Annotated in this window: 117 protein-coding genes, 1 tRNA gene, 1 other RNA gene, 1 CRISPR repeat array and 1 riboswitch (1 of these 121 only partly in view); of the genes, 43 read left to right on the plus strand and 76 right to left on the minus strand. The window is 58.9% G+C overall.

Annotation, left to right across the window (positions count from 1 at the left end):
• Positions 1-8 precede the first annotated feature (8 nt).
• Entirely contained in the window at positions 9-1,682 is a 1,674-nt protein-coding gene (gene recN, locus NH398_RS15265) for a DNA repair protein RecN (RefSeq protein WP_253019180.1), read from the plus strand.
• 182 nt (positions 1,683-1,864) lie between these two features.
• Here the strand turns inward: recN and fur are convergent, their stop codons facing one another.
• Entirely contained in the window at positions 1,865-2,317 is a 453-nt protein-coding gene (fur, locus tag NH398_RS15270; RefSeq protein ID WP_016915905.1) for a ferric iron uptake transcriptional regulator, read from the minus strand.
• Positions 2,318-2,389: 72 nt separating this feature from the next.
• On the opposite strand from fur, the gene bamE reads away from it, so the two are divergent.
• Positions 2,390-2,854, plus strand: a complete 465-nt coding sequence (bamE, locus tag NH398_RS15275; protein ID WP_159340781.1) for an outer membrane protein assembly factor BamE — start codon at positions 2,390-2,392, stop codon at positions 2,852-2,854.
• Positions 2,855-2,861: 7 nt separating this feature from the next.
• Here bamE and NH398_RS15280 read toward each other — a convergent pair whose 3' ends face one another.
• Positions 2,862-3,173: an RnfH family protein gene (locus tag NH398_RS15280; RefSeq protein WP_159340780.1), complete on the minus strand. Its 312-nt coding sequence runs from the start codon at positions 3,171-3,173 to the stop codon at positions 2,862-2,864.
• Complete coding sequence (locus NH398_RS15285) at positions 3,163-3,597, minus strand: type II toxin-antitoxin system RatA family toxin (protein WP_159340779.1); 435 nt, start codon at positions 3,595-3,597, stop codon at positions 3,163-3,165. Before NH398_RS15285 ends, NH398_RS15280 begins: the two co-directional genes overlap by 11 nt.
• Positions 3,598-3,723: 126 nt before the next feature.
• On the opposite strand from NH398_RS15285, the gene smpB reads away from it, so the two are divergent.
• From smpB to NH398_RS15300, 3 genes are all read left to right on the plus strand, one after another.
• Positions 3,724-4,215 (plus strand): SsrA-binding protein SmpB, encoded by a 492-nt coding sequence (gene smpB / locus NH398_RS15290; RefSeq protein ID WP_062360527.1) that lies wholly within the window; start codon positions 3,724-3,726, stop codon positions 4,213-4,215.
• 44 nt (positions 4,216-4,259) lie between these two features.
• Positions 4,260-4,639, plus strand: a transfer-messenger RNA (tmRNA) gene (ssrA, locus tag NH398_RS15295).
• A 246-nt stretch (positions 4,640-4,885) separates the two neighbouring features.
• Positions 4,886-5,842, plus strand: coding sequence for a calcium/sodium antiporter (locus NH398_RS15300; RefSeq protein WP_159340730.1), 957 nt, complete (start codon positions 4,886-4,888; stop codon positions 5,840-5,842).
• Here NH398_RS15300 and NH398_RS15305 read toward each other — a convergent pair.
• Positions 5,839-6,816 carry a TAXI family TRAP transporter solute-binding subunit gene (locus NH398_RS15305; protein ID WP_159340729.1) on the minus strand — a complete coding sequence of 326 codons (978 nt, stop codon included), beginning with the start codon at positions 6,814-6,816 and terminating at the stop codon, positions 5,839-5,841. The genes NH398_RS15300 and NH398_RS15305 overlap by 4 nt on opposite strands.
• A gap of 336 nt (positions 6,817-7,152) precedes the next feature.
• Here NH398_RS15305 and NH398_RS15310 point away from each other — a divergent pair, with 336 nt between their 5' ends.
• From NH398_RS15310 to nhaD, 4 genes are all read left to right on the plus strand, one after another.
• Positions 7,153-8,112, plus strand: a complete 960-nt coding sequence (locus NH398_RS15310) for an ABC transporter permease (protein WP_253019181.1) — start codon at positions 7,153-7,155, stop codon at positions 8,110-8,112.
• A gap of 37 nt (positions 8,113-8,149) precedes the next feature.
• Complete coding sequence (locus NH398_RS15315; RefSeq protein ID WP_253019182.1) at positions 8,150-8,989, plus strand: ABC transporter permease; 840 nt, start codon at positions 8,150-8,152, stop codon at positions 8,987-8,989.
• Complete coding sequence (locus tag NH398_RS15320; RefSeq protein WP_253019183.1) at positions 8,982-10,601, plus strand: ABC transporter ATP-binding protein; 1,620 nt, start codon at positions 8,982-8,984, stop codon at positions 10,599-10,601. Before NH398_RS15315 ends, NH398_RS15320 begins: the two co-directional genes overlap by 8 nt.
• 260 nt (positions 10,602-10,861) lie before the next feature.
• Positions 10,862-12,340: a sodium:proton antiporter NhaD gene (gene nhaD / locus NH398_RS15325; protein ID WP_253019184.1), complete on the plus strand. Its 1,479-nt coding sequence runs from the start codon at positions 10,862-10,864 to the stop codon at positions 12,338-12,340.
• Positions 12,341-12,433: 93 nt separating this feature from the next.
• Here the strand turns inward: nhaD and NH398_RS15330 are convergent, their stop codons facing one another.
• The 5 genes from NH398_RS15330 to NH398_RS15350 all read right to left on the minus strand — a co-directional run bounded on the left by NH398_RS15330 (position 12,434) and on the right by NH398_RS15350 (position 17,266).
• Positions 12,434-15,004: an EAL domain-containing protein gene (locus NH398_RS15330; protein ID WP_253019244.1), complete on the minus strand. Its 2,571-nt coding sequence runs from the start codon at positions 15,002-15,004 to the stop codon at positions 12,434-12,436.
• 41 nt (positions 15,005-15,045) lie between these two features.
• Positions 15,046-15,717, minus strand: a complete 672-nt coding sequence (locus NH398_RS15335; RefSeq protein WP_159340725.1) for a glutathione S-transferase — start codon at positions 15,715-15,717, stop codon at positions 15,046-15,048.
• A gap of 235 nt (positions 15,718-15,952) precedes the next feature.
• Positions 15,953-16,531, minus strand: coding sequence for an antibiotic biosynthesis monooxygenase (locus NH398_RS15340; RefSeq protein WP_159340724.1), 579 nt, complete (start codon positions 16,529-16,531; stop codon positions 15,953-15,955).
• Positions 16,532-16,646: 115 nt separating this feature from the next.
• The gene (locus NH398_RS15345; protein WP_159340723.1) at positions 16,647-17,030 is read right to left on the minus strand and encodes a hypothetical protein; all 384 of its coding nucleotides are present in this window, start codon (positions 17,028-17,030) and stop codon (positions 16,647-16,649) included.
• Positions 17,031-17,038: 8 nt separating this feature from the next.
• Positions 17,039-17,266 carry a DUF2835 family protein gene (locus tag NH398_RS15350; RefSeq protein ID WP_159340722.1) on the minus strand — a complete coding sequence of 76 codons (228 nt, stop codon included), beginning with the start codon at positions 17,264-17,266 and terminating at the stop codon, positions 17,039-17,041.
• Between the two features lie 73 nt (positions 17,267-17,339).
• Here NH398_RS15350 and NH398_RS15355 point away from each other — a divergent pair, with 73 nt between their 5' ends.
• Positions 17,340-17,981, plus strand: a complete 642-nt coding sequence (locus tag NH398_RS15355; protein ID WP_253019185.1) for a putative metalloprotease CJM1_0395 family protein — start codon at positions 17,340-17,342, stop codon at positions 17,979-17,981.
• Between the two features lie 16 nt (positions 17,982-17,997).
• Here the strand turns inward: NH398_RS15355 and NH398_RS15360 are convergent, their stop codons facing one another.
• The 13 genes from NH398_RS15360 to NH398_RS15420 all read right to left on the minus strand — a co-directional run bounded on the left by NH398_RS15360 (position 17,998) and on the right by NH398_RS15420 (position 33,406).
• Complete coding sequence (locus tag NH398_RS15360; protein ID WP_253019186.1) at positions 17,998-19,713, minus strand: GGDEF domain-containing phosphodiesterase; 1,716 nt, start codon at positions 19,711-19,713, stop codon at positions 17,998-18,000.
• 274 nt (positions 19,714-19,987) lie between these two features.
• Positions 19,988-21,952, minus strand: a complete 1,965-nt coding sequence (locus NH398_RS15365) for a methyl-accepting chemotaxis protein (RefSeq protein ID WP_253019187.1) — start codon at positions 21,950-21,952, stop codon at positions 19,988-19,990.
• A 176-nt stretch (positions 21,953-22,128) separates the two neighbouring features.
• Complete coding sequence (locus NH398_RS15370) at positions 22,129-22,608, minus strand: C40 family peptidase (protein WP_253019188.1); 480 nt, start codon at positions 22,606-22,608, stop codon at positions 22,129-22,131.
• An 81-nt stretch (positions 22,609-22,689) separates the two neighbouring features.
• Positions 22,690-23,319 (minus strand): histidine phosphatase family protein, encoded by a 630-nt coding sequence (locus NH398_RS15375; RefSeq protein WP_253019189.1) that lies wholly within the window; start codon positions 23,317-23,319, stop codon positions 22,690-22,692.
• 24 nt (positions 23,320-23,343) lie between these two features.
• The gene (gene phnE / locus NH398_RS15380; protein WP_253019190.1) at positions 23,344-24,159 is read right to left on the minus strand and encodes a phosphonate ABC transporter, permease protein PhnE; all 816 of its coding nucleotides are present in this window, start codon (positions 24,157-24,159) and stop codon (positions 23,344-23,346) included.
• A 62-nt stretch (positions 24,160-24,221) separates the two neighbouring features.
• Complete coding sequence (phnE, locus tag NH398_RS15385; RefSeq protein ID WP_253019191.1) at positions 24,222-25,049, minus strand: phosphonate ABC transporter, permease protein PhnE; 828 nt, start codon at positions 25,047-25,049, stop codon at positions 24,222-24,224.
• Positions 25,046-25,921, minus strand: coding sequence for a phosphonate ABC transporter ATP-binding protein (phnC, locus tag NH398_RS15390; RefSeq protein ID WP_253019192.1), 876 nt, complete (start codon positions 25,919-25,921; stop codon positions 25,046-25,048). Before phnC (NH398_RS15390) ends, phnE (NH398_RS15385) begins: the two co-directional genes overlap by 4 nt.
• 123 nt (positions 25,922-26,044) lie before the next feature.
• Complete coding sequence (gene phnD, locus NH398_RS15395) at positions 26,045-27,010, minus strand: phosphate/phosphite/phosphonate ABC transporter substrate-binding protein (protein WP_159340714.1); 966 nt, start codon at positions 27,008-27,010, stop codon at positions 26,045-26,047.
• Between the two features lie 101 nt (positions 27,011-27,111).
• The gene (locus tag NH398_RS15400) at positions 27,112-28,866 is read right to left on the minus strand and encodes a bifunctional diguanylate cyclase/phosphodiesterase (RefSeq protein WP_253019193.1); all 1,755 of its coding nucleotides are present in this window, start codon (positions 28,864-28,866) and stop codon (positions 27,112-27,114) included.
• 119 nt (positions 28,867-28,985) lie between these two features.
• The gene (locus NH398_RS15405; RefSeq protein ID WP_253019194.1) at positions 28,986-30,908 is read right to left on the minus strand and encodes an alkaline phosphatase D family protein; all 1,923 of its coding nucleotides are present in this window, start codon (positions 30,906-30,908) and stop codon (positions 28,986-28,988) included.
• A gap of 42 nt (positions 30,909-30,950) precedes the next feature.
• Positions 30,951-32,315: a HAMP domain-containing sensor histidine kinase gene (locus tag NH398_RS15410; protein ID WP_253019195.1), complete on the minus strand. Its 1,365-nt coding sequence runs from the start codon at positions 32,313-32,315 to the stop codon at positions 30,951-30,953.
• The gene (locus tag NH398_RS15415) at positions 32,312-32,986 is read right to left on the minus strand and encodes a response regulator transcription factor (RefSeq protein ID WP_159340711.1); all 675 of its coding nucleotides are present in this window, start codon (positions 32,984-32,986) and stop codon (positions 32,312-32,314) included. The genes NH398_RS15410 and NH398_RS15415 overlap by 4 nt, the downstream gene beginning before the upstream one ends.
• A gap of 54 nt (positions 32,987-33,040) precedes the next feature.
• On the minus strand, positions 33,041-33,406 hold the full coding sequence (locus NH398_RS15420) for a hypothetical protein (protein ID WP_159340710.1): 366 nt from the start codon (positions 33,404-33,406) through the stop codon (positions 33,041-33,043).
• Positions 33,407-33,563: 157 nt separating this feature from the next.
• Here NH398_RS15420 and NH398_RS15425 point away from each other — a divergent pair, with 157 nt between their 5' ends.
• On the plus strand, positions 33,564-34,040 hold the full coding sequence (locus NH398_RS15425; protein WP_253019196.1) for a PepSY domain-containing protein: 477 nt from the start codon (positions 33,564-33,566) through the stop codon (positions 34,038-34,040).
• 95 nt (positions 34,041-34,135) lie between these two features.
• Here the strand turns inward: NH398_RS15425 and NH398_RS15430 are convergent, their stop codons facing one another.
• On the minus strand, positions 34,136-35,485 hold the full coding sequence (locus NH398_RS15430) for a Glu/Leu/Phe/Val dehydrogenase (protein WP_253019197.1): 1,350 nt from the start codon (positions 35,483-35,485) through the stop codon (positions 34,136-34,138).
• Positions 35,486-35,601: 116 nt separating this feature from the next.
• Between NH398_RS15430 and NH398_RS15435 the strand changes: the two genes are divergently transcribed.
• On the plus strand, positions 35,602-36,618 hold the full coding sequence (locus tag NH398_RS15435; RefSeq protein ID WP_366070705.1) for a DUF1853 family protein: 1,017 nt from the start codon (positions 35,602-35,604) through the stop codon (positions 36,616-36,618).
• Positions 36,619-36,626: 8 nt separating this feature from the next.
• On the opposite strand, the gene proB is transcribed toward NH398_RS15435, so the two are convergent.
• The 4 genes from proB to rplU all read right to left on the minus strand — a co-directional run bounded on the left by proB (position 36,627) and on the right by rplU (position 39,786).
• Positions 36,627-37,787 carry a glutamate 5-kinase gene (gene proB / locus NH398_RS15440; RefSeq protein ID WP_253019246.1) on the minus strand — a complete coding sequence of 387 codons (1,161 nt, stop codon included), beginning with the start codon at positions 37,785-37,787 and terminating at the stop codon, positions 36,627-36,629.
• Between the two features lie 39 nt (positions 37,788-37,826).
• Positions 37,827-39,017, minus strand: a complete 1,191-nt coding sequence (cgtA, locus tag NH398_RS15445; RefSeq protein ID WP_159340707.1) for an Obg family GTPase CgtA — start codon at positions 39,015-39,017, stop codon at positions 37,827-37,829.
• 169 nt (positions 39,018-39,186) lie between these two features.
• Positions 39,187-39,444, minus strand: coding sequence for a 50S ribosomal protein L27 (gene rpmA / locus NH398_RS15450; RefSeq protein ID WP_139527922.1), 258 nt, complete (start codon positions 39,442-39,444; stop codon positions 39,187-39,189).
• A gap of 30 nt (positions 39,445-39,474) precedes the next feature.
• The gene (rplU, locus tag NH398_RS15455) at positions 39,475-39,786 is read right to left on the minus strand and encodes a 50S ribosomal protein L21 (protein ID WP_139527921.1); all 312 of its coding nucleotides are present in this window, start codon (positions 39,784-39,786) and stop codon (positions 39,475-39,477) included.
• A gap of 274 nt (positions 39,787-40,060) precedes the next feature.
• Here rplU and ispB point away from each other — a divergent pair, with 274 nt between their 5' ends.
• Positions 40,061-41,065, plus strand: coding sequence for an octaprenyl diphosphate synthase (gene ispB / locus NH398_RS15460; protein WP_253019198.1), 1,005 nt, complete (start codon positions 40,061-40,063; stop codon positions 41,063-41,065).
• A 104-nt stretch (positions 41,066-41,169) separates the two neighbouring features.
• Positions 41,170-41,246, plus strand: a tRNA-Pro gene (locus NH398_RS15465).
• A 78-nt stretch (positions 41,247-41,324) separates the two neighbouring features.
• Here NH398_RS15465 and NH398_RS15470 read toward each other — a convergent pair.
• The 8 genes from NH398_RS15470 to NH398_RS15505 form a co-directional block, all read right to left on the minus strand.
• On the minus strand, positions 41,325-43,586 hold the full coding sequence (locus NH398_RS15470; RefSeq protein ID WP_253019247.1) for an ATP-dependent DNA helicase: 2,262 nt from the start codon (positions 43,584-43,586) through the stop codon (positions 41,325-41,327).
• Positions 43,583-45,262 carry a VRR-NUC domain-containing protein gene (locus NH398_RS15475; protein WP_253019199.1) on the minus strand — a complete coding sequence of 560 codons (1,680 nt, stop codon included), beginning with the start codon at positions 45,260-45,262 and terminating at the stop codon, positions 43,583-43,585. Before NH398_RS15475 ends, NH398_RS15470 begins: the two co-directional genes overlap by 4 nt.
• A gap of 32 nt (positions 45,263-45,294) precedes the next feature.
• Entirely contained in the window at positions 45,295-45,681 is a 387-nt protein-coding gene (locus NH398_RS15480; RefSeq protein WP_253019200.1) for a hypothetical protein, read from the minus strand.
• Between the two features lie 109 nt (positions 45,682-45,790).
• Positions 45,791-46,834: a histone deacetylase family protein gene (locus NH398_RS15485; RefSeq protein WP_253019201.1), complete on the minus strand. Its 1,044-nt coding sequence runs from the start codon at positions 46,832-46,834 to the stop codon at positions 45,791-45,793.
• A gap of 9 nt (positions 46,835-46,843) precedes the next feature.
• Positions 46,844-47,122, minus strand: coding sequence for a GIY-YIG nuclease family protein (locus tag NH398_RS15490; RefSeq protein WP_159340702.1), 279 nt, complete (start codon positions 47,120-47,122; stop codon positions 46,844-46,846).
• Positions 47,123-47,128: 6 nt separating this feature from the next.
• Positions 47,129-50,620 (minus strand): EAL domain-containing protein, encoded by a 3,492-nt coding sequence (locus NH398_RS15495; RefSeq protein WP_253019202.1) that lies wholly within the window; start codon positions 50,618-50,620, stop codon positions 47,129-47,131.
• Positions 50,621-50,653: 33 nt separating this feature from the next.
• A complete protein-coding gene (locus NH398_RS15500; protein ID WP_253019203.1) occupies positions 50,654-51,703 on the minus strand; it encodes a tripartite tricarboxylate transporter substrate binding protein in 1,050 nt (349 codons plus the stop codon).
• A 37-nt stretch (positions 51,704-51,740) separates the two neighbouring features.
• A complete protein-coding gene (locus tag NH398_RS15505) occupies positions 51,741-52,202 on the minus strand; it encodes a YchJ family metal-binding protein (RefSeq protein ID WP_159340700.1) in 462 nt (153 codons plus the stop codon).
• 155 nt (positions 52,203-52,357) lie between these two features.
• On the opposite strand from NH398_RS15505, the gene NH398_RS15510 reads away from it, so the two are divergent.
• On the plus strand, positions 52,358-52,669 hold the full coding sequence (locus tag NH398_RS15510) for a hypothetical protein (protein ID WP_159340699.1): 312 nt from the start codon (positions 52,358-52,360) through the stop codon (positions 52,667-52,669).
• 82 nt (positions 52,670-52,751) lie between these two features.
• Here NH398_RS15510 and argE read toward each other — a convergent pair whose 3' ends face one another.
• Positions 52,752-53,921, minus strand: a complete 1,170-nt coding sequence (argE, locus tag NH398_RS15515) for an acetylornithine deacetylase (protein WP_253019204.1) — start codon at positions 53,919-53,921, stop codon at positions 52,752-52,754.
• A 201-nt stretch (positions 53,922-54,122) separates the two neighbouring features.
• Here argE and ugpB point away from each other — a divergent pair, with 201 nt between their 5' ends.
• The 7 genes from ugpB (at position 54,123) to phnE (NH398_RS15550) (ending at position 61,163) form a co-directional block, all read left to right on the plus strand.
• Positions 54,123-55,448 carry a sn-glycerol-3-phosphate ABC transporter substrate-binding protein UgpB gene (gene ugpB, locus NH398_RS15520; RefSeq protein ID WP_253019205.1) on the plus strand — a complete coding sequence of 442 codons (1,326 nt, stop codon included), beginning with the start codon at positions 54,123-54,125 and terminating at the stop codon, positions 55,446-55,448.
• Between the two features lie 85 nt (positions 55,449-55,533).
• The gene (gene ugpA, locus NH398_RS15525) at positions 55,534-56,418 is read left to right on the plus strand and encodes a sn-glycerol-3-phosphate ABC transporter permease UgpA (protein WP_253019206.1); all 885 of its coding nucleotides are present in this window, start codon (positions 55,534-55,536) and stop codon (positions 56,416-56,418) included.
• A 27-nt stretch (positions 56,419-56,445) separates the two neighbouring features.
• On the plus strand, positions 56,446-57,288 hold the full coding sequence (gene ugpE / locus NH398_RS15530; protein WP_159340695.1) for a sn-glycerol-3-phosphate ABC transporter permease UgpE: 843 nt from the start codon (positions 56,446-56,448) through the stop codon (positions 57,286-57,288).
• Positions 57,289-57,290: 2 nt separating this feature from the next.
• A complete protein-coding gene (locus NH398_RS15535; protein WP_253019207.1) occupies positions 57,291-58,346 on the plus strand; it encodes a sn-glycerol-3-phosphate import ATP-binding protein UgpC in 1,056 nt (351 codons plus the stop codon).
• Between the two features lie 192 nt (positions 58,347-58,538).
• A complete protein-coding gene (phnD, locus tag NH398_RS15540) occupies positions 58,539-59,414 on the plus strand; it encodes a phosphate/phosphite/phosphonate ABC transporter substrate-binding protein (RefSeq protein ID WP_253019208.1) in 876 nt (291 codons plus the stop codon).
• A 143-nt stretch (positions 59,415-59,557) separates the two neighbouring features.
• Positions 59,558-60,361, plus strand: coding sequence for a phosphonate ABC transporter ATP-binding protein (phnC, locus tag NH398_RS15545; RefSeq protein WP_253019209.1), 804 nt, complete (start codon positions 59,558-59,560; stop codon positions 60,359-60,361).
• Position 60,362: 1 nt separating this feature from the next.
• Complete coding sequence (gene phnE, locus NH398_RS15550; RefSeq protein WP_253019210.1) at positions 60,363-61,163, plus strand: phosphonate ABC transporter, permease protein PhnE; 801 nt, start codon at positions 60,363-60,365, stop codon at positions 61,161-61,163.
• Positions 61,164-61,190: 27 nt separating this feature from the next.
• Here phnE (NH398_RS15550) and NH398_RS15555 read toward each other — a convergent pair whose 3' ends face one another.
• Positions 61,191-61,856 (minus strand): SDR family oxidoreductase, encoded by a 666-nt coding sequence (locus tag NH398_RS15555; RefSeq protein ID WP_253019211.1) that lies wholly within the window; start codon positions 61,854-61,856, stop codon positions 61,191-61,193.
• Positions 61,857-61,997: 141 nt separating this feature from the next.
• Positions 61,998-63,005, minus strand: a complete 1,008-nt coding sequence (locus NH398_RS15560) for a porin (RefSeq protein WP_253019212.1) — start codon at positions 63,003-63,005, stop codon at positions 61,998-62,000.
• Positions 63,006-63,394: 389 nt separating this feature from the next.
• Here NH398_RS15560 and NH398_RS15565 point away from each other — a divergent pair, with 389 nt between their 5' ends.
• Both NH398_RS15565 and NH398_RS15570 read left to right on the plus strand, forming a co-directional pair.
• Entirely contained in the window at positions 63,395-64,558 is a 1,164-nt protein-coding gene (locus NH398_RS15565) for a glycosyltransferase family 1 protein (RefSeq protein WP_159340692.1), read from the plus strand.
• The gene (locus tag NH398_RS15570; protein ID WP_253019213.1) at positions 64,521-65,060 is read left to right on the plus strand and encodes a phosphatase PAP2 family protein; all 540 of its coding nucleotides are present in this window, start codon (positions 64,521-64,523) and stop codon (positions 65,058-65,060) included. The genes NH398_RS15565 and NH398_RS15570 overlap by 38 nt, the downstream gene beginning before the upstream one ends.
• A 121-nt stretch (positions 65,061-65,181) precedes the next feature.
• On the opposite strand, the gene NH398_RS16770 is transcribed toward NH398_RS15570, so the two are convergent.
• Positions 65,182-65,313 (minus strand): hypothetical protein, encoded by a 132-nt coding sequence (locus NH398_RS16770; RefSeq protein WP_285264186.1) that lies wholly within the window; start codon positions 65,311-65,313, stop codon positions 65,182-65,184.
• A gap of 701 nt (positions 65,314-66,014) precedes the next feature.
• Here NH398_RS16770 and NH398_RS15575 point away from each other — a divergent pair.
• From NH398_RS15575 to NH398_RS15590, 4 genes are all read left to right on the plus strand, one after another.
• Entirely contained in the window at positions 66,015-66,146 is a 132-nt protein-coding gene (locus tag NH398_RS15575; RefSeq protein ID WP_159340690.1) for an entericidin A/B family lipoprotein, read from the plus strand.
• Positions 66,147-66,151: 5 nt separating this feature from the next.
• Positions 66,152-66,682 (plus strand): YqiA/YcfP family alpha/beta fold hydrolase, encoded by a 531-nt coding sequence (locus tag NH398_RS15580; RefSeq protein WP_253019248.1) that lies wholly within the window; start codon positions 66,152-66,154, stop codon positions 66,680-66,682.
• Positions 66,683-66,755: 73 nt separating this feature from the next.
• Positions 66,756-66,932 (plus strand): DUF6435 family protein, encoded by a 177-nt coding sequence (locus tag NH398_RS15585; protein ID WP_159340689.1) that lies wholly within the window; start codon positions 66,756-66,758, stop codon positions 66,930-66,932.
• Between the two features lie 4 nt (positions 66,933-66,936).
• Positions 66,937-67,806 carry a ChaN family lipoprotein gene (locus NH398_RS15590; protein WP_253019214.1) on the plus strand — a complete coding sequence of 290 codons (870 nt, stop codon included), beginning with the start codon at positions 66,937-66,939 and terminating at the stop codon, positions 67,804-67,806.
• Here NH398_RS15590 and ntrC read toward each other — a convergent pair.
• From ntrC to glnA, 4 genes are all read right to left on the minus strand, one after another.
• Positions 67,803-69,233, minus strand: a complete 1,431-nt coding sequence (gene ntrC, locus NH398_RS15595) for a nitrogen regulation protein NR(I) (RefSeq protein WP_253019215.1) — start codon at positions 69,231-69,233, stop codon at positions 67,803-67,805. The two genes, NH398_RS15590 and ntrC, sit on opposite strands and share 4 nt — an antisense overlap.
• Entirely contained in the window at positions 69,230-70,288 is a 1,059-nt protein-coding gene (glnL, locus tag NH398_RS15600; protein WP_253019249.1) for a nitrogen regulation protein NR(II), read from the minus strand. Before glnL ends, ntrC begins: the two co-directional genes overlap by 4 nt.
• 209 nt (positions 70,289-70,497) lie before the next feature.
• Positions 70,498-71,013 (minus strand): DUF4124 domain-containing protein, encoded by a 516-nt coding sequence (locus tag NH398_RS15605; protein ID WP_350338774.1) that lies wholly within the window; start codon positions 71,011-71,013, stop codon positions 70,498-70,500.
• Positions 71,014-71,138: 125 nt separating this feature from the next.
• Positions 71,139-72,545, minus strand: coding sequence for a glutamate--ammonia ligase (gene glnA, locus NH398_RS15610; RefSeq protein WP_159340685.1), 1,407 nt, complete (start codon positions 72,543-72,545; stop codon positions 71,139-71,141).
• Between the two features lie 556 nt (positions 72,546-73,101).
• Between glnA and NH398_RS15615 the strand changes: the two genes are divergently transcribed.
• Positions 73,102-73,695, plus strand: a complete 594-nt coding sequence (locus NH398_RS15615; protein WP_159340684.1) for a hypothetical protein — start codon at positions 73,102-73,104, stop codon at positions 73,693-73,695.
• A 46-nt stretch (positions 73,696-73,741) separates the two neighbouring features.
• Here NH398_RS15615 and NH398_RS15620 read toward each other — a convergent pair whose 3' ends face one another.
• Positions 73,742-74,767 (minus strand): acyltransferase family protein, encoded by a 1,026-nt coding sequence (locus tag NH398_RS15620; protein WP_253019217.1) that lies wholly within the window; start codon positions 74,765-74,767, stop codon positions 73,742-73,744.
• A gap of 152 nt (positions 74,768-74,919) precedes the next feature.
• Between NH398_RS15620 and NH398_RS15625 the strand changes: the two genes are divergently transcribed.
• Complete coding sequence (locus NH398_RS15625) at positions 74,920-75,831, plus strand: alpha/beta hydrolase-fold protein (RefSeq protein WP_253019250.1); 912 nt, start codon at positions 74,920-74,922, stop codon at positions 75,829-75,831.
• Here the strand turns inward: NH398_RS15625 and NH398_RS15630 are convergent.
• Positions 75,780-77,423: a diguanylate cyclase gene (locus NH398_RS15630; protein WP_253019218.1), complete on the minus strand. Its 1,644-nt coding sequence runs from the start codon at positions 77,421-77,423 to the stop codon at positions 75,780-75,782. The genes NH398_RS15625 and NH398_RS15630 overlap by 52 nt on opposite strands.
• Positions 77,424-77,568: 145 nt before the next feature.
• Between NH398_RS15630 and NH398_RS15635 the strand changes: the two genes are divergently transcribed.
• Positions 77,569-77,880 (plus strand): hypothetical protein, encoded by a 312-nt coding sequence (locus NH398_RS15635; RefSeq protein WP_159340681.1) that lies wholly within the window; start codon positions 77,569-77,571, stop codon positions 77,878-77,880.
• 64 nt (positions 77,881-77,944) lie between these two features.
• Positions 77,945-79,411: a CRISPR direct-repeat array (repeat unit 27 nt; unit sequence TTTCTGAGCTGCCTGGGCGGCAGCTAA).
• Between the two features lie 130 nt (positions 79,412-79,541).
• Here the strand turns inward: NH398_RS15635 and cas6f are convergent.
• The 6 genes from cas6f to cas1f form a co-directional block, all read right to left on the minus strand.
• Positions 79,542-80,111, minus strand: coding sequence for a type I-F CRISPR-associated endoribonuclease Cas6/Csy4 (cas6f, locus tag NH398_RS15640; protein ID WP_253019219.1), 570 nt, complete (start codon positions 80,109-80,111; stop codon positions 79,542-79,544).
• Positions 80,112-80,114: 3 nt separating this feature from the next.
• Positions 80,115-81,140, minus strand: a complete 1,026-nt coding sequence (csy3, locus tag NH398_RS15645; RefSeq protein ID WP_253019220.1) for a type I-F CRISPR-associated protein Csy3 — start codon at positions 81,138-81,140, stop codon at positions 80,115-80,117.
• A gap of 15 nt (positions 81,141-81,155) precedes the next feature.
• The gene (csy2, locus tag NH398_RS15650) at positions 81,156-82,124 is read right to left on the minus strand and encodes a type I-F CRISPR-associated protein Csy2 (protein WP_253019221.1); all 969 of its coding nucleotides are present in this window, start codon (positions 82,122-82,124) and stop codon (positions 81,156-81,158) included.
• Positions 82,117-83,493, minus strand: coding sequence for a type I-F CRISPR-associated protein Csy1 (gene csy1, locus NH398_RS15655; protein ID WP_253019222.1), 1,377 nt, complete (start codon positions 83,491-83,493; stop codon positions 82,117-82,119). The genes csy2 and csy1 overlap by 8 nt, the downstream gene beginning before the upstream one ends.
• A 224-nt stretch (positions 83,494-83,717) precedes the next feature.
• Positions 83,718-87,062, minus strand: coding sequence for a type I-F CRISPR-associated helicase Cas3f (gene cas3f, locus NH398_RS15660; protein WP_253019223.1), 3,345 nt, complete (start codon positions 87,060-87,062; stop codon positions 83,718-83,720).
• Positions 87,059-88,033 carry a type I-F CRISPR-associated endonuclease Cas1f gene (gene cas1f / locus NH398_RS15665; protein ID WP_253019224.1) on the minus strand — a complete coding sequence of 325 codons (975 nt, stop codon included), beginning with the start codon at positions 88,031-88,033 and terminating at the stop codon, positions 87,059-87,061. Before cas1f ends, cas3f begins: the two co-directional genes overlap by 4 nt.
• Positions 88,034-88,419: 386 nt before the next feature.
• Between cas1f and NH398_RS15670 the strand changes: the two genes are divergently transcribed.
• The 5 genes from NH398_RS15670 (at position 88,420) to NH398_RS15690 (ending at position 92,196) form a co-directional block, all read left to right on the plus strand.
• Positions 88,420-88,575 (plus strand): hypothetical protein, encoded by a 156-nt coding sequence (locus NH398_RS15670; RefSeq protein ID WP_159340680.1) that lies wholly within the window; start codon positions 88,420-88,422, stop codon positions 88,573-88,575.
• Positions 88,572-89,306 (plus strand): ABC transporter ATP-binding protein, encoded by a 735-nt coding sequence (locus NH398_RS15675; RefSeq protein WP_253019225.1) that lies wholly within the window; start codon positions 88,572-88,574, stop codon positions 89,304-89,306. The genes NH398_RS15670 and NH398_RS15675 overlap by 4 nt, the downstream gene beginning before the upstream one ends.
• Positions 89,290-90,180, plus strand: coding sequence for a metal ABC transporter permease (locus NH398_RS15680; protein WP_159340678.1), 891 nt, complete (start codon positions 89,290-89,292; stop codon positions 90,178-90,180). The genes NH398_RS15675 and NH398_RS15680 overlap by 17 nt, the downstream gene beginning before the upstream one ends.
• A gap of 42 nt (positions 90,181-90,222) precedes the next feature.
• Positions 90,223-91,374: a zinc ABC transporter substrate-binding protein gene (locus NH398_RS15685; RefSeq protein WP_253019226.1), complete on the plus strand. Its 1,152-nt coding sequence runs from the start codon at positions 90,223-90,225 to the stop codon at positions 91,372-91,374.
• 147 nt (positions 91,375-91,521) lie between these two features.
• Positions 91,522-92,196 carry a cupin domain-containing protein gene (locus NH398_RS15690; protein WP_253019227.1) on the plus strand — a complete coding sequence of 225 codons (675 nt, stop codon included), beginning with the start codon at positions 91,522-91,524 and terminating at the stop codon, positions 92,194-92,196.
• On the opposite strand, the gene NH398_RS15695 is transcribed toward NH398_RS15690, so the two are convergent.
• Positions 92,193-92,558, minus strand: a complete 366-nt coding sequence (locus tag NH398_RS15695) for a DUF6164 family protein (RefSeq protein WP_159340675.1) — start codon at positions 92,556-92,558, stop codon at positions 92,193-92,195. The genes NH398_RS15690 and NH398_RS15695 overlap by 4 nt on opposite strands.
• A gap of 1 nt (position 92,559) precedes the next feature.
• Positions 92,560-93,093, minus strand: a complete 534-nt coding sequence (gene gloA, locus NH398_RS15700; RefSeq protein WP_159340674.1) for a lactoylglutathione lyase — start codon at positions 93,091-93,093, stop codon at positions 92,560-92,562.
• Positions 93,094-93,298: 205 nt separating this feature from the next.
• Here gloA and NH398_RS15705 point away from each other — a divergent pair, with 205 nt between their 5' ends.
• The 7 genes from NH398_RS15705 (at position 93,299) to NH398_RS15735 (ending at position 97,935) form a co-directional block, all read left to right on the plus strand.
• On the plus strand, positions 93,299-93,673 hold the full coding sequence (locus NH398_RS15705) for a DUF2237 domain-containing protein (protein WP_159340673.1): 375 nt from the start codon (positions 93,299-93,301) through the stop codon (positions 93,671-93,673).
• A 125-nt stretch (positions 93,674-93,798) separates the two neighbouring features.
• The gene (locus NH398_RS15710) at positions 93,799-94,143 is read left to right on the plus strand and encodes a hypothetical protein (RefSeq protein ID WP_159340672.1); all 345 of its coding nucleotides are present in this window, start codon (positions 93,799-93,801) and stop codon (positions 94,141-94,143) included.
• Positions 94,144-94,192: 49 nt separating this feature from the next.
• A riboswitch (TPP riboswitch) is annotated at positions 94,193-94,284 on the plus strand.
• A gap of 24 nt (positions 94,285-94,308) precedes the next feature.
• A complete protein-coding gene (gene thiM, locus NH398_RS15715; RefSeq protein ID WP_159340671.1) occupies positions 94,309-95,118 on the plus strand; it encodes a hydroxyethylthiazole kinase in 810 nt (269 codons plus the stop codon).
• Positions 95,108-95,722: a thiamine phosphate synthase gene (thiE, locus tag NH398_RS15720; RefSeq protein ID WP_253019228.1), complete on the plus strand. Its 615-nt coding sequence runs from the start codon at positions 95,108-95,110 to the stop codon at positions 95,720-95,722. The genes thiM and thiE overlap by 11 nt, the downstream gene beginning before the upstream one ends.
• Positions 95,719-96,639, plus strand: a complete 921-nt coding sequence (locus NH398_RS15725) for a LysR family transcriptional regulator (RefSeq protein WP_253019229.1) — start codon at positions 95,719-95,721, stop codon at positions 96,637-96,639. Before thiE ends, NH398_RS15725 begins: the two co-directional genes overlap by 4 nt.
• A gap of 94 nt (positions 96,640-96,733) precedes the next feature.
• Positions 96,734-97,141, plus strand: a complete 408-nt coding sequence (locus tag NH398_RS15730; protein ID WP_159340668.1) for a DoxX family protein — start codon at positions 96,734-96,736, stop codon at positions 97,139-97,141.
• 56 nt (positions 97,142-97,197) lie between these two features.
• Positions 97,198-97,935: a class III extradiol ring-cleavage dioxygenase gene (locus NH398_RS15735; protein ID WP_159340667.1), complete on the plus strand. Its 738-nt coding sequence runs from the start codon at positions 97,198-97,200 to the stop codon at positions 97,933-97,935.
• A 3-nt stretch (positions 97,936-97,938) separates the two neighbouring features.
• On the opposite strand, the gene NH398_RS15740 is transcribed toward NH398_RS15735, so the two are convergent.
• From NH398_RS15740 to rpsC, 23 genes are all read right to left on the minus strand, one after another.
• Positions 97,939-98,814: a DMT family transporter gene (locus NH398_RS15740; protein WP_253019230.1), complete on the minus strand. Its 876-nt coding sequence runs from the start codon at positions 98,812-98,814 to the stop codon at positions 97,939-97,941.
• A gap of 102 nt (positions 98,815-98,916) precedes the next feature.
• Positions 98,917-100,305 (minus strand): serine hydrolase, encoded by a 1,389-nt coding sequence (locus NH398_RS15745; RefSeq protein WP_253019231.1) that lies wholly within the window; start codon positions 100,303-100,305, stop codon positions 98,917-98,919.
• A 187-nt stretch (positions 100,306-100,492) separates the two neighbouring features.
• On the minus strand, positions 100,493-100,879 hold the full coding sequence (rplQ, locus tag NH398_RS15750; RefSeq protein ID WP_044628819.1) for a 50S ribosomal protein L17: 387 nt from the start codon (positions 100,877-100,879) through the stop codon (positions 100,493-100,495).
• A 39-nt stretch (positions 100,880-100,918) separates the two neighbouring features.
• Entirely contained in the window at positions 100,919-101,914 is a 996-nt protein-coding gene (gene rpoA, locus NH398_RS15755) for a DNA-directed RNA polymerase subunit alpha (protein ID WP_016915790.1), read from the minus strand.
• 125 nt (positions 101,915-102,039) lie between these two features.
• Complete coding sequence (rpsD, locus tag NH398_RS15760; protein WP_058579838.1) at positions 102,040-102,660, minus strand: 30S ribosomal protein S4; 621 nt, start codon at positions 102,658-102,660, stop codon at positions 102,040-102,042.
• 12 nt (positions 102,661-102,672) lie between these two features.
• Positions 102,673-103,059 carry a 30S ribosomal protein S11 gene (gene rpsK / locus NH398_RS15765; protein WP_009099028.1) on the minus strand — a complete coding sequence of 129 codons (387 nt, stop codon included), beginning with the start codon at positions 103,057-103,059 and terminating at the stop codon, positions 102,673-102,675.
• A 39-nt stretch (positions 103,060-103,098) separates the two neighbouring features.
• Positions 103,099-103,455 (minus strand): 30S ribosomal protein S13, encoded by a 357-nt coding sequence (gene rpsM / locus NH398_RS15770; RefSeq protein WP_159340664.1) that lies wholly within the window; start codon positions 103,453-103,455, stop codon positions 103,099-103,101.
• A 121-nt stretch (positions 103,456-103,576) separates the two neighbouring features.
• Positions 103,577-103,690 carry a 50S ribosomal protein L36 gene (gene rpmJ / locus NH398_RS15775; RefSeq protein WP_009099023.1) on the minus strand — a complete coding sequence of 38 codons (114 nt, stop codon included), beginning with the start codon at positions 103,688-103,690 and terminating at the stop codon, positions 103,577-103,579.
• A 28-nt stretch (positions 103,691-103,718) separates the two neighbouring features.
• A complete protein-coding gene (gene secY / locus NH398_RS15780; protein WP_159340663.1) occupies positions 103,719-105,050 on the minus strand; it encodes a preprotein translocase subunit SecY in 1,332 nt (443 codons plus the stop codon).
• On the minus strand, positions 105,051-105,485 hold the full coding sequence (rplO, locus tag NH398_RS15785) for a 50S ribosomal protein L15 (RefSeq protein ID WP_089674586.1): 435 nt from the start codon (positions 105,483-105,485) through the stop codon (positions 105,051-105,053).
• Between the two features lie 3 nt (positions 105,486-105,488).
• Positions 105,489-105,671, minus strand: a complete 183-nt coding sequence (gene rpmD / locus NH398_RS15790) for a 50S ribosomal protein L30 (protein WP_009723888.1) — start codon at positions 105,669-105,671, stop codon at positions 105,489-105,491.
• Between the two features lie 6 nt (positions 105,672-105,677).
• Complete coding sequence (gene rpsE, locus NH398_RS15795; RefSeq protein ID WP_044628824.1) at positions 105,678-106,178, minus strand: 30S ribosomal protein S5; 501 nt, start codon at positions 106,176-106,178, stop codon at positions 105,678-105,680.
• A gap of 11 nt (positions 106,179-106,189) precedes the next feature.
• On the minus strand, positions 106,190-106,540 hold the full coding sequence (gene rplR, locus NH398_RS15800; protein WP_044628825.1) for a 50S ribosomal protein L18: 351 nt from the start codon (positions 106,538-106,540) through the stop codon (positions 106,190-106,192).
• A 9-nt stretch (positions 106,541-106,549) separates the two neighbouring features.
• Complete coding sequence (rplF, locus tag NH398_RS15805) at positions 106,550-107,080, minus strand: 50S ribosomal protein L6 (RefSeq protein ID WP_159340662.1); 531 nt, start codon at positions 107,078-107,080, stop codon at positions 106,550-106,552.
• Between the two features lie 9 nt (positions 107,081-107,089).
• Positions 107,090-107,482: a 30S ribosomal protein S8 gene (rpsH, locus tag NH398_RS15810; RefSeq protein WP_009723892.1), complete on the minus strand. Its 393-nt coding sequence runs from the start codon at positions 107,480-107,482 to the stop codon at positions 107,090-107,092.
• A gap of 32 nt (positions 107,483-107,514) precedes the next feature.
• The gene (gene rpsN / locus NH398_RS15815) at positions 107,515-107,820 is read right to left on the minus strand and encodes a 30S ribosomal protein S14 (protein WP_044628827.1); all 306 of its coding nucleotides are present in this window, start codon (positions 107,818-107,820) and stop codon (positions 107,515-107,517) included.
• A 10-nt stretch (positions 107,821-107,830) separates the two neighbouring features.
• Entirely contained in the window at positions 107,831-108,370 is a 540-nt protein-coding gene (gene rplE / locus NH398_RS15820; RefSeq protein WP_044628828.1) for a 50S ribosomal protein L5, read from the minus strand.
• Between the two features lie 18 nt (positions 108,371-108,388).
• On the minus strand, positions 108,389-108,703 hold the full coding sequence (gene rplX / locus NH398_RS15825; protein WP_054640903.1) for a 50S ribosomal protein L24: 315 nt from the start codon (positions 108,701-108,703) through the stop codon (positions 108,389-108,391).
• A 14-nt stretch (positions 108,704-108,717) separates the two neighbouring features.
• Positions 108,718-109,089: a 50S ribosomal protein L14 gene (gene rplN / locus NH398_RS15830; RefSeq protein ID WP_146803726.1), complete on the minus strand. Its 372-nt coding sequence runs from the start codon at positions 109,087-109,089 to the stop codon at positions 108,718-108,720.
• 50 nt (positions 109,090-109,139) lie between these two features.
• Positions 109,140-109,400 carry a 30S ribosomal protein S17 gene (gene rpsQ / locus NH398_RS15835; protein WP_009723897.1) on the minus strand — a complete coding sequence of 87 codons (261 nt, stop codon included), beginning with the start codon at positions 109,398-109,400 and terminating at the stop codon, positions 109,140-109,142.
• A gap of 1 nt (position 109,401) precedes the next feature.
• Positions 109,402-109,593, minus strand: coding sequence for a 50S ribosomal protein L29 (rpmC, locus tag NH398_RS15840; RefSeq protein WP_027337514.1), 192 nt, complete (start codon positions 109,591-109,593; stop codon positions 109,402-109,404).
• A complete protein-coding gene (gene rplP, locus NH398_RS15845) occupies positions 109,593-110,006 on the minus strand; it encodes a 50S ribosomal protein L16 (protein ID WP_007112000.1) in 414 nt (137 codons plus the stop codon). The genes rpmC and rplP overlap by 1 nt, the downstream gene beginning before the upstream one ends.
• A 15-nt stretch (positions 110,007-110,021) precedes the next feature.
• Positions 110,022-110,171, minus strand: the end of a protein-coding gene (gene rpsC, locus NH398_RS15850) for a 30S ribosomal protein S3 (RefSeq protein ID WP_018917731.1). 555 nt of this gene lie beyond the right edge of the window; only the last 150 of its 705 coding nucleotides appear in the window; its start codon lies beyond the right edge, outside the window; the stop codon is at positions 110,022-110,024.

A 110,171-nucleotide genomic window follows, 5' to 3' on the forward strand; every position in this document is an offset into this window, starting at 1 on the left:
GAGGTCTTATGCTTACGCAGCTAGCGATCCAAGACTACGCGATCGTTGATCGTCTCGAACTCGACCTGACCCGGGGCATGACCGCCATTACGGGCGAAACTGGGGCGGGTAAATCCATTCTGTTGGGTGCCCTGGGGCTCTGCCTGGGCGAGCGCGCCGATGCGGGTAGCGTGCGCCACGGCTGCGAGCGAACCGATCTCTCCGCCCGTTTCGATATTCAGCATCTGCCCGCCGCTACCGAATGGCTGGTGGCCCGCGAACTGCCCGCCGACGAGTGCCTGCTGCGCCGCGTGGTCACTGCCAACGGCCGCTCCAAGGCGTGGATCAACGGCCACCCGGCGACCATTGCCGATTTGAAATCCCTCGGCGAACAGTTGATTCAGATTCATGGCCAGCATGCCCACCAAGCCTTGATGCGGGAAGAGACGCACTTGGCGCTACTGGATGATTACGCCGGACTTCGCGAACGCAGCCAGCAGCTCGCCGAGACGTTCCGCGAGTGGCGCAGCGCTCGCCGTCGGCTGAAAAAACTCAGTGAAGAGGGCAGCGAAGTCGAGGCCAAACGCCAACTGCTGCGCTATCAAGTCGAGGAGCTGGATCAGCTAGGCCTTGCCGAAGGCGAGCTGCAAACCTTGGAAGAGGAGCAGCACACCCTGGCCCACGCCGAAGAGACCCTGCGTGAAACCCAGTTTGCCGCCGACTGCTGCGAAAGCGATGAAGGGGGCGCCCTGTCGCTTCTCAACCAAGCCTACGCCCACCTGAGCGCACTGCCCGGCAGCGATAAAGGCACGCTTGCCAACACGCTTACCATGTTGAGCGATGCACGCATTCAAGTCGAAGAAGCCGCCAGTGAGCTGCACCGACTGGCCAGCACTACCGAACTGGACCCAGAGCGGCTGGCGTGGGTAGAGGAGCGGATGGGCGACGTACACCGCATTGCCCGTAAGCACCACGTCGCTCCCGAAGAGATTTGTGCGCTGCATGCCCAACTCAAACAGGAAGTGGCGCAGCTCGAAGCCAGCGATGACGATCTAGAAGCCCTCAGCAGCCAAGTGGCCGAGTACCGCGAGCGTTACCGCAGCGAGGCCAAGCAGCTCACCGAAGCACGTCAGAAGGCCGCCGTGCGTCTGGGCAAAGAGGTACAGCAGCAGTTGGCCTTCTTGGCCATGGGCAAAGCACGCTTCGAAGTGGACGTTACCCCGCGCGAAACGCCTTCCCCCGAGGGCTTGGACCATGTGCAATTCCTGATCAGCGCCAACCCGGGCCAACCTGCCCGGCCGCTCACCAAGGTCGCTTCCGGGGGCGAGCTGTCGCGCATCAGCTTGGCCATTCAAGTGGTGGCGGCGTCGCATTCGACGATTCCGAGCCTCGTCTTCGATGAAGTGGACGTGGGTATTTCTGGGGCAACGGCGGAAATCGTCGGCCAACTGCTGCGAAAGCTGGGGGAAAACGGTCAGGTGATGACCGTGACCCACCTGCCTCAAGTGGCCGCTCAAGCGCACCAGCATCTGCACATCGAAAAGCGCGCCAAGCGAGACACCACGCTCACCCACATGGCGCTGCTGGACGAGCGCGGCCGGATCAGCGAGCTGGCGCGTATGCTGGGCGGCGTGACGCTGTCCGACCAAACCCTGGCCCATGCGCGGGAAATGCTTCACGCCAGCCAGCGCCCGCCCCACTAACTCCCAGGGTCTCTAACGCCCAGGCATCTATCTCCCCGGCATCCAAGCCCACGCCACCTGACTCGCGCAGGTGGCACAGCGTACCTAGGCCTGCGTTGAATACAAAACGCCCCCAGGGCGCCAGTGATACGTTCACTCGCACTTTGGGGGCGTTTTTACACGGCGTTGCGCTTAACGATTCGCTATTTGCGATTCGTTGGGCCGCTATCCTGGCGTGTCACATCAGACCCGCGAGGGCGAACGTACAGCACCAGGGCATGGTCCACTAGCTCGTAGCCGTGCTCTTCGGCGATCTCTTGCTGGCGACGCTCGATGATGTCATCGACGAATTCGATGATTTCACCGCTTTCCAGACACACCATATGGTCGTGGTGGTCCTCTTGGGTCATCTCGAAGACCGCGTGACCACCGTCGAAGTTGTGACGAATCACAAGGCCCGCCGACTCGAATTGAGTCAATACGCGGTAGACGGTTGCCAGGCCAACATCCTCGCCCGCATCAATCAGTGTTTTATACACTTCTTCTGCGCTAAGGTGGTGTTGACCCGAAGCATTTTCGAGAATCTGCAGGATCTTGACGCGCGGCAGGGTCACTTTCAGCCCGGCTTTGCGCAGTTCATGGTTCTGATCGGCCATGGTTGCTCTTCGCAGTAACAGGTTAGGTCGGGTATCATCGACCGAAACCACGATAGTGAAGAACAGGCTCAAATGCAAAAATTGACTCGTATCATTACTCTTTCCGTTGCCCTGACCGTTGTTAGCGGCTGCAGCTACGTTGGCGTTTACAAGCGCGACATTCCCCAGGGCAACCTGATCACCCAGGAGATGGTCAGCCAGCTCCAGCCGGGTATGACCCAAGAGCAGGTGACCTACGTCATGGGGCGCCCGCTGCTGGAAGCGCCGTTCGACTCCAGTGAGTGGGATTATGTCTACCGCGTCGACAAAGCCTACGAGGGCGTCGAGCAGCGCCGCGTAACGCTCACGTTCGACAACGCGGGCCGCTTGGTGAACATCGAACAGGAAGGCGATTTATCCAGTGATCTGCCGATCAGCACCGACGGCAGCATGGGCCCCGCCGTGGAAGGCGCAGACCCGCTGGACACGCTGCCCAGCCAGCGTACCCCCACGCCGGAAACGGCCCCCGAGCCACAGCCCATCATTACCGGCGAGTAAGCCAGGGCTACTGCCCTTTGGCCTGACGCTTGGCCCGCTCTAGGCGGGCCGCTTTCGGGTCGATCTGTAGCGGGCGATACACTTCCACACGGTCGCCCTCGCGCAGAGTCTCTTTGTCCGGCTGGCGAATGGCCTTGCCGAATATGCCCAGCGGTGCCTGCGCGAAGGTGTCGCTGGGTACCTCTTGGAACAGGCTAGGCAAATCGGCCAGCGCGACGGCTTGTCGTGCGGTCGTGCCCTCAGGCACCACAAGCGCAACGATGCGCTGTTTGTGGGGTAATGCGAAGGCGACCTCTACCTTCAGCAGGTTATCGGCCATACATCTCATCGGCGCGCTTGGTGAACGCGTCGACCAGTTGCCCGGCAATTTGCTGGAACAGCTTGCCAAACGCCATGCTCAGCAGCCGATTGGCGAACACGAACTCCATTTCCAAACTAACCTTACAGGCATCTTCGCCCATCGGCGTAAACAGCCAGCGACCCTTGAGCTGTTTGAACGGCCCTTTCACTAGCGACAGCTCGATGCGCTCAGGCGCGTACAGGTCGTTGCGCGTGGTAATGGTTTGCTCCACGCCCGCGCGCCCAAGCGTCATTTCACCAATCAGATGATCAGCGTCATGCTCGAGCAAACGCGCCCGGCGGCACCCCGGCAGGAACTCGGGGTAGCGTTCGAAGTCATTGACCAAATCGAACATTTGTTGGGGGGTGTGCCGCACCAAGGCGGTACGATTAACGGTTGGCATTGACCTCTCCGCTGACTTCACAGTGCCCAAAGCGTATCATGGGAAACATTTTTTCAGACCTTGAATGGTATCACGCCTCCCCACATAACGAAGGGGGTGCTACTGACAGATCAACGATGAGGTTCCATGGCCACTAAGAAAGGTAACAGCAAGGGCCCCGGCAGCAGTGTCATTGCCCAGAACAAGAAGGCACGGTTTGAGTACCATATCGACGAAACCTTCGAAGCGGGCTTGGCGCTGGCGGGCTGGGAAGTAAAAAGCCTGCGCGCCGGTAAAGCGCAGCTCACCGACACCTACATTTTGATTCGCAACGGCGAAGCGTTCCTGCTGGGCAGTCATATCATGCCGCTGAACACGGCCAGCACCCATGAAATTGCTGACCCCACGCGAACTCGTAAACTGCTGCTGCATCGTAAAGAGATCGCCAAAATCTTTTCGGTCACCCAGGACAAGGGCCACACCTGTGTGCCGCTCAAGCTCTACTGGAAGCGTAACAAGGTAAAGTGCGAACTGGCGCTAGTAACCGGTAAGAAAATTCACGACAAGCGGGCTACCGAAAAAGATCGCGACTGGAATCGCCAAAAAGGCCGAATTATGCGGGAACATAACAAGGCATAACTGGTCAATTTGCCGTGAGCACGTTAGAATGTGGCTTTGACTAAGGGGGCGACATGGTTTCGACGCCGGTGACAAACCCTGCGGTGCATGCCGAGAGCGTGATGTATCTCGTAAATACCACATCACGAAAAATAGTCGCAAACGACGAAAACTACGCTCAAGGCGCGCTGGCAGCTTAAACCCTGCTAGCTTCTTGTCTGGCCCCAAGGTGATGTGCCTATTCATCGCTGCGGGGATATGAGCTAAAGCTGATAGGACCGCGGTTGGCGGTGTCTTCTCGTCAACCGTTAAACTTTAGAAGGCTCGCGTGGCTGAATCCTGACCGTCGGAGTCAGTCGCGCTAAAGCAAATGACGGAATCTAAGCATGTAGAGCCAATGGGCGCGTGCTGGCGGACGCGGGTTCAATTCCCGCCGCCTCCACCAGACACCCCTACAAATCAAGCACCCACGGGTGCTTTTTTTGTGCCTGCTCACTGCCCTTATACGTCCAAGCGCCTCTTTTTAGCGTTATTTTCCAGTATGAAAGCGACCGCTTTTCTCATGCCCTCTTCCCGCCCTTTGTCTCTTTTATGTGACCGATGCAAAGGGCTTTGCACGCCTCATGAAGCCAGCTACTGTTAGAGGCCTAAGCTTGGCAAACGTCCAAGCGTATCGAGAAGGAAGTGACACATGCTGTATGGATTGAGCTTGCTGGCCGGTATCGTGCTGCTATTCGGCGGCGGGGAGGCTTTAATACGCGGTGCGGTCGCTGGTGCCAAGCGAATGGGGGTTTCACCACTACTCACGGGATTGGTGGTCGTGGGCTTTGGCACCTCGGCGCCTGAGCTAGTGGTATCGATCGATGCCGCGATACGCGAGCAGCCAGACATCGCCGTGGGCAATATCGTCGGTAGTAACATCGGTAACGTGTTACTGATTTTAGGGCTGTGTGCCGCCATCTGCCCCATGACCGTTCAGCCCCTGGCGCTGCGGCGAGACGGCGTGGTGGTGGTCGGCGCCAGTGTCCTGTTTATCGTACTGGCCTGGAGCGGTGCACTGGGTCGCTGGGAAGCGGCCCTACTGCTAGCCGCCCTCACTGCCTATCTGGTGTGGGCTTACCGCACCGAGCGCCAACAGCCGATGCCGGAAGGCGACATGCACGCCGCCGAAGCGGAGGAAGTCACGGCCATTCCCACCTCGACCGTCATGATCGTCGCCGCTCTCGTCGTGGGGCTGGGCATGTTGATTGGTGGCTCGCAGCTCTTGCTTTATGGAGCGATTGGCCTTGCCCAAGCGATGGGGATTTCAGAAGCCGTCATCGGCTTGACCATCGTCGCGGTCGGTACATCACTGCCAGAAATGGCCGTGTCAGTAATTGCCGCGCTGCGCCGTCACGCCGATGTCGCCGTGGGTAACATCCTAGGCAGCAACATCTTCAACGTGCTTGGGATTCTCGGCATCTCGGCCGTTCTCCAGCCGCTGCCCATTGCCGAACGGGTGAGCCAGTTTGACCAGTGGGTGATGCTGGGCTCGGCAGGCCTGCTGCTGCTCTTTCTTTATACCGGCATGCGCCTATCCCGCTGGGAAGGCACCGCGCTACTGGGTGGATACGCAGCGTACATTGCACTGAGCTTTACTATCTTTTAACGGACATGCACGGGTAAGTCAGTGCCCACTTCGTCGTAGTAACGCAGAGCGCCGGGGTGCAGCGGTGTCGTCATATGAGCGAGCAGGTCCGGCGTGACGCCCGCCCACCAGGCGGCCTGCTCCGCGAGACGCGCTTTTTGCTCCCAAAAGAGCTTCGTAAGGCGATACGCGGTCTCTGCATCCATCTGCTCGGTGGTGTATGCGATGACGGGGCGTGACGTCGTGTGGGTGGGCTGGGCGATGCCGGGATAGGTGCCTCCTGGAATGACCTGGGGTACCGCCCCCGTCTGAGCGATCTGCTCGGCGGTCAAGCTAATGAGCGTGATGGGCACGAGCGACGCCGTCTCGATCACGTTGGGTGTAGGGTAAGAACTGGCCGTGACGAACGCATCGATCAGGCCCTCTCTCAACGCTTCTGGGCCGTTGGTGATCGAGGCATCGGCCAAGCGCACCCTCCCTTCCAAACCGAAGAGCTGAAAATAGCGAGCGGCCTCTCCGGCGCTAAACGTGCCACGCCCAATCAGCACATGCTGGCCGCGTAACGCCTCGAACGATGCCGTGCCATCGTCCCCCGCCATGACGAAGTGCATGGTCAGCGACGGCATGGGAAACAGTCCACGAATGGCCGCGAACCGCTCATCCTCATGACCAGCGAACGGCCCTTCGCCCGCCACGGCCTGAGCCACGAGGGCAGGCGGTGCCGTGAATACATAGCGCCCCTGCCGGGTCATGACTTCTTGAACATTTTGCACCGACCCCTGGCTCTCTTCGTTGGTCAGTACGATAGCGTCGTCACTGCCTTGTCGAATGACGTTAGCAAGCTCGCTGCCCATTTGGTGATAGGCCGTGCCCGCAAGTGCCGATTTATAAGTAATGCGCGTTTGCGCGTGGGCATCCAGCCCCATACCCGCCATCATCAGCGTGAATGCCAACACACCACCGGTACGAAAAAGAGAGCAGAAACGGGCGCGCATGCAACGTCCTTTGCAGTTGAGGCCTTCTCGGCCTGATGGATTGAGCGGATTCTGAATGCCGTCACGTGAAGCTTTCGCCGTCTATTGGCTGGCTACTCATCGCCTACCGGTCGACACCGATAGCATAGCGGCATATTCGTTCTTACGTTAGCAACCCGCCGTGGCGGACACCAATGGTCGGTTTAAACGGCTCGACCCGCGCCTGCCGAGGGGCAGCAGTGCCTGTGAGGCAATATTAAACCGCATTAGGGGCTGGTCAGCGCCTCCCATGGGCGAGATGATAGCGGGCTTTGCGCTTTCGAAGCGCTCGCTGGCTTCTTAATCTGGACCTTCGTGATGAACACCTTCGTTATCAAGCTGATCGCTCAGCGCTTGGCGCTGGGCCTGTTACTCCTTCTCGCCGTCTCGGTACTGATCTTCGTGGGCACCCAGCTACTGCCTGGCGACGTGGCGCAATCCATCCTTGGGCAGAGCGCCACCCCTGACGCCCTCGAGAACCTACGTCGTGAACTAGGGCTCGACCAACCCGCCTGGGCGCGCTACATCGATTGGTTGGGCGGCATCCTACAGGGCGATCTAGGCACGGCCCTGTCCAATCGCCAGGATATTGGCGAGTCGCTGTGGGGCCGGGCGGGGAATACGCTGTTCTTGGCGTTTTGGACGGCCGTGGTGGCCGTGCCATTCGCCATTCTCTTGGGGCTCGTGGCGGTGCGTTATCAGAATCGCTGGCCAGATCGCATCATTTCCGGCACCACGCTAACGGCCATCTCGCTACCCGAGTTTTTCATCGGCTATTTGCTGATCTATCTCTTTGCCGTGAAATTCAACTGGTTCCCTAGCGTGTCCACCGTCTATAGCGGCATGAGTCTGGGCGAGCGGCTACACGCCATTGTCCTGCCTGCCGCCACCTTAACGCTGGTGATTCTAGCTCACATGATGCGCATGACGCGGGCGGCCATTTTAAGCGTGATGCAGTCCCCCTATATCGAAACCGCCGAACTCAAGGGGCTGGGGCTATTTCGCATCATTGCGCGACACGCCTTTCCCAACGCCATTGCCCCCGTCGTCAACGTGGTCATGTTGAACCTCGCTTTCTTGATCGTTGGCGTGGTCGTCGTCGAGGTGATCTTCGTCTACCCCGGCATGGGTCAGTACCTGATCGACCACGTCGCCAAGCGCGATGTGCCGGTGGTACAGGCGGTGGGACTACTGTTTGCAGCGGTGTACATCGGACTCAACATGCTGGCGGACATCATCGCCATCGTCACCAACCCGCGCTTGCGCCACCCCAAATAACTCGCTGATCACCGTCTTTAGATAGGAACGCACCACCATGTCGATATGTTTAACGCTGCTGAAACGGATGCCAGTGACTGCGCTGATCGGCCTGCTGCTCACGTTCGGCTTTTTAGTGATGGCCCTCTTCGCCCCTTGGCTGGCCCCTTACCCCATGGCCGACAGTGTGGGCGACATGTGGATGGGGCCATCGGCAGAGTTTTGGCTCGGCACCGACAATTTAGGCCGCGACCTTCTCTCACGGCTGATTTACGGCGCCCGCACCACGATGACCATTGCCGCGCTAGCCACGGCGCTGGCGTTCTCCATTGGCTCGGTGCTGGGCATTCTGGCGGCGGTCTACGGTGGCTGGGTGGATCAACTCATGTCGCGCGGTGTCGATATCGTCATGTCGATCCCGACGCTGATTTTTGCTCTGGTCATTCTGTCGGTGATGCCCAGCACGCTGCTCATGCTGATTTTGATCATGGGCGTGCTCGATTCGACCCGAGTGTTTCGTATTTCTCGAGCGGTCGCGGTGAACATCAACGTGATGGACTTCGTGGAAGCCGCTCGGCTGCGCGGCGAGGGCAACGTCTGGATCATCTTCCGAGAAATATTGCCCAACGCGCTCACCCCGCTAGTGGCCGAGCTGGGCCTGCGGTTCATTTTCGCCGTCCTGTTCCTCTCTTCGCTGTCGTTTTTGGGGCTCGGCGTTCAACCACCGGAAGCCGACTGGGGCAGCATGGTGCGTGAAAACCGCCAAGGCATCGTCTTTGGCGTGCCCGCTGCGCTGATTCCTGCGGCGGCCATCGCGCTGTTGGCCATTTCCGTGAACCTGGTAGCCGACTGGGTGCTGCGACACACCACCGATCTAAAAGGAGGCCGCCGTGGCTGATTCGCTGTTAGACATTCGTCATTTAACCATCGAAGCCACGGCCTACCCGCCCGGCGAAGCGCCCCGGGAGATCAGCATCGTCAACGACGTCAGCTTCACCCTGGAGCGCGGCAAAGTACTGGGGCTGATTGGTGAATCCGGCGCGGGCAAATCGACCATTGGCTTGTCGCCAGCGGGCTATGGACGCGGCGATATTCGCTTGAGCGGTGAAGTGTGGGTGAACGGCCGCGATATCTTGAAAGACTCGCCAAAGGCACTGCGTCAGCTGCGTGGTAAAACGGTGTGCTACGTGGCGCAGTCAGCGGCAGCCGCGTTCAACCCCGCCCACACGCTGATGGAGCAGGTCATCGAGACCACCCTGTACCACCGCCTAGCCACTCGCCAAGAGGCCGAGGCACGAGCCATCGAACTGTTCGAGCAGCTTGGGCTACCCGACCCGGCACAGTTTGGCCACCGCTACCCGCACCAGGTATCGGGCGGGCAGCTACAGCGTGCCATGACCGCGATGGCACTCTGTCCAAAGCCCGATCTGATCATTTTCGACGAGCCCACCACGGCCCTTGACGTCACCACGCAAATCGACGTGCTGGCCGCCATCAAGCGGGCCATCAAAACCACGGGGGTCGGTGCACTCTATATCACCCACGACCTTGCCGTGGTCGCTCAAGTCGCAGATGACCTCCTCGTGCTGCGGCAGGGGGAAAAAGTCGAAATGGGCAGCACCGCGCACATCATTGAGTCGCCTCAAGCGCCGTATACGCAAGCGCTGGTGTCGGTGCGTTCCATCGAGCATACGCCGAAAACGCCGTCATCCACGCCGCTGCTGGCCATCGAGGGCGTCAGTGCGGCGTACCACCAAAGCGGAAGCAACGTGTTGAAGGACATTCATCTCTCGGTGAGCGCAGGCCAAACGCTGGCCATCGTGGGGGAGTCTGGGTCGGGGAAATCCACCCTGGCGCGGGTCATCACCGGGCTGCTGCCGCCCAACCAGGGCCAGCTTCGCTTTGACGGGAGCACACTGCCCAACACCCTCGCCAAACGTGATAAAGAGACGCTGCGCGAACTGCAGATGATTTATCAAATGGCGGACGTGGCCATGAACCCGCGCCACACCGTAGGCACCCTCATCGGCCGCCCGCTCACGTTCTACTTCGGCTTGAAAGGCCAAGCACGCCGTCAGCGGGTGATCGAGCTGCTCGACGCCATCGAGCTGGGGGAAGCGTTTATGGACCGCTATCCGGCCGAGCTGTCGGGCGGTCAAAAACAGCGCGTATGCATTGCGCGTGCCCTGGCGGCCAAACCGAAGCTCATCATCTGCGATGAGGTCACCAGCGCGCTCGACCCGCTCGTGGCCGATGGTATTTTAAAGCTGCTGTTGCGGCTACAGGCGCAAGAAAACGTGGCCTACCTGTTCATCACTCACGACTTGGCCACCGTCAAGGCGATTGCCGATAGCATTGCGGTGATGCACCAAGGGCGTGTGGTGCGTGACGGCGAGCGTGATACCGTGTTGAGCCCGCCTTTCGACGAGTATACGCAAACGCTATTGGCGTCGGTGCCGCAAATGAAGCTAGGATGGCTCGAAGAGGCCCTGACGACTCACGGCCATTAACTAAGTGCCAATAAGGGCAGTGGCACCATCGCTGCCTTTATGGATGTAAGGCATTCACCTTTCGTTTAACCGGCTAAACTTCTTACACTATTGTGCGTTATTTACTATTAGCGAAACGGATAATTTCTAAAAAAAAGACGGTATCTCTAAAAGATACGCCCTGTTCATTCGGTTTAATTCCGTATTGCGACGCAATATAGCTTGTTAAACTGGCGGCGCTTATTCCCCCTTCTTTTAACCATTATAAGGATAAACGCGCCATGTTGACGCTACATCATGACCCAGGCCAGCCTCGATACACTCGTTGCTGGCCTTTTTTGTTAGCGGCCTTACTATTTTTCATCAGCCCGGCGGCCTTTGCCGTCACCGGCGAGGTAGATTTAACCACCTCTGCCGTAGGCTATGTGGCCGTGGCGATCTTCGTGCTGGCCTATGCTCTGGTGATGGCCGAAGAGAAGATCCACATGCGCAAATCCAAGCCCGTGCTGGTGGCGGCGGGCATCATCTGGGGACTCATTGGCTGGGTATACGTTCAGAACGGCATGTCGGATACGTCCGAGTACGCATTTCGCGTGACGCTTCTGGAGTTTACCGAGCTAATGCTGTTCCTGCTGGTGGCGATGACGTATATCAACGCCATGGAAGAGCGTCGCGTCTTCGATGCGCTGCGCTCTTGGATGCTGCGCAAAGGGTTTAACTACCGCACGCTGTTTTGGTTGACTGGCGGCTTGGCGTTTATGCTGTCGCCCATTGCCGATAACTTAACCACCGCCCTCTTGATGTGCGCAGTCATCACCAAAGTGGCCGAAGGCGACAAGCGCTTTATCAACTTGGCGTGTATTAACATCGTGGTCGCGGCCAACGCAGGCGGTGCCTTTAGCCCCTTTGGTGATATCACCACCTTGATGGTTTGGCAGGCAGGTCTCATCGAGTTCCAAGAGTTCTTTATTCTGTTCATTCCCTCTCTCGTGAATTTCTTGATTCCTGCGATCGTGATGAGCCTGTTCATCAAGGATCAAAAACCCAGCAGCGTGTATGAAGACGTTCAGCTCAAACGCGGCGCACGGCGCATCATTGCCCTGTTCTTGCTGACGATCGTCACGGCGGTGCTTTGCCATACGCTGCTCCATCTGCCGCCGGTCTTGGGCATGATGACAGGGCTTGGCTATCTACAGTTCTTTGGCTACTACCTGCGCCAAAGCCTTCCCCGCTCGCTGGAGCGCAAGCGCGAACGCTATAGCCGCTTGGGCGATAATAAAAAGCTGGAACAGCTCGGCGGCGTGGTGCCCTTCGATGTCTTCAGCCGTGTGGCCCGCGCCGAGTGGGATACCCTGCTGTTCTTCTACGGGGTGGTGATGTGCGTTGGTGGCTTGGGCTTCATGGGCTATCTGGGACTGCTTTCTGAGGCGCTCTACACCGGTTGGAACGCTACCTGGGCCAACATTGCCTTGGGTATCGTATCGGCCGTGATCGATAACATTCCGGTCATGTTCGCGGTTCTCACCATGGAGCCCGACATGTCCCATGGCCACTGGCTGCTGATCACACTCACGGCGGGAGTGGGCGGTAGCCTACTGTCGATTGGCTCTGCTGCCGGGGTGGCGGTCATGGGTCAGGCGCGCGGCTCGTATACCTTCTTGGGCCATTTACGCTGGTCACCGGTGATCTTGCTCGGCTACATCGCAAGCATTGCGGTACACATTTGGCTCAACGCCGGCAGCTTCAGCGTCTTTGGCTAGCGCTCTGCTGAGTCGCTATGCACAACACCCGCCCAGGCAACCTGGGCGGGTGTTCTGTTTTCGGGCGTATTATGGTGGTATGCGGCCAGTGGTTCAGTAGCTCTCGAACAGGTACTCGATGGGCGTAGGCCGCCCAAACAGGTACCCCTGATAACGATAGCAGCCGTGCCCCTTCAGCCAATCCAACTGCTCTTTCTTCTCGACCCCTTCGGCCACCACCGTCAGCCCCAAGCTCACCGCCAGCAAGATGGTGGTATCCACGATGGCAGCGTCGGTCTTGTCGGTGAGCAGCTCACGGATGAAGGATTGATCGATCTTCAGCTCGTCCAGCGGCAAGCGCTTTAGGTAACTCAGCGATGAGTAGCCAGTGCCAAAGTCGTCCAGCGCAAAACGAATGCCCTGGGTGCGAAGTTTGAGCATGGTATTACGCACGCGGGTGGGTTCGCGCATCAGCAGGCTTTCGGTCACTTCCAGCACCAGTCGACCTGGCGGGGCCTGGGTTTGCGCCAGCAACCCTTCGAGGTTACGCACGAATTCGGGCTGCTGGAACTGCACCGAGCTGACGTTCACCGAAATGGTCAGCCCCGCGTAGGCCGGCTGATGCGACCACTTGGCCAGCTGCTCGCAGGCACACTGCAGCACCCAGTAGCCGATGGGCACGATCAGTCCGTTCTCTTCGGCCAGCGGGATGAAGGTACCGGGCGATACCCAGCCGCGCTGGGGATGGTACCAGCGTAGTAGCGCCTCTACGCCGGTGGTGGCCCCCTGGTGGTCGACCTGCACCTGATAGTGTAGAGCCAGCTCGTTACGCTCTAGCGCTTGGTGCAAATCCCCTTCGAGACTGGCCCGCTCCAGCACGCTGGTTTGCATATCGACATTGAAGAAGCGCAGGGTGTTGCCGCCAGCCGCTTTGGCCTGCTGTAGGGCCATATCGGCCTGCTGCAGCACGCTGTTGACGCCTAGGCCTTCACCGTCGAACAGCGTGATACCAATACTGGCGCTGATCGGTAGAGCGCGGTCGTTGCGCAGTTGCGATACCGTGTCCAAAAGCTGGCGCCCCAGCCGTTCAGCGTTGGCAGCCGCATCGCTTTGCCGCTCGCCCAAGCCATTGACCTGCACGACGAACTCATCGCTACTAAAACGTGCCAGCGTGGCATCGTCGCTCAGGCGCTGCTTGAGATGCTGCGCGACGTTGATCAACAGTTGATCACCGCTCTCGTGCCCCTGAATGTCGTTGACCAGCCGGAAGTTGTCCAAATCCACGATCAGTACGGCGCTGTAACCACTAGGCCCTCTATCGGGGTCGGTGGCCTCTGCCAGCGACTCCAGCAGCAGGCGTCGGTTGGGCAGCCCCGTTAGCGCATCGTAGAACGCCAGGTGGTGGGTGCGGGACTGCATCTCTAAATATTCAGTCAGCTCGGTGGAAATACCGCACAGGCACGGCGCTTCCCCGGGGGACATCTCCAGCGGCATTTTGATCGACAGGAAAGTGCGTACCCGTTCCTCGCCCTTTAGCACGTTGTGCTCTTCAACCGTGACTTTTTTGCCCGAAGAGAGCACTTGCTGGTCGATTTCGGCCATTTCGGCCGCGCTGGCGGGGTCGAAAAAGGCGTCATCGCGCTTGCCGAGAATCTCTTTTGGCGTCCGCTTGAACAACTCGCTGATTTGTCGATTGACGTAACGGTACTCCAGCGACGGCGTCTTGATGTAGATATACGCATCGACACTGTCGAGGATCGTGGTCAGCAGGTGTTCATTGGTGGAGAGCTTGGCGCGGTTGATACTGACCCGCCGCCGGAGCAGCAGTGAGGCCCCCACGGCCAGCGCCAACACGACGATCAACAGCCCTAAGGCCCACCACAGCCAGCGGGGAACCAGCGTCTCGGTCGCGCCGCCCGAGCGCCATGCGCTGAGCGTTTGGTAGTACACCGAATCCACATCGTCCTTCCACGTTAGCAGCGTGGTGTCGATCCGCTCTAGCACATCGGCAGATAGGGAGGGCGAGGCGGCATAAAAGAGGCGCGAGGGCTGAAATATGATCGGCGTTTCACGCAGGCCGTAATCCCGCGCTCGCCAGTCACCAAACAGATGGTTGGAGGCTACGAGATCAGCGTCACCGCGTGCCACGGCTTGAAAACCTGCGGCGAAGCTGTCCACCGGCATCCAGATGACGCGGATATCGAAGCGCTCGGTCACGGCGGCAAGATAGCTCTGCTGGATCGAACCATCCACCACGGCGACTCGCTGCTGCTCTAAATCCAGGATGGCTTCAACGCGATTGTCGTTGGCTTGGTAGAGCTGGGACCAGCTATGCATCACCGGCTCACGATGAAACGCAAAACGCCCGGCACGCTCTTCGCTCCAGGCGACATCCGGCAGCAGGTCGATCTCCCCTTGCTCCAGCAGCGTGAGACACTGCTGGAAATCACACAGGCGGCTCTCTAACTGCCACTGCTCCTGCTGTGCCATGGCTTCCAGCAATTCGCCCAGCACGCCGCGCAGTTGGCCCTGCTCGCCCGCAAACAGTTTCGGCGGATTATGATAGACCCCGACCCTAAGCGAGGTGTCGCCCTGTGCCAGGGCGCTCCACCCAAGCACGTAACAGAGCGCCACCGCCCCGATGGCAGAATACGTCAAGCGCTTGGCAGAACGGTTGCTTGGCATCCGGTTCAACGCGAACACTCCCTTGCGCCGCATGGTAGGCGTTACTCACCCGGCATGGTTAACGGCCCTGCGCGCTCCACCACGCGCTGCCAAGCAGAGTCGTTCTCGACCCGCTCCACGAATGCCGCAATGGCCGGATATTCGGACAGTGACTGGGTCGCTTTTAACGCCTGAAGCGGAAAACTCATTTGAATGTCGGCGCCGCTGGGCCACTCGCCGGCAAAATGGCCGCGCGTCGCCAAGTGGGACTCCATCATATCCATATGCTGCGTTAACTGAGGCTGAATGAAGCGTTTACGTACGGTATCGCTAATGCCCTTGGCCAGCGGCTTGATGAACCAGGGCGACTGTTTGGGCACTTGGTTAAACACGAGCCCCATGACCAATAGCGGCATTAACGAGCCTTCCGCATAGTGCAGCCAATAGCGATAATTGACCCACTCCTCACCGGCATCGGCAGCGGGTTGAAGCCGCCCGTTACCGTAACGGTTCACCAGGTAATCGATGATGGCCCCTGACTCCGCAATCGTTAAGTCGCCATCGGTGATGACCGGCGATTTGCCCAGCGGGTGCACTTTTTTCAACGCGTCCGGCGCCTGCTGAGTCTTGCTGTCACGCTGGTAAACTTCTATCTCATAATCGAGATTCAAAGACTCTAAAAGCCATAAAACACGGTGAGAGCGGGACTTTTCAAGATGGTGAACGCGGATCATAACTACTCCATGAGGCGACTTGATACATCTGCTTCACGCAGATGTCAGTTATCCATTGACTGCAAGCTTTCTCAGCTTAGCACTATTACAGCGTTGAACCCCATGGAGAAAGCGATGGCGAGTGTGCAAATGCAACAAGGGGCGAACACCGATGTTCGCCCCTTGCTTTTTCAAACGTTTAAGCCGTTGTTTTACTATATGTTTAAGAGTTAAAAGGCCGCTGCTGAGCGATGTATCACGCTCTATGCTGCGTCTTTAAACGAGCTAAAAGATCCATCGGCGACCACTTGCCTTGTAACCAGGGCGCCAATAAACGTGTCGATAGCGGTATGAATACAAACACCATGACTGGGGTCAGCATTAATGTGCTCACGAGCACACGGGGCACGAGCGCCCAGTCGGCCAGTACGCCGCCGAAAAGCCACTGAAACAGCAGCGAAATCGGGAAAAAGGCCAGCCAAACGGCCACCGCTTGCTTCCAGCGCGGCGGCGTCACACCGGGGCTCACGTTGAACCATGCATCCAGCCCGGTCGCTCGGTGCTCGTGTGGCGCATCGTAGAGTCCTTTGCCGCGCTCCAACCACGCATGACGAGACGCCGAGTGCTCCCAGGCGGCCAGCGATGCTTGGTTCTCGAAACGGAAGATAATCTGAAACTCATCGTCGTCTTGAGGGGGGGCTAGCACACCGGACCCTAGGTAGCCGGGAAAGTCAGCGGCCAGCTCGCGCCCTTCATTGAGCCAGCGATGAAAATCTTGGTAACGGCCATTCGCAACGCGACGGGCCACCATCAGTGTGACGGGTAAGGCAGACATGGGTGATCTCCTAATGTGTAAGCAGCGACGGCCGGGTAGGCCAGCTGCAGGCAATCAGGCGGGTAATCCTGATGCGTGAGCCACATTATACAGGCAATATTAATGCCATGTAGATCTATCGTCGCGGTAAAGGATGGCTGCGCTCGCCGCGTTGAAAAGCACGCACGTGTTGATAGATATCGATCGCGCTTTGAATGGCATCGGCTTCTAACGCGTCAGGCTGAATCACCGGCCCTTTAACGCCCCCTTCCGTGCGCAATATTTCATCCACATCGGCGCGATAACGCGACAGAAGATGTTCGATATTCATACGAACGCGGTGAATCTCTAAATTAAAAGCCTGACGCTGTTCGGTGCGTTTAAAAATATCGAGAGGGTTTTCGGCAGACTCGATTAGGCTATCTAAGGTATTGCACACTAAACGCTCGGCGGTATTTAAATTGGGAATCACGGAATAGATCAGTTCGTAAAGCGTCATCGTGGCATCGTGCGGGTGCATAAACAGACTCAATAGCGGTTTAATGGAACAATATGGTGAAAGCGGCCTTGATCGGTAAACGTAATCCGAAAGACACCATGCACTCCCTCATGGCCCACCACCCGCTGCACGGCGTGGGCGGGGAACACGACCCAACGACCATCCACACTGCGTGCCCGCACGTTATCGTACCGGCCTTCGTAGTAGGCCAGACATTCGGTGACACTTAGATGAAGAATGACGTCGATGGAGTGCATAACGTTGCGCAATTCGGCTGGCTCACAGATACTCTATGCTAACTGAAATGGCCGCCAATATCGGTAACCGCTTATGGAGCTTTCCTCTATCACCCCGTTTTCCGCCACGTCGGCTGGCTGGACCTCACCGAACGTGCCTACTGCACGGGTATCGCGTCATGAGGTGGAGAGCCGGGAAGCCGGTGTTGACCGTGGGCTGAGCGCTCCAGCCTCCGACGACGTCAGCGAGAGCGACGAGAGCCGTGCCAGCGAAACGCCCACCGGCCCTACTCGACCCGACGGCACGCCGCTGGCACCGGAAGAGATTCAGCAGCTCGAACAGCTCAAACAAACCGATCGCGAAGTGCGCCAGCACGAAATGGCCCACCAAACCGTTGGTGCCCCCTACACGGGGGGCGCTACCTATGAGTACGAAGTCGGCCCGGACGGTAAACGTTATGCGGTGGCTGGAGAGGTGTCGATCGATTACGGCCCCGTTCCCGGCGACCCGCAGGCCACGGTGGAGAAAATGCAGACCGTCATTGCAGCGGCCCTGGCTCCCGCGGACCCGTCACCGAAAGATCTGCAGGTGGCCGCTCAAGCGCGCCAGTACCTGCTGGAAGCCAAGCTGGAAGCGGCTCGTGAACAGAGCGAAATGAACCAGGCCCGCGCCACCGAGCAGCCGGGAGACGTGCCCGCCAATGATGAGCCGCAGCCTCCCGAGCAGGCCGCCTAACGGCCTGTTCTCCGCACTACTGTAGCATCGTCAACCCTTTCCAATCTTGCCGTTCGGGCCAGTGAGCCATCCACTCGGGCACCGATTCCGCGGGCATTGGGCGTGCAATTCCGTAGCCCTGAGCCAGCTCGCAGCCCAATGCCATGAGCGCTTTCGCATGGTCCAGCGTTTCCACGCCCTCCGCGAGCATGGGTCGTTGGAACCGGTTGGCCATGTAAATCACGCTCTCCACGATCGCCATGTCATTTTGATCGCTCAGCATATCGCGCACGAAACTCTGGTCGATCTTGATCAGGTTGACAGGCAGCTGACGTAAGTGGGTCAGCGATGAGAATCCCGTACCGAAATCATCGATGGCAAACCCCACGCCTAACGCTTGGCAGCGGGCCATGTTCTTAAGCGCGGCTTTCACATCGTGCATGGCGGCACTTTCGAGCACTTCGAGTTTTAACAGCGAGGGCGACACGGTGGGATAGCGCGCCAATAGCTCCGCCAGACGCTGGCTGAACGTATTCACCAACAGGTGTGACGGGCTGATATTGACGTTCACGGGCAGCGCCATCCCTTCGCTTTGCCACAGGGCGAGCTGACGCAGCGCGTGCTCCAATACCCACTCTCCCAGATCCACCTCTAACGGCGTGCCATCGATGATCGGCAAGAAATCGCCCGGCGACAGCAGCCCAAGCTCAGGATGCTGCCAGCGGATCAGCGCCTCGACGCCCACGACGCAGCCACTGCGCATATCGACCTGTGGCTGATAGAACAGGCGCAGCTCGTCGTGGTGAATCGCATCCATGAAGCGCTGTCGCTGCTCATGACGCACTTGAAGCCTGCGATCCTGATGGGAGTCGAAAAAGTGATAGGTGTCGCGTCCACGCTGCTTGGCTCGGTACATCGCCTGATTGGCGTGGCGCAGCAGCACGTCACCCTGAGCGTGGTCGTCGGGATAGCAGGTAATACCAAGGCTGGCGGTGAGGTAAATGGTTTGCCCTTCGATCAGCAGCGGCTGGCGAATCGACGCAAGCAACTTCTCGAAAAAGGCTTCCTCGACACCGTGATGCAGCAGCAATACGAACTCATCGCCGCCAATGCGTGCCAGCACGTCATCACCAAACAGCAGGTGACTGATCCGCTGCGCAAAGGCGGTCAGCAGCGCATCGCCAATCTGCGGGCCCAATCGGTCGTTGATGCGCTGAAAATGGTCGATATCGAGGGCGCAGACGGCCAGCGGTAGCTGGCGGTTTTCGGCGTGCTGAATCGACTCCTGAATCAGTTGCGTCAATAGCTGTAAGTTGGGCAGACCGGTCAATGCGTCAAAATAGACTTCACGGTTCAAATGGCGTGCGTGGGATGGAATGGCCGACAGGTCCGCCAGCACGATCACATGGTGATCCACCTGCCCCTGCTCATCGCGCACCCGATTGATCGACATCATGCCCGGATAGAACTGACCGTCGTGGCTACGGTAGCTGATCTGCCCTTTGCTACGGTCGCGAAGCTGCAGCTCTTCACGCATCAAGCGCGTGGTGCGGCTATCGTCCAAGGGGAGAATGCTGAACGCCTCGGGGGTTTTTCCCTGCACCTCGCTCAGCGCCAAGCCCGTCAGCTCGCTGAACGCAGGATTCACATCCACGACGGCGTTATCGGCGTTGGTAATGATGATGGCTTCGTTGGCGTAGCGAAACGCCGACTCGGCGGGTGCCAGCGGCGTACCGGCATCTAGGACCGACATCGCCACAGCGTCAACGGGGAGGGAGGCTGAACGTGCGGCTGGCTGAGGCAAAGACTGCTCTTGTGTGTCATTCAAGGGCGGGCACATGCGTCTCTGCTCTCCTCTTATAAGTGTTGGTGATTTAATGTCTTTTGGTCATATTAACACCGTCTCCTTCCCCGTGTTTTAGATTCAACAGCGCTGAATCAACGCGCTTTTTTCCTGTATGGCACGCCGTCACCCGCACAGCATACCGCAGGGAGCGCAAGGCTCCCTGGGCGTGATCGACGCTATGTCATTCAGCGTAAGCGAGCTGGCGATGCTCGCGGGTGGATGGCTCTCCCACCTGGAATCGGCTCACCAGCGTCGACATTTCGTCCGCCTGCTCATCCAGCGAACGACTCGCCGTGGCGACGTGCTCTACCAGGGACGCGTTCTGCTGGGTAACGTCTTCGAGCTGGGCCATCGCATGGCTGATTTGCTCAACGCCTGCCGACTGCTCATGGCTCGCCGTCGCGATCTCATCGACCAGTGCCGCCACGTGCTGCACTCGCTCGGCAATGTGCGCAAGCGTGGTGCTCGTGGTGGAGACCAGCGACTCCCCTTCGCTAATACGCGCCACGTTGTTGTCGATCAACCGACGAATCTGATCGGCCTCTTCTGCGCTACGGCTGGCCAGTTTGCGCACCTCGTCGGCCACGACGGCAAAGCCTCGCCCATGCTCCCCGGCTCGCGCTGCTTCCACAGAGGCATTTAGCGCCAACAAGTTGGTTTGAAAGGCGATGTTATCGATGGCGGCCACGATCGAGGTGACCTGCTCGTTTGCCTGAAGAATGTGCTGCATGGCTTGGCGCGCCTGCCTCGCCACGTCCGTGGCCTCTTGCGCTTGGGCGGCGACATCGCCCGTCATCTGCTGGGCTTGATGCGCATTTTCCGCATTTTGACGCACGGTGGCGGTCATCTGCTCCATGCTCGACGCGGTTTGCACCAGCGAGGCGGACTGCTCTTCGGTGCGCTGCGCCAAGTCCTGATTACCCTGGGCGATCTCATTACTGGCGAGTGCAACAGCATGCGCATTGCGCTTCATGTCTGCCACCAGCTGCTCCGTTTGCGCAGAGGCATCGTTGACGGCTTGGTAAAGCTTAGAGAGTTCGTCACTGCCGATAACGGGCAGACGCTGGGTCAGGTCATCCCCCCGGGAGGCAATGCTCACCAGGGCCTGCCGCAGCGGTCGAGTGATAGTGCGCACAATCAGTATGGCGATCCCAATCGCCACCATCGTGGCCATGACGGCGATGCTCAAGTACCACCATAGCGCCTGCTGAGCCTGCTGTTTCAGTGCCTCGGTGGTCGTGATGATGGCCGCTGCGGCGCTGTCTTCCAGGGCTTTCAAACGGCCAATCTTGACGGTTTGCCAATCGAACCACTCTTCGGGGTTCACGCCGTAATCGCTGCTTTGCTGAATCGCCAGCGCTCGGCGCTCTAACACCCGCTCGATCTCAGGGCCACTCAGCGCACGACTGAGCGCTTCGCGCTGGGTGTCGTCAGACAGTACACGGTACGATTCTAGGAAGCTTTGCTCGGCACCCACCAGCGAGAGCAACCGCTGAAGCGTGCTGTCGGGCATCACGTCTGCCGCAAACACGTTCGAGAGTAGCGCTCGCTCGATACCTGCCAGATCTTTTGCTTCGAGGAGGTTGTAGTACGCAGCCAGCTGACGCGTGATGGTGCCCTGCCCCGTTAAGTGCGCCAGCTCGCCCACCAGCGTCATGAGCGCACTGTTCAGCCCCGTATAGTGGGCCAATGCTTCCGGGGCTGGCACGCCGAGCTGGTCAACTTGGCGGCGCAGGGGTGGAACGCCTTGCCAGTGCTGGTCGATCTTCGTCAGCAGCGCGCTCAACCCTGTACTGAGTTGCCCTGCGTCCAACGCTTGGCGCCGCTGGAAGAACGCCTCGGCAGCCGCCTCCGTCGCGGGGCGTTGCTGACTCAAGCGGTTACCGAAGGCGTTACCCTGGCTGCCCAGAAAGCCAGCCGTCATACCTCGCTCTAGCTGTACTTGATGCACCCAGTGGCCTGCCTGTTGCGCCAGCGCCGTCAGCGCCTGCATACGAGACAGCTCCGTTACAGCGCCTTGTCGCTCTATCACACCGCTGGTGGCGAACCAGCCCAGTGCCATCAACGGAAACACCAGTACCAAGGCAAATTTATACCGCATGGATAAGCGGTGGAGCAGCTCTTTCATCGCGTTGCTTAACCTCATGTCATGTCTTTCGGGGAGGTAAGCGGCGTACTCGTTTATTGTTCACGCTTGAGAGCGCATTGTTCGCTAAGTTTGCCGCATTTTGCGGCCAAGTTAAATATGCTTAGCCAGCAAAACGGCATCAGTGTAACGCGATGACAAGCGTGCGCATTGACGCAGGTCAGCATCGGTGACTCTCAAGGCGCGACCGACGCTGCCCCTAAAAAACGCTGCTGCCAATAGTCGATATCCAGCGGCACGCTGACCACCGCACGCCCGCTGCCGGGGGCGTGAATCATCTGTCGGTTGCCGCCGTAGATGCCCACATGGGTGGCTTTGTTACCATCGCCGAAAAAGAGCAAATCGCCGGGGCGGGGCGTCTCGACGTGGGGAAGGGTGCGAAACTGAGCATCCGCGGTGCGGGGGACGCGAATGCCCGCTGCCCGGTAGGTCATTTCGACCAAACCTGAGCAGTCCAGGCCATCCGGCGAGTTGCCGCCAAAGCGGTAAGGAGTACCAATGGCCTGCTGAGCATGGGAGAGAATCAACGCGCGCTCCATCGAGATGCCCGATGGCGAGCTGGGCGCGGGCGTCATGGCGACCTCTTTACTGGCACAGCCTGCCAATAGCAGTAGAGCGACGAGCGTCAACAGCGAAGAGAAGCGGGTTAACGGCATGAACAAGCTCCAAGGTGGCCTAGTCACAGTGCCTCTTATCATGGCTTAAGCGCCGTTCACCCGCTACTCCACCACTCGCCGTTAACGGCCTATCCACTCGATGAACGTGCTATCACCCAGCGCATGGCGCTCGTGACGCAGGCGGCTCATCGCCGCGTAGGGCAAATCCATGACCAAGCCATTGCTCAGCGGCTGTTCCAGCACCTGGCGCAGCAGCGCGTTGCACACGAACAGATGTGCCACCACCAGCACATGGCGGCCGGGGGGATGGAGCAACAGCCGACGCCACGCTTCGCTGACGCGGGCATCCAGCTCGGCAAGGGTTTCACCACGGGGCGGCGCGGCGCGGGCGGGGTCGTACCAGAAGGCGCTCATTTGCTCGGTGCCTTCCTGCTCATACACCTGCGCATAGGTTTTCCCCTCCCACTCGCCCAAGTGCAGCTCGGCTAGATCGTCGTCTACCTGCACCGGCAGGTCGAACTCCTCCCCCAGCCAAAGCGCGAACTCCCGGCAGCGGGCCAGCGGCGAGCTGACGATGGCATCATAGGGTGGGCGTCCATCCACCGTATGGCGCATCACTGCGTCGGTCACCTGCTGCCAGCCGGTGTCGCTGAGCGGGTGGTCGGTACTGCCCCGCAGCATCCGTCCACCCTGCGGTTCGCCGTGACGCATCAAATCGATGGTGGTGATCTCGGCATGAGGAAAGCGCATGGCGATGCTCCTAACGTGAACGGATTAAATGATAGCGTGACGTACGCGAGCCGAGACCCACTCCGACACCAGCACCGTGGCAAAGATGAGCACGAAAATCACGCTGACCTGATTCCACGCTAGGCTGTTGATGGAGGCGTTCAGCTGCAGGCCTATGCCACCTGCGCCCACCAGCCCCAGCACCGTCGATTCGCGAATGTTGATATCCCAGCGGTACACGCTGATCCCCGCAAAGGCAGGCATGATTTGCGGCAGCACGCCGTAGTTCATCACCTGCAGGCGGCTGGCGCCCGTGGCGCTGATGGCTTCCACCGGTGTGGGATGGATCTCCTCAATGGCTTCATAGAGCAGCTTGCCCACAAAGCCAATCGAGCGCAGCGCGATGGCGATGATGCCCGCCAGCACGCCAGGGCCAAGAATGGTCACCAGCAGCATCGCCCAAATCAGCGAGTTGATCGAACGCGACGAGACGATGATGGTCAGCGCCAAGCTGCGCACGAGCGGATGCGGCGTGGTGTTACGCGCGGCTAAAAACGCCACCGGAAACGCCATCATAATGCCCAGCGCGGTACCCAAGGTGGCGATATTGAGCGTGTCCCACATGGGTTTCCAAAGCTCGCTGGCGTACTCCCAGCGGGGCGGCATCATACGGCTAATCAGGTCGCTACCCTGGCGGCCAGCGTCTTCCACAAACACCCACATGGTGTTGTCAGAGATCACTTTCCAGCAGAGTAAGAACAGGCTAACGCCCGCCAGCCAAGCGAGGTACTGCAACCACTGGGCGCGGGTGGTGCGCCGCTGCCACTGTGGCACACCGTTTGAGGAAGTTGACACCGGCATGGAGAATTCCTTTTACCTTCAGGCTTTACGTAAAGGGTGGGCAACAAGCGTTTGACGGCGCGCTACTGCGTCCAGCGACGCACATGGCTGGAGGCGTACTCACTCATCAGCACAATGGCGATGATGATCAGCAGAATCGCGGCCGAGGTGCCGTACTCGTAGCGGCTGAGCGAGGTGTTGAGCGTCGCGCCAATCCCCCCCGCACCGACAATGCCGATCACCGACGACTCGCGGAAATTGATATCCAGCCGGTACATGGAAAGCCCGATCAACCGCGGCACCACCTGTGGCTGCACGGCGTGGTTCATGGTTTGCCACCAGCTCGCCCCGGTGGCGCGCACGGCTTCTACCTGTTTCCAGTCGAGGTCTTCGATATCTTCTGCCAGCAGCTTGGCCATAAAGCCGATGGTGGCAAAGGCCAGCGTGAGCATGCCTGCAAAGGGGCCAAAGCCGAACATCACCACGAACAGAATGGCAATGATCACTTCTTGAAAGGTGCGCGAGACGGCGATGATGGCCCGGCATACCGCATAGATAGGTAATGGCGCGATATTGCGCGCAGCCCCTAGCCCCACCGGGATGGCCAGCAGAACCCCAATCACCGTCGAGGTCAGCGTCATGGTCAGGCTTTCCATCAAGCCCGCCAGAATATCGCTTTGGCGGCTGACAAAATCCGGCTGCAAAAACGCGCCGAGAAAGTTCAGCGCACGCCCGGCACCTTCCGCCACCCGCGCCCAGTTCACTTCCACCGATGCCAGCGCCAGCATCAGGTACACCACGCCACCCAGCGCCAGCGCCCAACGCAGGCGGCGGCTCTCTATCAGCGGCAGCCGACGCCACTGGCCTTGGCGGGCGGCCTGCTGGCGGGCTTGAGCGTCCGTCGTGCTCATTGCGCGCCTCCACTCGCTAAGCGGTTCTGGCGCGGCGTGTGTGGTGCCGTGGCTGCCTGGGGCGGCGTGGCGTTAGACGTAGCGCCGCTGCCCTCCTCCTCGTCATCATCGGCAGGCTCAGGGGTGGTGTCCCAATCCTCTTCGCCGTAAATAGTGGTCAGCATCTCGCTGGTCAGATCGCTGGGCTTACCGTCGAAAACGATCTCCCCGGCGCGCAGCCCGACGATGCGATCGGCAAACTGCTGGGCCAACGCCACATCGTGAATGTTAATGATGGCGGCCAGCTCGCGCTCGGCGCACAGCTCGCGAATCAACCGCATGATTTGGCGAGAGGTTTTAGGGTCCAGGCTCGCGGTGGGTTCATCCACCAGCAGCAGTTTGGGGCTTTGCAGCAGCGCTCGGGCAATGCCCACCCGCTGACGCTGGCCACCGGAGAGCGCATCGGCGCGCTTATCGATCGCGTGGGGCAGGCCTACACGCTCAAGCAAGCGAAACGCTTCTGCCACGGCTTCCTGCGGGTAGCGGCGTAAAAAACTGCGCCAGAACCCTACATAGCCCAGCTGACCAGAGAGCACGTTCTCCATCACGCTCAGGCGGTCCACCAGGGCGTACTCTTGGAAAATCATCCCCATGGAGCGGCGGGCATGGCGCAGGCGGCTGCCTGAGAGTTTCGTCAGCTCCACGTCTTCCAGTCGAATGCTGCCTTGGGTGGGCTCTACCAGACGATTCACGCAGCGGATCAACGTGCTCTTTCCCGCGCCAGACGGGCCAATAAGTGCCATAACCTGCCCTTTCGGCAGCGAGAGCTGGATATCGGTCAGCGCGCGGTCGCCGGTCGGGTAACGCTTGCCAACGCCGGTGAGTGTCAACATGGGGGATGCCTCAATCTCTTATGCGTCCGTGCTTGCGTTCACAAGCACGTCTCTAATGGCTACATAGCGGCTCGGCCAGGAGGTCGCCCTCCTGGCCGAGAAAATCATGGAACGACCGATGGATTAGTCGCAGTCGTACGTCACACCGTTGGCATCGGCGATGGTACGAATCACTGACCAGTTCTCTTGGTAGGTGATCGGAATGAACTGAGCTTCACCGGAGTTGGCGAACTCGGCTTCCAGCGGTGTGCCTTCCCAGTCGTAGCTGAAGAACGCATCCTGAATCTGCTCGGCAAGCTCCGGGCTCAGGTTGTGCGCCAGACCATAGGCCGTGGTGGGGAAGGTTTCCGAGGTGTAGATGACGTTGTAATCGCCTTCGCTCACCACATCGCGTGACAGCATGCGCTTGGCCACAGAGTTGGCAATGGCAGCGGCGTCATAATCTTTGTTCACCACGCCCAGGATGGAGTTGTCGTGAGAGCCAGAGAAGGCGGTCTCGAAATCTTCGCCCGCTTCCAGGCCGTACTCGGAGCGCAGCAGCGCGGAAGGCGCGCGGAAACCGGAGTTGGACGTTTCGGAGGTAAACGCCAGCTGACGACCGGCTAAGTCTTCCACCGACTCGATACCGCTATCGGGGTAGGTGATGATTTCCATCTCGTAGCCGAAACTGCCGTCTTCCGCCGCCATCATGGCGAAGGGGCGGAAGCCACCGCAGTTGACTGCCACCGGCACACCGCCCGTGTTGAAGCCCGCCACGTGGAGGCGACCAGCGCGCAGCGCTTCCTGCTGGGCAGCGTTGGACTGCACCGGGAAGAACTGGACGTTTTTACCAGTGGCTTCGCTCAGGTGATCCAGGAAATCGGCCCAAACGTCGGCATACACGGCCGGATCTTCAACCGGCGTGTAAGCAAATACCAGCGTATCCGGATCGACCCACTGCGACTCATCGCTGGGCACGTCGGCGATCATGTCGCCGTCGTTGTCCATGTAGCGCGAAGAAAGATCAGCAGAGGCAGTGACCGCTGCCAGTGCAAACGCGCCCGCAACGGCGGCGCTCAACAGCGTACGAGAGAAAGAGAGAGTATGCATGCATCACCTAAGCGAGTTAAGAAGTGTTAACGCCATAGTGGCGAGCCGATGTGACAGCCTCGGGACACTCTCATGACGCCTAGGTGACGAATCCGTGACGACTAACAGTCGCCGCCCACGCAGCAGCCGCGCCGCTCCACGAACAGGCTGTTGCCGGCGATTTTCTTGGCCTGATGCTTCAGCTCCGAGAGCTGCGCAGCGATATCCAGCGCCTTGCAGGGAGCGGGGTCGGTAATCGGCTTGACGGCAATCGAGACGCTGACGAAGGGGAAGAATGTCACGCCGCCCTGGCGGCTTTCGATGGAGATCCCGCCCTGAAGACGGTCACTCTCCTCGTAAAAGCCAGGCGCCATCACTTCGAAAGAGTGGAGAATCTGCTGGCAGACGCTTTCCCAGTGTTCCAGCGGCAGCAACATCATGAAATCGTCGCCGCCGATATGGCCGATAAAGCCGCCGGCACTCTCCACCTGCGCCTGCAGCAATCGGGACAGTGAGATGATCACGTGGTCGCCGCGGGCATAGCCGTAGGCGTCGTTAAACGCCTTGAAGTTATCCAAATCCACGTAGGCCGCCGCGAAGCCGCTGCCTTGGGATAAATACGAAGCCAAGGTTTCGTTGATCAGAATATTGCCGGGTAGCCCGGTGAGTGGATTGGCGTGGCGCGCTTGGCGCACTTGAATCGCGGTAATCTCACGCAGCAGATCGACGATATTGCCCATCCCCAGGTACTGCCCATCGCCATCGACGATGACGAAATCCTCCTGTTCGATGTCGCGGCTGTCGGTGAGCTGCTGGCTCAGCGCCTCTAGGGAGAGCTCCGCATCCGCCACGATCATTTTAGGATCGGCGATCTCCAGCACGCAGCGCTTGGCATACAGCGCGTGGCTGTACTGGTTGGTGAACAGCGTGAGGAAGGCATTGCGGCGCACCACCGCCACGGGAACACCCGCTTCGATCACCGCCACGCAGCGCAGCCGCGGGTCCCCGCGAAAGCGCTCGGCCAGCGTGGGCACCGAACAGCTCGCTGAGACGCTCTTGATCGGGCGTAAAATGGAGTGCGCGGTGCGACCCGCCGGGCTTTTGAGCTGGGTCGTGGCAGGCAGGAGCGTATTGAGCTGCATGGGAGGCTGAAGGCTTGGCCGAGCGAAGTAGAAACCTTGCAGCAGCGCAAGGCCCCTGTCTAGCTCCCATAAACAGAGATGTTCAGCGGCCGTTTCAACGCCTTCGGCGATGAGCTGGCAGTCGAGACTGCGCGCCACGTCCAAAATGGAGCGTAAAAACTCCCGTTTGGCAGGCTCTTTGTCGATCCCTGAGATGAAGTGGCGGTCGAGCTTGACGAAGTCGGGCCGCAGCTCTGACCAGTGGCGCAGGCTGGAGTGCCCGGCCCCCAAATCATCCAACGCGACCTGAAAGCCCATATCGCGGTAGTGGTCCACCGCTTGACGCATCAGTTCGTAGTCATGAATCGGCACGTGTTCGGTCAACTCGATGACCACGCGCTCAGGGGGCAGGCCGCTCTCTTGGATGAAGCTCATCGTCAGCCCTTCGCGGAAATCACGCTCCACGATGGTCAACGGCATCACGTTGAGAAACAGCAGCCCCGGCAGTTCGAGCTCGGCAAACCGACGAATGGCGAGACGCCGACACAGAAGATCCAGCTCGACCAGCAGGCCCGCCTGGGTCGCCACATCGAATAACCGCAGGGGAGAGTGCAGCGGGGACGTTTTTGGCCCGCGAATCAGCGCTTCATAGCCGTAAATGGCCTGCTGATTGGCGTCCACGATGGGTTGGAACAGCACGTGCAGCTCTTCTGCCGCAATAATTTGATTTAGCCACTGCGCTTCTTGTGCGGTCATATGCCTGCTGCCCTATCAAACGTCTACTATCCCTATGATTTGTAACGCTCCATGAGGAAGGTTCTAGGGCAGCAAGCCTGCGTTATTGTGATGACAATTGTATGACAGCTAGCGGTTCTTTACGGGTCGATAGGCACCTTCGGCGGCGGAAAGACCACGTCGCCTCCACTGGCATCGAGCTGGCGAACATCCGTTGGTTTGCCCTGCTCGTCCAGGCTCACCAAACCGATGCCACTGGCGTTCCACAATCGCTCTCCGGCGCTGGCCTGGTCTGGATCGCGGGGGTAGATGCTGAGCTTGCGCCGCTTGGTGAACCAGTTAAGCGGCGACAGCGGCGCGTAGAGCCAGCGGTTCAGGCGGTCAAAGGTATTCAGCAGCTGTTTGGGGAAGGTGTTCTTCACCCCGCTCGACGTGATTTGCCAGAGCTGTGGCGCCCGCTTCTGGCGGCGCACGACGATGTCGTAGGCAAAGGAGTAGTGAACGTCCCCCGAGAGGATCACGTAGTTACCGGGGGTTTTGGAGTGCCGCCAGATATGCAGCAGCACGTTGGCCGCGCCCCGGTGCGCCATCCAGTTCTCGGCGTCGACCACCAGCGGCTTGCCCGCCAGGGTGAAAAGTTTTTGGATACTTTCGATCAGCTTGACGCCAAACATGGGCGCAGGCGAGACGATCACGGCGCTCTTTGTGCCCAGCAGCGCTTGCTGCATCTCCATCAGCGCTTCCCAATCCATCAAGCCCGATGGACGACTGGGGCTGCGCTCGCTGCGCCAGCGGCGCGTACGGGTGTCCAGCACGATGAGCGCGGGCGTGCCCGGCACTTGAAACTCCCAGCCCTGAAAGCGCAGCAGCCGCTCGATGAGGGCATCCTGGGCGCTAGGGTTCAGCGGGCCGATATCGTCAAACAGGGTGATCGCCTGGTGGAGCAACGGGTTAAGTTTATCGGGCGCATTGCCCCAGCCCTGGCAGAGCAGGTACGCCACCAGCGCGTTGCCGATGATGCGTTTGGAGAACGGGTGGCCGTAGGCGCAGCGCTCCCAGTCGGCGGTCAGGTTCCAGTCGTCGGTCACATCGTGGTCATCAAAAATCATCAGGCTGGGCACGTGGGCCATCAGCCGCGCGCACTGAGGCAGGCCCTCTACAAAGGCTTCAATGATCGCCTGCTCTTCTCGATAAGCCTCGGCCTCTTTGTCGCCTAACGCCGGGGCGTCATAGGCAATCACCTGCCACGGCGTGGGCGACCACACCAGGCAGTACATGGCGAGCATCTCGGCTAGCGTCATCAGGTGATTCTGGGCGTTCGCCGAGGTGAATACCGGCTTTTTGACGCCGCCAAAAAAGCGCTCACGCAGCGCCGCATTGCTGGTGACATCCGGCAGCAGCGCCTCTCGGTGATAGTAGCTTTCCGGGGCGTTATACAGCGCTTGGCTGTCTTCGACGGTAGCGCCCTCGAGCAGCTCATCCACCAGCCCCAGGCGGGCGATCAGCGCATGCACCGCCCGCAGCATGGGGCCTGCCACGTCATCCACGTACACTTGGTCGCCGGTCATCAGCAGCCATGCGGGCCACTCGGTAGGAGACTCCTGGCGCTCGGCTATCCAGTGATCGGCCCGCACTAGGCCATCGGCGCTGTCGTGATGGGGTTTACGGCAGGAGCCGTGCATCAAACGGTGGTGGCGAGAGGCCAACACAAAGCCTGGGTAGTCATAGCCATCGTGGCATAGCCACGGTGCCCACTCCGGCAGGGGTTGCCACGCGCCGTCAGTGCTTTGTACCTGCAGGTCGTAGGCAATACGGGTATCGGTGGGCAGCGCAGCGGGCAGCGAAAGGTCGATACAGTGAATGTAAGCATGCCGTCCAATCGCCACGCACTGGCGGGCGTTGTCTAACGCGTGGGTCTGCTGCTCCTCTTGCTCGGGGTTCAGCACGAGCTGCATGGTCAGCGGACGGGTCGCTACCAGCCATAAAATGAGCCGCGACGGCGAGAGCCGACGCAGCAAAGGCCCGACCAGTACGTCGGGTAACGTCGTGGCGATTTGTGTCATTTCACACCCTCTGTGCTGTGTGTTGCATCGCTCTTAAGCTCGTTAAGTAGCGACCACAGGCAGTTCAATGACTACCTCTAAACCGCCAGACTCGGCGCGCTGAAGGCGCATCTGGCCATGATAAAGCGTGACGAGGTCCGTCACGATGGCTAATCCCAAGCCGCTGCCAGAGCGCTGTTCATCCAGCCGCTTGCCGCGCTGGACCGCTGCCTGGCACTCCTGCGGGGTCATACCGGGGCCGTCATCGCCCACCACCAACCGCAGCGTGTTCCCCTGTGCCTGCAGGCGGATATGCACGTCGCTGTTGGCCCAGCGCAGGGCGTTGTCCAGCAGGTTACCCACCATCTCCTGCAGGTCCTGACCGTCTATATGCACCCGCACGCCGCTATCCACGGTTTGACGCAGCGTAATATGACGGCGCTGCGCGAGCCGGGCAAGCCCGGTGATGAGCGGCGATAGCGTCTCTTGTAGTGCTACTGGGGCAAAGCGCACGCCCTCACCTGCAGCGGAAGCCCGCGCCAAGTGGTGACGCACGGCGCTATCGATACGCGACAGCTCGGCTTCCCAGGCACTGCGGCTCTCGCTGGGTAGCTGTTTGGCCAACAGCCGCATGACACTGATCGGTGTTTTGAGGGCGTGGGCCAAGTTGCCTGCGGTGTGGCGGCCCCGCTCGATGAGCCGCTGATCGCGGGCCAGCACGGCATTCATGGACGTCGCCAAGGTGGCCAGCTCGTCGGGCAAACGGGTCTCCAACTGCTCGGCCCGCCCCTGCTCTACATCACGTAAGTTGGCGTTCATGCGCCGCAGCGGCGCGAGCCCCCAACGCACTTGTAGTGCCAGCACGCCTAGCAGCAGCGCACCCAGGCCTAACAGTCCCAGCCACAGCATCTGCTGAAAAGCCCGAACGTCTTCGCGCAAGTCGTCGTCACGTGCGGCGACGCTCACGTGCAGCGGCGTCTCCAACGCGCCCAAATAGATATCGCGCTCTACGACGCGTAGCTGCTGGCCACGCGGGCCTGGCAGCGTGCGGGCGGTCACTCGCTCGCTCTCCAGTACCGGCAAGCGCTGATCCCATAACGACCGCGACGTGACCGAGTGGTTCGCATCGTCGGTAATCTGCCAATACCAGCCTGAGTACACGTGGTCGAAACGCGGGTCACCCAGCGCGCGCTCGTAGTGGAGCTGCTCGGTGAGCGGGTCGTAAGTCACCCCCGCAATGACCACGTTGAGGGTCGCTTCCAGCCGTTCATCGAACGCGTTGACCGCAGAGGCACGGTAGTGATGGGACAACAGCCAGCCGGCCACGGGGAGTGCCAGCAGCACCATGAGCAGCACCGCCAGCAGCAGACGTAGGGTGATGGAGCGGTTAGCCCAGCGCTGGCTCCAAGTAACGACGTTGGCGCTCATGAATCGCTTGGCTCATCGGCTAGCAGGCGGTACCCCTGACCACGCAGCGTTGCGATGCGCCACGCGCCCAGCTTGCGACGCAGACGGCTAACCTGAACGTCGATCACATTGGAGTCGGGTTCGTGGTCACGGTCGTACACGTGCTCGGACAGCTCGCTACGGCTGACGACCCGAGGAGAGGCGTGCATCAGGTAGCTCAAGAGACGGGTTTCCTGGGCGGTCAAGCTCACCGGCCTGCCCACCAAGGTGACATGCTGCGTATGGGTATCCAGGCTAAGCTCGCCCACTTTGAGCACCGGGTGCGCATGGCCATGGGTACGGCGCACCAAGGCCCGCAGGCGAAACAGCACTTCGGCAGGTTCAAAGGGTTTGGTGACGTAGTCATCGGCCCCGGCGGTAAAGCCAGCGGCTTTATCGGCCCACCGTTCGCGGGCGGTCAAAATCAGCACCGGAAGGTCGATGCCATCCTCCCGCCAGGAAGAGAGCCAACGGGTGCCGTCACCATCGGGCAGGCCGATATCCAAAATGACCGTATCGTACGCTTCGGTGCGCACCAAAAAGTCCGCTTCCTGGCCGTTCTCCGCACGCTCGACGATCCAATCGCCATCTTGCAGCGCTTGGCTCAGCTCACGGGCAAGCGCCTGGTCGTCCTCTACCAGTAAACACTTCATCAACACACCCTTATGAATACACTCAGTAAAGACGGGATATTGCAGGTAACCGTATCAACGCTGCATGTCGCGGATGCGCACGCCTTCAATTTGCATGAGCTGGCCGTTCTGGCCATCAAACTCGAACTCGACGACCTGCCCTTGGGGGCCTAGCAGCTTGATTTCATACTCGACCAGCCCATCGTCGCGCTCGATTTCGACCTCCAACACGTCGCCGATGTAGTGGGCGTCGAGCCAGTCGAGAATGGTATCCAGGGGAACCACGTCGCCTCGCCGCACTTCGCCATGCAGCGCCTCCCAGTGCTGGTCACCGGTCGCACTACCCATCAATACGAGCACCAGCAGTAGCGCCAGCCCCCCTGTCAAAGGGAGCCGCTGCCAGGGTAACTGCTTGAGTGAGAGGAGAGACGTCGTTTTCATAAGACTAGGATGCCAAAGGCAACATGAACGCTAGATGAACGGCTTTGTCAGGTTTAGGAAAGACCCCCGGTGATATAAATACCCTGTCGCATTCGCTGACTGACCTTCGTTAGGCATCATCCGGCAATGCATTCACTAAGCAAAGAAGGAATTTGATATGAACGCTATGAAAAAAATGCTGCTGATCCCGACCTCTGCGCTTCTCCTGGCCGCCGCAGCGGGCAGCGCCCAAGCCGACACGCAGCCGTTGGACCGGATCGATGACATTCTGACCTACGCCAACGACTATGGGTTCAGCCACATCGAAGAGATCAACGTGGACGACCGTGGCCGCGTGGAAGTGGAAGGTTGGCTGGATGACGAATGGTACGCCGACGTGGATTTCTCCATCGATAACGGCGAAAGCCTGCAAGAAGAGCGCAAGCGTCTGATTACCGGCGCCTGGGGTATGAGTGAAGAGGACGTCCGCCAAGCACTTGATGCTGCCCGCCAGGAAGGCATGACCGAATTCGAAAGCATCGATATCGATAAGAGCGGCATCATCGAGGTTGAGGGTCGAGAGCAGAACGGCCGCGAGCTGGAGTTGAGCCTGCGTCAGGGCTCCTTCGACGTCACCCAAATGGATCGCGACTGATCACTCAAGCGATTCACATGTCAGTTAGCATGGCAGTGTGCCAGCACTGACACAGCGGCGGGCCTTCGGGCCCGCCGCTTGCGTTGCGTCGCTCATTAGCGGCAGTCTTGGCAGTTCCCTCGAGCCATGATCGCCGCTGCAATGCGCTCGATACCTTGCCGGTAAGCAGCCTGACGATAGGTGATCTGCTCCTCCTCCGCCCTCATCAGCACCCGCTTGGCCTCATCGCCGAGTCGGCGATCCAGACGCTGATTGACCTCCTCTTCCTGCCAGGTTTCGCCCGCACGGTTTTGCAGCCACTCGAAATAGCTCACGATGACGCCGCCGGTATTCGCCAGCACGTCGGGCAGCACGGGCACGCCGCGTTTTTCCAGCGCCGCATCCGCATCGCTAGTGAGCGGCCCATTGGCAATTTCAAGCACCGCGCCTGCCTTCACCTCGCCCACGTTGTCGCGATGCAGCTGATTTTCCAGCGCGGCGAGCACCAGCACATCGACCTCCAGGGTCAACAAGTCATCTCCAGACATGGCCTTGCCCTGCTGGCTTTTTGACAGCTTGCCATGCTGCTTCTTGTCCTCCTTCGCCGCCGCGACATCGAGCCCATCGGCATGGTAGATCGCACCGCTGGAGTCGGAGACCGCAACCACCTTGTAGCCACGCTGGCTTGCCAAGCGCGCAAAATGGAAGGCCGCATTGCCAAACCCTTGCACGGCCAGCGTGGTCTCCTCGGGCTTGCGCCCTTCGCGCTCGGCCCATAAATCCAATACGGTGAGCGCTCCGCGCCCCGTGGCCTCGACACGCCCCGGCGAGCCGCCAAGCGATAGCGGTTTCCCGGTGATGGCAGCAGGCGCCTGGGCGCGCCGAATCTGCTCATACTCATCGATCATCCAGCCCATGACGGTGGCATCGGTATTCACATCCGGTGCGGGAATGTCTCGGTCTGGCCCCATGATGTCGGCAATCGCGCGAATATAGCCCCTCGCCAAGCGCTCGCGCTCCAACGACGACAGCGCTTTGGCATCCACCTGAACGCCGCCCTTACCACCGCCATAGGGCAAGCCCACCACGGCGCACTTCACCGCCATCCAAAAGCTCAGCGTGGTGACCTCATGCTGGTTCACGTCAGGGTGAAAGCGCACGCCCCCCTTGGCCGGGCCGAGGCTGGTGTCGTACTGCACTCGCCAGGCGGGAAACGCCTTCAAACTGCCATCGTCCATGCGCACCGGTACACTCACTTGCAGCGAGAGGCTGGGCTGCATCAACCGGGCCTGGGCATCGGGATGAATCGCCAGCGCGCTGAAGACCGCTTCAAGCCGTGAGCGGGCATCTTCGAACAGCGCGGCGCCCGTCTCGGGGGTTAGCCGCTGCGGCGCATTGGTGGTGGACGTTTTCGCCGAGGATTTCTTCGCTTTAGATTTTTGCTTTTTCGATTTGGCACTGCCCATGCAACACTCCTTTGCGTGTATCTAGGGGATTTTATTGGCATCGCGAGGTAATGTGTTTAGCGTAGCAGCAAGCGGCTAACTCAGTCGTATATCGGGCCGGTTGATAGGAGAGACTTTTGACGACCTACGCCGAAGGTGTCAGCGATGGGATTCACCATGCGGTGCTGCGCGATATGGCGTGGCTCATCGTCACACCAGATTTGGTGACCCTTGGCGATTACCCAGGCCGCCCCACACGTTCCGCGCTGGGCTTAGCAGAGGAGCAGTATAAGTGGCTCGACACCCTGCTACCCAGGGTGCAAGCCCTGGATGGCAAGCTGACCACGCGCATGGGCCACTACCATGAACGGCTTTGGCAGCTGTTACTGGATAACGCCCCTAATACTCGCCTACTGGCCAACAACCTACGCATCACCCAGCGCCGTAACACCTTGGGAGAGCTGGACATGCTCTACCGCACGCGGACTACCCCAGCCCCGGTGCATTTGGAAGTGGCCATCAAATTTTATCTCGGCCTGCCGGACGGGCCGGGAGAGCCCACCAGTCAAAGCCGCTGGATTGGCCCCGGCGGCTTGGACAGTTTGGCGTTGAAGTGCGGTCACCTTCTGCACCACCAGCTGCCGCTCTCCCGCACGGCCCCTGCAAAGGCCGCCATGGCGCATTGGCTAACGCCCAGAGACATCGCAGAGTCCGCGACGCTCAGCGCACGGCTCACCCAACGGCTTGCCATGCCCGGCGTGCTGTTTTACCCCTGGCATGTCGCACTGCCACCACCAACCGGCGCAACCGCCGAGCATCGGCGAGGGTGGTGGTGCTATCAACACGCTTGGCCCAGCGTGGCCGAACGCTACAGCACGTCTCTTCAGATCGCCTGGCTGGAAAAGCCCCACTGGTTAGCGCCGCCAATGCTCGACGCATTTGGCCCCGCCCAAGCGCAGATGGCGGACGTGATGGCGCAGATCAACCGCTACGGGCCGCAGCAAGTAATGCTGTACGACCCACAGGAAGAAGAGAACTGCCGGGAAGAGAGTTGCCAAGAAAATAGTGGCCAGGAGAGACCGCTAACGCGGCTGATGGTGGTACCCGACGACTGGCCGCGCCAGGTACCGCTACCGCCGAAGCGGCGTGGTTAACCCGCCGTCTAAACCACCACGAGATTGTCGCGGTGGATCAGTTCGTGGGCTTCCACGTAACCAAGGATGGCTTCGATTTGGTGGCTTGGCTGGCCCGCTAGCTGGCGAGCTTCGTCGGCCCCGTAGTTGACCAAGCCCTTGGCCACGCGAGTGCCCTGCTCATCCACACACAGCACCATGTCGCCGCGCTTAAAACTGCCCTGCACGTCACGCACGCCAACGGCCAGCAGGCTAGAGCCTTTACCGCGCAGCACGTTCACCGCGCCCGCATCCAGCACCAGCGTACCGCGCACCTGAAGCTGACCCGCCAGCCAGCGCTTGCGCGCTGCCATGGGGGCTTGGTCGGGGCGCAGCAGCGTGCCGAGCGCTTCACCATTCATTACCCGAGTAATTACCTGCGGCTGGCGGCCGCTGGCAATCACGGTTACCGCGCCGGAACGCGCCGCGAGCTGGGCAGCACGCACCTTGGTGCTCATCCCCCCCCGGCCCAACGCCCCGCCGCTGCCTGCCACGGCGGCCAAGCGTGGGTCGTCAGCACGCCCCTCAGTAATCAGCGTGGCGTCAGGATTATGGCGGGGGTCGGCATCGAACAGGCCTTCCTGGTCGGTGAGCAGCAGTAGCGCATCGGCTTCCAGCAGATTCGCCACCAGCGCGCCGAGAGTGTCGTTATCGCCAAAGCGGATCTCGTCAGTGACGACGGTATCGTTTTCGTTGATCACCGGCACCACGCGCATCTCGACCAGCGTGCGCAGCGCCGAGAGCGCGTTCAGGTAGCGCTTGCGGTTAGAGAGGTCGTCGTGGGTAAGCAGAATCTGCGCGGTGAGCATGCCGTGGCGGGCAAAGTGCTGCTCGTAGCACTGGGTCAGGCCATTTTGGCCCACGGCGGCGGCCGCCTGAAGCTCGTGCACGGCGCTAGGGCGCGCCTGCCAGCCTAGGCGCACCATACCGGCTGCCACTGCACCGGAGGAGACCAGCACCACCTCTTTCCCCTGCTGATGCAGGGCGGCGATTTGATCCACCCAGCCGCCGATGGCCGCTTCATCCAACCCGCGACCATCATTAGTAAGCAGCGCGCTGCCAATTTTGACCACTACCCGGCGGGCGCTACTCAGCGCCTCACGGCCCGGCAACTGCTCGTTGTGTTCCACGTCGCGACTCTCCCACGCCATTGCGCTCACGCGATTTATCCTAGCTAGTACGCCGCTGGCTTACGGGGCGTACTCCACTTCGACATCGTAATCATCGTCGTCGAAATCGTCATCGTCTTCTTCATCATCGCGCTTACGACGACGGCCAAGGCGGGCCTCGGTACGGGCCACCGACTCCTCTTCCATGCGACGACGCATCTCCTGCTCGCGGGCATGGGCCTCTTCGTCTTCGTTTTCCAAGCGCTGCTGCTCGGTGAGCCAGCGGTAAGCGGCCTGCACCAGCTTATCGGTGCCTTCACTGCTGATCGCCGAAATGCGGAAGACGGGACCATCCCAGTTCAGCGCATCAATAATCGCCTGGGCGCGCGCCTCACGCTCCTCTTCCGGCAGCAGATCGAACTTGTTCAGCACCAGCCAGCGGGGCCGCTCGGAGAGCGCTGGAGAGAACTGGCCAAGCTCGTGAATAATCGCCTGCGCCGCTTCTACTGGGTCGGACTCATCGAACGGCGCCACATCGACCACGTGGAACAGCAGCCGCGTGCGGGTCAGGTGCTTCAAGAAGCGCAGCCCTAGGCCAGCGCCGTCGGAGGCACCTTCAATCAGCCCCGGTACGTCGGCCATTACAAAGTGCTCATGCATACCCAGCTTCACCACGCCCAGGTTCGGCACCAGCGTAGTGAACGGGTAGTTGGCCACTTTGGGCTTGGCCGCCGACACGGAACGAATCAGCGTCGACTTACCGGCGTTGGGCATGCCCAGTAGGCCCACATCCGCCATCACTTTCATTTCCAGGCGCAGGTTACGACGGTCGCCTTCGGTGCCCGGCGTGGTACGGCGCGGTGCACGGTTGGTGGAGGATTTGAAGTGAATGTTTCCCAACCCACGGCGACCGCCTTCGGCCACCAGCACGACCTGACCGATTTCCGTCACGTCGGCAATCACCTCGAGGGTGTCTTCATCGATCACCGTGGTGCCCACCGGCACTTTGACGTGCAAGTCTTCCCCGGCTTTACCGCTCATCTGGCGGCCCATACCGCCCTGCCCGTTTTCAGCTTTGTAGAAGCGCTGAAATTTGAAATCGATCAAGGTGTTGAGCGCGTCATCACCAATCAGGTAGACGCTGCCACCGTGGCCGCCATCGCCACCATCGGGGCCACCTTTGGGCACATATTTCTCGCGGCGAAAGCTCAGACAGCCATTGCCGCCTTTACCTGCCTCAACAATGATCGAGGCTTCATCGACGAACTGCATTGGATTCTCCCGGCCGCTTCCGCCGCCCTCACTGCACTATCCCCACCCGCCTCAGGCGGGCAAAAGGGATCGAAAAGACAAAAAAGCCCCGCCATGGCGGGGCTTTTTTTCGTCATCTTCGCACTGCGTAAGTGACACAAGAGCACTTACACAAAGCAACCGAGGCTGCTTAGGCAGATACGATGCTGACGAATTTACGGTTCTTCGGACCTTTGGTCTCGAACTTCACGACGCCATCGTTCAGTGCGAACAGCGTGTAGTCACGACCAACGCCCACGCCAGTGCCGGCGTGGAAACGCGTGCCGCGCTGACGAACGATGATGTTACCAGCGGTTGCCGCTTGGCCACCGTACAGTTTCACACCAAGGCGTTTGGATTCGGAATCGCGACCGTTACGCGTGGAGCCGGCTGCCTTTTTATGTGCCATTGCAAAATCCTCCTAAAGGGAATTGGCTGCTTACGCAGAAATTCCGGTAATTTTGACTTCAGTGAACCACTGACGGTGGCCCTGACGCTTCATGTGGTGCTTCCGGCGGCGGAATTTGATGATGGTGACTTTGTCGCCACGGCCGTGGGAAACAACTTCGGCGGAAACCTTGGCACCGCTTACCAGCGGAGCACCAACGTTGACGTCGTCGCCGTCTGCAACCAGCAGCACTTCATCAAACTCAATCGTTTCGCCGGTAGCGACTTCGATTTTCTCGAGCTTGAGGGTCTGACCTTCTTGAACGCGGTACTGTTTGCCACCGCTTTTGATAACTGCGTACATGTCGCTCTCCGGACTTGTCGTTAATGCCGGTTACGCCCCGCGTAACCAACGCTCATCGCCTTCCGCTCTTATCGACCTGCTGCGAGTGGCGCCCCTTTTGGCAACCATCTGACAGGGAGCATGATGAGTGGGTCGCGGATTATAACGACTATCGCGCCTTACCACAAGGCCACCGGTACTTGTCAATCGCCCCCATGGCGCTACGCCTTGACGCCTTACAGGCAGCCCCATAGCATGACCTCACTCTTCTTACCCGCCGCGATGAACGGAACCCATGACAGCCAACGTCTCTCCAACCCCGCCTGCCAGCCCTTCGCCCTCACCGCTGCACGCCGTGGTGGCCGATGACTTTGACGCCGTCAACCAGACGATCGTCGCTCAGCTCAACTCCAAAGTGCCGCTGGTGGAAACCATTGGCCAGTACATCATCGAAAGCGGCGGTAAGCGTCTGCGCCCGCTTCTGGTGCTGCTGGCGGCCCGTTCGTTGGGCTATGAGGGCGACAAGCACATCACCCTCGCCACGCTGATCGAGTTCATGCACACCTCCACGCTGTTGCACGACGACGTGGTGGATGAGTCGCACATGCGCCGGGGCAAGAAAACCGCTAACGACGCCTGGGGCAATGCGCCTTCGGTGCTTGTGGGCGATTTTCTCTACTCCCGCTCGTTCCAGATGATGGTCGACGTTGGCTCCATGCGTATCATGGCGATCCTTTCCGGCGCGACTTGCGTGATTGCGGAAGGCGAAGTGCTGCAGTTGACCAACATTGGCAACCCCAGCATTTCCGAGGCGGATTACTTCGAAACGATTCAGGGCAAAACCGCGATGCTGTTCGAAGCCGCCTCCCATAGCGGCGCAGTGCTCGCCGGGGCCACGCCCGAGCAGGAGCGCGCCCTGCAGCATTACGGCCGCTACCTGGGCCTGGCTTTCCAACTGATCGACGACCTGCTGGACTACCAGGGCGACGCCACGGCCATGGGCAAAAACGTTGGTGATGACTTGGCCGAAGGCAAGCCCACGCTGCCGCTGATCCACGCCATGGAGCGTGGCACCCCCGAGCAAGCCAAGCTGATTCGTCAGGTGATTCGTAAAGGCGGTCTCGAGCAGCTAGACGACGTACTCGCGATCATCCAGGCCACCGGCGCCCTCGAGTACACCCGTGCCCGGGCAGAAGAGATGGCGGACAAAGCGCTGGCTGAACTCGACGCCCTGCCAGCCAGCGCCTACCGCGACAGCATGGCGCAACTCGCCCGCTTGGCCGTCGATCGCCAGGCCTAATCGCCGGGAACGGCGTCTCTGCACAAACCGCGTAAAAGGGGCTTGAAAAAAGCCCTTCGCCTGCGTATGATTCGTCCCGTTGTTGAGCACGCCTTAGCAACCTTCGGAATATAGCTCAGCTTGGTAGAGCGCTGCCTTCGGGAGGCAGAGGTCGTAGGTTCGAATCCTGCTATTCCGACCAAGAATTTAGTGAAAACGGCCACTTAGCTCCTAGAGCAAGTGGCCGTTTTTGTTTTTTGCACTGCTATTTTCCGAGCGATCAGTCCAGGTGCCACCAGCGCGGCAGCAGTGCGCGCACCTTGGCTTGAGCAAAGCGGTCATCCATCAATACCACCACTCCTTCATCGTCCGGGCTGCGGATCACTCGCCCGGCGGCTTGCACCACTTTGATCATCCCTGGAATACGATAAGTGTAGTCATCACCTTGGCCAAAACGTGTTTGCAGGCGCGCTTTTAGCGCTTCGTTGAAATCGTTAAAGGGCGGCAGGCCCAGTGTCGCCACGAAAGCGCCGATGAGCCGATCACCGGGAAGGTCGATTCCCTCCGCGAAGGCACCGCCCAGCACGGCAAAACCGATGCCTTTACCGCCGGGGGCAAAGCGCGCCAAAAACGCCTCGCGCTCGGGCTCCTGCATGCTGCGAGTTTGCGCAAACACCGGAATCTCAGGGTGCGCCTGCTCCAACACACGCATCACCTGCTCTAGATAAGCAAAGCTGCTGAAAAAGGCTAAATAGTGGCCCGGCGAGCGCCGGTACTGCTCTGCCAGCGTAGCGACGATGGGAATTACCGACGCAACACGATGATGATAGCGCGTAGAAATGTCCGTACGTAGCTGCACCTCTAACTGACGGGCGACAAAGGGCGAATCCACCTCGCGCCATACGCTCTGCTCGGGCAGGCCCAGCAGGTTACGGTAGTAATGGAAAGGCGACAGCGTGGCGGAAAACAGCACCGCGCAGTGGGCGCGCTTAAAGCGCGGGGAGATAAAGTCCGCCGGAATCACATTGCGCAGCCCAAGCACTGCACTTCCCTTGCCTTGAATCTCCAAATCGCACAGCGAGTGGTCGCCGAACGATTCCGCCAAGCGGCAGAATGTAAGCGCTTCGAACAGCAGTTCCTGGAGTGCCTGATTCGCGCCGTCGGGGTGCTCCACGAGATAATCCGAGATAGCCCCGGCCAGGGTATGCAGTGCGCCCACCAGCTTGGTGGGTAGCGCTTCTAGCAAGTGGTAAGGCCGTTCTGGAGAGTGCTCGGCGGCCTCTTTGTTGAGCGCCTGCCACCGCCTGCCCACGCGGGCCAGCGGCTTGGCTAAGGCGGGCGGGGAGTGACGGCGTAGGTAGCTCAAGCGCTGCTGGGAGAGCGCGGCGCTGTACATGCCACGAGCACGGTCTACCAGGTTATGCGCCTCATCCACCAGCAGCCCCACTAGCCAGTCGTTGGCCTGGGCAAGCCCGTGCAGCAGCGCGTGGCTATCGAACCAGTGGTTCACATCCCCCACCGCCACATCCGCCCAGCGGGCCAGCTCCTGGCCTAAGTAGTAGGGGCAAACCTGATGCGCCAGCGCCACCTCCCGCAGCGCATCGCGCGCTAGCCAGCCTTTTTCCACCGCTGCCTGGCGGGCGGCAGGCAAGCGGTCGTAAAACCCTTTTGCTAACGGGCAGGCATCACCTTGGCAGGCGGTGCCGGGGTACTCGCAGGCTTTATCGCGGGCCACCAGCTCCAGCACTCGCAGCGGCTGGGCAGTTGCCTCTAGGCTCGCCAAGGCATCGAGCGCGAGGCGGCGGCCAGGGGTTTTCATAGTGAGAAAAGCGATGCGGTCGAGCCGCTGGCGGGGCATCGCGGAGAGCATGGGAAACAGCGTGCCCAGGGTTTTGCCAATGCCGGTGGGCGCTTGGGCCAGCAGGCAGCGCCCGGTGCTGGCGGCTTTGAACACATCTTCGGCCAACGCCCGCTGGCCTGGGCGAAAATCCACGTGGGGAAAGGTCAGCGTGGCGAGCCACGCATCGCGGCGTTCGCGGTGGGCAGCCTCCTGCTCGGCCCAGGCTAAAAAGCGCTGGCACTGGTCGGTAAAGAACGCATCAAGCTCTGTGGCACTGGCCTCCAAGGTCAGCCGCGTTTCCTGACCGCTGGCAATATCCAGGTACACCAGCGCCAGCGTGATATGTGAAAGCCCGCGCTCAGCGCAGAGCAGCGCGCCGTATACCTTCACCTGGGCCCAGTGCAGTGCGCGCTGGTTATCCGCCATGCGCGCCAGGCTGCCGCGATGGGTTTTGACCTCTTCAACGCAATTCGCCGCCACATCGAAGCCATCGGCGCGGCCCGCCACGCGCAGCCCCTGATACTCGCCGGAGAGCGGCAATTCGGCCAGGTAGCCCGCTATGTTTTCTCGCCGTTTGGCCACCAGCGCGTGCCCTTCAATGCCCTCTTGGGCGCTGGGCGCAGGGGTAAAACGGTGATCGAGGTCGCCTTGGCGTGCGGTGAAATCGCACAGCGCACGCACTGCGACCCGATAGCGGCTCATGAAGTTGGCTGCCAGCGCACGTGACACACCTCGACCGGCATGTCGTGGCGGCAGAAGAAATCAATCCAGCGACGCTGGTTATCTTGCAGGCGGTCACCGGGGCCTTTCACTTCGATCATACGGTAGCTAGGCTTCCCGGCGGGCGCATCGGGCATTAGCTGGATAAGATCCGGCAGGCCCGCTCGGTTGTGCTTTAGGTCACTCAGCAAGCGGGTAAAGCAGGCGCGCAGGTGCGCGGCGGGCAGGCAGCTAAGCGCGGCTGTTAACAGAGGCTCGCTCAGGATACCCCAGTGCACAAACGGCGAGGTAATGCCCTGCTTCGCGTGCCATGTCGCGCGCATCGTCTCGCGGTAGCGCCCGTCGTCTAGCTGCGCCAGGCAGGCGTCGATCTCGGCTTGGCGCTGACGAACGAAGTCCTCGCGGTACAAATCCGCAGGCCCACTATGAAACGGGTGAAAAAACGCCCCCGGCAGCGGTTTGAAAATCGCTGGCCAGAGCAGCAGACCAAAAAGCCCGGTGATTAGGCAGTTTTCCACATAGAACACCGGAGCACTGGCGGTGGATAAGTGTTCGGCAACGGCGCGCTCTACCGATTGAGGGCCAGGAAGCTCCAGCACGTAGGTCGGGGCCTCGGCGGCTTTCACGGCCTGGGGGGCAGGCTGGTTCAGCTTGCGCGCCAAGCGGGGCAACAAGCGCCCCAGCGCTTGGGCTTCGCTCTCCCCCGCCTGCTCGCGCGCGGCCTGAGCGAGTTCATAAGCCTCTGAATAGCGCTTCAGGCGTTCCAACACTCGCAGCCTGCGTATGCGCGCCTCGCTGTTAGTCGATTCGGCGTAAAGCGACAGCGCCAGCTCCGTATTGCCGCTACGTTCCGCCGTTTGCCCCAGGGTAAGCAGCAGCCGCGAGCGGCGTGCGTCTAGCCAACGGTTGTTGGAGGCCGCGGGCACTTCTGTAGCCAGCTGTTCAGGCAGCTCACCGTTTTCTAGGCGTTCGCGCAGGTGGTGTAGTGCCAGATAGGTGTCCACCTTGTCTCGATGCTGAAACGCCCGTGAATCGGCGGTCAGCGGCACTTGTTCAAAACGCTGTAAACCCAGCTCGGTGAGCACGAACTCGGCCCAGTCCTGACGCAGGTTGCCAAAGAACATCAGCCGCAGGCGGTCGCACAGCGCCATGACGTTGAGTCGCACGATGTGCGTTGTTGCGGCAGGCCACCACTGGCGCAGCGGCAGTGCATCGGTAAGCATCGGCGTTAACGCCGCCTGAAGCGCTGTTTTGGTGGCGTTAGACGGCAGCCCAACGGAATTCATAGAGGCTTTCAGGGCGTCGCGCAGCTCGCTTAAGCGCAGCAGCCGAAACAGCTCCTCCACGCTTAACAGCGGCGCGTCATCCACCCAGCCAAGCGCCAGTAGCGGCGCCAACGCCTGATAAGTATCGCCAATTTCGGGATAGCGGAGCTTATCCACGCGGAACAGCTCGCCTTTACGCATCACCATCCGCACTAACAGCGCTTGAGAAGCGCGGGGCAGCTGCGACCACTGCTGGAGCGTGTGATGCTCATCGGCACTGAGTAAATCACCGTGGCGCGCCTGCACCCACGCGACCACGAAGCGAAAATTCGCTAAGTAGTAGAAAGGATCATCGAGGGAGGCGGTCGCCGGAGCGGCAGAGGCACTGTTCATGCATCCATTGTAACAGTGCAAGCAGTCGTGGGTTAACCCACGCGGTGCTGGTAAAGCACTTCCAAGGCATCGTCAGCGGCTTGCTCGTCGGCGTTCGGTGTGTCAGAGGTTGGCTCGCTCACACGCGGGGCCGGCTTCGCTTGGGCAGCTGGCCTGCGCCCGCCGACCAGCACATACCACTCCGCTTCGGTGAGATAGTGCTGGCACCAGCGGCTGAGGCCATCGGCAACGGCGTCGCGGCTGCGCTCGCCGCCTCGAAACGCGGTCGCCAGGTGAAGCAAATCCTGGCGGGCAGTGCGGGCACGGGCGTTGCCCCCATGCACTTTAGTGAGCGGGCAGCGTCGGTCATAGGCCGCGTTGGTGAGGGCATTTAGCCAACGCTCCACTTCATGTGCCTGAATACCGCCGTAAACTGCCACGTGCCGCTCCCGCGTTGAACGATCAAATTAAAAAAGAGATAACGACCTATAGCATAGGCCAAAAAGGCATAAGACTGCCCGAATTTCGTGCAACTGTCACCTTAATGCCTTATTTCACGCCCTGCATGACCTCCTCAAACCCTTGTAAGACGTTCACCACGTTGACCCCGATATCCTCAACGGCATAGCCCCCTTCCATCAAAAACACGCAGGGTAGCCCGGCGGCGGCAAGGCGCTGCCCGAGGGCAATAAAGTCGGCGTGTTGAAAGGTAAAGGCGCTGATCGGGTCACCTTCAAAAATATCCACACCCAGCGATACCACCAGCAGCTCGCACTCTGCTCTGTGGATGTGCGCCAGCGCCTCATCCAACGCGGCCATCCACGTCGCAACGGAGGTGCCCGGCGGCAGCGGATAATTGGCCGTGAAGCCTTCACCTACTCCTTCGCCGGTTTCGTCGCTGTAGCCCGAAAAGTAAGGGAAGGTCACGTCAGGGTCGCCGTGGAGCGAGGCGAACAGCACGTCGTCACGGCGATAGAAGATCTGCTGGGTGCCGTTACCGTGATGAAAATCTACGTCGAGAATCGCGACACGGCGCTTGCCAGCGTCCAGCGCGCGCTGGGCAGCGATGGCGGCATTGTTAAAGAAGCAGTAGCCGCCGAATTGATCCACCGCCGCGTGGTGGCCCGGCGGACGGCACAGGCCGAAGGTCGGCTCGCCAGTGGCGAGGGTATGATCGATTGCCGCCAGCGCCGTATCTTTACTTGCCAAGGCAGCGGCAAAGGTGCCTTCCGTAATCGAGGTTTCAGCAGCCAGGGCGTAGTAGCCCAACTGGCCGCTCACCGATTGGGGAATACGGTCGCCGCGCATCGTTCGTGCAGGCCAAATGTTGGGAATCGCCTCCCCCGCATGGCCCGCCGCTTGCCATGCCTGCCAGCAGTTTTCCAGGAACGCGACGTAATCAGCATCGTGAACCGCCAGCACGGGCGCTAGGCCGTAATCGTTGGGCGCGCGCACCTCGAAGGCCGCTTGGCGCAGGGCTGCCAGCACCAAATCGATTCGTTCCGGGCACTCGAAGGGCGTGACCAAGGCACCATCGTGCAGCTCGCTGCGTGCTTGGCGGCGGCGACTGCCTTCGGAGAAAAACGTCAGCATCAAGGCTCCTTACTCTTCATACGTATATGGCCACTTGGCGGCCCAGCGGCGTTTTTGATCGGGTGACTGCTGCTTTAGCCGATACTCTGCTCGGCTGGCCTCAGCGCGGTCGGCAAACGGTTGCGCGCCGAGCAGGGCTAACGGCGGATTCGCTCGGGTATAACGCGCGCCTTTACCCGCCGCATGGGCGCGGTAGCGCTTGGCGAGGTTGTTGGTAATACCCACATAGGTACCCCGCTGACACTCTAGCAGGTAGAGATACCATTGGGGCGGCGAACTCTTGTCCATGATGACTCATTGGTTGACGGGCGTGGTGGCCGTTCGCTGAGCGGCCAGCAGGCGCTCGAGCTCCGCCAAGGGCATGGGCTTGGCCAACCCGAAGCCTTGGAAGCCGTCGCAGTGATAGCTTAACAGCCGCTGGTGCTGCTCGCTGGTCTCGACCCCTTCGGCCACAACGCTCAGCCCCAAATGGTGGGCCATGGAGATGATGCCTTGAACGATGGCAGCATCATCGCTGCTGTTGGTCAGCTCGTGAATGAAACTGCGGTCGATTTTCACCGTACTGATGGGCAGATGCTTCAGATAACTCAGGCTCGAGTAGCCGGTGCCAAAGTCATCGATGGAGACGCTGACCTGCATACCGCGAAGGGCATGTAAAATCTCGATGGCGGAGGCGGTGTTATCCATCAAAATACCTTCGGTCAGTTCCAGGGAGAGCTGTTCGGCAGGCAGCCCGGTATCGGCCAGGGTTTGGCGTAGCGTGGCCAGGAAGCTGTCACGATGGAACTGTAGCGGTGACAGGTTGACCGCAACGCGCAGTGCGCCCAAGCCGCTGCGCTGTAGTGCCAGCATGTCGTGACAAGCGCGTTGCAGCACCCACTCGCTGATCGGCATGATCTGCCCGGTGGCTTCCGCTAGTGGAATGAAGCGTGCCGGCGAGACATAGCCTTTGCTGGGGTGCGGCCAGCGCAGCAGCGCCTCCACGCTGGCAATATTGCCTTGCCGATCCATCAGCGGCTGATAGTGAAGCTCGAAGCCTTGGTGGTCGATCGCTTCTTGCAGGTCATTGCGCAGGCTCACTCGCTCGCTGGCCAGCGCATTGATGTCGTGACTGAACCAGGCGTACGCGTTGCGTCCCTGCTGCTTGGCCTTGTACATGGCCATGTCCGCCTGCTGGATCAGCGTTTGCGGCTGCGGCGTGTCGGGCTGGCTCATGGCAATCCCCACGCTGGCGGTCAGGTACAATTCATGGCCCTCCATGCAGTAGGGTTTGGCGAGCGCGGGCAGCAAGCGCTCGACCACCTCGATGACCTGCTGCTCGTCGCCCGTATTGGTAATCAGCAGCACGAATTCATCGCCCCCCAGGCGGGCGACCGTGTCTTCCTGGCGTAGCCCGGCCCGCAGCCGCTTGGCCACTTCGATCAGTACCTGGTCGCCTACCGCATGCCCCAAGGTATCATTGATGGGCTTGAAGTCGTCTAGATCGACGAACAGTACGCTGATCCGCTCACCGCTGCCTTGGGCGGCGGCAAACTGCTTATGCAGGGTCTCTTCGAACATCATGCGGTTGGGCAGACGGGTAAGGTCGTCATGGGTGGCATGGTAAGCCAGCCGCGCTTCATAGGCTTTGTGCTGCGAAATATCGTGCTGAACGCCCACAAAGTGCGTGACCTGACCTTCGCTATCTCGCACGGGCGCAATATAAAGATCGTTCCAGAATGGCGTGCCATCCTTGCGGTAATTGCACAGCGTGACATGGGTTTCGCGCTGCGCTTGAATCCCGCGCCGTAGCTTGGTGACCATGGCGGGATCGCTCTCTGGCCCTTGCAAGAAACGGCAGTTTTGGCCAATCACGTCACTCTGGGCGTACCCCGTCATGGTGCTAAACGCTTGGTTGGCGTAGATGATGGGCAGGTCAGGCTGTCGGGCATCCGCGATCAGTACGCCGTTGACGCTCGCTTCCACGCTGCGCTCCAGGGTGCGAAGCCGCGTCTGCTGACGCCGCTTGTCGGTCACGTCCTGGGCGATACAGTAGACCCCCTCGATGTGCCCGTTGACCGTGACGGGCAGGCTGATCAGATCCAGAATGCGTTGCTGGGCCTCCCGGTCGGTCATGGTGACTTCGTAGCGGCTAATGCCTCCCTGAAGCACATACGTGAAGTGCGCTTTGATGCGCTCTCGCTCGTGGGGAGCAATGAAATCGGTGAAGTGCCGCCCCACGACCTCGTCCAACGGGTAGCCGGTCACATCGGCACAGGTGGTATTGGCGGTTTGGAAATAGCCGCGCTGATCCAGCGAAAAGACGGCGTCGGGGTGGTGCACGAACAGCGAGCGGTAGCGCTGCTCGTTCTCTTCCAACGAGTGACGCGCCGCCGCCAGCTCCCGAGTACGGGCAATGGTAGCCCCCACGACGCCCACACTAAAAGCCAGCAGCCAGCTCATCACCAAGCCACCCATGGCCACACTGATGGGCATCACCCCCAAGAGGTACCAATTATGATGCTGCCCAGGATACGCGGTCAGCATTAAGTTCACGCCGCCAGGCAAGCCGGTGAGCCGGTTGGCCAAGGCGTTCACGGGGGATTCTACGCCTTCCACGGCGAAGCCCGAGGGGTGCAACATCATCAGCAGCTGCTCGCCTCGGCTCACGCCTACCTGAAACGGCCCCAGCGCCAGGCTTAACTCATGGTTGAGCAGCGCGCTCAAGTCGATGGCCGCCAGCAGCTGCTGTGCTCGGTTGGGCACGGGAAGCGCCATCAGCATCATGCTGCGCTGCTCGCCATCGGGCATCAGCAGCCGCGGACGATCAAAGGGCACCGCCAGCCACGCCTGTACGCTGGGTTTGGCTAATTGTCCTACCAACCAACCATCGCGCCCCTGCTGACGCCCCTGGCGCCAGATCAGCCCCCCTTGAGCATCGATCAGGGCGATGGCATTCAAACTCAGGGTATCGCGGAAATAGCTCTGGGCATCTTGTTGGAGCAGTGTCGTGCGCTGCTCGTCAGGCAAACTCCCCAGGCGCTCTGCCATACGGTGCATGAGCTGCAGACGCTCTGACATGGCCTGCTCCGCGTTGAGCTGCACGTTATCCAGTAGATAACTGGCTTGCAACTCGATGGTCGAACGCTGGTTCATGCTCAGCAGTAACCACGCGAGACTACTCACCAACACGCCCGCCAACCCCACCATGACCGTAAGCTTACCAGGGCTCAGCCGCTCGGCGCGATGTCGCCAGCCCGCGACCAGCAGCGCGGCTCCCAGCAGCACGATGAAGACCAGCACCGCAATGGGCGATGAGCTGAACAGCGGCCGATCCTCTGCATCGCTCATCCATAGCCGCGCCACCACCCAACCGCCGAACAGCAGTAGCCCAACCCCAGACGCTCGCCAGCAGACTCGGCGCCAGTGGCTGCCCACGCCGACCCACAGACACGCGGTCATCCAGCCGAGCATCAGCACCGCTAGGGTGGTCATGCGCTCGTCCTGACTCACCAGTGACGTTGCGACGCCACCATCCACCACGTTATGTAGCAGCGTATAGAGCAGCAGCACAGCCAGCACGGCGGCGCTCAGTTGTCGCAGCCAAGCCAACTGACAGAGCGTTGCCAGCAAACTCACCCCTATCAGAAACGTGGCCAGCGACGCATCGGGGACCAGCAGGGGGCCGAGCAGTGTTTCAGGCAGCACCAGCCCAACTAGCAGGCCAGCACTTCCCATCAGCAGCAGCGTGGCCGAGACGATTAAGAGCAGCGTTTCGGCTGCAAGATCACGGGTATTTAGCGGCACGCGGCCTCTCCTCTGCGTTCTATGGCCTCAAGGCTAGCGCTCAAACGCCATGGTATCGGCCAATCGCTGCAGCTGGTCGTACTGGGCATCGAGATAGCGGCCATACGCGTCGCGGGGCATGAAATCGACGTGGGAGCCGTGGGTATGCTGCAGCGATTCCACCAGCGCAGGCTGTTGAAGGGCTTTTTCGAAGGCCTGGGCCAAACGCTCCAGACGCTCCGGCGGCGTATTCAGCGGCGCAAAAAGGCCGCGATCCGTCGTATTGACCAACGCGATACCCTGCTCGATCAATGTCGGCACCTCCGGCAGCGCCGCGAGCCGCGTGTCACTGGCCACGCCCAGCGGCACCAGCGCACCACTCGCGAACAGCCCCCCGGCGGAGGGCAGGTTCAGCATGGCCACGTCCAATTCGCCGCCCAGTAGCGCCACGACCTGAGCCCCCGTATCGGGGTAGCGCACGAACTGGATGTCGCCCGGCGAGATGTCCGTCTGCTCGAAAAAGTGCAACCAAAAGAAGTGATCGGTCGAGTTGGGAATGATGCCCACCAACAGCTCACCGGGATGCTGCTCGACGAACGCTGCGATCTCGCTGGCCGTGGTGAGCGTATGGCCGGACACGGTGGCGGGAATGTTCACGGTGCGAGTCAGCAGTGCAATGGGGGCAAACGCATCGTGGGAGTAGTCGGACAGTCCGGCGATATAGGCCAAGTCGATGGTTTGATGGCTGCCCAACAGCGTGAGGCCATTCGGGGCGGCTTGCTTCACGAACTGCGAGCCGAGCGTGGCACCGTTGCCCGGCATGTTCATCGTGATGATCGACGTCCCCAAATAGGTCTGCGCTTGCTCGGCAATGACCCGAAATAGAATATCGGTCGCGCCGCCCTGCCCAAAGGGCACCACCAAGTTGATGTCCGATGCTGAGAAAGCGTTCGTGCGGGGCGCCTCCTCGGCGGTGGCTTGAGACACTCCAACAAGGGCGGCCAGTAGTAGTGTCCCCATGAGGAATAGCGACGTGACCGTGTGGCGATGAACGCCCATGTGCCGCCGTACGGTTTTCAGTGCGTTAGTCGACCCAACGATCATGGCGTTTCATGCCTCACACGACTTAGCAGTGATGTGCTTATGCTTTGCAACATACCTTTAATTTACGCCCGCTACCACAGGGGCAAGGCGCATTGCGACCCGGCTTTAAACGCGCCACGCTGGGCGTACCGTCGACGTACCACCAGCGCCCCGCTTCCTTCACGAACCGCGAGACCTCCTCTAACACATGCCAGCCACTGGGCTCGCGAAACGTGGCGCGAAAGTGCACCGTTCCCTGGTCATCTTGTGCGCTAGGCGCCTCGACAATCACCAGCGACAGCCACTGTGTATCGGGGTCGGGCGGTAGCTGATGGGGACGCGTCGTGGCGTGCCACGTTGCCAGCAGATAGTCACGCTGATTCAACGCGAACGCCGCGTAACGTGAACGCATCAGCGCTTCTGGCGTGGGTGGCAGTGCCCCTTGGTGGTAGGGCTGGCAGCAGCCATTAAACGGAAGACCGCTACCGCAGGGGCAACTTTCAGGCTGTGAGTGAGTCATAGCTGTAGCTCTGGCTTATGCATTTTGCGGGCGCTGTAGATGTTTTGTTTCGGTATTGGCCCCGAGTTGGGTATAGTAACAGAGCAAGATCCCTAGACAGACGGAGTACGACAACACGATCGATCATTCTTTCCAAACGCAGTGGAGGTTCTCCTATGAAGGTTTACAAACCGGAATGGCAGTGCACGTTTAGCGTAAACGAAGGCGCGGAAGAATCAGCAAACTGGAAAGAGCGAATCGCGTGGCGGCTTAGAGAACTCGCCGACCGGCTGGAAGGCGGCGGCCGCACGATCAAAATCGACTGCAGCGTCTCGCCCCAGGTGAGCCGTGACGAAGTGGATACCTGCTTGGGGAAAGGGTTTGAGGTCACACAACGGCTTCTCACCCAGCTGGCCCAGCAGCAGGCGTGCGAAGATGTGATGCGCCATGCGAAAGCCGAGCTTTACGAAGAGCAGCATCAGCATTAATAGCCAGACCGTAAGCGTCTCACAAAAACACCCGCCCGATGACACCGGCGGGTGTTTTTTATTGGGCGCAAGCAGCCGACCATTAGCCCGCGAAAGGCGCTTCCATGGCGCGGCCCAAACGCTGCATGAAGGCACTGCACTCGTCTAGCTGCGCCGTGTCAATGTACTCGTCGGGCTGGTGCGCCTGGGTAATGCTGCCCGGCCCTAAAATGATGGTTTGTAGCCCCTGCCCCTGGAACTGTCCGGCCTCCGTCGCATAGGCCACCGCGTGCTGGCAGCAACCGCTGGGCAGGTGATCCTGCGCTAACCGCAGCACCTGCTGATTGTCTCGGTCGGCAAGCCCCGGCACCGTCACGTTCAACGGCTCGGTCGTGATCTCGACGGTTTTTCCCTGAGCGCCGAGCGACTCGCTGAGCGTAGCGCAGTAGTCGCTAAAGCGCCCGTACACCTCTTCAAAGGTTTCTGTGGGTAGGTGGCGAATCTCCCACTCGAACTGGCACTCCCGCGCCATGATATTAATGGCCGTGCCGCCTTTGATTTTACCCACATGCAAGCTGGTATGCGGCACGTTAAAAGCCTCATCCACGCGTCCCTCTTCCACCAGTGCGGCCATAGTGTCCTCGATGAACGTCACCAGCCTTGCGGCCACGTGGATCGCAGAGGTGCCTTGATTCACCTGGCTACTGTGCGCTTCACGGCCAATCACTGTGGTACGCAGGTTGGTCGCGCCCTTTTGCGCCACCACCGGCTGCATGCTGGTGGGCTCGCCGACAATCACATGAGCCGTGGTGGAGTAGTGCTCACAAAAGCGCTTTATCAAGCTGGGGGCGCCCACGCAGCCGATCTCTTCGTCATAAGAGAAGCCGAAATAGATCGGCTGCTTCAGCGGTGCCCTCGCCCAGGTGGGCACCATGGCGAGCGCACAGGCAATAAAGCCCTTCATATCGCAAGTGCCGCGCCCATATAAACGGCCATCGCCGCCATCGCGCAGGGTGAACGGGTCGCTGCTCCAGGGCTGGCCGGCCACGGGCACCACATCGGTATGACCAGACAGCATCACGCCGCCGGGGGCATCCGGGCCAATGCGGGCAATCAGGTTGGCTTTGGTGCCGCAGGGGCTCATCACCCGTTCGGCGGTCACACCGTAATCGGCTAAATAGCCCTCGACGAATTCGATAAGTGCCAAATTCGATTCGCTGGAGGTCGTGTCGAACGCCACCAATTGGGCCAGCAGCGCAGTTGCATCGGTCATGTTGATCTCGTTCGTTAGGCTTTTCAGCCACCCTAGCACCCCGCCTGTCCTTTGCCTACTGGGCACTGCAAGCGTCTCACTAAACGTTGGCCGTCACGGCAAGTTCACCGTGCATTCACGAAAGCGTCATCTACACTTCCTACTGTTCAGTGCACCCAACAACTCAATAAACGTACTGCGCAAGACCTACAAGGAGCCGTTATGTCTCGTTTCACGTTGCACGCGCTTGCCCTCGGTGTTGCCACCGCCTCGTTCAGCCTCTCCGCCACTGCCGCCACCGAAGTGACCTGGTGGCATGCCATGGGCGGCCAGCTGGGTGAGATCCTGGAAGGCATGACCGAAGAGTTCAACGCTTCTCAAGATGAGTACCGCGTGACCCCCAGCTATCGCGGCAACTATACCGAAACCATGACCGGCGCCATTGCAGCGTTCCGCGCAGGCGAGCAGCCGCACATCCTGCAGGTGTTCGAGGTCGGCACCGGCACCATGATGAACGCCGACGGGGCGATTTATCCGGTGTATGAGCTAATGGAAGACCATGGCCGCGCATTTGACCGTGACGCCTTCCTGCCCGCCGTAGTGGGCTACTACACCGATACCAACGGCAACATGCTGTCGTTCCCGTTCAACTCCTCTACGCCCATCATGTACTACAACCGCGATGTGTTCGAGGAAGCCGGCCTAGACCCAGAACAGCCGCCACAAACCTGGGAAGAGGTGGCTGAATACGCTACCCAAATTACCGAATCGGGTGCTGCTAACTGCGGCTTTACCACCTCGTGGCCGAGCTGGGTGATGCTGGAGAACTTCTCCGCTATGCATAACTCCCCGCTGGGCACGCTGGAAAACGGCTTTGGTGGGTTGGAGACCGAGCTGAACTTCAACAACGAGCTGGTCGCCCGCCACTGGGATAACCTGAAAACCTGGCAAGATGCCGGTGCCTTCAAATGGGGCGGCCCCGGCCCTGGCCCAGATGCCGAACCGCTGTTCTACTCCCAAGAGTGCGCGATCTTCTTCGGTTCGTCTGCCTCTCGTGCAGACGTGGCTGCCAACGCCGACTTTGAAGTGGGCTTTGGCATGCAGCCCTACTACGCTGACGTAGAAGGCGCGCCGCAGAACTCCATCATTGGGGGGGCAACACTTTGGGCCTTGCAGGGCCACACTGATGACGAATACGCCGCCGTCGCAGCGTTTTTCGAGTACCTCTCTCAGCCGGAAGTACAGGCCGAATGGCACCAGCAAACCGGCTACCTGCCGATTACTCAAGCCGCTTGGGACTTGAGCCAAGAGCAGGGCTACTACGATGAGAACCCCGGTGCGGATACCTCGCTGAAGCAGATGACGCTGAACGAGCCCACCGAGAACTCCAAAGGCCTGCGCTTTGGTAACTTCGTACAGATCCGCGACATCATCTCTGAGGAGATGGAAGCAGTGATGACCGGAGGCAAATCAGGCCAGGAAGCGGCCGATGCGGCGGTAGAGCGCGGCAACCAACTACTGCGCGATTTTGAATCCGCGAACCAGTAAGTAAGCACCGGCATCGCCGTCTGCCTTTTAGGCAGGCGGCGATGTCGTTATTAGTGCCGTCTGTTAATCGCAGGTTTCGTCGCTTATGCAAACCAAACGCATGACCTTTCCAGGGCGCTTTCTGCCCTATGCGCTACTCGCCCCTCAGGTCATTATCACGCTGATTTTCTTTATCTGGCCTGCCGGTCAAGCGCTCTACCAATCGCTGCTCCGTGAAGACGCGTTTGGCCTACGCACCACCTTTGTCGGGTTGGATAACTTTGCCCGCCTGTTCCGTGACGGCAACTACCTCAACTCACTCTCGGTGACGGTGGTGTTTGCAGTTGGCACAACGCTGCTCTCCATGGCAGTGGCGCTGCTGCTAGCCTGCACGGTGAATCGCATGATTCGCTCGCGCAGCACCTACACCACGTTGCTAGTGTGGCCCTATGCCATTGCCCCCGCCATCGCCGGGGTGCTGTGGTGGTTTATCTTCAACCCCTCCATCGGCATCGTGCCTTACATGCTAGATATGGTGGGCTATCAGTGGAACCACCGCACCTCGGGGGCGGACGCCATGCTGCTGGTGATTTTTGCCGCCGCCTGGAAACAGATCTCCTATAACTTTCTGTTCTTCCTGGCCGGGCTGCAGTCGATCCCCCAATCGCTTATCGAAGCCGCCGCCATTGATGGTGCCAGCCCCATGAAGCGCTTCTGGACCATTGTGTTCCCCCTACTGTCGCCGACCACGTTCTTCCTGATGGTGGTGAACGTGGTGTACGCGATGTTCGATACCTTCGGGATTATTCACGCCACTACCCAAGGCGGCCCCGCTCAGGCCACCAACACGCTGGTGTACAAAGTGTACGCCGATGGCTTTGTCGGCCTGAACCTGGGGTCATCTGCCGCGCAGTCGGTGATTTTGATGGTGATTGTCGTGGCACTCACGGTGGTGCAGTTCCGCTTTATCGAGCGCCGGGTGAACTATTAGTCGCAGGCTGACTGCTGGAGTCTTGTCATGGTTGAAAATCGTCCCTGGGCGAACTTTTTTGCCCACTTAACGCTGATGGTCGGCGTCGCGGTGGTGGTATTTCCCGTCTACGTGGCGCTGGTGGCCTCGACCCAAGCGCCGGGCGACCTGCTGCGCGGCACGCTGCCGATGCTGCCCGGTGCCCACGGCATCGAAAACTTTACCCGCATGTGGCAATCCGGCGTGTCTAACGCGGGCGCACCGCCTGCCGGCACCATGCTATGGAACAGCTTTATCATGGCCATGGCGATTACCGTGGGTAAGCTGTCGATCTCGCTGCTCTCCGCGTTTGCGATTGTGTACTTCCGCTTCCGCTTTCGGATGTTCTTCTTCTGGCTCATCTTTCTTACCCTGATGCTGCCGGTGGAGGTACGCATTATTCCTACCTTCCAGGTGGTCGCGGACCTCAACATGCTCAATAGCTTTGCCGGGCTGTCGATACCGCTCATTGCCTCCGCCACCGCGACGTTTCTGTTTCGGCAGTTTTTTATGACCATCCCCGAAGAGATGCTGGAAGCGGCCCGGGTGGATGGCGCAGGCCCGCTGAAATTCTTCAAAGACATTTTGATGCCGCTCTCAATCACCAATATCGCCGCGCTGTTCGTGATCATGTTTATTTACGGCTGGAACCAGTATCTGTGGCCGCTGTTGATCACCACCGACCCGGACTACTACACCATTGTGATGGGCATTCAGCGCATGACCTCTGAAGAGAACCCCCAGTGGCACCTCATTATGGCCGCCGTGGTGATGGCGGCTCTGCCACCGGTATTAGTGATTCTGTTTATGCAACGCCTGTTTGTGAAAGGCCTGACCGAGACGGAGAAATAACCATGGCCAGCATTACCTTGGAAGGGCTAAAAAAAACCTACGCGGGCAACGTAACAGCGGTCAAAGGGGTCGATTTACACATTCAGGACGGCGAGTTTGTGGTGCTGGTCGGGCCTTCCGGCTGCGGTAAATCCACCTTGCTGCGCATGGTGGCAGGTCTGGAGACCATCACCGAGGGCACCCTGAAAATCGGCGAGCGTGTAGTGAACCAGCTAGAGCCCGCCGAGCGGGATATCGCCATGGTGTTCCAAAACTACGCCCTCTACCCGCATATGACGGTGTACAACAACTTGGCATATGGCCTGAAGAATCGCGGCTTCAAGAAAGACGACATCGACCAGCGGGTGCGCACGGCGGCTAAGATGCTGGAGATTGAGGACTTTTTGGAGCGCAAACCGCGCAAGCTCTCCGGCGGCCAGCGCCAGCGGGTGGCGATGGGCCGTGCGTTAGTGCGCGAGCCCGCTGCGTTTCTGTTTGACGAGCCGCTCTCTAACCTTGATGCCAAGCTGCGCGTGCAGATGCGCGTCGAGATCAAGCAGCTTCAGCGGCGGTTAAAAACCACCAGCCTCTACGTGACCCATGACCAGCTCGAAGCGATGACGCTGGGCGACCGGCTCGTGGTGCTGAATGCCGGGCAAATCGAGCAGGTGGGCACCCCGATGGAGATCTACGCCCGCCCAGCTACCATGTTTGTAGCGGAGTTTATTGGCTCCCCGGCCATGAACATGCTGCCGCTGGATTACCTTGCTCAGCAGGATACCCAGGGCGTGCTGAGTCAGTTGCCGAAAGAGACTGATACCGTCGGCATCCGCCCGGACGATATGCTGCTCGCCCCGCCAGCCGCGCCCTATATAACGCTGAACGCTACCTTGATGCTGTTTGAAGCCGCCGGGGCAGAGAGCCATCTTTACCTGAACTTGGCAGGCAGCGACCAACCCACGGTGGTGCGTACCACAGGCCAGCCGCCGGTCAGCGAAGGTGAAACGCTGCAGGTGTACGTCACCAGCGATGCACTTCACCCGTTCAACAGCACCACTGGTAAACGTACCTCGCACTAACCTCTACGCCTTGGGAGAGACTCGCCTGAGGCGTAGCGGCTTCCTTACCAGCAGCCTGTCATCGTCACGTGATCATAACGTCATATGGACGACACTCGAATGTCACAGAGGGCTGACAACCTGAAACACACTTTAACCTGCTGCTTGTTTCCATTCGCCAGGCAGCACCTTCAACGTTTCAGGAAACGCTCCATGATGAAAACTCTAATAGCACTGGCGGTAGCGGCCACCACTTTCACGGTCTCCACAGCCCAAGCCAATAGCGATCTCAGCAACGTTTGCCCTAACCCTATCCGCATGGCCGATACGGGTATCGAGGGCATGGGCCCACTCGAAGAGGCGTTTGGCCCCTTTGCTGAAGCGTTTGAAGAGACCACCGGCCTCACGCTTGAGATGTTTAGCCTGAGCAACCGCACGGCGGCAGGTACCGCGCTGCAGTATGATGACGTGGACCTTGTGTTTGCGGGGCCGTCTGAGTTCGTCCTGTTCGACCGCGAAAGCGATATTGAAATTCTGTTTGCGATTGAGCGCCCCCACTACGGCAGCAGCTTTTATGTTCCCGCCGATAGCGATATTCAGTCGCTGGAAGACCTGGCAGGCCATCGCGTTGCTTTGAAAGATGTGGGCTCCACCAGCGGCCATATTTTCCCAAGCCAAATGCTGGTTGATGCGGGCCTGGATATTGATCGCGACCTTGAGATCATTATGGCGGGCGATGCCCGTATCGCCGCGCTGGTTAACGGCGATGTGGATGCCATGGGTGGCGGTAACCGCGATATCGAAGAGATCCAGGCGATGGACCCGGACGGCGAATACCGTGTGATTGCCACCAGCGATGTTTTACCCGGTGACCCGGTGGTGATGCGCGGCTCGCTAGACGACGCTTGTAAAACAGCGCTACGCAGCACCCTGGAAGAGAACCGCGACACCCTGTGGAACGCGCTGATTGCCACCGACCGCAACGAAGATAAGTTTTTGAACCGCGACTCCTCGCTGGGCTTTGACCGCACCAATGAAGATTACGATGTCGTGCGTCAGGCCTACGAAGCGGCGGGCATAGCCCTTTAATTCGTTTTCCACCGTTCCCTTTATCGTGATCGCACAGGGACGTGCGTTGAACGAGCGAAGGCTCTGTTAGTACCAAGACACGGTAGGTCTCTCATGTCTGTTGTTTCACTCTCCCTCCTGGCATCCGCGCAGGAGGTTTTTGTATGAATGCCATCGATATTGCTAATGTTCACAAACATTACGGCAGCTTACATGTCCTGCGTGGGCTAACGCTCAGCATCCCCAAAGGGGAGTGTGTCATTTTGCTGGGGGCTAACGGCTGTGGTAAATCCACGCTGATGCGCTGTATCAACGGCTTAGCCCCTCACGATCAGGGCGATATTCGCATTTTCAACGAATCGCTTTCGCAGCTTTCCAAACCGCGTTTGCGCACGCTACGCCAAAAAATCGGTGTGGTGTTTCAGCAGTTCAACTTAGTCCAGAACGTCAGCGTGTTTCAAAACGTGCTGTATGGCGCACTGGGCCAGCAGCGTCTTGGCTTACTGTCCACACTCTCTTGCACCGCAAGTCACGAGCTTCGCGAGCGCGCCATGCAGTCACTCGACCGAGTGGGGTTGGCCCATAAGGCCCAGGCCAGCTGTCGTGAACTGTCTGGCGGTCAGCAGCAGCGCGTCGCAATTGCCAGAACGCTAATGCAGGACGCTCAAATCATCATTGCGGATGAACCCATCGCCAGCCTGGACCCAAAAGCGGGACGCGAGATTATGGACCTGCTGCTAGAGGTAGTGAGCGAACGTGGACTCACCGTGCTGTGTACGCTGCACCAGCTAGAGCTAGCGCAACAGTACGGCGACCGCATTGTGGGCATGAAAGCGGGTACCGTAGTGCTCGATACGCCTCGTGAGACGGCCACGCTGAGCGATATGCAGGCGCTCTATCAAGGTGACACCCGCGTCGAACAAACGCCCTCTTCTCCCACAACCAGCCAACCGCTTAGGGCGATCTAATATGCCGTCGAAACTTCCCACCACCGGTCTACCTCCCCGGTTTCGCCGCCCTTCCCTGTTTGTTTGGGGCATCAGCCTTGGCTTTTTAGCGCTGTTTATTCAGGGCGTCATGGCCACCAATGTCACACTCGAGCGTTTGATACGCGGGGCGACGAACCTAGGTCACTTTATAGGACGGGCTTTCCCACCGGATCTCAGCAATTTAGACGTACTGGCATGGTCGATGTATGAAACCCTCAACATTGCCATTGTCGGTGTGACGCTGGGCGTTATTCTCAGCGTGCCGTTTGCACTACTGGCGGCACGCAATACCTCCCCCGCGCCGTGGGTGCGCTCCATGACACGGCTGATGATTGCCACCATGCGCACTATTCCAGACCTTATCTGGGCGCTGATTTTTGTCGTGGCGGTCGGGTTAGGCCCGATGGCGGGCGTGCTAGCCATCGTGATGGATACGATTGGTTTTGCCGCCCGATTTTTCTCAGAGCGGATCGAGGAAGTCCACCCTGGTCCTTCCGATGCGCTAGCCGCTACCGGCGCGGGGAGGCTATCCGTCATTGGCGGTGCGGTTTTGCCAGAAACCCTCGCATCGATGACGGCCACCAGCTTATACAGCGTCGAAAAAGCGCTGCGTTCAGCGGTTACGCTAGGGCTGGTGGGCGCAGGCGGCATTGGCGTCGAACTCGCCGCCGCCATGCGGCTATTTAACTATGACCGCGCCCTCACCATTATTTTAGTGATTCTGGTCGTGGTCATTGGTTTTGAACAGCTCTCGTCGCAAATCCGCAAGCGTGTGATCTAAGCTACCGATAGGCGGTTATCTGGTGCGTTACCAAGGCAACTGCTCGCCATTGGAGTGCCAGAAGCCGCCGCTATTCTCTAAGTTGAGCGCTTTGATACAGGCGGCAATGCCCGTCGCTGACTCCTGCGGGCTGATGTGGCCACCAAAGTTAACCATGCGGGTTTTCACATAGCCCGGATGCAGCTGCGCCACGGCGATGCCGCGAGGCTTGAGGTCGATGGCTAACGATTTACCAAAGGCGTTAAGCGCCGCTTTTGACGCACGATAGCCGTAGCGGCCACCTGAGTCGTTATCGGCCAAAGAGCCCATCCGGCTAGTAATATTGGCGATTTTACTGCCCTTTTTCATCAGCGGCAGCAGCGCTTCAGAGACTCGCAGCGGCGCATAGGCATTGATTTCCATCTGCTGGCGTAGGCTGTCGATCTCGATATCTCCCAACACATCATCGCGCAGCAGGCCCGCATTGTTGATCAACAGATCGATAGTGTTCCCGGCTAACGCCGCAGAAAGGCGCGCGATATCGTCGTCCTGGGTCACATCGATGCCTTCTATCACTTCGTCGGCGACACGCTCTAGCTCATCAGACGTTTGACGACACACGCCGATGACTTTCCATCCCTCCTGTTGATAATGCTCAGCAAGTGCTAATCCTACGCCACGATTTGCGCCTGTAATTACAACGATGGACGACATCCTCTCTCCTTAAATACTCGATTAAATAATAAAACAGCATAACGCAAAAAGCCGATGTGTCATTGACACATCGGCAAAAACGATCTTACAAAGCTTAAAACATTAAGGAACCTAGGGCATGAATTAGCCCCAAACGCTCACTTAGAAGTGATAACGCGCACCTACCGCGTAGTACAGGTCATCTTCGTAGTTATTCACTGCATCTTCGTTGGCATCGTTCAACTCAACGAAGACATCGAAGTTGTTGGACAGGTCGTAATGCGCGGCAGCGGCCCATGCATCACGGCTGTCGGAAACGTTGTCCAGCTCGATGTTGTAGTAATCGAGGTAGAACGTCCATGCGCCAGTAGCGAAGGTGCCACCCAGACCAACGGTGTCAAAGCCGCCACCCAGGGTGTCGCTGTCGCCGCGAGTTTCGTAACCCAAACGTGCCGCGAACGCGTCGTTGATGGCGTATTCAGCGGTCGTGCCCACGCGAGTCTCGCCGTTACCACCACCACGAACGGTGTCTTCAACGTAACCCAGCGCCAGACGCAGCGGACCAGTTGCGTAAGTGATGCCACCTTGGGTCGCAATCACGCTACCTTCGCTAGTTTGAGCAGACTCAGCTAATCCACGCTCTGAGAAGTGCTTAGCAGCAACGAATGCTTGGAAACCATTGAAATCCGGCGTCATGTAGGCCAGAGAGTCACCACGCGCTTGCAAACCACCACCGGCAAACTCATATCCACGCTCGACGTAAACGTCGAACACTCCCATGACTTCGCCATCGTAGAAGCTGTCGAAGTTACCAGCAGTGAACGTACCGTATTGCTCACTATCCAGACCGATGTAGCTGTTGCGAACTTCATCGAAGCCAGACGCCTGGTTACGCTCGTCACCCGTAAAACGCCACTCGACACGAGCAAATGCGCGCAGGTCGGACGTAATCTGATGGCCAGCAGTTACGCGAAGACGAGAACCAAAGTTACGGAACTCTTCGCCATTATCGACGTTATTTTCTTCCGCACCGCCGCCTTCGATACCCATGGCAATACGGCCATAGATATCCAGCGTAGTGCCATCCTGATCGTAAACCATCGCCGCTTGGGCCGCAGAGGCACCCAATAAACCACTAACGGCCAGAGCAAGTGTCGTTTTCTTAAACATGATGGATCCCTTTAGAGTCGCCAGTGCTTGTTATCAGCACTTCTTGAGCTAGAGTAGAACGTTAAGTCGTTATGATTGCGCGTTGCGAAGGCACAATGGAGGCGTTGGCTGCCTCGTCACTGGCTACCTTAGAGAAGATATATGTCATTCTTCTTAAAGTTTTATTTTATTTGTTTATCTTTTATAAAAAATAAATTAAACAAAAATGACTCTAAACATTAACATTTGTTTGTTATGTAAAGAGTCGACGCCATATTCATTAACGTTAAAAACGTTGCCAATGGCAGCGACGTCTCACCGCCTGTCATCGCTTGTTCACTTACCTGACTCGGCAGTGTCATTGTGACTGCGCATCATGTTCGAAAACGTGATAAAGGGATGCATCGCTCATGCGACTTTGTATCGTTAGCGAAACATGGTCACCAGAAATCAACGGCGTCGCCCACACGCTTAACCGGGTGTGCCGTGAGTTACAGCGTCTGGGAGTCACAGTGGATGTGATTCGTCCAACGCCAAGAGTGGCTGGCACCGCCCAGGGTGTCGAGCAAGAACTACAGGTCAATCGCTGCTCGATCCCAGGCTACCGTGATGTACAGGTGGGCTTTGCTCGCCCCGCCACGCTGCGTCGTTTTTGGCAGCAGCATCGGCCCGACGTGGTTTATCTAGCGACCCAAGGGCCGCTTGGTTGGGCGGCTCGGCAGGCGGCCACACAGCTCGAACTTCCACTGGTAGCGGGTTGGCATACCAATTTCGATCACTATTGCCATGATTACGGTGTCTCCTGGCTATCATCTGCCACACGCCGCTACTTGCGCTACTTCCACAACGGTTGCGCGCTCACTCTGGTGCCTACCCAGCAACAGGCCGCGCTGCTGCGCCAGCAGGGTATCCACGACGTACAAGTTTTGTCGCGGGGGATCGACGGCGATAAATTTTCGCCCGCCCACCGCGATGATGCGCTGAGAAAAGCGTGGGGCGTCAGCGAACATCAGCCAGTCGCGCTTTACGTGGGTCGGCTAGCGCCAGAGAAGAATCTCGCGTTGCTGCAAGAAACCCTCCAGGCCATGCGTGACGTACGTCCCGACATGGCCCTCGTGGTCGTCGGCGACGGCCCCGGGCGAGCACAATTAGAGAAAGCGCTCCCTGACGCGCATTTTACGGGATTCGTCGATAAACAGGCGCTGGCTCGACACTACGCCAGCGCCGATATGTTTGTGTTTCCCTCGCTGTCGGAAACCTGGGGTAATGTGGTCACCGAGGCCATGGCGAGCGGACTCGCGGTGGTGGCGTATCGCCACGCTGCTAGCGCCGAACTGATCCAGAGCGGTCATAACGGGATTACGGTCGAACCCAACGACGCCATGGCGTTTCAGCAAGCCGCCGTTGCGCTTTGCCAACATCCCGCCGAATACGCACGAATAGGAAGAATTGCCCGTTTACGCGCCCTGGAACAGAGCTGGTCGGGCATCGCGGAGCAATTTCTGCGCTACCTCAACTACGCCCAGGAGGCTAATCATGCGAGCTCGTCCGCTTGCCGTATTCGATCGTCTTGATCTCTGGGAGTGGCGGTTTTGCCAGCGAGTGACGCATCTCTCGCTTTATCGCCCCTGGCGCTTGGCCTTACAAACCGCCAGCAAACTGGGTGATTGGCCGGTGTGGGTGCTGTTGATTGCGGCGCAGCCCTGGCTACAACCGGACGGCGTATGGCGCATGCTGCAATACTCGCTGATTGCCCTCGTGGCCGTCACGGTTTACAAACTGGTCAAAACCAAGCTATGTCGCGAGCGCCCCTTCATTACCTATCTGGGCGGCGTGCACTGTGGCGAACCTGCACGAGACCGTTACAGCTTCCCCAGCGGACACACCATGCACGCCGTCATGTTTAGCGTCCTGGTAGCCGCACATACCCCCTGGCTGCTACCCATCGTTCTGCCACTGAGCCTGCTGATTGCCATCTCTCGTGTGGGGCTTGGGCTGCACTATGTCAGCGATGTACTGGTCGGCGGTGTGATGGGTTACGGCTTCGCGTTACTGAGCCTTTACTGGATGGGGTAGCTAAGCCCCACATCCTCTAAACCGCTGTTCTCCTACCACAGCGCTCTTGAACGTAAAAAGCTACGCGCTCCATTTGTCGATGGAGCGCGTAGCTTTTTTCACGGACAGACACGTGCCAGCACTACATATCGGGCGGCCTATCGTCTCGATCATCGGCGACGGTCATCAATGATGTCTTGAACATCATGTACACACCGACCCCTGAAAACCCCAAAAACAGGACGAACATGCCCAACATCAATACCATCGCCATAGCGTTTGTCCCTGAAAGTACACGGCTGCGACGTTGACGTCTTCTAACCGCTCAATTTTGGTGTAAACGAAAGGATAGACCAAAACCGAACCTTCATCTGTACAAATGCTGTGCAAGTCACGCCATGAGCACATGACAACCATCTATATCAGGGACTTACGTATACATATCGACGCAAAAAAACCACCTCACAAAAGCGAGATGGCTGTTTTGCATCGCGGCCACTCCTTGGCATCGATGATCGACACGTCCTATGTCGATAAGAGTGAGCAGGCTGAGCGTCCTTCACCTCCCTGTTACATACTAGGCATCCTGCCTTCCTGAGTTGCTTGTCAACCTGCTCACGCTGTTAAACGTTCCTGTCATACTGATGTCGTGGCGACTGCAGGTCTTAATATCTATCTAGAATAATGCAGGCTTTGGGCCAATCGTGAAAAATAAAAAACAAAACCATTAAAAACATAAACTTAAAAAATAACTCAAGCTCACAAGGAGGTCGCGCCATGCCACCGATGGCTAATTTTCATGTAGCAAACTGGCACATGCGACAAAACCGCACGGCACGTCGCCTCCTTGCCCCCGTCGTTGGCACAACGTGACCAAAACCCGCGTTTCCGAGTGGCGGCCGAATGCCACAACGCTTATGTTACTCATCACACCAAGACGCTCGCATGGGCATACTGAGGCATGAGGAAAGACCGATGAAACGTACCATCGCACTAGGCATCCTACTGTTGGCAACGCTATTGGTAATGAGTGGCTGCAATACCGTTCGCGGTATGGGGCAAGATATCGAACAGGGCGGCGAAGCCATTCAGCGCTCGGCGGACTGACAATGATGATGACCGTCTACCTTTCACACGGGCTGGAAAGTGGCCCCGGCGCCCTGAAAATGCAGGCACTCAAAGGGGTCGCCGAACAGTTGGATAACTGTGAGCCGGTCATCATGGATTACCGCGGCATGGACGAGCCAACCGACCGGCTGGCACACCTCACCAGAACGCTACAGTCGCGCGGCGACGATCCCGCCCGCTGCGTTTTGGCAGGCTCTAGTCTGGGAGGCTGGTTGAGTGCGGCGGTCAGTGCCCAAACGCCCGTATTGGGCTGTTTTCTACTCGCCCCTGCGCTGGGGTTGCCCGAGTATCCTGAAACGTCCCCCACGATCCAAGCGCAGTACACGCATATCATTCATGGCTGGCAGGACGATGTCGTTCCCCCAGGGCCCGTGATCGAACGCGCCCGTGTACAGCGACTCTCGCTACGAATGATCGATGACGACCACCGTTTGCACGGCAGCCTGGACACGATTCTAGCGGATTTCAGACGCTTTCTAGCGCAGTGCTCTGACGGTCAGCGAGGGGCGACATAAAAAAATACGACAAATAGTCGACATTGCCACCTCATATCTATACAAAGGATATACACGAAAAAGGAGAGTGCTCATGTTTGGACTATTCAATCGCGATCCCCAAAAGAAGCTCCAGCAGGCCTATGAACGCAAACTCCAGGCAGCGATGGAGGCTTCCCGTAACGGCGATATGCGGGCCAATGCCACGCTGACCGAAGAAGCAGAAGAGCTTCTGGCCGAGATCAACCGGCTCAAAGCGCAGAAGGGCTAACACGATGCGCCCAAGGTGGCCGCGGATTCTGCTGACGCTAGCGCTTGCCACGGGTCACGCCTATGGGAATTGCCCGTCAACCGGGCAGTGGTGGCAGGCAGGCGGTGCCGTGGACGCACCAACGCTGCTTGCCCAGGCCGCTCAGCAGCAAGTCGTACTGCTGGGTGAACAGCACGACGCCGAAGACCACCACCGCTGGCAGCTACACACCTTAGCGGGACTCTACGCGCACCGTGCCGACATGGTGATTGGCTTGGAGATGCTGCCTAGAAGCGCTCAGCCAGTGTTGGACCGCTGGGTAGCGGGCGAGCTGACCGAGACAGCGCTGCTGGCCGAAAGCCACTGGGAAGAGGCGTGGGGGTTCGATGCTGCGCTTTACCTGCCCATTTTTCACTTCGCGCGACTACAAGCGATTCCGCTCGTCGCCCTCAACATCACGCCAGAACTGCGCCAACGGCTCGTCCAAGAGGGCTTTGATCACGTACCCGCTGACCAGCGCTACGGAATTCCTGCCCCGCTACCCGCCCATGCAGCCTATCAGCAGCGTTTGACCCAGGTATTCGAGCAGCATGGCATGGGGAAAGAGAACCCTGCGATGTTGTCCCGCTTCACCCAAGCGCAGCTCGCCTGGGACACCGCCATGGCGCACGGCCTGGCAGAAGCCGTCAAAGAGGGCGCGTTAGCCGTTGGCTTAATGGGCCTTGGCCACGTCACCTACGGCCACGGCGTGGAGCATCAGCTCGAAGGGATGGGGATCCAGCACACCCTCAGCCTGCTGCCCTGGGAACAGGCGGAGTGCCGTGTCCCAGACCCAGCGCTTGCCGATGCCGTCTTTGTTCTCCCCCCATCCCTTACCCGCGAGCCCACGAATTAGGCGTCATCCGCCAGCGCAGGCAGCAGCGTTTTAAGCTTACGGGTCAAGGTGTTGCGCCCCCAGCCCAGCAGCTCGGCGGCTTCGCCCTTACGTCCACCGGTATGCTTGAGCGCCGTTTCGATCAGAATACGCTCGAAATCGGGCACCGCTTCTTCCAGCAGATGCGTATGCCCTTCGGCCAACGCATGATCGGCCCAGTCTCGAAATGCCGTACGCCAATCGCCGTGTACGCTGCTCTCGGAGGCTCCTACCGTCCGTAGTTCGGGCGGCAGGTCTTCGACCAGGATTTCCCGACCGGAGGCCATCACCGTCAGCCAGCGGCAGATATTTTCCAATTGACGGACGTTCCCTGGCCAGGGCAGACGCGTTAAATGCGCTTCTGCTTCGGGGGTCAACACTTTGATGTCGGTAGACAACTCTTTGGCGGCTTCGGCCAGGAAGTGGCGGGTGAGCCGAGGAATGTCTTCGCGCCGTTCGGCTAAACGCGGAAGATGAACGCGAATCACGTTCAGGCGGTGGAACAGATCCTCCCGGAAGCGCCCATCGTCGACGAGCGATTCGAGATTTTGATGCGTTGCCGCGATGATCCGCACATCGACTTTCACCGGCGTATGACCGCCCACCCGGTAAAACTCGCCGTCGGCCAGCACGCGCAGCAGACGCGTTTGCGTTTCAGCCGGCATATCGCCGATCTCATCCAGAAACAGCGTGCCGCCGTTGGCCTGCTCGAAGCGGCCTTGGCGCTGCTGGGCCGCACCGGTAAAGGCCCCTTTTTCGTGCCCAAACAGCTCGGATTCGATCAAGTCGCGCGGAATCGCCGCCATATTCAGTGCAATAAACGGCTTGCCAGACCGGGGGCTGTGCTGGTGCAGCGCCTGAGCCACTCGCTCTTTACCCGTGCCCGACTCGCCGTTGATCAGTACCGTAATATGCGAATGGGAGAGCCGACCAATGGCGCGAAAGACTTCCTGCATGGCGGGCGCTTCACCGATGATCTCGGCGCTCAACCCCTCTGGCACGCTCACCGGCCGCTGGCGTTCACGGGCGTGGGCGACCGCACGGCGCACCAGCGCGAGCGCTTCGTCCACATCGAACGGCTTGGGCAAGTACTCGAACGCCCCGCCCTGATAAGAGGCCACGGCGCTGTCCAGGTCGGAGTGTGCGGTCATGACGATGACCGGCAGGTCCGGATGGGCGTCACGCACTCGCGACATCAAATCCAGTCCGTCGATGCCCGGCATACGGATATCGGTGACCAGCACATCCGGTGGGCTTTCCAGCAGCCGTGCCAGCGCTGTGTCGGCACGCTCAATACACTCGACCTCCAGGTCTGGCTGCGCCAGCGCGCGCTCCAGCACCCAACGGATAGCGCGGTCATCATCGACAATAACCACCCGTGCAACATCGGTACGTGTCGCCTCAGTCATGACGCTTCTCCGGTGCAATTAATAACTAATGGAATCAGTAAACGAAATTCGGTATGTCCAGGTCGTGAGTCGCATTCGATCAATCCTTGATGTTGGTGCAAAATTGACTGAGCAATGGATAGCCCCAAACCGCTGCCTTCCGCGCGGCCAGACACCATCGGGTAAAAGAGGGTTTCGCGTAGGCTTTCAGGAATGCCAGGGCCGTTATCAATCACGCCGACTTCGCTCACTAGCCGGTGCCGCTCGGCGCCTAAAGTGAACTGGCGCCGGGCACGGGTGCGCAGAATCAGCTCCGGTGAGGGGGTCTCTGCATCGCTCATGGCCTGCACCGCGTTACGCGCCACGTTCAATACCGCTTGAATCATCTGAGATTCGTCGCCGGAAAGATCCGGCAGGCTGGGGTCGTAATCGCGGTTGACGGTGACATGGGGATGCTCGGCAATCAGCAGCGCTCGCACTCGCTCCAGCACTTTATGGATATTGACCGGCTCATGTTTAATGATGCGGTTCGGGCCCAGCATGGAATCAACCAAATCTCGTAAGCGGTCTACTTCTTCGACGATGATATGGGTAAATTCCCGCAGCGCCGGGTCGTCTAAATCACGCTCCAGCAGTTGCGCCGCACCGCGAATGCCGCCTAATGGGTTCTTCACCTCGTGAGCCAAGCCCCGCGCCAGCACCTTGATGGTCTCTTGGCGAGTGGTGAGCGCCTCTTCCCGGGAGATCTGCATCAAGCGATCCCGCGGCTCGACCTCCAACAGCAGTTCATCGGCAGAGAGCGGCGTGACCGTATAATCAACGGTCAGCGGGTCGCTATTGAGCGGCGTAATACGCGCCTCGCGCTGTGTGTAGGGATGGAACGCATCGCGCGCTTTGGCCAGCACTTCATCGATGCTTTCATCACCGCCGAGCAACGTATCCAAACTGATGCCCTGCACGCGGCTGAAGCTCACCGCCAGCAGCGCTTCCGCGGCCGGGTTCATCCAGCGCACGCGGAGTTCACCGTCGAGCAGCAGAACTGCGGTGGTGAGGTGTTCGAGTAAACGCTGATACATGGCGTGTCCTGAAGCGTCGCTCCGACCAATACTCATGGGCACTGATCCATTAAAGAGGGGTGTTAGGGGAGGAGCTGCAAAAAGCGCGCCAATTCAGCGCAAACCGCGGCTTGCACGGCTTGTGGGCAGATGACGGGCGCATGGCGAGCCTTTATAGCGCAATGCGCTGTCGCCCTCGCCGCCCTAATGCACCATTATAGTGCACAAGACTATTCAGCGATAAAAATAGTCACCGGATCGGTGCGGTGCTGCACACGGCCCTGGCTATCCAGCAGCTCGGCGTACACTTGGTGCGCCCCTGCAGGCAAGCCTGCCAACCAGAAAGCGTCACTATGCAGGGCCGACTGGCTGAGTTCGCCATTCACCAGCAGTTGAATCTGATGGTCGTCTCGCAGCGGTGGCACCACCTGCACTTCCACTGGCGTCATACCGCCCCGCACGGAAGCACCGCTAGCGGGATTAGCAATCGTAAAACGGTCATAAGGCATAAACGGCTGACCCGGCCTGCCCAGGCTGCGCGGTGCCGCTGTTGAAGGGCGCGACGCCGATGGCATGCTGGGCAGCGGCGCCAGCGTAATGGCATCCCCACCCCGCTCAGGGTTATCGGTAAACGTCACGTTGCCCTGCTCATCCACCACGCGATACACCGTTTGCGACTGGGCCACGCTTACCCACAGGCACAGTAGAAGCACCGCCGCTGTGGATAAACCTATTCTGTTTTGCAAACGTCGTCTGCTTATCATTACTAGCCCCTGCGTATTTCGCTTCCATAAAAAAACCCCGCCGAGGCGGGGTTTTCTGGCTAATCACACCGCAAGGGTGATTTTAGCACCGTCATTAAAGACCGTTCTTAGCAAGAGTAGTACATGTCGAACTCAATCGGGTGAGTCGTCATGCGGATACGCTCGACGTCTTCCATCTTCAGTTCGATGTAGGCATCAATCATGTCGTCGGTGAACACGCCACCTTCGGTCAGGAACGCACGGTCAGCATCGAGTGCTTCCAGCGCTTGATCCAGGCTGTTGGCTACGGTCGGTACAGACTTGCCTTCTTCCGGCGGCAGGTCGTACAGGTTCTTATCCATGGCATCGCCAGGATGGATCTTGTTCTTGATACCGTCGATACCCGCCATCAGCATCGCTGCAAACGCCAAGTAGGGGTTGGCAGTCGGATCAGGGAAGCGAGTCTCGACACGCTTGCCTTTCGGGCTAGCGGTGTACGGAATACGAATAGACGCAGAGCGGTTACGGGCGCTGTAAGCCAGCATGACCGGTGCTTCGAAGCCCGGCACCAGACGCTTGTACGAGTTGGTAGAAGCGTTGGTGAAGGCGTTCAGGGCACGAGCGTGCTTGATGATACCGCCGATGTAGTACAGCGCCATTTCAGACAGGCCCGCGTACTCGTCACCCGCGAACTGGTTCTGGCCATCTTTCCAGAACGACTGGTGTACGTGCATACCCGAACCGTTGTCGCCTACCAGCGGCTTCGGCATGAAGGTAGCGGTTTTGCCGTAAGCGTGTGCCACGTTGTGGATCACGTACTTCATTTCCTGAACTTCGTCAGCTTTCTTCACCAGCGTGTTGAATTTAACGCCGATTTCGTTCTGACCCGCGTTAGCTACTTCGTGGTGGTGTACTTCCACGGTTTGGCCAATCGCTTCCAGGGTATTACACATCGCGCCACGGATATCGTGGAAGCTATCGACCGGGGGAACCGGGAAGTAGCCGCCTTTCACGCGCGGACGGTGGCCCAGGTTGCCACCTTCGACTTGGTTGCTGGTCGCCCATGCACCTTCATCAGAGGTGATTTTGTACATGGCGCCTTGGATGTCGGCTTTCCAGTGTACTTCGTCGAAGATGAAGAATTCCGGCTCCGGACCGAAGAAGGCCGTGTCGCCCAGACCGGTAGACTGCAGGTACGCTTCGGCACGCTTAGCGATGGAGCGCGGGTCGCGATCGTAGCCCTGCATGGTCGCCGGCTCGATGATGTCGCAACGCAGAATCAGGGTAGCGTCTTCGGTGAAGGGGTCCAAGAAACCGGTGCCGTCTTCCGGACGCAGGATCATGTCAGACTCGTTGATGCCCTTCCAACCGTTGATGGAAGAGCCATCGAACATCTGGCCATTTTCAAAAAACTCTTCGTTCACGTCACGTGCCGGTACGGTGACGTGCTGCTCTTTACCGCGCGTGTCGGTGAAACGCAGGTCTACCCACTTAACATCATGTTCTTCGATTAGCGCGAGAGTCTTGGCTGACATAGTGTCCTCCGGTATGAGCGTGGCTTAAAGCGTGTAACTGTAAGCTATCGATAAAAGTGTTATTCAACAAATCGTTCAACACGCAATTGCATGTGGCGCGTTTGTCTTTTTTGTTCGCTTAACGTTTGTCTGACGATGGATAACAAACCGCCCAGCGATCATTTCAGACCGGCTATCGTTGTAGCACGCCTGGAGGCGTCTGCCTACGCTTCAATAGCCGCTGATGAAACTATCTATGATTCATAAGCACAGAGCATGCCAACCCTGCACCATAATGGCCATAAAAAATAACAAGCCATTGTTTTTAAATACGAAAAATCACTAAACGTCTGCGTCTTAATGTGGCAACACATCGTCACGCTTCGCACGGAAAGGGCATCTCGTGTCTCATATGCACAAAAATAGTGCATATGAGACACAGAACGCACCAAATTGGTTAGAGGAGAGGCACTTGCACCTCCCTGTTGTTAAAAAAGTTTCTCTTGCTACGCAAAGAAACCCACATCTACAATAAATTACAATCGGAGATGCTTCATAACAAAAGGAAGCCGCGTGCATGGGTACGGTTTGCTTTATCGTAGACGCTTCAGTGACAGGAGCTTTGCTACCGCGCCACTTGCGCTCCATTCGCCAGTCCGGCCTGGCCGACCATGTGATGCCGATCATCGTCACCTGCGCGCAGGCGGATGAGCGGCTCACCGCCCTCGAACAGCGTTATCATGCCCACTGCCTGGTGACCCCCTCGCAAATGCTCGGCGCGCGCCTCAATCAAGCGGCTTATATCAGTCAAGCAGAGTGGCTGCTGATTGCGCTGCATAAAGAACCCATGGCGGCACAGCTTTGGTACCTGCTCTATCCGCAGCTCAACACGGCGATGGATGCACTGCTCATCAACGCGGCTACGCCCCGGTTTTCGGAGCGATTGCTGCTGCACTTTCTCAGTACGGCCGTGTCCGTACCGCCCTACATTGCCATTCGGCGCGCCTGGTTGGAGCGCATTGGTGGCTTCGATCCCGAGCTGGATGAGCCAGCCCTGCTCGATTTTTTACAGCGCCTTTACGCTTGCCCGACCCGGCTTAAAACCTTGAGCGGCGAATCGTTGGGGTTGGCCCGTGGCTCACCAAACAGCCAGTCATCCACCTCGCCCTAGCCTTTTCTGGTTCCGCGCCCGCCCTGTCACCTACCCTACCCTGCACTCATACCTTCAACCGCTTACCCAACAGCATGGCCCCCATCGTCGTGGTATTGGCCGCTTTGTTGAGCAAAATAGAGCCAACGCTGCCTACGACGATGAGCAGCACCGCGTAAACCACCAGCGGCAGTGTCGTCACGCCCACGAACGTATCGGTGAGCGTGAAAAACATCGGATGCGCCAGATAAATACCAAACGAGTAAGCATTGATATAGCGCACCCAGCCAGGCGCTCTGCGTCCTTTCAAGCCACGCATCAGCGCCAGGGTGAACAGCACGAAGAAGGGAATGACCCAGACTTCCTTCGATGAGAACGCCAGCCAATGCTCGAACGTGGCCAGCACGATTACGCCGACGAACAGGAAAAGCCAACGCGGTTGGGAAAGGAGTTGCAGCCATACGGGCCGCTCGACCAGCGTAGCCGAGGGCGTTAACGGGTAGTAACGCACCAGAACCAGGGCCAAAAAAAACAGATACACCCAGCCCAGCGGTGCCACCCAGAGCAAGTAGCCCGGCGGCTCGATCTCGAAGGCATAGGCCAAGCCCCAATACGCCATGCTCACCCAGCAGGCAGCCACCAGCCACGGTACCGGGTGATAGCGCCATAGCCGCCAGCGCGTGTACGCCCAGTACGCCGCATAGAACTGCATGGCGATAATCAAAAAGTAGCCATGCCACTCGGCGTAAAGAAAATAGACTTTGGCATTTTCCCAAAACCCCACGGCGTTCTCGCTTCCCGCCAGCTGCCACCATTGGGCCGTGGAGTAGATACTTCCGTACACCACATAGGGCAACATGACGTACTTCACCCGCTGCAGCAGAAAGCCTGGCGGCACCTGTTGATCGTATCGGACGGCAAAGACGAACACCGAAATGAACAGGAAAACCGGCGTGCCCAGCACCAGCGGTATGCGCATCAGGTCCGTGGCGACGTTATCCACACGCTGGTTGATATGATCAAGCCAATGGAATAGAAAGACGGCGACACAGCCGTAAGCGCGCAGCCAATAGATCTCCTCGATTTTTTGCATCGAACCTCCACCAAACCACCGCTGCTAAGCTGATGTATGGGCTTACGGCAATGAACACGCCGAGTTACACCGCTGTCCGACCCTTTAACCGACGGTAAATTCCTGGAGGCTTCGTGCGCAGACACTTTTCCCTCGCTCGCTTTATCCGCTGGATGAGCACGACGATCGGCGTGATGAGCGGGCTGATGCTCAGCGGCGCGACCCTGGCTGGCGACGTGGCCCGTGAACAGTTCTTCTCGCCCACCCTAGGGTACGACTATCCGTACACGGTCTATTTACCGGACGATTATGATCCACACGCCTCGATGCCCTATCCGGTGGTGTATCTACTGCATGGCTCGTTTGGTAACGAGCTCGACTGGGCCACCAAGGGGAACCTTCCCAACACCGCCGACCGGTTGATCGACGCGGGACATGTGCCCCCGGCCGTCTTCGTGATGCCCGGCAGCCGCAGCTGGTGGGTCGACGGATATAACGAAGCCGCCCGCAGCGCCTTTTTCAACGACCTGATGCCGCATATCGAGGCAACCTATCATGTCGGCACGACACGCCAGCAGCGCGGCGTCGCCGGACTCTCGGCCGGAGGGTATGGAGCCGTCAACTTCGCCCTCGAACGGCCGGAGCTGTTCGCCGCTGCGGCCGCCCTCAGCCCTGCCAGCTACGTTCCCGCCCCGCCTGAGAATTCGTCAGCCCACCGGCATCCGGCGTTTTTGAACGCGCAAGGGGCGTTCGATCAGACGCTCTGGGAGCGGCTCAATTACACTGCCCATTTGGAAAGCTACCGACTGCGCGTGACGCCGCGCCCGGAAGCCGAACGAAGCGACACACCCCCGGTGCCGCTCTATATCAGCGCCGGTCGCAGCGATGTGTACGACGCCGAGTTCCATGCCCGCCAGCTTCGTCAGGCCATGGAGCGTATACAGCCCGGCGCGGTGCGGCTCGACCTGTATCCCGGTGGCCATACCTGGCGTGTTTGGCGAGCCAGCCTGCCCGCAGCACTGACGTTCATGTTTCAGTACGTCGGCTCGCCGCAAACGGCCCTATCCGAGGCGCCAGCGGAGTAGAGAACCGCGCGATTGCGACCTTGGGCTTTGGCGTGGTACATCGCCTGATCCGCACAGTGAATCAAGGAGGCTTCATCCCGGGCATGCTGCGGAAAGAGCGCTACGCCGATACTGGCGGAGACGCGCACGTCGCCCACCGTCAGAGCAAACGGCTCGGCCAGCGCACGGCAGAGCTGGTTGGCAACGGCCAGCGCCTCCTCTTCCATGACCGGGCCGCCCAACAGCGCCACAAACTCATCACCGCCAATCCGCCCCACCATATCCGTGCCGCGCAGCCGACATCGCATACGCTGGGCAACATCTTTCAGCAATTGATCCCCCACACCGTGCCCCCAGCGGTCATTCACCGGCTTGAAGTTATCCAAATCGATGAACAAGAACGCCAACTGACCATCCGAGCGCAGCGCCTTGGCCAGCGCCTGCCCCAGCTCATCAAAGAACATCGCCCGATTGGGCAGGTCGGTCAGGGTGTCGTGCTGGGCGAGATGCAGTACTCGCTGCTCCATCTCGCGCCGCGGGGTAATATCGTGGGAAATACCGAGAAAGCTGGTCACATTGCCCTGGTCATCCAACAGTGGCGCACCGTTGGTGAAGTGCCAACGCCACTCGCCGTTGGCATGCTGTACGCGGTACTCGATCAGCCCCTGCGGCTCGGCCGTCACGAACACTTTCTCGATATAGCGGCGGCACGCTTCCAAATCCTCCGGGTGCAGCACGGCACTCATATTACGGCCGAGCACATCGCTCACTTCGTGGCCTAAAATGCGCTGCCAGTTAGGAGAGATATAGGTCATCGTGCCGTCCGCGCTGAGCGTGTAGATGATATCGTTCGCCTGCTCCACCAACTGGCGAAAACGCTGCTCGCTGGATTTCAGTGCCGATTCCAGCGCTTTGCGCTGGGTAATATCGTTGGCGTACCCCGTCCATAGCACGCTACCATCCGGCTCGCGTCGGGGTTGGTCACTAGCTTCCACCCACAGCATTTCGCCACGACGGTGGAACATTCGAAATTCCTGTTTCCAAGGTGTCATCGTGCGTGCGCTCTCCAGCGAACTTTCGATGACCGTATCGCGATCCCCAGGGTGAATGTTGGCTAGCAGCGTCTGCGCATCGGCCAGCGCCTCTTCCACGCTCACCCCAAACATCTCCTCGACCCGCTGACCCACATAGGTGTAACGCCAGGTGCCCGTGCGCGAGTAGTGCAACTGGTAAATGAAGCCCGGTAGCTGCGAGAGCAACGCATCCAACGACTCGCCAAACGGCAGCGCGGGCTGATGCAACGCCCCATACACGGCGCGATACTCGCCGTCCACCACGGGCGAGAGCTGCAGTTGCCAGCGCCGTGAGGCGTCTGCCCAGGTCACCATCAGTTCCTGAACGGCCTGCTGCTGGTCACAAGCCTGTACGGCGGCCAGCACGTTAGTTACGTCGAGGGGAAAGCAGTTGGCCAGCGCCATCTCGCTGTTATCGGCCCATCCCACCACGCGCCGAAAGGCTGCGTTCGCGTACACGTTCATTGCATCAGGGGCTGAACGCTCGACGACGAAAAGCGGTGTGCCCGACTGCTCGAATAGCGCTCGGTACGGATGCATCGCGGCCTCTCCCCCAGGTTCCCTTAAACTCGTAAGTTAAGCGCATAGGCCACAGCTGTCTATGCACATTGGCCGAGTGCCGCCAACGCACACTACACTGAAAGCGTCTGCTTGTTTTCTAACGACTTATGTAAGGACACTGACCATGCATCAACACGTCGAATGGGACGACCCCGGCAGCGCCAGCGTCGCCGCCTTCTTCAAAAACGACCCCGACCACACGCCCCCTTACCCCGGCGCTATTCTCTCTGCCCGTTATCAAGGCCGTATCGTACGAGTCAAGGTCGAAGCCTACCGGGAAGAAGACGCCGTGAGCATCGGCAGCGTCGCCGCTATTCTCGACCAGCACGGCCACCGATTTAAATCGCATCACAAGCTCACTGTCGGCGACATGGTCCGCCTACCTGACGACAAACGCGCCATGGAACGCTGGGAAGAGGATGAGGAGAAGGAGTAAGTGATGACGGCCCCGCTAGCGGGGCTTGGCACTACCCACCACTGCCAGCGCTAACTATTCTCATATTGAACGCAGCCTGGGCGGTATCTAACGGCGACCAGCAAGAGAACGAACGCTTGCGCCTTTTCTGAGCTGCCTGGGCGGCAGCTAACCCAGTGAGCAAACGTTCGTGCTGCGCGTTATGTTTCTGAGCTGCCTGGGCGGCAGCTAACTCCCCGCGCACTACCAATTTGCTGAGATCGACTTTCTGAGCTGCCTGGGCGGCAGCTAACGCTACACCCTCCTCAAAAATCGCTTTGCGAATTTTCTGAGCTGCCTGGGCGGCAGCTAACGTTCAGAGCGCCACACTGGTCTCTGATGCGATTGTCTGAGCTGCCTGGGCGGCAGCTAACTCACCGCTGATGCACAAGAAGCCCGGCCATGTTTTCTGAGCTGCCTGGGCGGCAGCTAACACCCGGATCCGGCCCACCGGGATCACCTCAACTTTCTGAGCTGCCTGGGCGGCAGCTAACCTCTCGCATGTCCAACACACTACGGCTGGCTATTTCTGAGCTGCCTGGGCGGCAGCTAACGGCCAGCGTTATATCTCCACTAGGCTGGCGATTTTCTGAGCTGCCTGGGCGGCAGCTAACATAATTTTTTGCAGCATGTGTATCTCCTATGTTTTCTGAGCTGCCTGGGCGGCAGCTAACACGTTCGCGCCCTAGGCACGTCGTTCCGTAAATTTCTGAGCTGCCTGGGCGGCAGCTAAATGGTCACCAGCGCACAGGCTCTTGCTGCCTTTTTTCTGAGCTGCCTGGGCGGCAGCTAAATCCCGCTGGCGTGAAAGCGATATCCAGGCGTGTTTCTGAGCTGCCTGGGCGGCAGCTAAAGGCAACTGTCGCATCATAGGGGTGGCCGTAGATTTCTGAGCTGCCTGGGCGGCAGCTAAATGCTTGATCTGCTCGTTTCGGTGGCGGCGCTCTTTCTGAGCTGCCTGGGCGGCAGCTAAAGCAACCGCAATATGAACAGGGCGGTAGAAGTTTTTCTGAGCTGCCTGGGCGGCAGCTAAAGAAGCCGGGGTGACGCAGTGGGAAGCGCTGATTTTCTGAGCTGCCTGGGCGGCAGCTAAAGAGATGCTGAGTCTTCAGGTGATTGGTTGCTGTTTCTGAGCTGCCTGGGCGGCAGCTAAATAGCCCGGCGCGCAGCATCAGCGCGTCGAGCATTTCTGAGCTGCCTGGGCGGCAGCTAAAATACGTAACGGCGGAGCTAACCCATCGTATTGTTTCTGAGCTGCCTGGGCGGCAGCTAAATTTGTACGCCCCTCTGGAAGCGTTAGAGTCGATTTCTGAGCTGCCTGGGCGGCAGCTAAAGGTCATTTCAGCGATGACGGCTAGGTGGTCGCTTTCTGAGCTGCCTGGGCGGCAGCTAAAATCACGGTTAACAACCTGTCGGCCATGCGGCTTTTCTGAGCTGCCTGGGCGGCAGCTAAAGCCCTATTTAGTCAGACCGACACGGCAGCGGATTTCTGAGCTGCCTGGGCGGCAGCTAAATAGAGCATATCAAATATAGTGTGCTGATTGTTAAAGAGCTTTAGGTGAAAAAAGCGGCACCACCCTTTTCAAGGTAATACCGCTAAGTGGTTGATTATTCGTTGCCTATTTCGTCAACGAGAAAAAGGGTCAAAACCAGGGCACCGTCGCTTGAGGGCTTAGCCCATAGTGGTTGAATGCTCCTCCAAGCGCGGTATCCGTCGGCTTATTGTGCTCAATAAACAAGCTGAAACGCTGCTGAGTGGAGCGACTATTGATCGTCACAAAAGGCAGCTCAATGCGTTTGTCGGCCACTTTGGCATATAGCTGTTTGGCTTCTTCTTCCGTGATGTTGTGACGCTTGGCATAGCGTTTGGCACGGCTGGGGCTGCCCGTATTAAACTGCCGCCTCGACACATTAATTTGCTTGGCATGGTCAGGTACCGCCAGCACTTCGCTTACGCTAACGTGGTCTCGCATCCCCGTTAGCCATGCGTCACTCATCAGCTGTTTTAGACGCGCTTGAGTGCCATGCAATCGCAAGTGTTCGCCCAAGCTTCGCGCGCGAACGCCGTGTTTATGCATGGGAAAACTGACGCCGATATCGTCGCTTTCCAGATCAAACAGCGCCCGGTGCAGTTTGTTATATAGCGCGCCCATTAGCATCGCTGGAGCAAAGTCAGGATCAGGTCGCAGCCGGATATCAATATAGTGATCCATGGCTTACCCCGCTTCGCCGAACACACCGCCTCGGATCAGCGTTGCCATCACAAAGTGCTGATTTTCCTTGGAGGGCACTTGGTCTTTAATCATCCAGTTGTCTAGCAATGAGTAAAAGTCGGCCTTCTGCTTGGGCTGGCGATACGCTTTGCCCTGGGTGGTCACCGAGCCATAAGGCTCGACAGCAATAGGCCCCAGATCCTCATCGTTTTCATTGGGGTACCAAGTGTCGATGGTACGGATGGCGTTACCCAGTTTCTGAGAGTGAATACCGGCAATCTCGCTGACGTGATACAGCGTCTTGCTCTTGTCGCCTCGGCCTCGATCAAGAATCAGCTCTTGAGAAGGGAACACTTCTTGACCACTGCCCATGCGGACATAGGCCACCACTTCTAGAAGCAAGTGCTGCTCGCCCGCCAACGCGGAAGCGATGACACCCGCAAGCTCTTTAAGCTCGGTCGTATCCTCGAAGGCACGCAATGAAAGTGACAGTGCATCAAACGTCCACTCTTTGGTGGCTTTGCCTTGCGCTAACTGGCGAATGCTGACTTCTACTTGCTCTGCGCCCATGCGGTTGCGCCACAAAAAACGGCCATTGGCGAGGTTATTAGCGTAACGATGCGCCAGTTCGCCGAAGCCTTGTGCTTGTTTATATTCGGCAACGGCCTGTTCTAGCTTGGCTTGGTACTCAGCGTTATTACAGGCTGACGGTGTTCCAGCACCCGCAAGTACGCGCAGAGTGAAGCGGGCAACTAGGGTATCTGCATCATGGGGCAGTGTGGCTACATCGACGGTTTGTAGGTTGGGGTTTTCAATCTGCGCATCTAGTTTTGCGGGGTCTTGGTCTTTGGCTTTCAAGCGGTTGGAAATGGTGCCGCGCACCGATTTTTCGCGCACCTCAACCGGCTGCCACTGCTGTTCATCTTGCCGCTTATCCCAGTTGCTGGCGTATAGCAGTGCATCGGAAGGGTCGAGCTTGCGCTCAAACGCGAGGACGGAAGCGGTTTTGAGGGTATCGTTTTTAGCCATGATAAAGCTCCTTGCTTACTGTGCTGAGGCGCGAAGGTGATAGTCGTTATTGAGACGGTAGAGGCCCGCTTCTTCGTCGTTATCAACGTACCAAAGCAGGTCTTCAGGTTGCTTCATGCGGTGCGGGCTAACCCATTCACCCATGGAATAGAGGCTTTCGACAAAGCGGAACGGGGTCTTGGTATCGCGGGCGTTGGCGACTTCACCTGGTTGGAAAAGATCTGAAATAGCGCCATAACCCACTGGAATGGGCACCAGCCAGCCGCGATAGGGCCGCTGCGCCTGCCAAACAGGCTTCTCGTTGGGTTCGCCTTCATTTTCTAACGTGCAAACATGGTTAAGACGAGAGAGGTCTAACCATGCATCCAGTAAACTGGCGTCTGGATGTTGCTGTTGCAGTGTTTGAAGATGCTCGGTGAGGTAGTCATCGCGCAGTGTGAGGGCAAAGCCCGGCAGCCAACGCCGCTTTAAGCGCGCGAACTGCTTTTGCCGCTCTTCTTCATCGTCATCAAGCGTTACCCATTGCGGGCGTTGTTTATGGCTTGGCACCGCACGGTTAGGGATGACACTGCCTCCGGCAATGCGCATGCCCGATACAATCTCTCCGATTTGTTTAGCGATATGCTCATGCTCGCTTTCTGCAGCGCCGGTATCAATCGAGAAGATCAGCGTGATATCCAGATGGATACGCCCTTCTTCTACAATCGCTGCCGTACCGCCTGTCTTATCCACCGGATTACGCGTCAGGTGAAAGCCACGGATATAACCACCCTCAGTGGCCTGGGCTTCAAAATCATGGCAAATAACCCCAACGCGGCCTAACGAAACAGGAAGACTCGCCTCTGCTAACTTCCGCTCTAGAGCATGCATCAAACCTATAAATGCACTCATGGCAGGAAAGCCCCAAGTCATTGGGCTGGAAATCGCGTTGGCGTTTTGCACCCGCAGGCGCGGCAGGACTAGGAGGTTTTTTACTTCACTCATCGTCATCACCTCCTGGCAGGTTGGTTAAGTCTTCCGTTAGGCTTTCCATCCAGCGGCGATCACGATCCTGCAGGCGTTGATGGGTCGCATCTTTTGCGAGCGCTTTCTTCCAGTGCCGGAACTCCACATCCCCCAAAGGCAGCTTTCCGCCTAACGCGGTATTGAGCCAGCTAGCAAAGCGGTGGCGAATATCGTCGGCCCACTCCACGCTGTTTCGCGCTTCACGAAAAGCGATATCCTCTTCGGCGCGACCAGGGTCTAGCCAATACATTTCTTCTACTGATAATTCGCACTTTTCATCGTCGCTCCAGCCCGCAGGCAGGCTATGCATCTGCATGGCAAACAGCGCCAACTCATCCATCAACATGGCAGTGTAGTCATCGCGCAGGTCGCGGGTGTGCATGTCTGACGTAGGGTTCGTTTCAAGAAACTGTTTGAGGTCTTTAACCAGCGAACGTACATCTGAACGACTACCAAAGACGCCAGGGTGAGAGAAAACCGATGCGACTTTCAGCGGTGGGCGAATATCGCGCACATTCCAACTGGGTGGCATGGAAGCTAGTAAATAGTTATTACCGCCCCGCTCGCTATTCAGCTGCGAGATGTTTTGTGGCTTGGTACCACCCATTTTCTGGGCGGCCAAGTTGGGATAACTGCGCACCGATTGCTCAGCGTATTTGCCTTCCCGCTTGGCTTTACGTGCCTCTTTGGACTCTTCGCTAAAACGGTCATGGTTAATGGTTTGAAAGACACGGTGCGCCAGAGAAGTGGCGTAGAGCGGTGCTAGCAAATGGAAGTTCTCTGCGTCATTTTCTACGTCTGCTGCATCATCTCCCACCAGCCAGTAGAGCTGTTTGCCTCGGGTATGCGAGGCATGCTCACCACGCGGTTCGGTAATCGCTGCAAAGGCGCTGATCCACGCCTGAGCTTGCTCAGGATTATCGCTTAACGCTTTTGCCAGCTCAGTGTCATTTTCCAGCGCCCGCTCAAGTAGCGACTTTCCCTCAAATTGCAGCTTCAAGAACTTATAAACATCCAAGGCGGCAGCGTTCCCTACGACATCGCCCGCAAAATCAGCGGGTAGCGTATGACTGCCAACCAGAGAATGGTTATTTAGCGATTCAGGTGGGGCGTAAAGATTGGAGCCTTTGGCATCCGGATGAATAGGTTTGAGGGAGTGGGTGACGACTTGCAGTTGTCCGACCCGCTTTGCGGCACTCTCTATCCAGTTATCGAATTGAAACTGCTCAACCAGCGCTTGATATTTTGGATCATCAGAGGCTAGCTTGTCCGCTCTGGTATCGAAACGCTCTTTTAAGAAGGCGTCAATCCCAGAGCGTATTTCTGGCGCTCTACTATTATCTGCCATACATTCCCCTTGTCGTTATCCCACCCTGCTGGCATAGAAATGATGATAAATCACAGCGACCACATCTTTAGTATTCTTTGGTCTGAAGAAGATCAACAGTTTGTAGGTTTATGCTCTCATTTCCCAAGTCTTTCCTGGCTTGCTAATGACAGCTCGGATGCGCTTGCTGGCATCAAAACGCTTGTACGCGAAACGCTCGCGGATACTAACGAGCATGTTTAATGTCATTTGCTCCGCCAAAACCCCAATACGGAGTGGTACCCCCATCGCTGGTTTCTAGCCGACGCAGTCACCGTGCCGAAGGTACGGGCGGCGCGATCCAGGGAGATATTCAAGTCTTCCGCTAAGTCAGCCAGCGCCGTTAAGTAGTCGCTTGCGCCCCAGGGTTGTATCCGCTCGCCCTGTTCTTTTGATAGCTCTACCCGCACCAGAAGGCTCTCTTCCACCGGGACATAGAGCTTTTCGCCTCGCCTTGCACCATCGTCTACGCGGTGTAGCGTCCAGGTTTCACCGCCCTCGTCAGGCAGCAGCGCTAGCGTTATTTCAGGTTCGAGCTGCTTGCGAAATGGATCACGCTGAATCAATACACCGGTTAAATGCAGTTGCGGCATCACATGCCAGCTGTAGGCTCCTAAGGGCGGAGGCTTGGGCGTTTTGCCAATTCGTAACTCTTTTTTGGTTAACGGCTCGGCGGGCTGCTCAATCATTAACTGGTGTAGCCGCCCGTGCTCCAGGTCTACCAGGCTATCTTTGGCGTGTAGTGTTTCCCGCGCCAGCACACGGGGACGAGCATCAATCACCTTGTACTCATCTTCCGCTAACAGCTCACTAAGAGAGTGGCTACTTAGCCGCCATTGAAGATCTGTTTCAAAACCGGGTTTGTGAAAGGCAGGCTTTCCAGATTGCTCTAAATGTTTGAGGTTAGTATCGAGCAGCAAGATATTGGGCGATTCACAAACTTGCTCGCGATGTCGGCGTACGCGGCCCGCTAGTTGGATAATTGAGCGCATAGAAGAAGGCTCCACTATGGCCCAATCATAGTCGTGGTCGCGGCCCACCTCCGTTACCGGCGAGCCAAGCACAATAAACAAGTGGTCGCTTTCTTCGCTGCTATCTAGCAGGCGGCGGATATCCGGCTGCTGGAAAACGCGATCTGGCTCCGCCCGTTGCAGTGTTCTGTCTAACTGGCGCTCAATGCCAGAGCGCATCACCAACGGGTGGCGTGAGTGATAAACGCAGAGGTGGATGCGCACACCTTCCGGCGCGCCCTGTTGAAACAGCGCCCTAGCCACATCTACCAGTGGATCAATATTAGCCATGCGAACCAACCCAAAGCTGGCGCGTTTGCCCGAATGCGGGTCAACGGAGTGATGCTGCTGGTGGAGCGCTAGCGCATGTTCACGCAGTAAAGTCGCAATGGCGGGCCTTATCTCTTCAGGGCGTTTGCCCAGCGGCGGCAACGCTACAATATCCGCACGGCGGCGTACCGGGCTTTTAGCGAGGCGCTCTAACCGGCGCTTGGCAAAGTCTTGATGCGCGGCCTTGAAGGTCTCGCTACTGGCACAGCTTTCATGCTGGCGGTCGTGCTCATCGAACCAGGCGCAGCAAATATCCACCGCCAAACCCGGCTCGCCCCGGTGGCGCTGAAAGGCTTCGCGACCGCTGCGATAGGCTTCATACAAACCTTCCACCAGCGCAGGCGGCAAGGTGGCCGATGAAAGCAGCACCCGTGACCCTAGCAGCCCCGCCCAATTGACTAATCGAGTAAGCGCAGGCAGGTCGTTGATATCGAAATCGTCGATTTCATCGAGCACTAAATCGCTGCTCATCAGGCGCAGCATGGGTACGATCTGTCGCCCGCCGCGTGTGCTTTCCGTGGCGGGCACCAGATGGTCAACGGTGCACACTAAAATGGACGCGGCGATCAGCGCGCGAGTGCCTGGCTCATCGCTTAAACGGCGCAGTACCGGGTGGCTATCAAAATTGCCGTCAAACACCACGTGAGCATCTTCTTCGATCAGTTTTTGTTTAGACGCCGAGCCACTAGCTTCGGCTTCTTGCTCGTAGTGTTCGAACAGGGCTTTATTAGCGCTGCCACCCACGCGCACGGCGAGTTCGTCTTCACCCAAATTCAAACGGTCACGGAGGGCTTGGCCGGTTTGCAGGGTTAATGTGCGTAGCCCCAGTGCAATACTAAAGCGCGCGCCCTGCTGAGGGTCGGCCAGGGCGTACATAATGCGCCCATTGGCGAGGGTTTTGCCGCAGCCGGTAGACGCCATGTTAATGCCAAAAAAGCCTTGGCGCTGGCTGCGCTCCCTAAGCGATTGCGCCAGGTCGAAAGCTTTATCCTGCCAGCGAAAGCGTGGGTGGCTACTGCGCTTGCGAAAACCTTTATGGCGCGCTAGACGGGGTAAGTGGCTGTCTACGCTGGGTAGTGCGCGGGCAACCGCAGCGGCATGTTTTTCAACCCCTAAAATATGCTCATCCAACGGCTGATTGGGCTTGCCGGTTTTGCGCACGGTATTGGCTATTAACGGGTAGTTAGGTTCGCCGCGCACGCGGTGCTGGAGGTCTTCCAGGCTTGAGTAGTGGTGGTCGGCCAGCATTAAGCTAAGCCGGGCTAAGTGCATAACGTAGCGGCTTTCCAGCCAGTGGCTACCATTGTGCAGCCGTGCCTGTAACCGCGTGGCAAGCTTTGTGGCACGCTGGCGCCATCGTGACGTACTAACGGGCAACCCTATTTTAAACTGCCAGTAGGGCGCAATGCGTTTAGGATCTTGGGTCTCAGGAATCTCGTTCCACTCGGCATGAATAGAAGCAAACAACCCGCCTAGCTGCTCCGATTGAAGTGGTGCCTTTCCTCTACCCCAGCGCCGTTCAGCCTCGCCATCGCGTTCCGGGGGCTTTAACGGTAGCCGGTGGTGGCTAAGCACTAGCCAACCCAACGCAGCCGCCAGCGGGGGCAAACGGCTAAACACCGCAGAGGTGGGTGTATCTAGCCCGTCGCGCTCTAATCCCTCCAGCCAGTCTTGCTCTTGATAATTACCTTCAGCCAGACGCGCCAACCAGGCAGCGTCGTCATCACTTCCTACAAACGCTTGGAATAGGCGGAGCGATATCCACTCATGACGGTATAGGTTGCGTCCATCTACTTTGCCTTTGAGCCGCTGCTGAAAAGCATCACAGGCTTTGCCCAGATCGTGCAGTAACGCGGCCAAGGCGGTGAGCAGGAGAATATCTTCACCGCTATGCCAGTCGTTTTCATCACGGCGGCGCAGAATATCTCGGGCGGTGGTATTGGTCGGTACGGCTCCATTGAGATTGAACTGGGCAGCATCCCCCACTACCCACATCAGCTCGCTGTGGTCGTGGCCACGAATCCAGTGGCAGGCAACGGCGGTATTCTTACGGGCGGTTTTACGCAACAGCTTACGCAGAGTCTCCAGCCCAGCTTGGGTAATCGGCGTTTGCCAGGTACGGTCACCCCGGCGCTCGGCAAACTGGTCGAGGATGCGGCGTGTTTCCTTAAGGGCATTTTTATTGCGCTGGGAAATCAGCAGCACGTTCATGAATCAGTGCTCCCCAGCGCTTGGGCGACGTCCTTGAGTGTATCAATCATGAAATCGAGGGATTCGGTACGGGTTAAGCGCTCAATGCACGCTTGGCGGAACTCTTGCTCTTCATCGCCGCGCATGGCGGAAATAAACGCTTGAGGCAGGATGACGGCGTCTTTTACCAAGTCCGCCACATCAAAAACCAAGCCGCCCCGGCGGGTTTTGCCATGAAGTACCGCTAGGCCGTGGGGAATCCCCAACACCCAAGTGGCGGTGGCTGCTAATCCGTAAGCCAAATAGTTGCCGTGATCGAGAAAGCGGTTGGCGGGGTCGGTGCCTGCGCCCCGCTTGGCTCGGGTGAAATCGCCGTAATCAACTGCATTTACGGCGAGCTTAAACAGGGTTTTAGTTAATCGCGCTTCTAAGGTGAGCAGGTCGACAGTGCTGGGGGCTTGCTTGATCGCTTCGCGGTGATGGTTGAGCGCGCTGTGCAGGTGATCGGTGGCAATAGTAAAGCCTGCATCTTTCATCACTCGGCTTGTCCACAGCGCTTCAATACGCGCAAGGCGCGCTTGCTGAAATGCGCGGGCGGCATCCAAGCGTTTGGCATCATCAAACCAAAAACGCACCCAATATTGCAGATACTCGGTGGGCCGGTACTCGCTTTGTGGCGTCAGCCAAGCGACATCCACATCCACTTCATTGGCAGCAAACAGCGGTGTGCCACCGCCTCCACAGAATCCGACTAACACACCCGCTTTGGCGAGTTCGCGCATGGCGGCTTGGGTAATCGAGGTGCCCGTTCCCAGCAACAGGGAAGTGGTATTGGCGATGGGGATATTCCAATAGCGAGACTTGCTGCCCTCATCGGTCACGTACTCCACCCGGCCACCGTTCACCAATACTCGGCAGTGTTGAAGGTAATACAGATTGGCACGCTTGGAATGCAGGATAGTTTTAAGATCAGAAGGCGAAAAGTCATCCATGGCCACTCTCCTATTATTTTACTGCTATCTAACCATTCTTTATTTTATAACACCATGATCGTCGCCCTCCTTCGCCTCCCTCCTGTGTGCGGTTATTGCGCTCACTTGCCATACTACGTTTGATGCTTCCTTGCCTATGGCTCATGGGCTTGGTTACATCAACGTCCATGGTGGCGCTGATGGCACCCACCAGCTCTCGCCTCTTCGTTTGCCCGCCCTTCTCCTCACTCGCTAGTGATAGCGTTGGGAAGAGCGCTTATTACGCAGCTCAAAGATTAGCGCGCTCACCGTTGTCAGCGCGCTGTGAGCGCGTAAAATATCCGCCACTTTTTTGGTTTTACCGAATGTTATGTTATAACTTATTTATACGTTAGCGAGGTCGCTCGATGAGTGAGCACATGCATCGCCATAACAAGGAAGGTCCTTGTCATTTTTCGCTGATGTCGCTGTCGGCCCGTAAGCGGCTGGGATTGGTGGCACTGCCGCTGTTTGCGCTATGGGGCCTTGTGGTGTGGGCTGGCGCTGGCGGGTGGCCGCTATGAGCGAACGTTCCTTTTCGCGCTTGCAGCTCCACGATCTGCACCTGGCGCAGGGTCGCCGCACGGTGCTCGAACATGTGGATGGCGATATCAAATCCGGCGCGATTACCGCACTCATTGGCGCGAATGGCGCCGGTAAGAGCACGCTGATTCAGGCCATCATGGGCGAACTCAGGCCCATTAGTGGCAAGGTGATATGCACGGTAGATAACGCCCGCCGCGCTTGGCTGCCTCAGCAGCTGGCGCTCGACCTGACCTTCCCGATGAGCGTGGAAGAGCTGGTGATGACCGGCAGCTGGCCTAGCCACGGGGCCATGAAAGGTTACTGTGCGGCCCACTACCGCAAAGGCCGTGACATCATGGCACGCCTGGGCATTTCTCACTTGGCCCACCGCCCGCTGGGCGAGCTGTCCGGGGGCCAGCGCCAGCGGGCGCTAATTGGCCGAACGTTGATGCAAGAGGCCGAGCTGCTGCTACTGGATGAGCCGTTTGCCAACGTGGACAGCGACACCGTCGATATTTTGATTCGTATTTTTCGCCAAATGGCCGATGAGGGCGTGACGATCATCATCGTGCTGCATGACATGGATCACCTGCGCCGCTTGGCCGACGAAGTGCTGATGCTAAGCGGTGGTCATGGCCGTTGGGTCGCGCCCAGCGCGCTCAACCAGCAGCACGCGCCTGCTCAAGTGGTGCCGTTTACCTTAGGAGGCCGCCATGCTGGCACTGCTTGATGCGTGGCTGATCGCGCCGTTCGATTACGGCTTTATGCGCCGTGCCGTGGTCGGCGGGCTAGCGCTTTCACTAGCCGCTCCGCCCCTTGGGGTATTTTTGGTGCTGCGCGGCATGAGCCTGATTGGCGATGCCATGGCCCACGCGATCTTACCCGGCGTGGCGCTGGGCTTTTTGCTAGCGGGCTTTTCGCTGCCGGTGATGAGTGTCGGTGGCGTGCTGTTTGGGGTCATGGTGGCGTTGCTGGCGGGGGCGGTCTCGAAGATGGGCGGCCAGCGGGAAGATGCGGCCATGGCGAGCTTTTTTATCATTTCGTTGGCCGCCGGGGTCATGCTGATCTCCATGGGGGGCAGCAGCGTCGACTTAACCCACGTGCTGTTCGGCTCCATTTTGGCGATTAACTCCACGGCGCTGCTGCTGATCGCCTCGATCAGCACGCTGATCGTCATCACCCTGGCGGTTATTTTCCGCGCCTTGGTGGTGGAGTGTTTAGACCCGCTGTTTCTACGCGGCCAAAACCGCCGCAGCGGTTGGGTACATAGCGTCTTTTTAGGTCTGCTGGTGCTCAACTTGACGGCAGGCTTCCAAACCCTGGGCACGCTGATGGCCGTTGGCTTAATGATGTTGCCCGCCACGGCAGCGCGGTTTTGGAGCAAGCGGTTAGAGGGCTTGATGGGCATCGCCGTGGTGTTAGCGATGCTGGCCAGTACCGGCGGGCTGCTGCTGTCGTTCCATTTGGACACGCCATCTGGCCCGAGCATTATCTTACTGGCCGGGGGAGCGTACTTGTTCTCGGCGCTGTTTGGCCGCTACCACAGCTTGGCCGCGAAGTTACGGCGTAAAACCACGCCGCTGGCGATGGAGCAGTCGCATTAGCGGATGATCGTCTCACGTTTATTTCATCATCAGGAGCATGTTATGTCGCTTATCTCTTCATCGCGCTGGTTAGTCGGCGTCTCGGCCATGTTGGCACTGCCCGCAGCCATGGCGAACGAGCGGGTTCAGGTCGTCACCAGTTTCTCCATCTTGGCGGATATGGTCGAGAACGTCGGTGGAGAGCATGTGGACGTCAGCTCCCTGGTCGGTCCGGATGGCGATGCCCACGTTTACTCCCCGAGCCCTGGCGATGCCCGCGCGCTGGCCGGCGCCGATTTGGTGGTTTTCAACGGCCTGCTGTTCGAAGGCTGGATGGAGCGACTGATCGACTCCAGCGACTACCGCGGCGCGCTGGTGACGGCGACGGATGGCATCGCCCCACGCGCGTTCGCAGCGCATGACGAACACGGGCATGGTGACCACGACGATCATGAAGCGCACGATGAACACGACCACGACCACGACGCGCACGCTCATGAGGCGCATCATGACGAGCATGGTGATGACGCGCATCACGACGAGCATGCAGAGGACGATCACAGCGAGCACGCCCATGGCGATGACGACCCTCATGCATGGCAAGATCTGCAGCAGGCGAGGGTCTACGTCACCAATATTCGTGATGGCCTGATCGAGGCCGATGGTGCCAACGCGCAGAGCTACCAAGCCAATGCCGAGCGCTACCTGGCAGAGCTGGATAGCGTTGATGCCGAGATTCGTGAGCTGCTCAGCGAGATTCCTGCGTCGGCCAGCGTGATCACCGGGCACGATTCGTTTGGCTACTTCTCCAGCGCCTACGGCGTGAATTTCCTCTCGCCGGTCGGTCTCTCGACCGAAGCCGATCCCAGCGGTGCCAGCATGGCCGCCCTGATCGATGTGATCGAGCAAGAGAACGTACAGGCGCTGTTCCACGAGAACATGACCAACCAGGCAATCATTACGCAGTTGGCAGAAGAGACTGGCCTTCCCATCGCCGGCACGCTGTACGCGGATGCGCTGGCCAGTGAAGGCGATGCCAACACCTACCTGGGCATGATGCGCCACAACGCCCAGGTGCTCCACGATGCTCTGGCAGCGCCGGGTCATGATGATCCTGGTCATGACGACCACGACCACGACCACGACCACGACCACGACCACGACCACGACCACGACCACGACCACGACCACGACGATCATGGTCATGATCACTGAGCCATGTCGTAAAGACGTGCCGTAAAGAATCGAATACCGCCTGCGCCAGGCGGTATTTTTTTGCGTTGCATTTTGTCGTGAGGATGGGGAGACTGGCTCCACCATGCGCCGCTAACGTTGTTTAAACCCCTGCAAAGAGCCACTACCATGCGCCTAAACGCCGACTTTAGCCACTTTGCCTTTGTCACGCCGGAGCAGTATCGCTGGGTCGCCTCGCCCAGCGCAGGCGTAGAACGAATGATGCTGGACCGCATTGGCGATGAGGTGGCCCGCGCCACGAGCCTGGTACGCTATGCGCCAAATAGTCAGTTCAGCCGCCACAACCACGGCGGCGGTGAAGAGATTCTCGTGCTCGAGGGCGTGTTTGCCGACGAACATGGCCGCTACCCGGCGGGCAGCTACCTGCGCAACCCCATCGGCACGGGCCATACGCCACACATTGGCGATGAGGGCGCGCTGATTCTCGTGAAGCTCCACCAGTTCGATGAGAACGACCTGCTCCAACTCGCCATTCCCGCCCACCGTTTGCCCTGGCAGCCTGATCGTCGGCCCGGCATCACGTACAAAATGCTGCATACCTATCAAAGCGAGCGTATCAGCCTGGAGCGCTGGGAGCGTGACATCGTCACCGACTATCCTGCCCTACCGGGCGGATTGGAGCTGTTCGTGCTGGAAGGGTCGCTGTGCGATGCGGACACCGAGTACCCGGAAGGGAGCTGGTGCCGCTACCCGCCGGGGGCTGCGCCACGGCTTCGCGCAGGCCAGGCCGGGGTAATGATGTACGTCAAGCGCGGGCATCTGTCTGACGCTTCTGACGACTAGCGAGCTAGCCCAATAAACGGCAGCAGGGTGAGCAGAGCGATCATGAGCACCGCAACGATCACTAGCGTGACCTGCAGCGGGTGCGCCACGAAACGTCGCCACAACGTCGGCGCCTCATCGCGGGCCAACGCGTTTTCATGCGCTTTGCGCGCCTTTGCTTGCCGCTCGGCCTGATAGTGCGCCAGCACCGTTTCGGCATCGTCTCGCTGGGCAGGGTTGCGCAGCCAAATGGCATCGACTCCCAGGCGAAAAAAGCCCGCCTGGGTTTCGTACACATCGAAACCATGCGCCTCCAGCAGCTGGCGAACCTCCATGGCCTCTTCGTCGGTCACGTGACGCAACCGAAACAGCAGATGCGCCATATCAATCGCCCATGGCGGCCATACGGTCTGCTTGAATCACTTCGATCCAGTAGCCGTCGGCGTCCTTGACGAAGATCACGTCCTTCATCTTGCCCTGGTCGGCGCGCTTGACGAAGGTCACGTCATGCTCATCGAACCACGCCTGCGCGGCTTCCAAATCCGGTACGCTAAAACAGATATGCCCGAAGCCCTGCGGCTCTGCATTGCCGTCATGGTAGGCAAAGTCCTGCTCGTTTTCGGTACCCCAGTTGTGGGTCAGCTCCAATAGACCTTTCTGGCTAAAGGTCCACGCGGTGCGCGCTTGGGTCTCTTCCGGCACGCTATCACCGGCCTCTACGTTAGCCAGGAAGTAGAGCGAGAACTGCATCTCCTCGAAGTCCAAGCGCCGCAGTACCTGCATTCCAAACACCTTGGAGTAGAACGCCAGCGCGCGCTCGGGGTCTTTGACCCGCAGCATGGTGTGGTTTAAGCGAAAACCCTGTGTTTGCGGGGCGACTGGGGCAACACCTGGATGCTGTTCACCTTGATACGACATGAGACTCTCCTTATGGGGGTGACGCTTTCGTGGATACGGTGCAAATTCTTTGACGAACGTAGTACTTTGTACAAGGCTTAGGCTGCTAAGCGCCCGCCATTTGACCATCGCTCCAGCGCATCGGTCATAACGTGCGATGGCGCGTTTAATGTCTAGTTATGAGGGCAAGGCGCTTGGAATTCCAGCCCGGCCCGAAGGAGTCTCTATGTCCCGTGATCGAAACGTACTGGGTGAGCCACTCACGCCCTGCTGCCATGCCCCAAAAACCGGCTTCTACCGCGACGGCTTTTGTCGCGTCGGGCCTGACGATGTCGGCATCCATTCGGTGTGCGCCATGGTGACCGAGGAGTTTCTGGCTTTCTCCAAGGCTCAAGGTAACGATCTGGTGACCCCGCGCCCGGCCTTCGGCTTTCCCGGCTTGAAGCCCGGCGACCGCTGGTGCCTGTGCGCCCACCGCTGGGCCGAAGCAGCCCAAGTGGGGCTTGCACCACCGGTGATTCTCTCGGGCACGAACGAGCGCACGCTGGAGATCATCCCTCTGACCAAACTTCAGCAACACGCGCTGGATGCCGTGCACTGACCTCTCGGCACGCGCTCTGATCGAATGCGCCTGGAAAAACGATGCAGACCTTCTACACTTCTATCTCGACAGTTTTACAAATTCAACCGTGATGCCCTGCGAATGGCGTCAGATAGGAGAGCGTCATGACAGCCATCGATATGACCCTTGGCGATCGCCTGACTCTGAAGCAGCTGAGCCATGCGATTCAAAACGGCTTTTCCCCCATTGTCGAAGTCGAGTCCATGGACGGTATCTACAAGGTGCGCTTTCACCATGCCAACGGTGTATCGGACCTGAGCGACGCCGAAGGCCGCGTCAGTACCTTTTTGGGAACCGGTGAAATCCGTGACACCCTGGGCCAGCTCGGTCTGACCCACGGCGTGCTGACTTTCGCCGACCAGTGCGGCGATGAGATGATTGGCGTGTCGGGCCGTGCCATCACCCCTGATGAAATGCTTACCTACGGCACGCGCATCGCGTTTCGTTAAGTCTCTTCCGGCGGGGCTTTACAGCTCCGTCCAAGGCTAGGATAGTAGCCACCAACGACAGGGGCGCCGCCCAGCGGCTGAGAAGCACCCTTCGAACCTGAACCGGATAACGCCGGCGTAGGGAGTCGTGGTGCCTCTCACCACCTCCCTGGCCGGGAGGATACTATGACCTACCCCCCGCTTGGCGATATGCTCGCCGCTCTGCGCGAAACCACGCCGCTCGTCCACTGCATGACCAATTACGTGGCCATGAACAGCACGGCCAACCTGCTGCTGGCCACGGGGGCATCGCCCGCGATGCTGCACGCCCCCGAAGAGGTCGCCGAATTTACCGCGCTGGCAGGTGCGCTTTCTATCAATATCGGCACGCTCTCTACGCCCTGGGCCGAATCGATGCAGCTGGCGGCTCGCACGGCCAACGCAAGCCAAACGCCGTGGGTGCTAGACCCGGTGGCGGTCGGGGCAACCGCCTTTCGCCAGCAGGTGTGCCAGGCGCTGCTGCCCCACCGGCCCAGCGTCATTCGCGCCAATGCCTCTGAAGTGATGGCGCTCACCGGCTTGGCAAGCCAAGGACGCGGAGTCGATGCAACGGCATCCACCGATGACGCCGCTCAAGCAGCCATATCGCTCGCGCAACGGCAGCACTGCATCGTCGCCATGACCGGCGAGACCGACTTTTTGACCGACGGTACCCACCATTTCCGGCTGACCGGGGGCCACCCGATGATGCCCCGCGTCACGACGCTGGGCTGTGGATTGAGTGCGCTGGTGGCCGGGTTCGTCGCCGCTAACCGCGAGCACCCGCTGACGGCAACGCTGGCCGCCCTGGCGTGCTTTAGCATCGCCGGGCATCGTGCTGGCCAACGGGCCGATGGGCCGGGCAGCTTTCAGGTTGCCCTCTTGGATGCTCTGTACCAGCTCACCCCGGATGATCTCTCGTCGCTCAGCCAGGTGGAGGCGCTCCATGCAGTGTGATCTCTCGCTCTATCTAGTCACCGATGCCATCCTGTGCGCGGACGCTGGCCTTGAGGCGACGGTGGAGGCCGCCGTCAAAGGCGGTGTCACCGTGGTACAGCTGCGCGACAAACACGCCAGTGATGCGGCGATGGTCGCCCAAGCCAAGCGGCTCAAAGCGCTGCTGGCGGGCACCAGCGTGCCGCTGATCATCAACGACCGGCTAGCCGTGGCCATCGCCAGCGGCGCCGATGGCCTGCACGTCGGGCAAAGCGATACCGCCGTACAAGAGGCGCGTGAGGTGCTGGGACCGCATGCCATTTTGGGGCTGTCGATCAACACCGTCGCGCAGCTTCGTAACGCGCCCATCGCGCTGTTGGACTATGTCGGGCTAGGCCCCATTTTCGCCACCGCCAGCAAGCAGGATCACGCTCAGCCGATAGGCTTCGATGGTTTGGCCGAACTCGTCTGCGCCTGCCCGCTGCCCAACGTGGCGATCGGCGGCTTGAAGGCGCAGCACGCCGCCCAAGTCAGGGCCGCCGGTGCCAACGGTTTAGCGGTGATTTCCGCCATCTGCGGCCAGCCTGACCCTTATCAGGCGGCGCTGGCGTTTCGCGCCCCATGAGCCAGCTCGATCAGCTCGCCGCCTTCGTCAAAGTGGCCGAGCTCGGCAGCTACACCCGTGCCGCCGAGGCCTTGGACCTCTCACGCACACGCGTCTCGCGGCAGGTCATGGCGCTGGAGGAGACGCTGGGCGCTCGCTTGATTCAGCGAACGACTCGGCGGCTGCATCTCACCGATGCCGGAGAGCGCTATCTGGCTCGCGCTCAAGCCATTCTGCTGGCCTTGGACGAGGCCGCTGCCGATGTCGGTAGCGGCACCAGCACCGTCAGTGGACGCCTGCGCATCAATGGTCCGATGAGTTTTGGTACCCGCTACCTTGCCCCACAGGTAGCGCACTTCATGCAGGCACACCCGGCGTTAGACGTACGCTTGGACCTGAACGACCGTCGCGTGGATTTGCTGGAAGAGGGCTACGATGTCGCGATTCGCATCGGCAGCCTGCCGGATTCCAGCCTGATCGCCAAGCGTCTGACCCGCTGCCAGCTGGTGCTGTGCGCGTCCCCCGGCTACTTGGCACAGCATGGCACCCCTCAGCGCATCGAGGATCTGACCCAGCACCACTGCCTGCGCTATCGCAGCGGGCAGAACAGCGGCGACTGGCGCTTCAATCAGCAGCACGTCAGCGTCACGGGGCCACTAGAGAGCAATAATGGCGACATGCTGACGTATGCCGCCGAAGCGGGGTTAGGCATTGCCCAGCAGCCCAGCTTTCTGATTCATGAGAGCATCCAACGGGGGCACTTGGTGCCGCTTCTGTTAGACCTTCCGCCGACCTACCTAGACATACACGCCATCTACCCCGCGCGGCGCTTTCTGCCCGCCAAGGTGACGCGCTTCATCGACCAGTTGGCCGATGCCTGGGGAGACCCACCGGTATGGGAACAGGGGCTGGGATTGTCGCGCATTTCGCAACAGTGAAGTGCCAATCGGCGGGATTATCATCTCGCTCTGCTGACGTACAGTTGTCTCATCGCATCCACGGTGATGCACACACACAGCGAGAGAGAGAGCTATGACAACCTTAACGACCCCTGCTGCAACCCTCCATGCCACCGCCTTACTGCGCATTAGCCTGGGCGTGATGGCCCTGGCCCACGGCTTAATGAAAGTGTTCGTGTTTACGCTTCCTGGCACGGTGGGCTACTTCGAATCGCTCGGCCTGCCCGGTTTCATGGCTTACTTGACCATTGCGGCCGAAGTCGGCGGCGGCCTGGCTTTGGTACTGGGCCTATACACCCGCTGGGTGAGCCTTGCGCTAGTGCCGGTGCTGCTCGGCGCCGCCTGGGTACACCTGGGTAACGGCTGGGTATTCTCCAACCCCGGCGGCGGCTGGGAGTTCCCAGTGTTCTGGGCCGTGGCTCTCCTGGTACAGGCAGGCCTAGGCAGCGGTAGCCTCGTCATCAGCCGCCGACTGGCATGATCCAATGGCCTGCCGAGCACCTCGTCTCGGCAGGCCAATCGACTGGAGTGCGTTCCATGTTACCGAGTCTCTTTATCTCCCACGGCTCTCCCATGCTGGCCCTCATCCCCACCCCTGCCCATCACTTCTTACGGGCACTGGGCCGCCACCTTCGCCCCAAAGCCGTTTTGGTGGTCTCTGCACATTGGGAGACGGACCACCTACAGGTCAGCCGCAGCGCCGCGCCTGCGACCCTCCATGATTTTGGCGGTTTTCCCGACGCGCTGTTTGCCGTGCAGTACCCAGCGCCCGGTGACCCCGCCTTGGCAAGCCGACTGGCCGAGCAACTAGGGGCCACAGAGGTGGAGCGCGGTCTGGATCATGGGGCCTGGGTGCCGCTGTCACTGATGTATCCTGACGCCGACGTACCAGTGGTATCGCTCTCGCTACCCAGCCGCTGGGGAGCTGAGGCGTTGCTAACGTTAGGTGAACAGCTAGCGCCGCTGCGCCAAGAAGGGATACTGGTGATCGGTTCGGGCAGCTTGACCCATAACCTCTACGAGCTACAGCCTCAAGGTAGCCAGGTGCCGACCTGGGTCGACCGTTTCGCCGAGTGGGTGCATGCACGGCTGCGAGAGGATGATCGCGACGCGCTCGTCCACTGGCAAAACGCGCCCGATGCCCAGCGCAATCACCCCACACCGGAGCACTTTCAGCCGCTGTTGGTGGCGATGGGGGCGGGCGGCCGCGCAACACAACGACACCATAGCGTCGAGCACGGCGTGCTAGCGATGGATGCCTATCAGTTTGCCTAACGTCTACGCCGTGGGGCGGCGTTTCAAGGTGGTGCGTCGGTCATGATAAGCAATGGCCAAACCACTTAGCATAATCAGCGCACTGCCTACCCAGACCCAAAGGTCCGGCAATTCTCCCCAGAACCACCAGCCCAACAGCACCGCCCACAGCATGGCGGTGTAATCAAAGGGCGCGGCAATGGCGGCAGGCGCATAGCGAAAAGCCAAGGTAATAAACGCCGTCGCCCCCACTCCCAACACGCCCGATACCAAAAATCCGAGCCAATGCCATGGCTGTGGCGTTTGCCATACCCACGGCAGGCTCACCGCGGTGACTGCCAGCGGCACCATGGTCATATAGAACACCATCGCCCACAGATGCTCGTTGGCACCATAACGTCGCGCCGTCACCATCATCAGAGCATAGAACACCGCCGCTGCGAGAACGATCATCGCGCCCAGTTGAAACGCATCGCCGCCGGGACGCACGACGATCAGCACCCCCACAAAGCCTAAAAGCGACGCCACCAACACCGGCGGGTCGATACGCTCACCCAACAGCGGTACGGAGAGTAGCGTCACGAACAGCGGCGCCACGAAGGCAATCGCCGTGGCCTCGGCCAACGGCAGCAGGGTCAGGCCCCATACGAAACAGACCATCGTGGCGGTGTAAATCACCCCCCGCAGCAGATGCACGCCTGGACGCCGGGTACGCAGCTTGCGCAATCCGCCACTAAAATGGGCCAGCAGAGCAATCAACGGCAGCGATATCAAGGTGCGGAAAAAGATGATCTGTAGCGGGGAGTGCACGGCGCCCAACCATTTGGACACCGCATCACCCAGGGCTAAAAACAGCACACCTAAACACATGCATAAAATGCCTTTTAGCGAGGGTGTCATCCGTCACCTCCTACGACGATTATTATTGTCTTCACAGCACCGGTAGCACTGCATAAAAAAGCCCCGCCAACCTGCGATTGGCGGGGCAGCGATGTCATGCTTTCAAAGACTCGCGTTGACCACCATGCAGTCCATCCCCTGCGCCTGGAGCGTTTGACACGCTTGTCGTGCCTGGGACTCGTTCAACGAAACGACACGTGCTCGAAATACCGTGGTTGCCCCCTGAAGCGGGTCAATGGCGACACGCCCCCCCACGCTGTTCGGCAGGCGCTGCACGGCCTGGCGGGCCAGCTGCTCTGCCTGCGCGGCTTGGCTGAACGCGCCCACCTGAATGCCCCATCCCGCCGAGGCTGCTTGCGCGCCCGGCGAGGCGTCAGCCAAGACCCGCTCTCGCTCGATGAATGCCTGTAGCGGATCTGGAGAGGCAGGAGCATCCCCACGGGCCGCCTCTGCTTCGACGAGCTGGGCCTCGACCGTTTGTGCAAGCGTGCTGCGCGCAGCGGGCGGCGTGGGGGATAGTGACGTCGCCGAGACGCTGGCCACCATCGGCTGCGTCATGGGACGCGTCGGCGCTGGCTGTCTCAACGGCTGAGCGGATCCGGTGAAACCCATGAATTCACTGGAAAAGCGAGTACTGGCCAACCACGTGCGCTGATCCCTGAGCGATGCCCGCATAAAGCTGCGATCCAACAGATCGGCCATGTGCGTATCGCGGGAGGAGGAGCTAAATCCCCCCATGACGACGGCGACCATGCGTCGACCGTCGTGCACGGCGGTCGTCGCCACGTTGAATCCCGAGGCTCGAATAAACCCGGTTTTCAACCCATCGGCACCGGGGTAGTCGCGCACGAGACGATTATGGCTGGTGTGCCGTGTGCCGCGATAGGTAAACTCCTGCAGTCCGAAATAGTGGTAGTACTGCGGAAAATCCTGCATCACCCGTACCGAAAGCGTCAGCATGTCGCGCGCGGTCGTCATCTGCTGGTCATCGGGCAAACCAGAAGCGTTTCGAAAGGTGGTGGCGTTCATGCCCAGCTCGCGAGCTTTCACGGTCATTAGATTGGCAAAGCGCTGCTCGCTCCCTCCCAAGGCTTCGGCGACGACGACGGCAACATCGTTGGCCGAGCGGACGGCCAGGGCGCGAATCGCCGTATCCACCGGAATAGAACTTCCTGCCGAGAGCCACAGCTTGGTCGCCGGCATGGCCGCTGCCTGCGCAGACACGGGCAGCGGCTGATCGAGGCTCAACGTGCCGTTTTCCAGCGCTTCGAATGTGAGATAGAGCGTCATCATCTTGGTCAGCGAGGCTGGATAGCGAGGTTCATCGGCATTCTCGGCATACAGTACTTCACCGTTTTCCAGGTCCACCACGATGCCTGCATAGCGAGGGTTCGCCTGGGCAGCGGCACTGCCGAGCAGCATCAAGAGCAGTGCCACCCACAGCCAATTCGCCACCCACACCGCAGAGCCCACTCCCCGAGTTGTTGCCATACCGACCTCTCGCTGATTGATCACGCTCGGTCGCTCTCACGACCGCTGCATTAGCCTAGCATGCCTTGTCGATAAATTGATCTTCCCTCGGTGTATTCATACGATAATCCAGCGCAGCACCATACGCGCATAAAAAAACCGACCCCTTGGGGTCGGTTTTCATTGTGCCTATCAGAAGGAGCAGCGCTTACTCAGCGACGGCTTCTTCTTCGGCAACCGGACGGTCTACGAGCTCAACGTATGCCATGGGCGCGTTGTCGCCTGTGCGGTAACCGCACTTGAGAATACGGATGTAACCACCCGGACGCTCTGCGTAACGCGGACCCAGCTCGTTGAACAGTTTGCCGACGGCTTCTTTGGAGCGCGTGCGGGCAAACGCCAAACGGCGGTTTGCAACGCTGTCCTGCTTGGCCAGGGTGATCAGCGGCTCGATGACGCGACGCAGTTCCTTGGCCTTAGGCAGGGTTGTCTTGATGACTTCATGTTCGACCAGCGAGACAGACATGTTCTTGAACATGGCCTGACGGTGCGAGCTGGTACGATTCAGATGACGACCACTCTTACGATGACGCATGGTTGTGATTCCTTACCAAACTGGGACTCGAGTCGACACTCACGCGGAGGCCTTGTCGTCCTTCAGGCTAGCGGGTGGCCAATTTTCCAACCGCATACCGAGAGACAAGCCACGCGCTGCCAATACGTCTTTGATTTCATTCAAAGACTTCTTACCGAGGTTCGGGGTCTTCAACAGCTCCACTTCTGTGCGCTGAATCAGATCACCGATGTAGTAAATATTCTCGGCTTTTAGGCAGTTCGCGCTGCGTACGGTCAACTCAAGATCGTCTACGGGGCGCAATAGGATCGGATCAACGTGATCCTCTTCCTCTTCGACTTCCTGCTCTTTGTCAGCTTCCAGGTCGACGAAGGCGGCCAGCTGCTCTTGCAGAATGGTCGCACTGCGACGGATAGCCTCTTCCGGATCCAGGGTACCGTCAGTTTCCAGATCGATAATCAGCTTATCGAGGTCGGTACGCTGCTCGACACGAGCGGCTTCGACCGAGTAGGAAACGCGGCGAACAGGGCTGAAGGTGGCATCCAGCTGCAGGCGGCCAATAGCACGGGTCTCTTCATCAGAGCCACGAGCGTCAGCCGGTTCGTAACCACGACCCAGCGCGACCTTAAGCTGAATTTTCAGCTCGGCACCTTCATTGACGTGTGCAATGACGTGGTCCGGGTTGACGATTTCGACGCTATGATCAAGCGCAATGTCGCCAGCGGTGACGACGGCTGGGCCCTGCTTGTTCAGCGAGAGCACCGCCTCATCGCGGCTGTGCATCTTGATCGCAACATCTTTCAAGTTCAGGAGGATTTCGATGACATCTTCCTGCACCCCTTCGAGCGCACTGTATTCGTGCTCTACACCGGCAATTTCAGCCTCTACCACGGCTGCGCCGGGCATGGATGAAAGCAGAATGCGACGAAGTGCATTCCCCAGGGTGTGACCAAAGCCGCGCTCGAACGGTTCGAGGACGATTTTGGCATGATGTGCGCTGATTTCTTCGACCTTGATGTCGCGAGGACGAAGAAACTCTGTCACTGAACGCTGCATATGAACACCTTTCAGGCTGCCAAACGGATACTGAGTACTCTAAAGCACAATACTCAAGAGCATCTGGGCGGTTAGCTTTGCTATCCCGCCCAGGCCTCAAGAAGCAGAAACGTAAATCAAACTGCTTACTTGGAGTACAGCTCGACGATCAGGTTTTCGTTGATGTCGGCAGTCAGGTCACCGCGTTCAGGCAGAGCCTTGAAAGTGCCTTCCATCTTCTTGGCGTCGATTTCGATCCAAGCGATGTCGCCACGGTTGGCCGCAATGGTCAACGCGTTTTGAATACGGGCTTGGTTCTTCGCCTTTTCACGGATAGCCACTACGTCACCGGGCTTCACTTGGTAGGAAGCAACGTTAACGGTACGGCCATTCACGGAAATCGCCTTGTGGCTGACCAGCTGACGCGCTTCAGAGCGAGTCGAACCGAAGCCCATGCGGTAGACGACGTTGTCCAGTCGGGATTCGAGCAGCTGCAACAACACTTCACCGGTCGCACCTTTCAGGCGAGCGGCTTCTTTGTAGTAGTTGCGGAACTGCTTTTCGAGTACGCCATACATACGGCGTACTTTCTGCTTCTCACGAAGCTGCAAGCCGTAGTCGGAAAGACGCTGACGACGCTGGCCGTGTACACCCGGGATTTGCTCGGATTTACACTTTTTCTCGAAGGGAGTCACGCCACTCTTCAGGAAGAGGTCGGTGCCTTCACGACGAGACAATTTGCACTTAGGTCCAATATAACGAGCCATGAATCTGTCTCCTTAAACGCGGCGTTTCTTAGGCGGACGGCAGCCATTATGGGGAATGGGCGTCGCGTCTACGATGCTTTGCACGCGGAAGCCGGCGGCATTCAGTGCGCGCACGGCGGATTCACGGCCGGGACCGGGGCCTTTGACCAGCACGTCTACGTTTTTCACACCATACTCGGCTGCAGCAGTCGCTGCACGTTCGCTTGCAACTTGCGCAGCGAACGGGGTGCTCTTACGAGAACCACGAAAACCCGAACCACCGGCAGTTGCCCAAGAGAGAGCATTGCCCTGGCGGTCTGTGATCGTCACGATCGTGTTGTTAAAAGAGGCGTGGATATGCGCAACGGCGTCCACTACCTGCTTTTTAACCTTTTTACGGTTACTACGCGGGTTAGCCATGTTGATGTCTATTCCTGTCTTTACGCCAGAACGTGCGTGTTATTTGCGGATCGGCTTACGCGGGCCCTTACGGGTACGCGCGTTAGTCTTGGTCCGCTGACCACGCAGCGGAAGACTACGACGATGACGCAGACCACGGTAGCAGCCTAAGTCCATGAGACGCTTGATGTTAAGCGTGACATCACGACGAAGGTCGCCTTCTACGGTGAACTTACCAACTTCAGAACGCAGGGTGTCCAGCTCGTCGCTAGACAGGTCCTGGATCTTGGCAGTCGGCGCGATACCGGCAGCAGCACAGATGTGCTGAGCGCGAGTACGGCCAATCCCGAAGATATAGGTCAGCGAGATCGCCGCATGCTTGTTGTCCGGGATATTGACGCCTGCAATACGGGCCATCAGCTTACTCCGAAATTTGAGCGGCTTGCTCGTTTATTCATCTACAAAAGGCGCAACAGCATACCCCTTTATAAGCCCTAAGGCAAGGGGTATGCCGGCACCCGCTTAATACAGCCCAGGTTTAGCCCTGGCGCTGTTTGTGCCGCGGTTCGATGCAAATGACGCGAACAGCGCCATTGCGACGAATGATCTTGCAGTTACGGCACATCTTCTTTACGGAAGCTCGAACTTTCATCGTTCTCTCCAATTCGCAACGGCGCGCCTCAGCGCGTGATGCCGCCGCTACCGTAGCCTTTCAGGTTGGACTTCTTCATCACTGAGTCATATTGATGCGACATGAGATGCGACTGCACCTGGGCCATGAAGTCCATGATGACCACCACCACGATCAGAAGCGACGTACCGCCAAAGAAGAACGGAACGTTCCACGCTACGATCAAGAACTGGGGCATCAGGGAAACCGCAGTGATATACAAGGCACCGAACAGAGTGAGACGAGTCATCACTTTGTCGATATAGCGAGCGGTCTGCTCGCCGGGGCGAATGCCCGGCAGGAAGGCGCCTGACTTTTTCAAATTGTCAGCCACATCCTTGGGGTTGAAGACCAGCGCTGTGTAAAAGAAGCAGAAGAATACCACTGCCGCCGCGAAAAGCAAGATGTAAAGCGGTTGGCCAGGGCCTAACGCTTGCGATGCACGCTGCAACCACTCCATTCCTTCGCCAGCTCCTACCCACTGACCGATCGAAGCCGGAAAGAGGAGGATGCTGGAAGCAAAGATGGCTGGAATAACACCGGCCATGTTCACCTTCAAAGGCAAGTAGCTGCTTTGGCCTGCATACATCTTATTGCCGACCTGGCGTCGCGGATAGTTCACTTTGAGGCGGCGTTGGCCGCGCTCGATGAACACCACGAACGCAACGGTGGCAATACCTAGCACTGACAGCGCTAACAGCGGAAGAACATTCCAGGCCCCTTCATTGCGAGCAAGCTCGAACGCTTGCCCCACGGCACTGGGCAGCCCAGCGACGATCCCCGCGAAGATCAGCAGCGAAATACCGTTGCCAATGCCCTTCTCGGTGATCTGCTCACCTAGCCACATCATAAACACCGCGCCCGACACAAACGTGATGATCGCAGTGAAATAGAAGCTGAAGTCAGCGCTGTAAGCGATGCCTTGGCTAGCCAGACCCACGGACATGCCGGTAGCCTGGACAAGTGCCAGTATCACCGTGCCGTAGCGGGTGTACTGGCTGATCTTGCGGCGGCCAGCCTCGCCCTCTTTCTTGAGCTGCTCAAGATGAGGGGAGACCGCAGTCATAAGCTGCATGATAATCGACGCCGAGATATAGGGCATAATACCCAGGGCGAGGACGCTCATGCGCTCCAGGGCGCCACCCGAGAACATGTTGAACATGCCTAGGATGGTGCCCTGTTGCTCCCTAAACAAGGCAGCAAGCTGGTCAGGATTGATACCGGGAACGGGAATGTGGGCACCGATACGGTACACCACGATGGCGAGGAGCACGAAGCGCAAACGCGCCCACAGTTCACTCAGACCGCTGCCCATCGCCGGCATATTTCCTGACTTGGCCATTTAGTCCTCTACCTTGCCGCCAGCGGCTTCGATCGCTTCACGGGCACCTTTGGTGACCTTGATACCACGAACGGTAACCGCCTTGTTCAGTTCGCCAGAAAGGATGATCTTCGCGTGTTGCGTTGCATCCTTCAGCACGTTGGCTTGCTTAAGGGTTTCCATGGTGACTTCGTCACCGGCTACCTTGGCAAGCTCGGCCAGACGGACTTCTTCAGATACCAGCGACTTGGCAGACGTGAAGCCGAACTTCGGCAGACGACGCTGCAGCGGCATCTGACCGCCTTCGAAACCAGGCTTGACGCTACCGCCACTGCGAGATTTCTGACCTTTGTGGCCACGGCCACCGGTCTTACCAAGACCGGAACCGATACCACGACCAACGCGCTTTTCAGCGTGTTTGGAGCCCGGTGCCGGGCTCAGGGTATTGAGTTTCATGGATTACTCTCCCTCAACGCGCACAAGGTAGTTAACCTTGTGGATCATGCCGCGTACGGCAGGGGTGTCTTCCAGCTCAACCGTATGACCGATGCGACGCAGGCCCAGGCCTTTCATAGTAGCCTTGTGCTTGGGCAAAACGCCGATGGTGCTGCGGATCTGGGTAACCTTGATCGTTGCTGCCATGGTGCCTTACCCCGTGATCGCTTCGACAGACAGACCGCGCTTGGCGGCCACGTCTTCCGGTGCTTGCATGGAGGAGAGACCTTTGACAGTCGCCCGTACCACGTTAACCGGGTTGGTGGAACCGTAGCACTTGGCCAGTACATCGTGGACACCGGCCAGCTCTAGTACAGAGCGCATGGCGCCACCGGCGATGATACCGGTACCTTCAGAGGCCGGCTGCATGTACACCTTGGAAGCACCGTGACGGGCTTTTACCGGGTACTGCAGCGTGTTGCCTGCAAGGTTGACCTTGACCATGTTGCGACGAGCTTGGTCCATCGCTTTCTGGATTGCGACCGGCACTTCACGCGCCTTGCCACGACCGAAACCGACACGACCTTTACCATCACCAACGACGGTCAGTGCGGTGAAGCCGAAAATACGACCACCTTTGACCACCTTGGCGACGCGGTTGACCTGCACTAACTTCTCTTGCAGATCGCCGCTTTGCTGTTCGTTCTTCGCCATCGTAAAACCCTTTAGAATTCCAGGCCGCCTTCACGAGCGGCGTCGGCCAGAGCCTTGACGCGACCGTGATACTTAAAGCCAGCACGGTCGAAGGCCACCTGGGTGATGCCTGCTTCTTTAGCGCGCTCGGCAATCAGAGCACCGACCTTAGAGGCCGCGTCTGTGTTGCCGGTCGCACCCTCGCGCAGTGCTTTGTCCAGCGTAGAAGCACTGGCTAGCACTTTGCCACCATCCGGCGAGATAATCTGCGCGTAGATGTGACGCGGGGTACGGTTGACGCACAGGCGATACACGCCCAGCTCGCGGATCTTGGCGCGAGCGCGGCGGGCACGACGGAGACGAGATTCTTTCTTCGCGTTCATAACCCTGCCTTACTTCTTCTTGGCTTCTTTGCGACGCACCTGCTCGTCGGCGTACCGAACACCTTTGCCTTTGTACGGCTCAGGCGGACGGAAGGCGCGGATTTCCGCGGCGCACTGACCGAGCATCTGCTTGTCCGCGCTTTTCAGCACGATCACGGTGTTTTTCGGCGTTTCCGCTGTAACACCCTTAGGCAGTTCGTAGTCGACCGGGTGCGAGAAGCCCAGTGAAAGATTGAGCGTCTGGCCCTTAGCTTGGGCACGATAACCGACGCCAACAATTTCGAGAGTTTTTGTGAAACCCTCAGATACGCCCGTTACCAGGTTCTGAACCAAGGCGCGGGTAGTACCGGCCATTGCCCAGCTCTTGGCAGACTCACTCGGGGCGAAGGTCAGCTGGCCATCTTCTTGACCGATCACCACGTCCTGGTGAATGGTCATAGACAGCGTGCCCTGGCCGCCTTTGGCGGTCAGCTGGCCAGCGTCGATTTTGATATCGACACCAGCAGGCACTTTAACCGGATATTTCGCTATGCGGGACATTCCAGCCTCCTAGAATACGGTGCAGATGACTTCGCCACCGACGCCTGCTTGGCGCGCGGCACGATCGGTCATGACACCATTAGAGGTGGTGACAATCGCGATACCCAGACCATCGGCGACCTTAGGCAGGTTGTCCTTGCCCTTGTACTGGCGCAGAGACGGCTTGGAAACCCGCTGAATGTGCTCAATAACCGGCTTACCCTCAAAGTACTTGAGAGTAACGGTCAGCTCGGGTTTAACGCCTTCAGCCACCGTAAAGTCGGTAATGTAGCCTTCTTCCTTTAGCACGCGGGCCACTTCGACTTTCAGCTTGGAGGACGGCATGGTAGCCGTCTCCTTGGTGGCCATCTGCGCATTGCGGATACGGGTGAACATATCCGCCAGAGTGTCTTGCATGCTCATTTAATGTGCGCTCCTGATGATTCTACGTGGCGTTACCAGCTGGACTTCTTCAGACCAGGGACGTCGCCACGCATGGCGGCTTCACGCAGCTTGTTACGGCCGAGACCGAACTTGTTGTAAAAACCGTGCGGACGGCCAGTCACGCGGCAGCGGTTACGCTGACGCACCGGGCTTGAGTCGCGCGGCAGTTGCTGCAGCTTCAGCGTCGCCTCGAAACGATCTTCTTCAGAAGCGTTCACGTCCGAGATGATTTTCTTGAGCTCTGCGCGCTTAGCCGCATACTTCTCGACTAGCTGAGTACGCTTGAGCTCACGCTCCACCATACTTTTCTTAGCCATGATCCAACCCTTATTTCTTGAACGGGAAGTTCAGTGCAGCTAGCAGCGCACGACCTTCCTCGTCGGTGTTGGCGGTAGTAGTGATAGTGACGTCCAGCCCCCGAACGCGATCGATTTTATCATACTCGATCTCCGGGAAGATGATCTGCTCACGCACACCCATAGAGTAATTGCCGCGACCGTCAAAAGACTTCGGGTTAAGACCACGGAAGTCACGCACGCGGGGAATCGCAATGTTTACCAGGCGGTCCAGGAAGTCCCACATACGCTCAGAGCGCAGTGTCACTTTGATACCGATCGGCCAACCTTCGCGCACCTTGAAGCCCGCGATGGACTTGCGTGCCTTGGTCACCAGCGGCTTTTGACCAGAGAGCTTCTCCAGGTCGCCGATGGCGTTGTCGATCAGCTTTTTATCGCTGACCGCTTCGCCGATACCCATGTTCAGAGTCACTTTCGTGATCCGGGGTACCTGCATTACGTTGGCGTAGCTGAACTGCTCTTTGAGTTGAGCCACCACCTCGTTTTGATAACGTTCTTTCAAGTTCGCCATTTTGCTACCCGACTCGCGTTAGGCGTCGATCTGCGTCTGCGTCGACTTGTAGATACGTACCTTGGTACCGTCTTCCTTAACTTGGAAGCCGACGCGATCCGCCTTACCGGTCTCCGAATTGAAGATGGCTACGTTGGACGCGTGAATCGGAGCCTCACGCTCGACGATACCGCCCTGATTTCCCGCCATGGGATTGGGCTTGGTGTGACGTTTAATCATGTTCACACCGGACACCACGAAGCGGTTGTCTAACACCCGCTTAACGGTGCCGCGCTTGCCCTTATCCTTCCCGGCGATGACGATGACTTCATCGTCACGTTTGATCTTTTGCATATCCGCCTCGCTCCTTACAGCACTTCAGGCGCTAGGGAAATGATCTTCATGAACTTCTCAGTACGAAGTTCACGAGTTACCGGCCCGAAGATACGCGTGCCGATCGGCTGTTCGTTGGTGTTGTTCAACAAAACTGCCGCATTTCCATCGAAACGGATCAGCGAACCGTCACTACGACGGACGCCACTACGGGTACGAACGACTACCGCTTTCAGCACTTGGCCTTTTTTGACCTTACCGCGCGGAATCGCTTCTTTCACCGTTACTTTAATGACGTCACCAACGCGGGCGTAACGACGGTGTGAACCGCCTAGCACCTTGATGCATTGCACCCGGCGCGCTCCGCTGTTGTCGGCGACATCCAGCATTGTCTGAGTCTGAATCATCGGTTTTCTCCAAACCTAATCTGACTGCACTGGTTGGACAGACGCAGGGGTTAACCTTTGGCCTGCTCGACCACCTCGACCAGCGTCCAGGCTTTCTTCTTGGAAAGCGGACGGCACTCCTGAATGGAAACCGTATCGCCTGCCTTTGCCTGGTTCGCCTCATCATGGGCGTGCAGCTTGGTGGAGCGCTTAACGTATTTTCCGTAGATCGGGTGACGCTCACGACGCTCGATCATAACGACGATGGACTTATCCATCTTGTCGCTGACCACCTTGCCGGTCAGCGTACGTGTTTTCTTCTCTTCGGCCATCTCAATCACCTGCCTTCTCGTTGAGCACAGTCTTAACGCGGGCGATATCCCGACGGACCTGCTTGAGCAGATGAGTCTGGCTCAGTTGGCCAGTGGCCTTCTGCATGCGCAGGTTAAACTGCTCGCGGAGGAGCTCGAGGAGCTGCTCTTTGAGCTCTCCTGCGGATTTTTCACGAATTTCCTGGGCTTTCATCACATCACCGTCCGTTTCGCAAAGGTGGTGGACAGGGGCATCTTCTGGGCAGCCAGTTCAAATGCTTCACGGGCCAGCTCTTCGGATACACCTTCAATTTCGTACAGGACCCGACCCGGCTGGATCTGGGCTACCCAGTACTCAACTGAACCTTTACCCTTACCCATACGAACTTCGAGCGGCTTCTTGGAGATCGGCTTGTCAGGGAATACGCGGATCCAAATCTTACCGCCACGTTTGACGTGACGTGTGATCGCACGACGGCCGGCTTCGATCTGACGCGCAGTGATGCGGCCACGACCGGTTGCTTTGAGACCGTACTCCCCGAAGCTGATCTTGCTTCCGCGATGCGCCAGGCCACGGTTGCGGCCTTTCATCATCTTGCGGAATTTCATACGCTTGGGCTGTAACATCGACTCGCTCTCCCCTTACCTGGAACCTTTCTTCTTGGGCGCGTTGCCGGCAGGCTGCTGTTGCTTAGCCTTGGCACGTACTTCCTCGATACCGCCGAGGATTTCGCCCTTGAAGATCCACACTTTGACGCCGATGACGCCGTAGGTGGTGTGAGCTTCGTAAGT

It is taken from the genome of Halomonas sp. CnH100-B (assembly GCF_024124605.1).
Taxonomy (GTDB): Bacteria; Pseudomonadota; Gammaproteobacteria; order Pseudomonadales; family Halomonadaceae; genus Vreelandella.

What these genes read in the sequence shown, in the direction of transcription:
- NH398_RS15740 (WP_253019230.1), bottom strand. Translation starts at nt 98,814, where the DNA reads ATGACACCCTCGCTAAAAGGCATTTTATGCATGTGTTTAGGTGTGCTG.
- glnA (WP_159340685.1), bottom strand. Translation starts at nt 72,545, where the DNA reads ATGTCAGCCAAGACTCTCGCGCTAATCGAAGAACATGATGTTAAGTGG.
- thiE (WP_253019228.1), top strand. Translation starts at nt 95,108, where the DNA reads ATGCAGTGTGATCTCTCGCTCTATCTAGTCACCGATGCCATCCTGTGC.
- smpB (WP_062360527.1), top strand. Translation starts at nt 3,724, where the DNA reads ATGGCCACTAAGAAAGGTAACAGCAAGGGCCCCGGCAGCAGTGTCATT.
- fur (WP_016915905.1), bottom strand. Translation starts at nt 2,317, where the DNA reads ATGGCCGATCAGAACCATGAACTGCGCAAAGCCGGGCTGAAAGTGACC.
- NH398_RS15345 (WP_159340723.1), bottom strand. Translation starts at nt 17,030, where the DNA reads ATGCACCCGCACGATGCCACGATGACGCTTTACGAACTGATCTATTCC.
- csy1 (WP_253019222.1), bottom strand. Translation starts at nt 83,493, where the DNA reads ATGGCAGATAATAGTAGAGCGCCAGAAATACGCTCTGGGATTGACGCC.
- NH398_RS15670 (WP_159340680.1), top strand. Translation starts at nt 88,420, where the DNA reads ATGAGTGAGCACATGCATCGCCATAACAAGGAAGGTCCTTGTCATTTT.
- NH398_RS15310 (WP_253019181.1), top strand. Translation starts at nt 7,153, where the DNA reads ATGAACACCTTCGTTATCAAGCTGATCGCTCAGCGCTTGGCGCTGGGC.
- NH398_RS15305 (WP_159340729.1), bottom strand. Translation starts at nt 6,816, where the DNA reads ATGCGCGCCCGTTTCTGCTCTCTTTTTCGTACCGGTGGTGTGTTGGCA.
- NH398_RS15280 (WP_159340780.1), bottom strand. Translation starts at nt 3,173, where the DNA reads ATGGCCGATAACCTGCTGAAGGTAGAGGTCGCCTTCGCATTACCCCAC.
- rpsH (WP_009723892.1), bottom strand. Translation starts at nt 107,482, where the DNA reads ATGAGCATGCAAGACACTCTGGCGGATATGTTCACCCGTATCCGCAAT.
- NH398_RS15565 (WP_159340692.1), top strand. Translation starts at nt 63,395, where the DNA reads ATGCGACTTTGTATCGTTAGCGAAACATGGTCACCAGAAATCAACGGC.
- ugpE (WP_159340695.1), top strand. Translation starts at nt 56,446, where the DNA reads ATGGTTGAAAATCGTCCCTGGGCGAACTTTTTTGCCCACTTAACGCTG.
- NH398_RS15425 (WP_253019196.1), top strand. Translation starts at nt 33,564, where the DNA reads ATGAACGCTATGAAAAAAATGCTGCTGATCCCGACCTCTGCGCTTCTC.
- NH398_RS15375 (WP_253019189.1), bottom strand. Translation starts at nt 23,319, where the DNA reads ATGCGCTTTCCTCATGCCGAGATCACCACCATCGATTTGATGCGTCAC.
- cas3f (WP_253019223.1), bottom strand. Translation starts at nt 87,062, where the DNA reads ATGAACGTGCTGCTGATTTCCCAGCGCAATAAAAATGCCCTTAAGGAA.
- recN (WP_253019180.1), top strand. Translation starts at nt 9, where the DNA reads ATGCTTACGCAGCTAGCGATCCAAGACTACGCGATCGTTGATCGTCTC.
- NH398_RS15400 (WP_253019193.1), bottom strand. Translation starts at nt 28,866, where the DNA reads ATGACCGCACAAGAAGCGCAGTGGCTAAATCAAATTATTGCGGCAGAA.
- phnD (WP_159340714.1), bottom strand. Translation starts at nt 27,010, where the DNA reads ATGCATACTCTCTCTTTCTCTCGTACGCTGTTGAGCGCCGCCGTTGCG.
- NH398_RS15590 (WP_253019214.1), top strand. Translation starts at nt 66,937, where the DNA reads ATGCGCCCAAGGTGGCCGCGGATTCTGCTGACGCTAGCGCTTGCCACG.
- NH398_RS15510 (WP_159340699.1), top strand. Translation starts at nt 52,358, where the DNA reads ATGAAGGTTTACAAACCGGAATGGCAGTGCACGTTTAGCGTAAACGAA.
- rpoA (WP_016915790.1), bottom strand. Translation starts at nt 101,914, where the DNA reads ATGCAGCGTTCAGTGACAGAGTTTCTTCGTCCTCGCGACATCAAGGTC.
- NH398_RS15475 (WP_253019199.1), bottom strand. Translation starts at nt 45,262, where the DNA reads ATGAACAGTGCCTCTGCCGCTCCGGCGACCGCCTCCCTCGATGATCCT.
- phnE (WP_253019191.1), bottom strand. Translation starts at nt 25,049, where the DNA reads ATGAGCACGACGGACGCTCAAGCCCGCCAGCAGGCCGCCCGCCAAGGC.
- NH398_RS15575 (WP_159340690.1), top strand. Translation starts at nt 66,015, where the DNA reads ATGAAACGTACCATCGCACTAGGCATCCTACTGTTGGCAACGCTATTG.
- ntrC (WP_253019215.1), bottom strand. Translation starts at nt 69,233, where the DNA reads ATGACTGAGGCGACACGTACCGATGTTGCACGGGTGGTTATTGTCGAT.
- rpsE (WP_044628824.1), bottom strand. Translation starts at nt 106,178, where the DNA reads ATGGCGAAGAACGAACAGCAAAGCGGCGATCTGCAAGAGAAGTTAGTG.
- NH398_RS15330 (WP_253019244.1), bottom strand. Translation starts at nt 15,004, where the DNA reads ATGCCAAGCAACCGTTCTGCCAAGCGCTTGACGTATTCTGCCATCGGG.
- bamE (WP_159340781.1), top strand. Translation starts at nt 2,390, where the DNA reads ATGCAAAAATTGACTCGTATCATTACTCTTTCCGTTGCCCTGACCGTT.
- NH398_RS15335 (WP_159340725.1), bottom strand. Translation starts at nt 15,717, where the DNA reads ATGATCCGCGTTCACCATCTTGAAAAGTCCCGCTCTCACCGTGTTTTA.
- csy3 (WP_253019220.1), bottom strand. Translation starts at nt 81,140, where the DNA reads ATGGCTAAAAACGATACCCTCAAAACCGCTTCCGTCCTCGCGTTTGAG.
- NH398_RS15620 (WP_253019217.1), bottom strand. Translation starts at nt 74,767, where the DNA reads ATGCAAAAAATCGAGGAGATCTATTGGCTGCGCGCTTACGGCTGTGTC.
- rplU (WP_139527921.1), bottom strand. Translation starts at nt 39,786, where the DNA reads ATGTACGCAGTTATCAAAAGCGGTGGCAAACAGTACCGCGTTCAAGAA.
- NH398_RS15350 (WP_159340722.1), bottom strand. Translation starts at nt 17,266, where the DNA reads ATGCACTCCATCGACGTCATTCTTCATCTAAGTGTCACCGAATGTCTG.
- NH398_RS15560 (WP_253019212.1), bottom strand. Translation starts at nt 63,005, where the DNA reads ATGTTTAAGAAAACGACACTTGCTCTGGCCGTTAGTGGTTTATTGGGT.
- NH398_RS15730 (WP_159340668.1), top strand. Translation starts at nt 96,734, where the DNA reads ATGACAACCTTAACGACCCCTGCTGCAACCCTCCATGCCACCGCCTTA.
- NH398_RS15285 (WP_159340779.1), bottom strand. Translation starts at nt 3,597, where the DNA reads ATGCCAACCGTTAATCGTACCGCCTTGGTGCGGCACACCCCCCAACAA.
- NH398_RS15570 (WP_253019213.1), top strand. Translation starts at nt 64,521, where the DNA reads ATGCGAGCTCGTCCGCTTGCCGTATTCGATCGTCTTGATCTCTGGGAG.
- NH398_RS15410 (WP_253019195.1), bottom strand. Translation starts at nt 32,315, where the DNA reads ATGAGCGCCAACGTCGTTACTTGGAGCCAGCGCTGGGCTAACCGCTCC.
- NH398_RS15315 (WP_253019182.1), top strand. Translation starts at nt 8,150, where the DNA reads ATGTCGATATGTTTAACGCTGCTGAAACGGATGCCAGTGACTGCGCTG.
- NH398_RS15680 (WP_159340678.1), top strand. Translation starts at nt 89,290, where the DNA reads ATGCTGGCACTGCTTGATGCGTGGCTGATCGCGCCGTTCGATTACGGC.
- phnC (WP_253019192.1), bottom strand. Translation starts at nt 25,921, where the DNA reads ATGTTGACACTCACCGGCGTTGGCAAGCGTTACCCGACCGGCGACCGC.
- NH398_RS15695 (WP_159340675.1), bottom strand. Translation starts at nt 92,558, where the DNA reads ATGGCGCATCTGCTGTTTCGGTTGCGTCACGTGACCGACGAAGAGGCC.
- NH398_RS15430 (WP_253019197.1), bottom strand. Translation starts at nt 35,485, where the DNA reads ATGGGCAGTGCCAAATCGAAAAAGCAAAAATCTAAAGCGAAGAAATCC.
- NH398_RS15340 (WP_159340724.1), bottom strand. Translation starts at nt 16,531, where the DNA reads ATGTCTGCCTTACCCGTCACACTGATGGTGGCCCGTCGCGTTGCGAAT.
- phnE (WP_253019190.1), bottom strand. Translation starts at nt 24,159, where the DNA reads ATGCCGGTGTCAACTTCCTCAAACGGTGTGCCACAGTGGCAGCGGCGC.
- NH398_RS15415 (WP_159340711.1), bottom strand. Translation starts at nt 32,986, where the DNA reads ATGAAGTGTTTACTGGTAGAGGACGACCAGGCGCTTGCCCGTGAGCTG.
- NH398_RS15370 (WP_253019188.1), bottom strand. Translation starts at nt 22,608, where the DNA reads ATGCCGTTAACCCGCTTCTCTTCGCTGTTGACGCTCGTCGCTCTACTG.
- rplQ (WP_044628819.1), bottom strand. Translation starts at nt 100,879, where the DNA reads ATGCGTCATCGTAAGAGTGGTCGTCATCTGAATCGTACCAGCTCGCAC.
- rpsK (WP_009099028.1), bottom strand. Translation starts at nt 103,059, where the DNA reads ATGGCTAACCCGCGTAGTAACCGTAAAAAGGTTAAAAAGCAGGTAGTG.
- rpsN (WP_044628827.1), bottom strand. Translation starts at nt 107,820, where the DNA reads ATGGCTAAGAAAAGTATGGTGGAGCGTGAGCTCAAGCGTACTCAGCTA.
- secY (WP_159340663.1), bottom strand. Translation starts at nt 105,050, where the DNA reads ATGGCCAAGTCAGGAAATATGCCGGCGATGGGCAGCGGTCTGAGTGAA.
- NH398_RS15745 (WP_253019231.1), bottom strand. Translation starts at nt 100,305, where the DNA reads ATGGCAACAACTCGGGGAGTGGGCTCTGCGGTGTGGGTGGCGAATTGG.
- cgtA (WP_159340707.1), bottom strand. Translation starts at nt 39,017, where the DNA reads ATGCAGTTCGTCGATGAAGCCTCGATCATTGTTGAGGCAGGTAAAGGC.
- NH398_RS15725 (WP_253019229.1), top strand. Translation starts at nt 95,719, where the DNA reads ATGAGCCAGCTCGATCAGCTCGCCGCCTTCGTCAAAGTGGCCGAGCTC.
- rpsM (WP_159340664.1), bottom strand. Translation starts at nt 103,455, where the DNA reads ATGGCCCGTATTGCAGGCGTCAATATCCCGGACAACAAGCATGCGGCG.
- rpsD (WP_058579838.1), bottom strand. Translation starts at nt 102,660, where the DNA reads ATGGCTCGTTATATTGGACCTAAGTGCAAATTGTCTCGTCGTGAAGGC.
- NH398_RS16770 (WP_285264186.1), bottom strand. Translation starts at nt 65,313, where the DNA reads ATGGCGATGGTATTGATGTTGGGCATGTTCGTCCTGTTTTTGGGGTTT.
- phnC (WP_253019209.1), top strand. Translation starts at nt 59,558, where the DNA reads ATGAATGCCATCGATATTGCTAATGTTCACAAACATTACGGCAGCTTA.
- NH398_RS15500 (WP_253019203.1), bottom strand. Translation starts at nt 51,703, where the DNA reads ATGATCGTTGGGTCGACTAACGCACTGAAAACCGTACGGCGGCACATG.
- rplR (WP_044628825.1), bottom strand. Translation starts at nt 106,540, where the DNA reads ATGAACGCGAAGAAAGAATCTCGTCTCCGTCGTGCCCGCCGCGCTCGC.
- NH398_RS15735 (WP_159340667.1), top strand. Translation starts at nt 97,198, where the DNA reads ATGTTACCGAGTCTCTTTATCTCCCACGGCTCTCCCATGCTGGCCCTC.
- glnL (WP_253019249.1), bottom strand. Translation starts at nt 70,288, where the DNA reads ATGTATCAGCGTTTACTCGAACACCTCACCACCGCAGTTCTGCTGCTC.
- NH398_RS15535 (WP_253019207.1), top strand. Translation starts at nt 57,291, where the DNA reads ATGGCCAGCATTACCTTGGAAGGGCTAAAAAAAACCTACGCGGGCAAC.
- rplF (WP_159340662.1), bottom strand. Translation starts at nt 107,080, where the DNA reads ATGTCCCGCATAGCGAAATATCCGGTTAAAGTGCCTGCTGGTGTCGAT.
- NH398_RS15485 (WP_253019201.1), bottom strand. Translation starts at nt 46,834, where the DNA reads ATGCTGACGTTTTTCTCCGAAGGCAGTCGCCGCCGCCAAGCACGCAGC.
- NH398_RS15635 (WP_159340681.1), top strand. Translation starts at nt 77,569, where the DNA reads ATGCATCAACACGTCGAATGGGACGACCCCGGCAGCGCCAGCGTCGCC.
- rplP (WP_007112000.1), bottom strand. Translation starts at nt 110,006, where the DNA reads ATGTTACAGCCCAAGCGTATGAAATTCCGCAAGATGATGAAAGGCCGC.
- csy2 (WP_253019221.1), bottom strand. Translation starts at nt 82,124, where the DNA reads ATGAGTGAAGTAAAAAACCTCCTAGTCCTGCCGCGCCTGCGGGTGCAA.
- NH398_RS15690 (WP_253019227.1), top strand. Translation starts at nt 91,522, where the DNA reads ATGCGCCTAAACGCCGACTTTAGCCACTTTGCCTTTGTCACGCCGGAG.
- rplN (WP_146803726.1), bottom strand. Translation starts at nt 109,089, where the DNA reads ATGATTCAGACTCAGACAATGCTGGATGTCGCCGACAACAGCGGAGCG.
- NH398_RS15365 (WP_253019187.1), bottom strand. Translation starts at nt 21,952, where the DNA reads ATGAGGTTAAGCAACGCGATGAAAGAGCTGCTCCACCGCTTATCCATG.
- NH398_RS15705 (WP_159340673.1), top strand. Translation starts at nt 93,299, where the DNA reads ATGTCCCGTGATCGAAACGTACTGGGTGAGCCACTCACGCCCTGCTGC.
- cas1f (WP_253019224.1), bottom strand. Translation starts at nt 88,033, where the DNA reads ATGGATGACTTTTCGCCTTCTGATCTTAAAACTATCCTGCATTCCAAG.
- ugpB (WP_253019205.1), top strand. Translation starts at nt 54,123, where the DNA reads ATGTCTCGTTTCACGTTGCACGCGCTTGCCCTCGGTGTTGCCACCGCC.
- proB (WP_253019246.1), bottom strand. Translation starts at nt 37,787, where the DNA reads ATGGCGTGGGAGAGTCGCGACGTGGAACACAACGAGCAGTTGCCGGGC.
- NH398_RS15470 (WP_253019247.1), bottom strand. Translation starts at nt 43,586, where the DNA reads ATGAGCCGCTATCGGGTCGCAGTGCGTGCGCTGTGCGATTTCACCGCA.
- NH398_RS15615 (WP_159340684.1), top strand. Translation starts at nt 73,102, where the DNA reads ATGGGTACGGTTTGCTTTATCGTAGACGCTTCAGTGACAGGAGCTTTG.
- rpsQ (WP_009723897.1), bottom strand. Translation starts at nt 109,400, where the DNA reads ATGGCCGAAGAGAAGAAAACACGTACGCTGACCGGCAAGGTGGTCAGC.
- rpmC (WP_027337514.1), bottom strand. Translation starts at nt 109,593, where the DNA reads ATGAAAGCCCAGGAAATTCGTGAAAAATCCGCAGGAGAGCTCAAAGAG.
- argE (WP_253019204.1), bottom strand. Translation starts at nt 53,921, where the DNA reads ATGACCGATGCAACTGCGCTGCTGGCCCAATTGGTGGCGTTCGACACG.
- NH398_RS15685 (WP_253019226.1), top strand. Translation starts at nt 90,223, where the DNA reads ATGTCGCTTATCTCTTCATCGCGCTGGTTAGTCGGCGTCTCGGCCATG.
- rplX (WP_054640903.1), bottom strand. Translation starts at nt 108,703, where the DNA reads ATGCAAAAGATCAAACGTGACGATGAAGTCATCGTCATCGCCGGGAAG.
- cas6f (WP_253019219.1), bottom strand. Translation starts at nt 80,111, where the DNA reads ATGGATCACTATATTGATATCCGGCTGCGACCTGATCCTGACTTTGCT.
- ugpA (WP_253019206.1), top strand. Translation starts at nt 55,534, where the DNA reads ATGCAAACCAAACGCATGACCTTTCCAGGGCGCTTTCTGCCCTATGCG.
- rplE (WP_044628828.1), bottom strand. Translation starts at nt 108,370, where the DNA reads ATGGCGAACTTGAAAGAACGTTATCAAAACGAGGTGGTGGCTCAACTC.
- NH398_RS15585 (WP_159340689.1), top strand. Translation starts at nt 66,756, where the DNA reads ATGTTTGGACTATTCAATCGCGATCCCCAAAAGAAGCTCCAGCAGGCC.
- NH398_RS15675 (WP_253019225.1), top strand. Translation starts at nt 88,572, where the DNA reads ATGAGCGAACGTTCCTTTTCGCGCTTGCAGCTCCACGATCTGCACCTG.
- ispB (WP_253019198.1), top strand. Translation starts at nt 40,061, where the DNA reads ATGACAGCCAACGTCTCTCCAACCCCGCCTGCCAGCCCTTCGCCCTCA.
- rplO (WP_089674586.1), bottom strand. Translation starts at nt 105,485, where the DNA reads ATGAAACTCAATACCCTGAGCCCGGCACCGGGCTCCAAACACGCTGAA.
- rpmA (WP_139527922.1), bottom strand. Translation starts at nt 39,444, where the DNA reads ATGGCACATAAAAAGGCAGCCGGCTCCACGCGTAACGGTCGCGATTCC.
- NH398_RS15580 (WP_253019248.1), top strand. Translation starts at nt 66,152, where the DNA reads ATGATGACCGTCTACCTTTCACACGGGCTGGAAAGTGGCCCCGGCGCC.
- NH398_RS15420 (WP_159340710.1), bottom strand. Translation starts at nt 33,406, where the DNA reads ATGAAAACGACGTCTCTCCTCTCACTCAAGCAGTTACCCTGGCAGCGG.
- rpmD (WP_009723888.1), bottom strand. Translation starts at nt 105,671, where the DNA reads ATGGCAGCAACGATCAAGGTTACCCAGATCCGCAGCACCATCGGCGTT.
- NH398_RS15555 (WP_253019211.1), bottom strand. Translation starts at nt 61,856, where the DNA reads ATGTCGTCCATCGTTGTAATTACAGGCGCAAATCGTGGCGTAGGATTA.
- NH398_RS15405 (WP_253019194.1), bottom strand. Translation starts at nt 30,908, where the DNA reads ATGACACAAATCGCCACGACGTTACCCGACGTACTGGTCGGGCCTTTG.
- phnD (WP_253019208.1), top strand. Translation starts at nt 58,539, where the DNA reads ATGATGAAAACTCTAATAGCACTGGCGGTAGCGGCCACCACTTTCACG.
- NH398_RS15490 (WP_159340702.1), bottom strand. Translation starts at nt 47,122, where the DNA reads ATGGACAAGAGTTCGCCGCCCCAATGGTATCTCTACCTGCTAGAGTGT.
- NH398_RS15625 (WP_253019250.1), top strand. Translation starts at nt 74,920, where the DNA reads ATGAGCACGACGATCGGCGTGATGAGCGGGCTGATGCTCAGCGGCGCG.
- NH398_RS15360 (WP_253019186.1), bottom strand. Translation starts at nt 19,713, where the DNA reads ATGTCGGTCCTAGATGCCGGTACGCCGCTGGCACCCGCCGAGTCGGCG.
- gloA (WP_159340674.1), bottom strand. Translation starts at nt 93,093, where the DNA reads ATGTCGTATCAAGGTGAACAGCATCCAGGTGTTGCCCCAGTCGCCCCG.
- NH398_RS15630 (WP_253019218.1), bottom strand. Translation starts at nt 77,423, where the DNA reads ATGCATCCGTACCGAGCGCTATTCGAGCAGTCGGGCACACCGCTTTTC.
- NH398_RS15300 (WP_159340730.1), top strand. Translation starts at nt 4,886, where the DNA reads ATGCTGTATGGATTGAGCTTGCTGGCCGGTATCGTGCTGCTATTCGGC.
- phnE (WP_253019210.1), top strand. Translation starts at nt 60,363, where the DNA reads ATGCCGTCGAAACTTCCCACCACCGGTCTACCTCCCCGGTTTCGCCGC.
- nhaD (WP_253019184.1), top strand. Translation starts at nt 10,862, where the DNA reads ATGTTGACGCTACATCATGACCCAGGCCAGCCTCGATACACTCGTTGC.
- NH398_RS15505 (WP_159340700.1), bottom strand. Translation starts at nt 52,202, where the DNA reads ATGACTCACTCACAGCCTGAAAGTTGCCCCTGCGGTAGCGGTCTTCCG.
- rpmJ (WP_009099023.1), bottom strand. Translation starts at nt 103,690, where the DNA reads ATGAAAGTTCGAGCTTCCGTAAAGAAGATGTGCCGTAACTGCAAGATC.
- NH398_RS15710 (WP_159340672.1), top strand. Translation starts at nt 93,799, where the DNA reads ATGACAGCCATCGATATGACCCTTGGCGATCGCCTGACTCTGAAGCAG.
- thiM (WP_159340671.1), top strand. Translation starts at nt 94,309, where the DNA reads ATGACCTACCCCCCGCTTGGCGATATGCTCGCCGCTCTGCGCGAAACC.
- NH398_RS15355 (WP_253019185.1), top strand. Translation starts at nt 17,340, where the DNA reads ATGGAGCTTTCCTCTATCACCCCGTTTTCCGCCACGTCGGCTGGCTGG.